104 protein-coding genes and 1 riboswitch (1 of these 105 only partly in view) are annotated in these 114,804 nt (G+C 72.2%); of the genes, 26 read left to right on the forward strand and 78 right to left on the reverse strand.

Going from position 1 to position 114,804, the window contains the following annotated elements; genetic code table 11:
• On the reverse strand, positions 1–985 hold a 985-nt coding region (gene rpsB, locus NUV38_RS03370), incomplete at its 3' end, for a 30S ribosomal protein S2 (RefSeq protein WP_257727757.1).
• Positions 986–1,318: 333 nt separating this feature from the next.
• On the opposite strand from rpsB, the gene NUV38_RS03375 reads away from it, so the two are divergent.
• On the forward strand, positions 1,319–2,245 hold the full coding sequence (locus NUV38_RS03375) for a M23 family metallopeptidase (protein WP_257727758.1): 927 nt from the start codon (positions 1,319–1,321) through the stop codon (positions 2,243–2,245).
• Positions 2,246–3,084: 839 nt separating this feature from the next.
• Here NUV38_RS03375 and NUV38_RS03380 read toward each other — a convergent pair.
• The 15 genes from NUV38_RS03380 to NUV38_RS03450 form a co-directional block, all read right to left on the reverse strand.
• A complete protein-coding gene (locus tag NUV38_RS03380) occupies positions 3,085–3,996 on the reverse strand; it encodes a tyrosine recombinase XerC (RefSeq protein ID WP_056554138.1) in 912 nt (303 codons plus the stop codon).
• Complete coding sequence (dprA, locus tag NUV38_RS03385) at positions 3,993–5,204, reverse strand: DNA-processing protein DprA (RefSeq protein ID WP_257727759.1); 1,212 nt, start codon at positions 5,202–5,204, stop codon at positions 3,993–3,995. The genes NUV38_RS03380 and dprA overlap by 4 nt, the downstream gene beginning before the upstream one ends.
• Complete coding sequence (locus NUV38_RS03390; protein ID WP_257727760.1) at positions 5,201–6,778, reverse strand: YifB family Mg chelatase-like AAA ATPase; 1,578 nt, start codon at positions 6,776–6,778, stop codon at positions 5,201–5,203. Before NUV38_RS03390 ends, dprA begins: the two co-directional genes overlap by 4 nt.
• Positions 6,778–7,140 carry a YraN family protein gene (locus NUV38_RS03395; protein ID WP_257727761.1) on the reverse strand — a complete coding sequence of 121 codons (363 nt, stop codon included), beginning with the start codon at positions 7,138–7,140 and terminating at the stop codon, positions 6,778–6,780. Before NUV38_RS03395 ends, NUV38_RS03390 begins: the two co-directional genes overlap by 1 nt.
• Positions 7,141–7,257: 117 nt before the next feature.
• Positions 7,258–7,530 (reverse strand): hypothetical protein, encoded by a 273-nt coding sequence (locus NUV38_RS03400; protein ID WP_257727762.1) that lies wholly within the window; start codon positions 7,528–7,530, stop codon positions 7,258–7,260.
• 75 nt (positions 7,531–7,605) lie between these two features.
• Positions 7,606–7,914, reverse strand: a complete 309-nt coding sequence (locus NUV38_RS03405) for a DUF2469 domain-containing protein (RefSeq protein ID WP_055967326.1) — start codon at positions 7,912–7,914, stop codon at positions 7,606–7,608.
• Positions 7,911–8,651: a ribonuclease HII gene (locus NUV38_RS03410; protein ID WP_257727763.1), complete on the reverse strand. Its 741-nt coding sequence runs from the start codon at positions 8,649–8,651 to the stop codon at positions 7,911–7,913. Before NUV38_RS03410 ends, NUV38_RS03405 begins: the two co-directional genes overlap by 4 nt.
• Positions 8,648–9,328 (reverse strand): signal peptidase I, encoded by a 681-nt coding sequence (gene lepB, locus NUV38_RS03415; protein WP_257727764.1) that lies wholly within the window; start codon positions 9,326–9,328, stop codon positions 8,648–8,650. Before lepB ends, NUV38_RS03410 begins: the two co-directional genes overlap by 4 nt.
• Positions 9,329–9,384: 56 nt before the next feature.
• Positions 9,385–9,735, reverse strand: coding sequence for a 50S ribosomal protein L19 (rplS, locus tag NUV38_RS03420; protein WP_257727765.1), 351 nt, complete (start codon positions 9,733–9,735; stop codon positions 9,385–9,387).
• A gap of 231 nt (positions 9,736–9,966) precedes the next feature.
• On the reverse strand, positions 9,967–11,223 hold the full coding sequence (locus NUV38_RS03425) for an ammonium transporter (RefSeq protein WP_257727766.1): 1,257 nt from the start codon (positions 11,221–11,223) through the stop codon (positions 9,967–9,969).
• Positions 11,224–11,417: 194 nt separating this feature from the next.
• The gene (gene trmD / locus NUV38_RS03430; RefSeq protein ID WP_257727853.1) at positions 11,418–12,101 is read right to left on the reverse strand and encodes a tRNA (guanosine(37)-N1)-methyltransferase TrmD; all 684 of its coding nucleotides are present in this window, start codon (positions 12,099–12,101) and stop codon (positions 11,418–11,420) included.
• A 32-nt stretch (positions 12,102–12,133) separates the two neighbouring features.
• Positions 12,134–12,679: a ribosome maturation factor RimM gene (rimM, locus tag NUV38_RS03435; protein ID WP_257727767.1), complete on the reverse strand. Its 546-nt coding sequence runs from the start codon at positions 12,677–12,679 to the stop codon at positions 12,134–12,136.
• Between the two features lie 10 nt (positions 12,680–12,689).
• The gene (locus NUV38_RS03440) at positions 12,690–12,941 is read right to left on the reverse strand and encodes an RNA-binding protein (protein ID WP_055967311.1); all 252 of its coding nucleotides are present in this window, start codon (positions 12,939–12,941) and stop codon (positions 12,690–12,692) included.
• A gap of 2 nt (positions 12,942–12,943) precedes the next feature.
• On the reverse strand, positions 12,944–13,420 hold the full coding sequence (rpsP, locus tag NUV38_RS03445) for a 30S ribosomal protein S16 (protein WP_257727768.1): 477 nt from the start codon (positions 13,418–13,420) through the stop codon (positions 12,944–12,946).
• A 190-nt stretch (positions 13,421–13,610) separates the two neighbouring features.
• A complete protein-coding gene (locus tag NUV38_RS03450; RefSeq protein ID WP_257727769.1) occupies positions 13,611–14,402 on the reverse strand; it encodes a crotonase/enoyl-CoA hydratase family protein in 792 nt (263 codons plus the stop codon).
• A 60-nt stretch (positions 14,403–14,462) separates the two neighbouring features.
• Here NUV38_RS03450 and NUV38_RS03455 point away from each other — a divergent pair, with 60 nt between their 5' ends.
• Entirely contained in the window at positions 14,463–14,822 is a 360-nt protein-coding gene (locus tag NUV38_RS03455) for an ArsC/Spx/MgsR family protein (protein WP_257727770.1), read from the forward strand.
• Between the two features lie 7 nt (positions 14,823–14,829).
• On the opposite strand, the gene NUV38_RS03460 is transcribed toward NUV38_RS03455, so the two are convergent.
• The 12 genes from NUV38_RS03460 to NUV38_RS03515 form a co-directional block, all read right to left on the reverse strand.
• Positions 14,830–16,740 (reverse strand): ABC transporter ATP-binding protein, encoded by a 1,911-nt coding sequence (locus NUV38_RS03460; RefSeq protein ID WP_257727771.1) that lies wholly within the window; start codon positions 16,738–16,740, stop codon positions 14,830–14,832.
• Positions 16,737–18,470 carry an ABC transporter ATP-binding protein gene (locus tag NUV38_RS03465; RefSeq protein WP_257727772.1) on the reverse strand — a complete coding sequence of 578 codons (1,734 nt, stop codon included), beginning with the start codon at positions 18,468–18,470 and terminating at the stop codon, positions 16,737–16,739. Before NUV38_RS03465 ends, NUV38_RS03460 begins: the two co-directional genes overlap by 4 nt.
• Before the next feature lie 9 nt (positions 18,471–18,479).
• Positions 18,480–19,364, reverse strand: coding sequence for an MBL fold metallo-hydrolase (locus tag NUV38_RS03470; protein WP_257727773.1), 885 nt, complete (start codon positions 19,362–19,364; stop codon positions 18,480–18,482).
• Positions 19,365–19,374: 10 nt separating this feature from the next.
• On the reverse strand, positions 19,375–20,961 hold the full coding sequence (ffh, locus tag NUV38_RS03475; protein WP_257727774.1) for a signal recognition particle protein: 1,587 nt from the start codon (positions 20,959–20,961) through the stop codon (positions 19,375–19,377).
• A 57-nt stretch (positions 20,962–21,018) separates the two neighbouring features.
• Complete coding sequence (locus tag NUV38_RS03480) at positions 21,019–23,298, reverse strand: [protein-PII] uridylyltransferase (RefSeq protein ID WP_257727775.1); 2,280 nt, start codon at positions 23,296–23,298, stop codon at positions 21,019–21,021.
• A gap of 90 nt (positions 23,299–23,388) precedes the next feature.
• Positions 23,389–23,727 carry a P-II family nitrogen regulator gene (locus NUV38_RS03485; RefSeq protein WP_055967282.1) on the reverse strand — a complete coding sequence of 113 codons (339 nt, stop codon included), beginning with the start codon at positions 23,725–23,727 and terminating at the stop codon, positions 23,389–23,391.
• 1 nt (position 23,728) lies between these two features.
• On the reverse strand, positions 23,729–24,997 hold the full coding sequence (locus NUV38_RS03490) for an ammonium transporter (protein ID WP_257727776.1): 1,269 nt from the start codon (positions 24,995–24,997) through the stop codon (positions 23,729–23,731).
• Between the two features lie 155 nt (positions 24,998–25,152).
• Positions 25,153–26,328, reverse strand: a complete 1,176-nt coding sequence (gene ftsY, locus NUV38_RS03495) for a signal recognition particle-docking protein FtsY (RefSeq protein ID WP_257727777.1) — start codon at positions 26,326–26,328, stop codon at positions 25,153–25,155.
• Positions 26,325–27,965 carry a thiol reductant ABC exporter subunit CydC gene (gene cydC, locus NUV38_RS03500; protein WP_257727778.1) on the reverse strand — a complete coding sequence of 547 codons (1,641 nt, stop codon included), beginning with the start codon at positions 27,963–27,965 and terminating at the stop codon, positions 26,325–26,327. The genes ftsY and cydC overlap by 4 nt, the downstream gene beginning before the upstream one ends.
• A complete protein-coding gene (cydD, locus tag NUV38_RS03505; protein ID WP_257727779.1) occupies positions 27,962–29,626 on the reverse strand; it encodes a thiol reductant ABC exporter subunit CydD in 1,665 nt (554 codons plus the stop codon). The genes cydC and cydD overlap by 4 nt, the downstream gene beginning before the upstream one ends.
• A 6-nt stretch (positions 29,627–29,632) precedes the next feature.
• Entirely contained in the window at positions 29,633–30,673 is a 1,041-nt protein-coding gene (gene cydB / locus NUV38_RS03510; protein ID WP_257727780.1) for a cytochrome d ubiquinol oxidase subunit II, read from the reverse strand.
• A 25-nt stretch (positions 30,674–30,698) separates the two neighbouring features.
• On the reverse strand, positions 30,699–32,117 hold the full coding sequence (locus NUV38_RS03515) for a cytochrome ubiquinol oxidase subunit I (protein WP_257727781.1): 1,419 nt from the start codon (positions 32,115–32,117) through the stop codon (positions 30,699–30,701).
• 113 nt (positions 32,118–32,230) lie between these two features.
• On the opposite strand from NUV38_RS03515, the gene NUV38_RS03520 reads away from it, so the two are divergent.
• The 3 genes from NUV38_RS03520 (at position 32,231) to NUV38_RS03530 (ending at position 34,911) form a co-directional block, all read left to right on the forward strand.
• Complete coding sequence (locus NUV38_RS03520) at positions 32,231–32,611, forward strand: BlaI/MecI/CopY family transcriptional regulator (protein WP_257727782.1); 381 nt, start codon at positions 32,231–32,233, stop codon at positions 32,609–32,611.
• Between the two features lie 71 nt (positions 32,612–32,682).
• Positions 32,683–33,579 (forward strand): M56 family metallopeptidase, encoded by an 897-nt coding sequence (locus tag NUV38_RS03525; RefSeq protein WP_257727783.1) that lies wholly within the window; start codon positions 32,683–32,685, stop codon positions 33,577–33,579.
• A 72-nt stretch (positions 33,580–33,651) separates the two neighbouring features.
• A complete protein-coding gene (locus tag NUV38_RS03530) occupies positions 33,652–34,911 on the forward strand; it encodes an HNH endonuclease signature motif containing protein (RefSeq protein ID WP_257727784.1) in 1,260 nt (419 codons plus the stop codon).
• A gap of 13 nt (positions 34,912–34,924) precedes the next feature.
• Here the strand turns inward: NUV38_RS03530 and NUV38_RS03535 are convergent, their stop codons facing one another.
• Both NUV38_RS03535 and NUV38_RS03540 read right to left on the reverse strand, forming a co-directional pair.
• Complete coding sequence (locus tag NUV38_RS03535; RefSeq protein ID WP_257727785.1) at positions 34,925–36,208, reverse strand: sensor histidine kinase; 1,284 nt, start codon at positions 36,206–36,208, stop codon at positions 34,925–34,927.
• 74 nt (positions 36,209–36,282) lie between these two features.
• Positions 36,283–36,894 carry a response regulator transcription factor gene (locus tag NUV38_RS03540; protein ID WP_257727786.1) on the reverse strand — a complete coding sequence of 204 codons (612 nt, stop codon included), beginning with the start codon at positions 36,892–36,894 and terminating at the stop codon, positions 36,283–36,285.
• Between the two features lie 109 nt (positions 36,895–37,003).
• Between NUV38_RS03540 and NUV38_RS03545 the strand changes: the two genes are divergently transcribed.
• From NUV38_RS03545 to NUV38_RS03555, 3 genes are read left to right on the forward strand one after another with little or no spacing between them, the layout of a single operon-like run.
• Positions 37,004–38,047 (forward strand): iron ABC transporter substrate-binding protein, encoded by a 1,044-nt coding sequence (locus NUV38_RS03545; RefSeq protein WP_257727787.1) that lies wholly within the window; start codon positions 37,004–37,006, stop codon positions 38,045–38,047.
• Between the two features lie 2 nt (positions 38,048–38,049).
• Positions 38,050–39,603 carry an iron ABC transporter permease gene (locus NUV38_RS03550; RefSeq protein ID WP_257727788.1) on the forward strand — a complete coding sequence of 518 codons (1,554 nt, stop codon included), beginning with the start codon at positions 38,050–38,052 and terminating at the stop codon, positions 39,601–39,603.
• Positions 39,594–40,601 carry an ABC transporter ATP-binding protein gene (locus tag NUV38_RS03555; protein WP_257727789.1) on the forward strand — a complete coding sequence of 336 codons (1,008 nt, stop codon included), beginning with the start codon at positions 39,594–39,596 and terminating at the stop codon, positions 40,599–40,601. The genes NUV38_RS03550 and NUV38_RS03555 overlap by 10 nt, the downstream gene beginning before the upstream one ends.
• Here the strand turns inward: NUV38_RS03555 and NUV38_RS03560 are convergent.
• Genes NUV38_RS03560 through NUV38_RS03570 form a run of 3 tightly spaced genes read right to left on the reverse strand, consistent with a single transcriptional unit; the run spans position 40,594 to position 44,910 of the window.
• Positions 40,594–41,058, reverse strand: a complete 465-nt coding sequence (locus NUV38_RS03560; RefSeq protein WP_308219642.1) for a thioesterase family protein — start codon at positions 41,056–41,058, stop codon at positions 40,594–40,596. The genes NUV38_RS03555 and NUV38_RS03560 overlap by 8 nt on opposite strands.
• The gene (gene smc / locus NUV38_RS03565; RefSeq protein WP_257727790.1) at positions 41,055–44,651 is read right to left on the reverse strand and encodes a chromosome segregation protein SMC; all 3,597 of its coding nucleotides are present in this window, start codon (positions 44,649–44,651) and stop codon (positions 41,055–41,057) included. The genes NUV38_RS03560 and smc overlap by 4 nt, the downstream gene beginning before the upstream one ends.
• A 58-nt stretch (positions 44,652–44,709) precedes the next feature.
• On the reverse strand, positions 44,710–44,910 hold the full coding sequence (locus NUV38_RS03570) for a hypothetical protein (RefSeq protein ID WP_055967237.1): 201 nt from the start codon (positions 44,908–44,910) through the stop codon (positions 44,710–44,712).
• A 161-nt stretch (positions 44,911–45,071) separates the two neighbouring features.
• Between NUV38_RS03570 and NUV38_RS03575 the strand changes: the two genes are divergently transcribed.
• Both NUV38_RS03575 and NUV38_RS03580 read left to right on the forward strand, forming a co-directional pair.
• A complete protein-coding gene (locus tag NUV38_RS03575) occupies positions 45,072–45,584 on the forward strand; it encodes a PH domain-containing protein (protein WP_257727791.1) in 513 nt (170 codons plus the stop codon).
• A complete protein-coding gene (locus tag NUV38_RS03580; RefSeq protein WP_257727792.1) occupies positions 45,571–46,992 on the forward strand; it encodes a PH domain-containing protein in 1,422 nt (473 codons plus the stop codon). Before NUV38_RS03575 ends, NUV38_RS03580 begins: the two co-directional genes overlap by 14 nt.
• On the opposite strand, the gene dusB is transcribed toward NUV38_RS03580, so the two are convergent.
• From dusB to NUV38_RS03595, 3 genes are all read right to left on the reverse strand, one after another.
• Positions 46,933–48,114 carry a tRNA dihydrouridine synthase DusB gene (dusB, locus tag NUV38_RS03585; protein ID WP_257727793.1) on the reverse strand — a complete coding sequence of 394 codons (1,182 nt, stop codon included), beginning with the start codon at positions 48,112–48,114 and terminating at the stop codon, positions 46,933–46,935. The two genes, NUV38_RS03580 and dusB, sit on opposite strands and share 60 nt — an antisense overlap.
• A 534-nt stretch (positions 48,115–48,648) precedes the next feature.
• Positions 48,649–49,230, reverse strand: coding sequence for a hypothetical protein (locus tag NUV38_RS03590; protein ID WP_257727794.1), 582 nt, complete (start codon positions 49,228–49,230; stop codon positions 48,649–48,651).
• 25 nt (positions 49,231–49,255) lie between these two features.
• Positions 49,256–50,644 (reverse strand): glycine--tRNA ligase, encoded by a 1,389-nt coding sequence (locus NUV38_RS03595; protein WP_257727795.1) that lies wholly within the window; start codon positions 50,642–50,644, stop codon positions 49,256–49,258.
• Positions 50,645–50,800: 156 nt separating this feature from the next.
• Between NUV38_RS03595 and NUV38_RS03600 the strand changes: the two genes are divergently transcribed.
• The 6 genes from NUV38_RS03600 to NUV38_RS03625 are packed head-to-tail and all read left to right on the forward strand — an operon-like array spanning position 50,801 to position 55,197.
• Positions 50,801–51,784, forward strand: coding sequence for a metal ABC transporter substrate-binding protein (locus NUV38_RS03600; RefSeq protein ID WP_257727796.1), 984 nt, complete (start codon positions 50,801–50,803; stop codon positions 51,782–51,784).
• Positions 51,781–52,554, forward strand: a complete 774-nt coding sequence (locus tag NUV38_RS03605) for a metal ABC transporter ATP-binding protein (RefSeq protein WP_257727797.1) — start codon at positions 51,781–51,783, stop codon at positions 52,552–52,554. Before NUV38_RS03600 ends, NUV38_RS03605 begins: the two co-directional genes overlap by 4 nt.
• Positions 52,554–53,387, forward strand: a complete 834-nt coding sequence (locus tag NUV38_RS03610; RefSeq protein WP_257727798.1) for a metal ABC transporter permease — start codon at positions 52,554–52,556, stop codon at positions 53,385–53,387. Before NUV38_RS03605 ends, NUV38_RS03610 begins: the two co-directional genes overlap by 1 nt.
• A gap of 8 nt (positions 53,388–53,395) precedes the next feature.
• Positions 53,396–53,785 (forward strand): Fur family transcriptional regulator, encoded by a 390-nt coding sequence (locus NUV38_RS03615; RefSeq protein ID WP_257727799.1) that lies wholly within the window; start codon positions 53,396–53,398, stop codon positions 53,783–53,785.
• Positions 53,782–54,744, forward strand: coding sequence for a 3-methyladenine DNA glycosylase (locus tag NUV38_RS03620; protein ID WP_257727800.1), 963 nt, complete (start codon positions 53,782–53,784; stop codon positions 54,742–54,744). Before NUV38_RS03615 ends, NUV38_RS03620 begins: the two co-directional genes overlap by 4 nt.
• 9 nt (positions 54,745–54,753) lie before the next feature.
• Positions 54,754–55,197 carry a GNAT family N-acetyltransferase gene (locus NUV38_RS03625; RefSeq protein WP_257727801.1) on the forward strand — a complete coding sequence of 148 codons (444 nt, stop codon included), beginning with the start codon at positions 54,754–54,756 and terminating at the stop codon, positions 55,195–55,197.
• Positions 55,198–55,200: 3 nt separating this feature from the next.
• Here the strand turns inward: NUV38_RS03625 and NUV38_RS03630 are convergent, their stop codons facing one another.
• A complete protein-coding gene (locus NUV38_RS03630) occupies positions 55,201–55,962 on the reverse strand; it encodes a hypothetical protein (RefSeq protein WP_257727802.1) in 762 nt (253 codons plus the stop codon).
• A gap of 12 nt (positions 55,963–55,974) precedes the next feature.
• On the reverse strand, positions 55,975–57,552 hold the full coding sequence (gene cimA, locus NUV38_RS03635) for a citramalate synthase (RefSeq protein WP_257727803.1): 1,578 nt from the start codon (positions 57,550–57,552) through the stop codon (positions 55,975–55,977).
• Between the two features lie 41 nt (positions 57,553–57,593).
• Between cimA and NUV38_RS03640 the strand changes: the two genes are divergently transcribed.
• A complete protein-coding gene (locus NUV38_RS03640) occupies positions 57,594–58,310 on the forward strand; it encodes a hypothetical protein (RefSeq protein WP_257727804.1) in 717 nt (238 codons plus the stop codon).
• 726 nt (positions 58,311–59,036) lie between these two features.
• Here NUV38_RS03640 and NUV38_RS03645 read toward each other — a convergent pair.
• The 3 genes from NUV38_RS03645 to NUV38_RS03655 all read right to left on the reverse strand — a co-directional run bounded on the left by NUV38_RS03645 (position 59,037) and on the right by NUV38_RS03655 (position 62,977).
• Complete coding sequence (locus NUV38_RS03645; RefSeq protein WP_257727805.1) at positions 59,037–60,485, reverse strand: aspartate ammonia-lyase; 1,449 nt, start codon at positions 60,483–60,485, stop codon at positions 59,037–59,039.
• 211 nt (positions 60,486–60,696) lie between these two features.
• Positions 60,697–61,794, reverse strand: a complete 1,098-nt coding sequence (locus NUV38_RS03650; RefSeq protein WP_257727806.1) for a branched-chain amino acid aminotransferase — start codon at positions 61,792–61,794, stop codon at positions 60,697–60,699.
• Between the two features lie 85 nt (positions 61,795–61,879).
• The gene (locus tag NUV38_RS03655) at positions 61,880–62,977 is read right to left on the reverse strand and encodes a 3-isopropylmalate dehydrogenase (protein WP_257727807.1); all 1,098 of its coding nucleotides are present in this window, start codon (positions 62,975–62,977) and stop codon (positions 61,880–61,882) included.
• 541 nt (positions 62,978–63,518) lie between these two features.
• On the opposite strand from NUV38_RS03655, the gene NUV38_RS03660 reads away from it, so the two are divergent.
• Positions 63,519–64,082: an O-methyltransferase gene (locus NUV38_RS03660; protein ID WP_055967188.1), complete on the forward strand. Its 564-nt coding sequence runs from the start codon at positions 63,519–63,521 to the stop codon at positions 64,080–64,082.
• Here NUV38_RS03660 and NUV38_RS03665 read toward each other — a convergent pair.
• Both NUV38_RS03665 and NUV38_RS03670 read right to left on the reverse strand, forming a co-directional pair.
• Complete coding sequence (locus NUV38_RS03665) at positions 64,063–64,737, reverse strand: YitT family protein (RefSeq protein WP_257727808.1); 675 nt, start codon at positions 64,735–64,737, stop codon at positions 64,063–64,065. The genes NUV38_RS03660 and NUV38_RS03665 overlap by 20 nt on opposite strands.
• The gene (locus NUV38_RS03670; protein ID WP_257727809.1) at positions 64,725–64,877 is read right to left on the reverse strand and encodes a hypothetical protein; all 153 of its coding nucleotides are present in this window, start codon (positions 64,875–64,877) and stop codon (positions 64,725–64,727) included. The genes NUV38_RS03665 and NUV38_RS03670 overlap by 13 nt, the downstream gene beginning before the upstream one ends.
• Positions 64,878–64,997: 120 nt before the next feature.
• On the opposite strand from NUV38_RS03670, the gene NUV38_RS03675 reads away from it, so the two are divergent.
• A complete protein-coding gene (locus tag NUV38_RS03675) occupies positions 64,998–66,428 on the forward strand; it encodes a PLP-dependent aminotransferase family protein (RefSeq protein WP_257727810.1) in 1,431 nt (476 codons plus the stop codon).
• Here NUV38_RS03675 and NUV38_RS03680 read toward each other — a convergent pair.
• From NUV38_RS03680 to NUV38_RS03730, 11 genes are all read right to left on the reverse strand, one after another.
• A complete protein-coding gene (locus NUV38_RS03680) occupies positions 66,418–67,086 on the reverse strand; it encodes a TenA family protein (protein WP_257727811.1) in 669 nt (222 codons plus the stop codon). The genes NUV38_RS03675 and NUV38_RS03680 overlap by 11 nt on opposite strands.
• Positions 67,083–67,886, reverse strand: a complete 804-nt coding sequence (gene thiD, locus NUV38_RS03685; RefSeq protein ID WP_257727812.1) for a bifunctional hydroxymethylpyrimidine kinase/phosphomethylpyrimidine kinase — start codon at positions 67,884–67,886, stop codon at positions 67,083–67,085. Before thiD ends, NUV38_RS03680 begins: the two co-directional genes overlap by 4 nt.
• Positions 67,883–68,539, reverse strand: coding sequence for a thiamine phosphate synthase (locus NUV38_RS03690; protein WP_257727813.1), 657 nt, complete (start codon positions 68,537–68,539; stop codon positions 67,883–67,885). The genes thiD and NUV38_RS03690 overlap by 4 nt, the downstream gene beginning before the upstream one ends.
• Positions 68,536–69,324 (reverse strand): hydroxyethylthiazole kinase, encoded by a 789-nt coding sequence (thiM, locus tag NUV38_RS03695; RefSeq protein ID WP_257727814.1) that lies wholly within the window; start codon positions 69,322–69,324, stop codon positions 68,536–68,538. Before thiM ends, NUV38_RS03690 begins: the two co-directional genes overlap by 4 nt.
• A riboswitch (TPP riboswitch) is annotated at positions 69,313–69,406 on the reverse strand. It overlaps the preceding gene by 12 nt.
• A gap of 56 nt (positions 69,407–69,462) precedes the next feature.
• Positions 69,463–70,488 carry a ketol-acid reductoisomerase gene (gene ilvC, locus NUV38_RS03700; protein WP_257727815.1) on the reverse strand — a complete coding sequence of 342 codons (1,026 nt, stop codon included), beginning with the start codon at positions 70,486–70,488 and terminating at the stop codon, positions 69,463–69,465.
• A gap of 38 nt (positions 70,489–70,526) precedes the next feature.
• Positions 70,527–71,060 (reverse strand): acetolactate synthase small subunit, encoded by a 534-nt coding sequence (gene ilvN / locus NUV38_RS03705; RefSeq protein WP_055967178.1) that lies wholly within the window; start codon positions 71,058–71,060, stop codon positions 70,527–70,529.
• On the reverse strand, positions 71,060–72,847 hold the full coding sequence (locus tag NUV38_RS03710) for an acetolactate synthase large subunit (RefSeq protein ID WP_374625974.1): 1,788 nt from the start codon (positions 72,845–72,847) through the stop codon (positions 71,060–71,062). Before NUV38_RS03710 ends, ilvN begins: the two co-directional genes overlap by 1 nt.
• Positions 72,848–73,239: 392 nt before the next feature.
• Positions 73,240–74,262, reverse strand: coding sequence for a hypothetical protein (locus tag NUV38_RS03715; protein ID WP_257727817.1), 1,023 nt, complete (start codon positions 74,260–74,262; stop codon positions 73,240–73,242).
• A gap of 130 nt (positions 74,263–74,392) precedes the next feature.
• On the reverse strand, positions 74,393–75,853 hold the full coding sequence (locus tag NUV38_RS03720; RefSeq protein WP_257727818.1) for an SDR family NAD(P)-dependent oxidoreductase: 1,461 nt from the start codon (positions 75,851–75,853) through the stop codon (positions 74,393–74,395).
• A gap of 5 nt (positions 75,854–75,858) precedes the next feature.
• On the reverse strand, positions 75,859–77,577 hold the full coding sequence (gene ilvD, locus NUV38_RS03725) for a dihydroxy-acid dehydratase (RefSeq protein ID WP_257727819.1): 1,719 nt from the start codon (positions 77,575–77,577) through the stop codon (positions 75,859–75,861).
• Positions 77,578–77,642: 65 nt separating this feature from the next.
• Complete coding sequence (locus tag NUV38_RS03730; RefSeq protein ID WP_257727820.1) at positions 77,643–78,242, reverse strand: hypothetical protein; 600 nt, start codon at positions 78,240–78,242, stop codon at positions 77,643–77,645.
• Positions 78,243–78,354: 112 nt separating this feature from the next.
• Here NUV38_RS03730 and NUV38_RS03735 point away from each other — a divergent pair, with 112 nt between their 5' ends.
• Positions 78,355–78,963, forward strand: a complete 609-nt coding sequence (locus NUV38_RS03735; RefSeq protein WP_257727821.1) for a Pycsar system effector family protein — start codon at positions 78,355–78,357, stop codon at positions 78,961–78,963.
• Here NUV38_RS03735 and NUV38_RS03740 read toward each other — a convergent pair.
• Positions 78,957–79,616: a hypothetical protein gene (locus tag NUV38_RS03740; protein WP_257727822.1), complete on the reverse strand. Its 660-nt coding sequence runs from the start codon at positions 79,614–79,616 to the stop codon at positions 78,957–78,959. The genes NUV38_RS03735 and NUV38_RS03740 overlap by 7 nt on opposite strands.
• Before the next feature lie 77 nt (positions 79,617–79,693).
• On the opposite strand from NUV38_RS03740, the gene NUV38_RS03745 reads away from it, so the two are divergent.
• Positions 79,694–80,545, forward strand: a complete 852-nt coding sequence (locus tag NUV38_RS03745; protein ID WP_257727823.1) for a RimK family alpha-L-glutamate ligase — start codon at positions 79,694–79,696, stop codon at positions 80,543–80,545.
• A 75-nt stretch (positions 80,546–80,620) separates the two neighbouring features.
• Positions 80,621–81,517, forward strand: a complete 897-nt coding sequence (locus NUV38_RS03750; RefSeq protein ID WP_257727824.1) for an alpha/beta fold hydrolase — start codon at positions 80,621–80,623, stop codon at positions 81,515–81,517.
• Positions 81,518–81,529: 12 nt separating this feature from the next.
• Here NUV38_RS03750 and NUV38_RS03755 read toward each other — a convergent pair whose 3' ends face one another.
• From NUV38_RS03755 to gatC, 4 genes are read right to left on the reverse strand one after another with little or no spacing between them, the layout of a single operon-like run.
• Entirely contained in the window at positions 81,530–82,189 is a 660-nt protein-coding gene (locus tag NUV38_RS03755) for a vancomycin high temperature exclusion protein (protein WP_257727825.1), read from the reverse strand.
• A 39-nt stretch (positions 82,190–82,228) separates the two neighbouring features.
• Positions 82,229–83,752 (reverse strand): Asp-tRNA(Asn)/Glu-tRNA(Gln) amidotransferase subunit GatB, encoded by a 1,524-nt coding sequence (gene gatB / locus NUV38_RS03760; protein WP_257727826.1) that lies wholly within the window; start codon positions 83,750–83,752, stop codon positions 82,229–82,231.
• Positions 83,749–85,245 carry an Asp-tRNA(Asn)/Glu-tRNA(Gln) amidotransferase subunit GatA gene (gene gatA / locus NUV38_RS03765; RefSeq protein WP_257727827.1) on the reverse strand — a complete coding sequence of 499 codons (1,497 nt, stop codon included), beginning with the start codon at positions 85,243–85,245 and terminating at the stop codon, positions 83,749–83,751. Before gatA ends, gatB begins: the two co-directional genes overlap by 4 nt.
• Complete coding sequence (gene gatC, locus NUV38_RS03770; RefSeq protein ID WP_257727828.1) at positions 85,245–85,544, reverse strand: Asp-tRNA(Asn)/Glu-tRNA(Gln) amidotransferase subunit GatC; 300 nt, start codon at positions 85,542–85,544, stop codon at positions 85,245–85,247. Before gatC ends, gatA begins: the two co-directional genes overlap by 1 nt.
• 89 nt (positions 85,545–85,633) lie before the next feature.
• Between gatC and ppk2 the strand changes: the two genes are divergently transcribed.
• Both ppk2 and NUV38_RS03780 read left to right on the forward strand, forming a co-directional pair.
• Entirely contained in the window at positions 85,634–86,530 is an 897-nt protein-coding gene (gene ppk2, locus NUV38_RS03775) for a polyphosphate kinase 2 (RefSeq protein ID WP_200914534.1), read from the forward strand.
• A gap of 98 nt (positions 86,531–86,628) precedes the next feature.
• On the forward strand, positions 86,629–87,357 hold the full coding sequence (locus NUV38_RS03780; RefSeq protein ID WP_257727829.1) for a cutinase family protein: 729 nt from the start codon (positions 86,629–86,631) through the stop codon (positions 87,355–87,357).
• Between the two features lie 93 nt (positions 87,358–87,450).
• Here the strand turns inward: NUV38_RS03780 and ligA are convergent, their stop codons facing one another.
• Positions 87,451–89,607 (reverse strand): NAD-dependent DNA ligase LigA, encoded by a 2,157-nt coding sequence (gene ligA / locus NUV38_RS03785; RefSeq protein WP_257727830.1) that lies wholly within the window; start codon positions 89,605–89,607, stop codon positions 87,451–87,453.
• Between the two features lie 84 nt (positions 89,608–89,691).
• On the opposite strand from ligA, the gene NUV38_RS03790 reads away from it, so the two are divergent.
• On the forward strand, positions 89,692–89,868 hold the full coding sequence (locus NUV38_RS03790) for a hypothetical protein (protein WP_156364755.1): 177 nt from the start codon (positions 89,692–89,694) through the stop codon (positions 89,866–89,868).
• Positions 89,869–90,568: 700 nt separating this feature from the next.
• On the opposite strand, the gene NUV38_RS03795 is transcribed toward NUV38_RS03790, so the two are convergent.
• The 8 genes from NUV38_RS03795 to NUV38_RS03830 all read right to left on the reverse strand — a co-directional run bounded on the left by NUV38_RS03795 (position 90,569) and on the right by NUV38_RS03830 (position 99,505).
• Positions 90,569–91,531: a methionine synthase gene (locus tag NUV38_RS03795; protein ID WP_257727831.1), complete on the reverse strand. Its 963-nt coding sequence runs from the start codon at positions 91,529–91,531 to the stop codon at positions 90,569–90,571.
• On the reverse strand, positions 91,528–92,637 hold the full coding sequence (gene mnmA / locus NUV38_RS03800) for a tRNA 2-thiouridine(34) synthase MnmA (RefSeq protein WP_257727832.1): 1,110 nt from the start codon (positions 92,635–92,637) through the stop codon (positions 91,528–91,530). The genes NUV38_RS03795 and mnmA overlap by 4 nt, the downstream gene beginning before the upstream one ends.
• A gap of 28 nt (positions 92,638–92,665) precedes the next feature.
• Positions 92,666–93,883 (reverse strand): cysteine desulfurase family protein, encoded by a 1,218-nt coding sequence (locus NUV38_RS03805; RefSeq protein ID WP_257727833.1) that lies wholly within the window; start codon positions 93,881–93,883, stop codon positions 92,666–92,668.
• A 95-nt stretch (positions 93,884–93,978) separates the two neighbouring features.
• Positions 93,979–95,121, reverse strand: coding sequence for a cysteine desulfurase family protein (locus tag NUV38_RS03810; RefSeq protein WP_257727834.1), 1,143 nt, complete (start codon positions 95,119–95,121; stop codon positions 93,979–93,981).
• The gene (gene nadC / locus NUV38_RS03815; protein ID WP_257727835.1) at positions 95,097–95,978 is read right to left on the reverse strand and encodes a carboxylating nicotinate-nucleotide diphosphorylase; all 882 of its coding nucleotides are present in this window, start codon (positions 95,976–95,978) and stop codon (positions 95,097–95,099) included. The genes NUV38_RS03810 and nadC overlap by 25 nt, the downstream gene beginning before the upstream one ends.
• A complete protein-coding gene (gene nadB, locus NUV38_RS03820; RefSeq protein WP_257727836.1) occupies positions 95,972–97,519 on the reverse strand; it encodes an L-aspartate oxidase in 1,548 nt (515 codons plus the stop codon). Before nadB ends, nadC begins: the two co-directional genes overlap by 7 nt.
• Before the next feature lies 1 nt (position 97,520).
• A complete protein-coding gene (nadA, locus tag NUV38_RS03825; RefSeq protein WP_257727837.1) occupies positions 97,521–98,825 on the reverse strand; it encodes a quinolinate synthase NadA in 1,305 nt (434 codons plus the stop codon).
• A complete protein-coding gene (locus NUV38_RS03830; protein WP_257727838.1) occupies positions 98,822–99,505 on the reverse strand; it encodes an NUDIX domain-containing protein in 684 nt (227 codons plus the stop codon). Before NUV38_RS03830 ends, nadA begins: the two co-directional genes overlap by 4 nt.
• A gap of 104 nt (positions 99,506–99,609) precedes the next feature.
• On the opposite strand from NUV38_RS03830, the gene eis reads away from it, so the two are divergent.
• On the forward strand, positions 99,610–100,740 hold the full coding sequence (gene eis, locus NUV38_RS03835; protein ID WP_257727839.1) for an enhanced intracellular survival protein Eis: 1,131 nt from the start codon (positions 99,610–99,612) through the stop codon (positions 100,738–100,740).
• Positions 100,741–100,789: 49 nt separating this feature from the next.
• Here eis and NUV38_RS03840 read toward each other — a convergent pair whose 3' ends face one another.
• From NUV38_RS03840 to NUV38_RS03885, 10 genes are all read right to left on the reverse strand, one after another.
• The gene (locus NUV38_RS03840; protein WP_257727840.1) at positions 100,790–102,034 is read right to left on the reverse strand and encodes a YeeE/YedE family protein; all 1,245 of its coding nucleotides are present in this window, start codon (positions 102,032–102,034) and stop codon (positions 100,790–100,792) included.
• Positions 102,035–102,118: 84 nt separating this feature from the next.
• A complete protein-coding gene (locus NUV38_RS03845) occupies positions 102,119–105,613 on the reverse strand; it encodes an error-prone DNA polymerase (RefSeq protein ID WP_257727841.1) in 3,495 nt (1,164 codons plus the stop codon).
• Positions 105,614–105,637: 24 nt separating this feature from the next.
• The gene (locus NUV38_RS03850; RefSeq protein WP_257727842.1) at positions 105,638–107,170 is read right to left on the reverse strand and encodes a DNA polymerase Y family protein; all 1,533 of its coding nucleotides are present in this window, start codon (positions 107,168–107,170) and stop codon (positions 105,638–105,640) included.
• The gene (locus NUV38_RS03855; RefSeq protein ID WP_257727843.1) at positions 107,167–107,868 is read right to left on the reverse strand and encodes a hypothetical protein; all 702 of its coding nucleotides are present in this window, start codon (positions 107,866–107,868) and stop codon (positions 107,167–107,169) included. Before NUV38_RS03855 ends, NUV38_RS03850 begins: the two co-directional genes overlap by 4 nt.
• Positions 107,869–108,022: 154 nt before the next feature.
• Complete coding sequence (locus NUV38_RS03860; protein ID WP_257727844.1) at positions 108,023–109,783, reverse strand: ABC transporter ATP-binding protein; 1,761 nt, start codon at positions 109,781–109,783, stop codon at positions 108,023–108,025.
• Entirely contained in the window at positions 109,780–110,766 is a 987-nt protein-coding gene (locus NUV38_RS03865) for an ABC transporter permease (RefSeq protein WP_257727845.1), read from the reverse strand. Before NUV38_RS03865 ends, NUV38_RS03860 begins: the two co-directional genes overlap by 4 nt.
• Positions 110,759–111,685, reverse strand: coding sequence for an ABC transporter permease (locus NUV38_RS03870; RefSeq protein ID WP_257727846.1), 927 nt, complete (start codon positions 111,683–111,685; stop codon positions 110,759–110,761). Before NUV38_RS03870 ends, NUV38_RS03865 begins: the two co-directional genes overlap by 8 nt.
• A 147-nt stretch (positions 111,686–111,832) precedes the next feature.
• Positions 111,833–113,458: an ABC transporter substrate-binding protein gene (locus tag NUV38_RS03875; RefSeq protein WP_257727847.1), complete on the reverse strand. Its 1,626-nt coding sequence runs from the start codon at positions 113,456–113,458 to the stop codon at positions 111,833–111,835.
• Between the two features lie 204 nt (positions 113,459–113,662).
• Entirely contained in the window at positions 113,663–114,610 is a 948-nt protein-coding gene (locus tag NUV38_RS03880) for an electron transfer flavoprotein subunit alpha/FixB family protein (protein WP_257727848.1), read from the reverse strand.
• A 17-nt stretch (positions 114,611–114,627) separates the two neighbouring features.
• Positions 114,628–114,804 carry the 3' portion of an electron transfer flavoprotein subunit beta/FixA family protein gene (locus NUV38_RS03885; RefSeq protein WP_257727849.1) on the reverse strand. 606 nt of this gene lie beyond the right edge of the window, so the window shows 177 of its 783 coding nt (coding positions 607–783); its start codon lies off the right edge, out of view — the gene reads right to left on this strand; it ends in the stop codon at positions 114,628–114,630.

The raw sequence follows: 114,804 nt of genomic DNA on the forward strand, positions 1-114,804 counted from the left end.
TGGCCCGGCACCCCAACACGGAAAACATATCGGCGGGAGCCTCGGTGGCCTCGGCAGCCGGAGCCTCGGTGGCCTCGGCAGCGGGGGCCTCGGCAGCCGGAGCCTCGGTCGTCTCGGCAGCCGGAGCCTCGGCGGCGGGCGCCTCGGTGGACTCGGCAGCCGGGGCCTCGGCGGCGGGGGCAGCGGACTCGTCCTTCTTCTCGTCCTTCTTCTCGAGCAGCTCGCGCTCCCACTCGGCCAGGGGCTCGTCGCCACCGAGCTCGGCGCCGGCCTCCTCGTTGCCCGTCTTGGCGCCACCGCGCTGCAGCAGGCCCTCGGCGACGGCGTCGGCGACCACGCGGGTCAGCACGCTGACCGAGCGGATGGCGTCGTCGTTGCCCGGGATCGGGTAGTTGACGTCGTCGGGGTCGCAGTTGGTGTCGAGGATCGCGACGATCGGGATGCCGAGCTTCTTGCACTCGTCGACCGCGAGGTGCTCCTTCTTGGTGTCGACGATCCACACCGCGGACGGGGTGCGGGCCATGTCGCGGACGCCGCCGAGGGTGCGGTTCAGCTTGTCGTACTCGCGACGCATCTGGAGGAGCTCCTTCTTCGTGCGACCGGAACCGGCCACGTCGTCGAAGTCGATCTCCTCGAGCTCCTTCATGCGCTGGAGCCGCTGGTGCATCGTCTGGAAGTTGGTGAGCATGCCGCCGAGCCAACGCTGGTTGACGAAGGGCATGCCGACGCGCTTGGCCTGCTCCTCGACCGGCTCCTGCGCCTGGCGCTTGGTGCCGACGAACAGGATCGTGCCGCCGCGGGCGACGGTGTTCTTGACGAACTCGTAGCCGGCATCGATGTAGGCCAGCGACTGCTGCAGGTCGATGATGTAGATGCCGTTGCGCTCGGTGAAGATGAAGCGCTTCATCTTCGGGTTCCAACGACGGGTCTGGTGCCCGAAGTGGACGCCGCTCTCGAGCAGCTCTCGCATGGTGACGACCGCCATGGTCGATTCCTCCTCTGGACGCACCGGCCCTGCGGCGGGTGGTCCGTTCCTGGTTGATGCACCGCCGGTCGGCGGTGCCCTGACTCCCGTGCCACGCGAACCAACCTGCGAGCAGGACCAGGATCGCGCCCGGCGTTCGGTCGACGAGCGACGTCACGACGGAGACGGGCGTGCGAATTTCACGTCCGAGGACGTGATGGGGTCAGTCTAGGACACCGGGCGGGAGAACGAGAAATCCACAGACCCGGCGCCGTGGGCACCTGCGGACGACTCGTGTCCACAGGTCGCGACGCGGGCCTGCCGCGACGAGCGTCGACGGGGTTCGCTCGAGTCATGCCGGTCCACTCCCCCCGCACCCGCCTCATCCTCGCCGTCGGCGCTGCCGTCGCGATCCTGCTGTCGACGGCGACCGGTGTGGCGAGGGCCTCGGACGAGGGCCCGTCGTGGTCGTGGCCGCTCGGCCAACGGGTGGTCGGCACGGACTTCGACCCGCCCGACACCCCCTACGGTGCGGGGCATCGCGGGATCGACCTGCCCGGCTCCCCGGGTGAGCCCGTGCGTGCGGTGGCGGCCGGCCGGGTCAGCTTCTCGGGGACGGTGGCCGGCGTGGGCGTGGTGACCGTCGACCACGGGGGCGAGCGCTCCACCTACCAACCGGTGGAGCGGCGCACGGTCGAGCGTGGCGACGCGGTCGAGCCCGGCGAGGTCCTGGGTCGACTCGCACCGGGCGGGACGCACTGCGCGAGCGCCTGCCTGCACCTCGGGCGACTGCAGGGCGAGCGCTACCTCGACCCGCGCGAGCGGCTCACCGGAGAGTCGCGGTTCGTGCTCGTGGACCCTGACGCCCGACTCCCCCGGCCCCCGGCCGGCGCCCTGGGCTCGCTCGGCGACCTCGCCCGGCCCGTCGGTGGGCCGGTCACGTCGGCGTTCGGGATGCGTGTGCACCCGGTGACCGGCATCCGCAAGCTGCACGACGGCGTCGACCTCGGCGCCTCCTGCGGCACGCCCGTCCGAGCGGCGAAGGCCGGTACCGTCCGGTCCGCGGGGCGTGACGGCGCCTACGGACTCCGGGTCGTGCTGGACCACGGCGGCGGCGTGCGTACCGCCTACGCCCACCTGTCCTCGGCCTCGGTCTCGCGCGGCGACCGGGTCGATACCCGCACCGTCGTCGGCCGGGTGGGCTCGACCGGGATGTCGACCGGCTGCCACCTGCACTTCATGGTGGTGCGGGGCGGGACACCGGTCGATCCGCTGGGGTGAGGGGCTCTTCTCCCGTTCGCCTGCGGCTGCGCTCTCGTGGGTGGGTCTTCGCTCGCGCTGCGCCCCCGCGGGTGGGTCTTCTCCTGCGGCTGCGTCGCTGTGGGTGGGTCTTCGCTCGCGCTGCGCTCCCGCGGGTGGGTCTTCTCCTGCGGCTGCGTTGCTGTGGCTGCGAGTCGACCTGCGCTCCGAAAGGGCCTCGACCGGCGGACGGGTCCGGGCTCGGGTTGGGCTCTCGGAGCGCGGCTCGGGGTGTCGCACGATTCTGCGTTCGTGCGTGAGGGGTCGAAGGATGCTGCGTTGGTGGTCGGATCCCGTCGTGAACGCAGCATCGTTCGGGCTTCAGCACGCGAAGGCAGAATCTTGCGTCCGCCGGGGCCCATCGTGCGTCGAGCGGGCAGGGATTCTCCTTCTGCGTGGAACGGTCCACGAGAAGGGAGAATCTCTGCCCGTACGGGGCCCAAGTCGTCGCCACGATGCTTCCTTCGCGAGGGACGGTCCATGCGAAGGAAGAATCGTGCGTGGATCACGCGCAGAGGGAGAATCGTGGCCTCGCCCCGCAGACCCACACGAGCCCAGGCCCCCTGCTGCGGTCGAGGCCCTTTCGGAGACCGACCCGCCTCGCAGTCACAGCGACGCAGCCGCAAGCGAGAACCCAGCTGCACCCCGCAGACCCAACCGAGTCGAGACCCCCGCTCCGGTCAAGGCCTTTCGGAGACCGACCCGCCTCGGAGCCACAGCGACGCAGCCGCAGGACGATGGCCGGCCACAGCGACGCCGCCGCAGGTCGACGGCAGGAGTAGGCGACGGAACCGCAGGACGCGACGTCCTACGCCCGGGTCCTACGCCCGCGGGTGCGCCAACCGGTACGCGGCGCGCAGCCGCTCGGTGCTCACGTGGGTGTAGATCTGGGTGGTGCCGAGGGAGGCGTGGCCCAGCACCTCCTGCACGCTGCGCAGGTCGGCGCCGCCCTCGAGCAGGTGGGTGGCGGCGGTGTGCCGCAGGCCGTGGGGGCCGAGGTCGGGGGCACCCTCGACCACTGCGAGCCGGTCGTGCACGATCTTGCGGGCCGCGCGAGGGTCGAGTCGACCGCCGCGGACGCCCAGCAGGAGCGCCGGCCCACTCTCCGGACCGACCAGCGTCGGCCGCCCGATGGTGACCCAGGCGTCGACCGCATCGGCTGCCGGAAGCCCGTAGGGCACCGAGCGTTCCTTGCGACCCTTGCCGAGGACCCGCAGCAGGCGACGACCGCGGTCGATGTCGTCGATGTCGAGGCCGCACAGCTCACCCACCCGCACGCCGGTCGCGTAGAGCAGCTCGAGGATGGCCAGGTCCCGCAGGCCCACGGGACCATCGGTCTCGATCGCGGCCGACGTGGCGTCGAGGAGCGCCCGGACCTCGGTCTGGCTGAGCACGTCGGGCAGGGCGCGCTGCGAGCGAGGACTGGCGAGCAGGGCCCCAGGATCGTTCGTCGCGCGGCCGGTGCGCACCAGCCAGGCCGTGAACGAGCGGATCGACGTCGCGCGTCGGGCCAGCGTGGCCCGCGACCGGCCGAGGGTCTGCTGGTTGGCCAGGAAGCTCCGCAGCGCCCGCGTGGTGAGCCCCGACGGCTCGCCCACCCCGAGGGCGCGAGCGTGGTCAGCCAGGTGGCCGAGGTCGACGAGGTAGCCGCGGACGGAGTGCTCGGAGAGGTCGCGCTCGTGGCGCAGGTGCTCGGTGAACGCCTCGAGCGCGTCGTCCCAGGCTCCGCTCATGGTCCCAGCGTGACGGGTCGGCGGGCCGCGATCGAGGCACCACGCGGGAGCACAAGCCACCGGTCCCCCACGCGGGCGCACCATCCCTGCCGCTCGAGACCCGCCAGGAGGTCGGCCACGTCGGCCCTGCTGCCTCGCGCGGCGGCCGCGACGTCGGCGGTGCTGCGCGCCTCGGTGAAGGAGAGGGCGTCGAGGACCCGCCGGGCCAGCCCGCCCAACCGGTCGTGGTCGGTGTCGGACGGCCGGACCGGCTCGGGCACGTCGGCCGACACGCCGGCCACGGCGTCGAGGACCTCGCGGCCGTTCGTCACCAGGACCGCACGCCCGTCGCGCAGCGCCTGGTGGACCCCGGCGGACTGCTGCGACGTGACCGGACCGGGAACGGCCATCGTCACCCGCCCCAGGGCGTCGGCCCAGTTCAACGTGTTGAGCGATCCGCTGCGGCGGGCCGCCTCGACGACCACCGTGCCCACCGTGAGCCCGGCGATGATGCGGTTGCGGGTGAGGAAGCGTGACCGCATCGCGACCTGCCCGGGGGCCTGCTCGGACACCACGAGACCGTCCTGGGCGATGCGCCGCAGCAGCGCGGCGTGGGTGCGTGGGTACTCGACGTCGGCGCCGCAGGCGAGCACCGCCACGGTCGGTCGGTCCTGCACGAGGGCGCCGCGGTGGGCCGCGGCGTCGATGCCGAAGGCCGCCCCGCTCACGACCGTGCCGCCCTGGTCGGCCACGTCGGCCGCGATCTCGGAGGAGCAGTCGCTCCCGTAGGCCGTGCACGAGCGAGCGCCCACCACGGCGATGCCGTGCTCCACGAGCGACGCGAGGTCGGCGGGGCCGCGAACCCAGAGCCCGAGCGGTGCACCGGTGCTCCCACCGAGGGGCTCCACGTGGTCGAGGTCGTCGAGCGCCGCGGGCCAGGCCGCGTCGCCGGGCACGACCCAGCGGAGTCCGTGTGCCTCGGACCTCGCGCGCGCACCGCTCACGGCTCGGTCCAGCCGAGCGGCCCCCTCCAGCCAGGCGTGGGGGACCTCCAGGCGGGAGCGTCGGGAGTCACCACGGACCACCTCGAGGAGGCCCGCCGGGTCGAGCTCGCGCATCCACTCCACGAGGCGTGGGTCGCCGGGCTCGACGAGGAGGCTCAACGCCATCCGCGCATCGGCGTCGGTGGCGTGCGTGCCCCGCCGTGCGGGACGGTTCGCGGACGTCATGGCGCCACCACCACGTCCCGCAGCAGGGGTCCGAGCGGGGTGCCCCGGCGCAAGGCGAGCGCCAGCTCGACCTCCTCGACGTCGGGCCGCTCCCCCTCGCGCAGGTCGCAGACGCTCCAGGCGACGCGGAGCACCCGGTCCGCGGAACGGGCGGAGAGCCGTTGACCGCGCAGCTGGGAGTCCACGAGCCGCCTGGCCGCGTCCGTCGCCGGCCAGTGCTTGCGCAGGTCGACGCCGGGCACGTCCGCGTTGACCTGCCAGGGCGTGCCGGCCAGCCGTTCGGCCTGGCGGGACCGGGCCCGCGCGACGAGCGGCGCGAGGTCCCGCGTCGACCGGGCGTCGGACACGCCGTGGACGAGCTCCGGCCGGGTCGGCGCGACGAGGGTGCGGTGGATGTCGATGCGGTCGCGCACCGGACCGGAGATGCGGTCGCGGTAGCGCCGCTGCATCAGCGGGGTGCACTCGCAGGGCTCGCTCACCGACCCGCCCTGTCCGCACGGACACGGGTTGGCCGCCAGGAGCAGCTGGAAGCGGGCCGGGAACGTCGCGGTCTGGGCGGACCGCGAGACCACCACGTGCCCGCTCTCCAGGGGCTGGCGAAGCGCGTCGAGCACGTTCGAGGCGAACTCCGGCGCCTCGTCGAGGAACAGCACCCCGCGGTGCGCGAGCGACAGCGCACCGGGACGGATGACCCGTTGGCCCCCACCGACGATCGCGACGGCGCTCGCCGTGTGGTGCGGGTCGACGAACGGAGGACGCCGCACGAGGGGGACGTCGGACGGCAGGACGCCCGCCAGGGAGTGCACCGCGCTCACCTCCAGCGCCTGGGGGCGGGTGAGGTCCGGCAGCAGGCCGGGCAGCCGCTGGGCGAGCATGGTCTTGCCGATGCCGGGCGGACCCGTCATGAGCACGTGGTGGCCGCCGGCGGCAGCGACCACCACGGCCGTGCGGGTGTCCTCCTGCCCGGCCACGTCGGCGAGGTCGAGACCCGCCACGCGGTCGCTGTAGGCGTGGCCGAGGCCGTCGCCGCCGTCCAGCGGAGGGACCGGCGGGTCGTCGGGCTCCTCCTGCCCGGTGAGCATGGCCACCACCTGGCGCAACGACCGCACCCCGACGACGCCGATGCCCTCGACCAGCTCGGCCTCGCCGACGTTGGACTCCGGCACGAGCACCCGCTCGAACCCGGCCTCGGCCGCGGCGACCGTGGCGGGCAGGACGCCCCGCACAGCGCGGAGGCGACCGTCGAGCGCGAGCTCCCCGATGAACACCGTCCCGACGGTGACCGCGAGCGGCACGATCTTCTTCTCGACGAACATCGCGAGGGCGATGGCCAGGTCGTAGTGGGACCCGGTCTTCGGCAGGGTGGACGGGGCGAGGTTGATCGTGACCCGCTGGTCGGGCCAGGACGCGCCGGAGTTGACCACCGCCGCACGCACCCGGTCGCGAGCCTCGTTGACGATCGCGTCGGCAAGACCCACGACGACGGTCGACGGGAAGCCGTTGGCGATGTCGACCTCGACCTCGATCGCGCGCCCGGTCAGGCCGTCCAGGGTCACCGAGTGCAGCGCCGCCATCAGGCCACCCCGCTCACGCGCTCGACGACCGGCCCGCCACGGCGTGGGATCCGCACGGACACGACGTCGATCCGCACGCCCAGCGGCTCCAGCCCGTGCGCCTGCAGCCAGGCCGACGCCGCGCGACGCAGCCGCTGCGCCTTGCGGGTGGAGACCGCCTCGAAGCCGGTGCCGTGCCGCTGGCTGGTGCGGGTCTTGACCTCGCAGAAGACGATCGTCGCTCCGTCACGGGCGACGATGTCGAGCTCGCCCCACCGGCACGTCCAGCGCCGGTCGAGGATCGTCATGCCGTGGGACTCCAGGTGTCGCGCAGCCACCTGCTCGCCGTACTGCCCGACGGCGTCGTTGCGTGCGTAGGTCATGCCTCCAGCGTCGGCTGGACGACGGCCCGGCGACAGACCCCGGGCGCGGGCTGTGGACGACGGCGCTCGAGCGCGCATCGCCTTGTGGACGGACGGTCCAGGACTCGGGCGACCCGACTACCCGGCGACGGCGACGCGCGGACGCGCCCGTTCGTCGCGCACCTCGCGCCACTCGCGGGCGATCTGCTCGCGGTTCACCCACCAGACGACGAACCAGAGCATCCAGAACGATCCCGCGCCGTAGGCGATCACGAGGCTCTTCGTGACCGAGTAGCCGCTCAGGTGACGACTACGCCGATAGCTGGCGACGGCGACGGGCAGGAAGATCGCGAGGTTGAGCAGGAAGTCTTCCAAGCCCTCGCTCGCGATGCCGATCTCGTACCCGCCCACGCCGTCGATGCTAGACGGCCCCACGGTCACGGCGGGGCCGAATCCGGGTGGCGAACGTGCCGGCGGTGCACTGCGTCAGCTCGACGGCACCTTGACGTCGGAGTCGGCCAGCTCCTCGACGTTGACGTCCTTGAAGGTGAGCACCTTGACGTTCTTGGCGAACCGCGCCGGGCGGTAGATGTCCCACACCCAGGCGTCGTTCATGGAGACCTCGAAGTAGGCGTCGCCCGTCTCGGAGCGCACCTTCACGTCGACGGCGTTGCAGAGGTAGAAGCGCCGGTCGGTCTCCACCACGTACTTGAAGATCTTCACGACGTCGCGGTACTCGCGGTACAGCGCGAGCTCGGCCTCGGTCTCGTACCGCTCGAGGTCCTCTGCGCTCATCTGCTCCCCATCGCCTCGTCGCTCGCCCGGACGGCACCGGACTCGATGACCGGAACACTACCGGCCGCCGGCACGCTGCCCGGCAGGCTCCACGAGCGACGGTGCTGGTGGCTGGGCCCGTGGGTGCGCAGGGCCTCGACGTGCGCCGGGGCCGCGTAGCCCTTGTTCTCGTGCCAGCCGTACTCCGGGTGCTCACGGGCCAGCTCGACCATGAGCGCGTCGCGCTCGGTCTTGGCGAGGATGCTCGCCGCGGCGACCGCCGCGCAGCGCAGGTCGGCCTTGATCGCCGTGACCACCGGCGGGAGCGGCACCTCCGCGACGTCGAAGAGCGAGGCCTGGTCCGGGACGCTCAGGTAGTCGTGGTTGCCGTCGAGCAGGACCAGGTCGGGCGGGGTCTCGACCTGCTCGAGCGCTCGTCGAGCGGCCAGGCGCATGGCGGCCATGATGCCGACGTCGTCGATCTCGGCGGGCGATGCGTGGCCGACGCCGTACCCGGCGCCGTGGGTGGTGGCCCAGCGTCGGATGCGGGGGGCGAGTCGGGTGCGCGCGTCGGGGGTCAGCAGCTTGCTGTCGCGCACCCCTTGCGGTGCGGTGCGGGTGCTTGCGGTGATCGCCACGACGCCGACGCTGACCGGACCGCTCAGGGCGCCGCGGCCCACCTCGTCGGCGCACGCCAGCACGGTGCAGCGCTCGCGCAGGAGGCTGCGCTCGAGTCGGAGGGTGGGCCGACCGGTCACGGCGAGGAAGCGGGTTCGGACGGGACCTCGGCGAAGGCGTCGCTGCCCCGGATGAGACCGATCCGCTTCCACGGCCACACGCGGACCCACGCCTTGCCGACGACCGAGTCCACGGGGATGAAGCCGCCACCCGGGTCGCCCTGGTGCACGCGGGAGTCCGCGGAGTTGCCGCGGTTGTCGCCCTGCACCCAGAGGTGGTCCTTGGGCACCACGACGTCGAAGCGGGACTCGGCGTTGGCGCTCGGGTCCCTCAGGTACGGCTCGTCGATCGAGACACCGTTGACCGTCAGGCGACCCTCGTCGTCGCAGCAGGCCACGCGGTCCCCACCCACGCCCACGACGCGCTTGATGAGGTGGCCCCCCGTGGGGAACAGGCCGATGACCTCGAGCGCCTTCTGCACCGGGTTGCTGGCGCGGGCGGACTCGCTCTGGTCGAGCCAACCACCGGGATCGTCGAAGACGACGATGTCGCCCCGCTGCGGGTCCCCGCTCCAGTAGGAGACCTTCTGGACGAGGATCTTGTCGTTGACGAGCATCGTCGGCTCCATGGACTCCGACGGGATGTAGAAGGCCTGGAGGAAGAACGCCTTGACCACGACCGCCATCACCATGGCGGTGACGACGAGGAGGATGGACTCCTGCCAGACGGGAAGCTGGCGCTTGGTGGTCTCACTCACGACGTGAGCCTAGACGCAGCATCCTGGGCGGGCTCGACGGCCACGCGGGAGGACGCTCAGTCCTCGCGCTTCTCCTTGATCTTCGCGGCCTTGCCGCGCAGCGAGCGGAGGTAGTAGAGCTTGGCCCGACGGACGTCGCCGCGGGTGGCGACCTCGATCTTCTCGATGACCGGCGTGTGGAGCGGGAACGTGCGCTCGACACCGACGCCGAAGCTGACCTTGCGGACCGTGAAGGTGCGCCCGATGCCCGAGCCCTGCAGCTTGATGCAGACGCCCTGGAACACCTGGACGCGCGAGCGGTTGCCCTCGACGACCTTGACGTGGACCTTGAGGGTGTCGCCGGCGCGGAACGCGGGGATGTCGTCGCGTCGCGACTCGGCTGCGACCTGGTCGACCAAGTTGGTCATGTCTACTCCTCGCCGGTGCCACAGGTCACCCACGGAAACGATGGTGAGAAAGTCTTGGTGTCGTACCGGTGCTCGTCGACGGCTCCCCTGTGGCAGAACCGCGGTGCACCAAGGGACGATTCTGCCACAACGACCCGGCGCCGACGAAACCGACCCGGCCGAGATCTGTCCCCGGACGCCACGAAGGGCCCCTGCCCGAGCAGGAGCCCTCCGTGGGGTTCAGGTGACGACTCAGTCGAGCGCGTAGCCTTCCGAGCCGTGCAGCGCGGTGTCGATGCCGGCGACCTCGTCCTCCTCGGTCACGCGGAAGCCGATCGTCTTCTCGATGCCGAAGCCGATGGCGAAGGCCACGACGAACGAGAACACGATGATCGTGAGCGACGAGAGGATCTGCGCGAACAGCAGGTCGGTCTCGCCACCGAAGAACAGGCTGCCACCGGTCAGGGCCTCCGAGCCGAACAGGCCGATGTAGACACAGCCGATGAAGCCGGCGACGAGGTGGATGCCGACGACGTCGAGCGTGTCGTCGTAGCCGAGCTTGAACTTCAGGTCGACCGCGAGGGCGCACGCCACACCCGACACGACACCGAGCACGATCGCCCAGAGCGGCGTGACGAAGGCGCAGGCCGGCGTGATGGCGACGAGCCCGGTCACGATGCCGGACGCCGCACCCACCGCGGTGGCCTTGCCGTCACGGAAGGTCTCGACGACGATCCAGCCGATGAGCGCGGCCGCCGGGGTGATCAGCGTGTTGAAGAAGATCAGCGACGTCTGGCCCTCGTCGGCTCCGTAGACACCGGTGTTGAAGCCGAACCAGCCGAACCACAGGATCGAGGCACCCAGGAGCACGAGCGGCACGTTGTGCGGCTGGGACTCCTCCTTGGAGAAGCCGAGCTTGCGCTTGCCGAGCACCAGGGCGAGAGCGAGAGCCGCAGCACCGGCGGACTGGTGGATGATCGTGCCGCCGGCCCAGTCGAGCGCCGCACCGAAGCCGAAGACGTCGTTGGCCAGCCATCCGTAGAAGTTGCCGTCGGCGTCCACCCCGAAGAGCCAGCGGAAGGTCGGGAACACGACGAAGGTCGTGAACAGCCCGGCGAAGAGCATCCACGGCCAGAAACGGGCCCGGTCGGCGACCGCGCCGGACACGAGGGCGACCGTGATGATGCAGAAGGCGACGAGGAACGCGTGGCCGCCGAAGGCGTTGGCCGCGTCACCGCCGCCGACGCCCGACATCAGGTCCGACATGCCGAAGTCCTCGAACGGGTTGCCGAAGAGCTTGCTTCCGCCGCTCGTGCCGTTGCCGGCGATGCCCGTGCCGCCGTAGAGGACGTAGAGCAGCGTGACCAGGGCGAGCGAGCCGAAGCTCAGCATCATCATCGAGATCGCGGACTTGGACTTGACCAGACCGCCGTAGAAGAACGCAAGACCCGGCGTCATGAAGATGACGAGCGCCGTGCACAGCAGCTGCCATGAAAGATCGACTGACATACCCACCTCGTTGTAACTGGTTGAGTGAAGAACATCGGCGTCCCACAGCCACGGTGCTGTCCTTGGAGGAGCCGCGTTCATCATGGGGCGGCCAGGTTTCCTCAACCACGCCCGGAATGTTTCACCTGCATGACGCCGGTGGCCCTCGTGTTAAATCCGGCGCACAGGGCCTCGTCGGAGGTCGGTCGCAGTCGTCAGTCGGGTAGGAGATCGGGTCGACGCTCCCGGGTGCGGGCCACCGCCTGCTCGTGCCGCCAGGCCGCGATGGCCTCGTGGTGGCCGGACAGCAGCACGTCGGGCACGTCGAGACCTCGCCACGACGCGGGCTTGGTGTAGACCGGGTACTCGAGCAGCCCGTCCTCCCCGTGGGACTCCTCGGCGAGGGAGGCGGGGTTGCCCATGAAGCCGGGGACGAGCCGCACGACGGCCTCGATGACGGCGAGCGCGGCGACCTCTCCCCCGTTGAGCACGAAGTCCCCGAGGGAGACCTCCTCGACGCGCCAGCGCTCGCGGGCGTGGTCGATGACCCGCTGGTCGATGCCCTCGTAGCGACCGCAGGCGAAGACGAGGTGCCGTTCGCGGCTCAGGTCGTGGGCGAGGGACTGCCGGAAGGGCGTGCCTGAGGGGGTGGGCACCAGGACGACGGACTCGTCGCTCGTCACGGCGTCCAGGGCCTCGCCCCAGGGCTCGGGGCGCATCACCATGCCGGCGCCGCCTCCGTAGGGCGTGTCGTCGACGGTGCGGTGGCGGTCGTGCGTGAAGTCGCGCAGGTCGTGGGTGCGGATCTCGAGCAGCCCGCTCGCGCGGGCCCGGCCGGCGAGCGAGAGGTCGAGGGCGTCGAGGTAGGCGGGGAAGATCGAGACGACGTCGATGCGCATCGTCGGCGCGACGTGGTCGCCCGGTGCCTCGCTCACGTCCCGTCGCCCGCGTCAGGGGTGGCGACGGCCTGGGCGTCGGGGTCCAGCAGGCCCGGGACGTCGGCGAGCGCGACGTGACCGGCGGCGAGGTCGACCTCGGGGACGAGTGCCGTGACGAAGGGGACGAGGACGCCGCGGGCGCCGTCGTCGAGATCGACGGAGAGCAGGTCCTGCTCGGGCAGGTGCAGCACCTCGGTCACGATGCCGACGTCGACCCCGTGGTGGTCGTGCACGCGCAGACCCACGAGCTGGTGGTCGTAGTAGGCGTCGTCCTCGTCGGGCTCGTCGTCCGGGTCGATGTCGACCTCCAGCACACGGCCGTGCAGCGCCTCGGCCGCCGTGCGGTCGGCGACCCCCTCCAGACGCAGCAGCAGCCGCCCGGAGTGGTTCCGGGCGGCTGCCACGACGACGGTGCGGTCGCCGGCCAGGAGCGCCGTGCCCGGGGCGAACCTTCGCTCGGGCTCGTCGGTGCGGACGTCGACCGTCAGCTCACCCTTGATCCCGTGAGCCCGGCCGATCCGACCGACCACGACGCGCATGGCCAGGACCTCAGCGCTGGCGGTCGACGTCCACGAAGTCGATGCGGGCACCCTTGGTGCCGGCGACCGCTCCGCTGACGGTGCGGATCGCCGACGCGGTGCGACCCTGACGGCCGATCACCTTGCCGAGGTCGGCCGGGTTGACGCGCACCTCGAAGAGGTCGCCGCGCCGCGTCTGCTTCTCGCTCACGTCGACCTCGTCGGGGTGGTCCACGATGCCCGACACGAGGTGCTCGATGACCTCCTGCGTGCGACCGGCCATGCTCAGGCCTCGGTGCTCTCGGCGGCGTCGTCGGCCTTCGGCTCCTCAGCCTTGGGCTCCTCGACCTTCTCGGCGTCGTCGGCCTTGGCCTCGTCGGCCTTCGGCGCAGCCTTCTTGGCGGCCTTCTTCTTGGTGGTCGCCTCGGTCTTGGGCTCGGCGTGCAGCTCCTTCAGAGCGGCGTCGAACAGCGCGGCCTTGTCGGCCTTCGGCTCCGGCGTCTTGAGGGTGCTGGTGCCACCGATGTCACCGGTGATCTTGAGGATCGCGGCGACGGCCTCGGTCGGCTGGGCGCCGACGCCGAGCCAGTACTGGGCACGCTCGGACACGACGTGGATCGTGGACGGCTCGGTCTTGGGGTTGTACGTGCCGATCTCCTCGATCACGCGACCGTCGCGCTTGGTGCGCGAGTCGGCGACGACGATGCGGTAGAACGGGGTGCGGATCTTGCCCATGCGCTTCAGGCGAATCTTGACGGCCACGAGTGTGGTGTCTCCTCAGGTCTCTGTGGTGTGGTGACGCGCCGGACCGGGTGGGGTCACGATCCGGGCACGAAGCTGGTGGGCCCATGCGGCCGGGCTGAGAGGGTCCCGTCCGCGTCGGACACAAGGCGACATTCTGCCAGACGGGACCCGGATCGACCACATCGCCTCACGGGGCGACCCGATCGCCTCATGTCGACGTCGACGGATCGTCGAACGACCCGTGCCGTCCCGCCCCCGAGACGAAGCGCTCGGCACCCGCGACGGCCTCCGACGCCACCACGGGCAGGCCGCCCGCACCCTCGGCCCGCAGGGCCTCGAGGAGCGGCAGGTCCCACTGGGCGATCGCCGACGCTCGATCGACGCGCAGGCACTCCTGCGGGAAGCGGGCCAGCTGCTCGGCCAGCTCGTGGGCGACGTCGAGGGCGCGCCCCGCGGGCACGACACGGTTCACGAGCCCCATCTGCAGCGCCTCGTGCGCCTCGACGGCGCGTCCGGTGAGGATGAGGTCCATCGCCCGGCCGTGCCCCACCACCCGCGGGAGCCGCACCGTTCCGCCGTCGATGAGGGGAACACCCCAGCGTCGACAGAACACGCCCAGCACGGCGTCCTCCGCGGCGACCCGCAGGTCGGCGAGCAGTGCCAGCTCGAGCCCGCCGGCCACGGCGTGTCCCTCGATCGCCGCCACCAGCGGCTTGGTGAGCTCCATCCGTGTGGGGCCCATCGGGCCGGCCCCGTCGGGGTCGAGCACGTGACGACGGTCGGGGTCGGCGACCGAGGTCAGGTCCGCTCCGGCACAGAAGCTCCCGCCCTCGCCGTGCAGCACGGCGACCGCCAGCGCGTCGTCGGCCTCGAAGGCCTCGAACGCCGCCAGGAGCTCGGCGGCCATGGGGCCGTCGACGGCGTTGCGCACGTCGGGTCGGTCGAGGGTGATGGTGCAGACGTCGTCGTCGACGTCGAAGCGGACGGCAGCGGAGGACATGGCCCCACGCTAGCGATCCGTCGAGGTCGGCAGGAGGACCTGCGTGGCTAGGCTGCTCGCATGGCCGACGTCACCATCCTCCACAACCCCGCCTGCTCCACCTCGCGGCACGCGCTCGAGTCGGCTGCGGCGGCCGGGGTCCACGTCGAGGAGGTGCGCTACCTCAAGGAGCCGCTCGACCGGGCCGCCCTGCTCGACCTGCTGGGTCGCCTCGAGGACGAGCCGGCCGCCCTGGTGCGCAAGGACTCCTTCTTCAAGGACCAGGGGCTCGACCCGGCCGCCTACGCCACGCCCGAGCAGGTCGCGGACCTGCTCGTGGAGCACCCGCGGCTCATGGAGCGCCCCGTGCTGGACCGCGGCGACCGGGCCATCATCGGCCGGCCGAAGAGCCGCGCCGACGCCTTCCTGCGCGAGGGCTGACTCCCTCCTAGAGCGGCGTGCCGGCGAACTGTGCCGCGTAGAGCCGCTCGTAGGGCCCGCCGGCGCCCACGAGCGAGTCGTGCGTGCCCTGCTCGACGATGCGACCCGACTCCATCACCACGATGTGGTCGGCGTCGCGGATCGTCGAGAGCCGGTGCGCGATGACGAAGGACGTGCGGCCCGCCCGCAACTGCTCCATGGCCTTCTGCACCAACGCCTCGGTGCGGGTGTCCACGCTGCTGGTCGCCTCGTCGAGCACCAGGATGGCCGGGTCGGCGAGGAAGGCCCGGGCGATGGTGAGGAGCTGGCGCTGACCAGCGCTGACCCCGCCGCCCTCGTCCTCGATGACCGTGTCGTACCCGGCGGGGAGCGTGCGCACGAAGTGGTCGACGTAGGCCGCTTCGGCCGCGGCCTGCACCTGCTCCTCGGTGGCGCGGTGCGCACCGTAGGAGATGTTGTCGCGGATGCTCCCCTGGAAGAGCCACGCGTCCTGCAGCACCACGCCGAACGCCTCCCGGAGCCGAGCCCGCTCCATGGCCGCGATGTCCACGCCGTCGAGCGTGATGCGCCCGTCGTCCAGGTCGTAGAAGCGGAGCAACAGGTTCGTGAGCGTCGTCTTGCCGGCCCCGGTGGGACCGACGATGGCCACGGTCTGCCCGGGCTCCGCCACCAGGTCGAGGTGCTCGATGAGGGGGTCGTCACCGTAGGAGAAGCTGACGTCCTCGAAGACCACCCGGCCACGCAGCGGGTCCGGGAAGGGCGCGTCGGGCGAGTCGGGCGCCTCGTGCGGCTCGTCGAGCAGCGCCAGCACCCGTTCGGCCGAGGCCATGCCGGACTGGAGCAGGTTGATCATCGAGGCCACCTGCGTCAGCGGCTGCGTGAACTGGCGCGAGTACTGGATGAACGCCTGCACCTCGCCGATGGAGAGCGTCCCCGACGCGACGCGGAACGCTCCGATCACGGCCACGAGCACGTAGTTGAGGTTCGACACGAACATCATCACCGGCGCGATGACCCCGGAGATGAACTGTGCCTTGAAGGCGGCTCCGAACAGGGCGTCGTTGCGGGAGTCGAACTCCTCGCGCGCCTGCTGCTGCCGGCCGTAGACCTTGACGATCTCGTGGCCGGTGAAGACCTCCTCGATGTGGCCGTTGAGGGCACCGGTCGCCGCCCACTGGGCGACGAACTGGGGCTGGGAGCGCTTCATGATGGCGCGGGTGAGGACCACGGCCACGGGGACCGTCAGCACGGCGACGAGGGCGAGCAGCGGCGAGATCCACAGCATCATGGCGAGCGTCCCGACCACCGTCAGGACCGAGGTCAGCAGCTGGCTGATGGTCTGCTGCAGCGACTGCGCGATGTTGTCGATGTCGTTGGTCGTGCGCGACATCAGCTCACCACGCTCGTGCGCGTCGACGCTGGCCAGCGGCAGGCGATTGAGGGTGTCCTCGACCTCGCCGCGCAGACCGGCCACCGTGCGCTGCACGACGACGGTCGTGAGGCGTCCCTGCCACCACATGAACACCGAGGCCACGACGTAGAGCACCAGGGCGCCGGCCAGGACCCAGGCCAAGGAGGTGAAGTCGATGCCTTCACCAGGCCGCAGGTCGGTACCGCGCACGAGGTCGGCCATCCGGTCGTCGCCCTGGGCCTCCAGCCCCGCGACCACCTCGGCCTTGTCGGCGCCCGCCGGGAACTGGTCGGACAGGTAGCCGCTGAAGACGATGTCGGTGGCGTGACCGAGGATCCGCGGTCCGACGACCGAGAGCGCGGTGGCCACCAGGCCGAGCAGCCCGATGGCCTGCACCAGACGACGGTGGAACAGCAGCCGCTGGACCATGCGCCCGAGGGTGCCGCGGAAGTCGCTGGCCTTCTCGTGGTTCATGGCTCCGCCCCAGGCGGGACCGCGCCCGCTCATGCGGCCTCCTCCTCGGTCAGCTGCGAGAGGACGATCTCGCGGTACACGTCGCAGTCGGCCATGAGCTCGGCGTGCGTGCCGGTGGACACCACGGTGCCCTGGTCGAGCACCACGATGCGGTCGGCGTCGCGGATGGTGCTCACGCGTTGCGCCACGGTGATGACGGCGGACTCGCGCGTGATGGCGCGCAACGCTCGGCGGAGCGCGGCGTCCGTGGCGTAGTCCAGCGCCGAGAACGAGTCGTCGAAGAGGTAGACCAGCGGTCGCTTGACCACGGCGCGGGCGATGGCCAGCCGCTGCCGCTGCCCGCCCGACACGTTGGTGCCGCCCTGGGTGACCTGTGCCTGCAGCCCACCCGGCATGGCCTCGACGAACTCACGGGCCTGCGCCACCTCCAGCGCCTGCCAGAGCTCCTCGTCGGTGGCGTCGTCACGGCCGTAGCGCAGGTTGGAGGCGACGGTGCCGGAGAACAAAAATGCGCGCTGCGGCACCAGCCCGATGGCGGCCCAGACGGCCTGCGGCTCGAGGTCGCGCACGTCGTGACCGTCCAGGAGCACCGCTCCCCCGATGACGTCGAACAGACGCGGCACGAGGCTCATGAGCGTCGTCTTGCCGCTGCCGGTGGAACCGATGATCGCGGTCGTCTCACCGGGCCGGGCCACGAGGTCCACGTCGCGCAGGACGTCGACCTCGGCCCCGGGGTAGGCGTAGGAGGCGCCTCGCAGCTCGACCTCGCCACGGACGACGTGGGCGGGCGTGGCGTCGGGGTCGACCACGATGCTGGGCTCGGTCTCGAGCACCTCGGTGATGCGCTCGGCCGACACCTCCGCCCTTGGCCACAGCATGAGCATGAAGGTGGCCATCATGACCGCCATGAGGATCTGGATCAGGTAGTTCTGGAACGCCGTGAGGGTGCCGACCTGCAGGTCGCCCGAGGCGATCCGGTAGCCGCCGAACCACGTGGCCAGCACCACCGAGACGTTCATGATCAGCATGACGGTGGGGAACATCAGCGACATGAGCCGACCGGTGGCCACCGCGACGTCCAGGTAGGCCTGGTTGGCGTCGTCGAACCGCTGCGTCTCGTGCTTCTCCTTGACGAAGGCCCGGATGACGCGGATGCCCTGGATCTGCTCGCGCATGACGCCGTTGAGGCCGTCGACACGGTCCTGCATCTGGCGGAAGAGGGGCCGCATCCGACGGATGATCAGGCCCACGCTGACCAGCAGCGCCGGCAGCGCCACGAGGAGGAGTGCCGAGAGCTCGACGTCCTGGCGCAGCGCCATGACCACGCCCCCGACGGCCATGATCGGCGCGGTCACGAGCAGCGTCAGGCCCATGAAGGCCAGCATCTGCACCTGCTGGACGTCGTTCGTGCTCCGCGTGATCAGGGTCGGCGCGCCGAGCTGTGCCATCTCGCGCGCGGCGAAGGTCTCGACGCGGTCGAAGACGGCGGCGCGCAGGTCTCGACCGAGGGCCATGGCCACCCGCGCCCCGACGTAGACCGCCACCACCGTCGCGGCGACCTGGAGGACCGTGACGAGGAGCATCGTGGCGCCCGTGCGCCAGATGAAGGGCACGTCCCCGGTGACGATGCCGCGGTCGATGATGTCGGCGTTCAGACCCGGGAGGTACAGGTTGGCCACGGTCTGCGCCAGCTGGAAGACCAGCACGACCACGATGGCTCCCCGGTAGGGCGCCAGGTACCGGCGCAGCAAGGGGATCAGCACGGTTGCAGGTTACAACCGAGCTCCTGGGGCGGACCTCGGTCCGGCGACCGGCCGACTCCACCGCTCACCGTCCCTGCCCGGCCGCGCGCCGAGCTCGGCGAGGCGTCGCACCAGCTCGTCCTCCGACGGGTTGTGGTGGCTGAGGTGCACGGCGACCACCTCGGTCGACGTCGTCACGGCTCCGACCTCGCGCAGCCGCTCGAGCAGCGACCCGAGCGTGGCGAGGTGCAGGTGTCCCGACCCGAGATCGGCGCGGTCGCCGAAGGTCTCCTCCACCAGCACCGCGTCGTAGGCGGCGTCGCGGACCGTCTCGAACCACGACGTCTCCCACGGTCCGGTGTCGCAGGCCCACAGCACTCGTGCACCGTCGGGGCCCGTGACGTCGTAGAGGACGGCGTCGCCCGGGGCCATCACGCTGTGAGCCGCGGGCAGCACCTGCACACGGAACGTCTCCCCTCCCCCACGCACCTCGGCCCCTCGCCGGTCCGCACCGAGCTCGAGCACCCCACCCGCGTCCACCGCGTGGAACCGCACGGTCGAGTCCGGCGCCACCCACCGGCGGGCCTCCTCGACCACGGCCGCCGGCCCCACGACGTCGAGCGGCTCGTCGCTCACCCAGGACCGGAACAGCAGCAGCTGCGGCCCGAAGTGGTCGGCGTGGGCATGGGTCACGAGGACGACGCGCACGTCGGCGAGCGACTCACCGCAGCGCGTCGCGGCGGCGAGCACCTCGGGCCCGGGATCGAGCAGCACGGCCGTGCCGTCGACCCGGAGCAGCGCGCTCGTCTGACCACGCAGCACGCCGGAGGCACGCTGGGCCTCGCACGAGACGCACTGGCAGAACGCGTTCGGCCAGCCGTCGGCCGAGCCCGTGCCGAGCAGGCGGAGGTGCACCTCGCCGGACCTACAGCAGGTCCCGCAGCTCCTTCGGCAGCTCGAAGTCCTGGTCGCCGCCCTGCTTGCCGAAGCCGAAGGCGTCGGCTCCGTTGGTCGTGGGGGCGTCCTTCGGCTGCGCTGCCTGGGCCCGCTTGGCGGGGTTGCCGGAGACGCGCTTGCCCTTCTTCTTGCCCTTGTTCTGGGGCTTCTGCCGCGCGCCGGCGCGCTTGCCGGGCATGCCCGGCATCCCGGGGACGCCGCCCATGCCGGGGACGCCACCGCCCTTGGCCATCTGCTGCATCATCTTGCGCGCGTCGAAGAAGCGGGTGACGAGCTGGTTGACGTCCTGGACCGTGGTGCCCGAGCCCTTGGAGATCCTGGCGCGGCGCGAGCCGTCGATGATCTTGGGGTCGTCGCGCTCCTTCGGCGTCATCGACAGGATGATCGCCTTGATCTTGTCGAGCTCGCGGTCGTCGAAGTCGGCCAGCTGGTCCTTGAACTGACCCATGCCGGGCAGCAGGCCCATGAGCTTGGTCATCGACCCCATCTTCGACAGGGCCTCCATCTGCTTGAGGAAGTCCTGCAGCGTGAAGGTGCCGCCCAGCATGCGCTCGGCGTCCTTCTCGGCCTGCTCGGCGTCGTAGACCTTCTCGGCCTGCTCGATGAGCGAGAGCATGTCGCCCATGTCGAGGATGCGCCCGGCCATGCGGTCGGGGTGGAACACGTCGAAGTCGGTGAGCTTCTCGCCCGTCGACGCGAACATGATCGGCCGCCCGGTGACCTGACGCACCGAGAGCGCTGCGCCACCGCGCGCGTCGCCGTCGAGCTTGGTCAGGACGACGCCGGTGACGTCGACCCCCTCGTTGAAGGCCTCGGCGGTCTGCACGGCGTCCTGGCCGATCATCGCGTCGATGACGAACAGCACCTCGTCGGGCTGCACGGCATCGCGGATGTCACGCGCCTGCTGCATGAGGTCGGCGTCGATGCCGAGACGTCCGGCGGTGTCGACGACCACCACGTCGTGCAGCGTGCGTCGGGCCTCGGCCACCGCGTCGCGGGCGACCTGGACGGGGTCGCCGTATGAGCGGGTGCCCTCGGCTCCGCCATCGCCCCCGCCGGTGTTGCCCGCCTCCGGCGCGTAGACCGTGACGCCGGCCTGCTGGCCGACGACCTGCAGCTGGTTGACGGCGTTGGGGCGCTGGAGGTCGCAGGCCACGAGCATCGGGCTGTTGCCCTGCTCCTTCAGCCAGCGACCCAGCTTGCCCGCCAGGGTGGTCTTGCCCGCGCCCTGGAGGCCGGCCAGCATGATGACGGTCGGCGGGTTCTTGGCGAACCGGATCCGGCGCGTCTCGCCGCCGAGGATGCCGACGAGCTCCTCGTTGACGATCTTGATGACCTGCTGGGCGGGGTTGAGCGCCTTGGACACCTCGGCACCGAGTGCGCGCTCCTTGACGCGCGCGACGAAGTCACGCACGACGGGCACGGCGACGTCGGCGTCGAGCAGCGCGAGGCGGATCTCGCGTGCCGTGGCGTCGATGTCGGCCTCGGTGAGACGCCCCTTGCCGCGCAGGTTCTTGAACGCGGACTGGAGGCGGTCCTGCAGGGTGTCGAACATGACGGCCAGCCTACCGAGCGGGTCGCGGCACCGACGCAGCCCAGTCCCGCCCGGCGCTCACACCAGGGCGTCGTCGACGGTGGCGCGCAGCTCCTGCGCCGCCGGCCCGGACAGCGGGTCCCCCGTCGCGTCGACCACGTAGAACACGTCACGCGCCTCGTCGCCGTAGGTGGACAGGTGCGCCGAGCGGATCGAGCACCCGCTGCGGGCGATGGCGTCGCACACCGTCCAGACCAGGCCACGGCGGTCGGCGGCGCGCACCTCGAGCAGCGTCGCGGAGTCCGACGAGTCGGGCAGGACCCGCACCCGCGCAGGGACCCCCTCGACGGGGGTGAGGGTCATCCGGTCCTCCAGGGCGGCCTCACCCTCGAGCACCGGGACCAGGCGTTCTCGCACCGCGCTGGCGAGCACGCCCGCGCGGGTGACCTCCCAGAGCGAGACGGCCGCCTCCTCCTGCGTGACCACGCGGACGGAGCGGATGGCCAGGCCCTGCAGGGCGAGCCCGCCGGCGATGCGGGCCATGACACCGGGCCGGTCCCCCGTGACCACCGTCAGGAGCGACCCGCCCTGGTGGTCCTCGGCCGTCAGCTCCACGACGCCGTCGCCCGTGCGGGCCAGCACCTCGGGCTCGGGCAGGGCCAGGTCGGCGGGCCAGCCCTCGTAGTCGTCGGAGGTCACCGCGGGCACCGCGCCGGCCAGGTGGTCGCGGGTCTTGGCCACGAGCCCCTCCACCAGGCCTCGACGCCACGCCGTCCAGGCCGTGGGCCCGGTGGAGCCCGCGTCGGCGCGCGTGAGTCCGAGCAGCAGGTCGAGGAAGCCGGCGTCGCCCACGATCTCGGCCACGTTCGCCGCGGTGGCCGGGTCCTCGATGTCGCGGCGGGTCGCCACGTTGGTGAGCAGCAGGTGCCACCGCACGAGCCGTCCGACCACGTCGGCGTCGACCTCGGTGAAGCCCCACCGGAGGGCGATCTGCTCGGCCATCGGGGCACCCACCTCGCTGTGGTCGCCCGGGCGGCCCTTGCCGATGTCGTGCAGCAGGGCGGCCACCGAGAGCAGGTCGGGGCGGTCGACGTCGCGCCGCAGACCGGCGGCGACCACGCACGTCTCGACGCTGTGCCGGTCGACGGTGAAGCGGTGCACCGGTGAGCTCGAGCCGCGCAGCCGCACGTCGGCCCACTCGGGCAGCCACCGGTCGACGACGCCGGCGATGTCGAGCTCCTCCCACACCTGCACCAGCCCGCGCCCGGCCGTGAGCAGGTCGACGAGCGACCGCGTCGCGGGGGCCGGCCACGGCTCGGGCAGGTCGCCGAGGTCACGGGCGAGGCGCTGGGCCGTGCCGGCACCGAGCGGCAGCCCGGCCTTGGCGGCCGCAGCGGCGGCCCTGAGGGCGACCACGGGGTCGGTGCGGGGTGCGGCGTCGGCCGTGAGCACGATCTCGTCACCGAGCCAGCCGACGCCGGTGTCGACCTGGACGACGGCCGGACCCGCCCGACGGACGCCGGGGCGGGGCCGGGGGCTGGTGCGCGGCACGAGCACGCCGTCGAGCCGACGCCACGTCACGTCGGCCACGTGCGCGATGCGCCGACCGAGGTGACGCACGTGCAGGTCGAGTGCCTCGGGATCCATGCCCACGGACGTGGCGATGGCGGGCACGTCGTCGACGACCAGCCGATCGGTCCGACGGCCGGTGGTGGCGTGCACGGCGTCGCGCACGTCCAGCAGCGCCGACCTCAGCTCCTCGACCTCGGCGTGCGGCACGTCGACGAGCCAGGTGGCCACGAGCGCCCGCAGGTCGACGCCGTCGCGCAGTCCCCCGCCGGACTCCTTGAGGTCGGGGACGGCGGCGTACGCCAGCCACCCGGACCGCTCGATCCGCTGCTCCCGGCCTGCGCGGACCTCCTCCACGCGTGTGCGCGCCTCGCGTCGCCAGTCGGCCAGCACGTGGGACCGCAGGCCCAGCACCAGGCCCGCGTCGCCGGCGACGGCGCGGGCGTCGAGCATCCCCATCGCGGCGCGGTGGTCGTCGCGGGCCGTGGCCCGCATCTGCTCGGCGTCGCGCACGGAGTGGTCGAGCGGGATCTTCGCGCCCCACAGCGGGTACCAGAGCGCCTCGGCCACCTCGCGCACGCGACTCTCCGGCACCGTCGGGTCGTGGAGCAGCACGACGTCGAGGTCGCTCGACGGCGACAGCTCGCGGCGGCCGTACCCGCCCACCGCCACCGCGGCGAGACCGGAGGGGTCGGGACCGACGGCGGTCGCGAAGACGTCGGCGAGCAACCGGTCGGCGTCGTCGGCCCGACGACGCCGCTGCGCCGCGGTGCTCGGGGGGTGGCTCACGGGCTCAGTCTCCTCGCCTCGGCGCGAGGCACGACGCAGCCCCCGACCGGGCGGGTCGGGGGCTGCGTGCGCACCGCTGCGGGCGCTGGGTCAGAGCGCGGCCTCGTCGGTCTCGCCGGTGCGTACCCGCACCACCGAGTCGACCGGGACGACCCAGACCTTGCCGTCGCCGATCTTGCCGGTCTGGGCGGCACCGGTGATCGTGCTGACCACGCTCTCGACGTCGGCCGCGTCGACCACGACCTCGAGCCGGATCTTCGGCACGAGCGTGACGTCGTACTCGGCGCCGCGATAGACCTCCGTGTGGCCCTTCTGCTGGCCGTAGCCGCTGGCCTCGGTCACGGTCATGCCGGCCACGCCGGCGGCGGCGAGGGCCTCGCGGACCTCTTCCCACTTGTGCGGCTTGATCACCGCGGTCACGAGCTTCATCTCAGACTCCCGTCTTGAAGGGCGAACCACCGGATCCACCGGTGTAGTCGTACGCGGACTCGAGGTGCTCGACCTGGTCGATGCCGGCGACCTCGTCGTCCGGGTCGATCCGGAAGCCGATGGTCACGTCGATCAACTTACCGATGATGTAGGTGAGCACGAACGAGAAGACCATGACGACGACCGCTGCGAGGACCTGCTTGCCCAGCAGCGCGGCGTCGCCGCCGTAGAAGAGTCCGTCGACCGGCGCACCGCCTCCGGTGGAGGTGGTGGCCAGGAACCCGATGAGCACCGTGCCGATGAGGCCACCGACGAGGTGCACGCCGACGACGTCGAGCGAGTCGTCGATGCCCAGCTTCCACTTGAGGCTCACGGCGGCCGCACAGGCGACGCCGGCGATCAGGCCGAGCACGATGGAGCCGAACGGCGACAGCGCTCCCGCGGCCGGCGTGATGGCCACCAGACCGGCGACCGCGCCGGACGCGGCACCGAGGCTGGTGCCCTTCTTCTCCTTGACGAACTCGTAGGCGAGCCACCCGGCGATCGCCGCGCCCGTGGCCACGGCGGTGTTCACGAAGGCGAGACCGGCCAGGCCGTTGGCGCCGACGGCGGAGCCGGCGTTGAAGCCGAACCAGCCGAACCACAGCAGGCCGGCGCCGAGCAGCACGAACGGCAGGTTGTGCGGACGCATCGGGTCACGCTTCCAGCCGGTGCGCTTGCCGAGGACGAGGGCCAGGGCGAGTCCGGCCGCACCGGCGTTGATGTGCACGGCGGTGCCGCCCGCGAAGTCCACCGCCTCCAGCTGCGTGGCGATCCAGCCTCCGTCGTCACCGAAGTCGAAGACCCAGTGCGCGACCGGGAAGTAGACGATCGTGACCCACACGACCACGAAGACGACCCAGCCGGAGAACTTGGCGCGGTCGGCGATCGCACCGCTGATCAGGGCGACGGTGATGATCGCGAACATCAGCTGGAAGCCGGCGAAGACGAACTCGGGGATGGTGCCGTAGGCGGTCTCGACACCGATGTTGGTGAAGCCCAGGCGGTCGAACCCGCCGAGCCAGCCGTTGCCTCCGGGGCTGAACGCGAACGAGTAGCCGTAGAGCACCCACAGCACGGGGACGATCGCGAGGGCGGCGAAGCTCATCATCATCATGTTGAGCACGCTCTTGGCCCGGGTCATGCCGCCGTAGAAGAAGGCGAGTCCGGGTGTCATGAGCAGGACCAGCGCCGAGCTGGCCAAGATCCAGGCGGTGTCGCCGGTATCCATGGAACCTCCGAGTGGCTGAGGGGTGACGTGGTGGGACGGCGCGCCTCACGGCAGCGCCTGCGTCACACTCTGGAACGCCCCGATTACCTCTACGGCAGCGCCAGGTTTCGCTCAGGTCACGAGATCGGCGGTCACGTTACGGGCGTGTTACCCGATCAGCCGAGCAGGGCGTCGACGAACTCGGCGGCGTCGAACGGCGCGAGGTCGTCGGCACCCTCGCCGAGACCGACGAACTTGACCGGGACGCCGAGCTCGCGCTGGACGGCCACGACGATGCCACCCTTGGCCGTGCCGTCGAGCTTGGTGAGGACCACGCCGGTGACGTCGACGACCTCGCCGAACACCTGGGCCTGGCGCAGGCCGTTCTGGCCGGTGGTGGCGTCGATGACGAGCAGCACCTCGGTGACCGGCGCCTGCTTCTCGGCCACGCGCTTGACCTTGCCGAGCTCGTCCATGAGACCGGACTTGGTGTGCAGACGTCCGGCCGTGTCGATGACCACGACGTCGGCGCCGAGCTCGAGGCCCCGCTTGACGGTGTCGAAGCCGACGCTGGCCGGGTCGCCGCCCTCGGGGCCGCGCACGACCTCGACCCCGACCCGCTGGCCCCACGTGCTCAGCTGGTCGGCGGCGGCGGCACGGAAGGTGTCGGCCGCACCCAGCACCACGGTGCGGTCCTCGGCCACGAGCACGCGCGCGAGCCGCCCGACGGTGGTGGTCTTCCCGGTGCCGTTGACGCCGACCACGAGCACCACGCCGGGGGCTCCGTCGGCACCTGTGGTGGCCACGGAGCGGTCGAGGGTCGGGTCGACGAGGGTGATGAGCTCCTCACGCAGCGCGGTGCGGGCGCCTTCGGGGTCGGTGATGCCCTCCACCCGGACCCGGGTGCGCAGACGTTCCACGAGCTCGGTCGTCGGGCCCACGCCCACGTCGGCGGCCAGCAGCGTGTCCTCGAGCTCCTCCCACGCGGCGTCGTCGAGGTCGGCCCGACCGAGCACGGAGAGCAGTCCGCGCCCGAGCGAGCTGTTGGAGCGGGCGAGCCGGGCACGCAGCCGCACGAGCCGACCCTGTGCGGGCTCGGGACGCTCGACGGTGGTGGTCGGGGACGCCGGTGCCTTCTCGTCGGCGGGCACCTCCTCGAACGGCGGCTCCTCGTCCTCGGACGGCAGGTGCGGCTCGGGGTGCTCCGGGTGGTCGATGACCTCCTCGGTGATCGCGTCGAGGTCGCGCGGTGGCGGCAGCTCGGAACGTCCGCGGCGGACGAGGAGGGCGGCGCCACCGCCGAGGACGACGACGGCGACGGCGATGAGGGCGACGAGGAGCTCGGTGGTCACCCACCCACCCTAGAGGCGCCCTCCACCGGCGCGAGCGACGCGCCGAGGTCCAGCCGGTGGTCGTACCGGGCGACGACCTCCGGGGCGTGGGACACGATCACGAGGGTGTGCTCGGGCGCGAGGGCGTCGACGTCGTCGAGCAGGGCCCGGGCGGTGGGCGCGTCGAGGTGCTCGGTGGGCTCGTCGAGCACGAGGACTCGGTGCCCGGCGAGGAGCATGCGGGCGAGGGCGATGCGCTGGCGCTCGCCGCCGGAGAGCACGGCCCCGCCCTCGCCGAGGACGGTGTCGAGACCGTGGGGCCAGGACGCGACGGTGTCGGCGAGCCGCACCCGACCGAGGGTGCGCCAGACGAGGTCGTCGCCGACGCCGGGGTCGGCGACGCGCAGGTTCTCGCGCACGGTCGTGTCGAACAGCACGGCGTCCTGCTGCATCCAGCCGATGACGCCGCGCACCTGCTCCCGCGTGAGGTCCAGCAGGTCCGCACCGCCCAGGCGCACCGTCCCGGCACGAGGCTCGACGAGGCGCGAGAGCGTGGCCGCGAGCGTGCTCTTGCCGGCTCCGCTCGGTCCGGTGACCACCAGCACCCCGCCCTCGCCGACGTGGGCCGTGACCCCGCGGACGAGGTCGCGGTCCCAGCCGAGCGTCACGTCCTGCAGCTCGAGGTCGAAGCCCAGGGGCGCTGCGTCCGCGGCGGGGGCCGGCATCGGGTCCGTGGCGGCCTCGAGCGCGGCCAGGCGCACGCGGGCGGCGTCGACCCGCGGGCGGAGCCGCTCGGCCTCGGCCACGGCGTCGAGCACGTCGACCAGTCCGATGGGTGCGAGCACCAGCACGCCGACGAGGGGTCCGGCGAGGCCGGCGTCGGCCGTGACCAGCGCCGTGGCGAGCACGCACGCTGCGCCACCGAGCAGCACCACCAGCGAGCCGACGCCGCCGGCCCAGGCACGTCGACGGTCCTGCAGGGCGAGCGCGTCGACCGCCGCGTGCACGGTGGCGTCGCGTCCCCGCGCGGACCCGTAGGCGACCAGGTCCGGTGCGGCCAGCACCAGCTCGGTGACGTTCCCGGCCACCGACGTCGCTGCGCCCGACCCCGACCCCGTGCCGCCGTCGGCGAGCCGAGGGACGAGGACACGCGCGACGAGGAGCACCCCGCCGGCGTACAGCGCCAGCACCAGACCGGCGGCCGGGAGGACGAGGGACACCACCGCCACGGTCACCGCCGATGCCACCACGGCCGAGATCCACGGCAGTCGCAGGCGCAGCAGGCCGTCCTGCACGGTCTCGACGTCGGAGACGACGGTGCGCACGACGTCACCACGGCGCATCGCACCGGCGGCGGGCATCGTGCGTGCCAGGGCACGGTAGGCCCGGACCCGGTCGTCGATGCCGCGGGCGAGGGCGGCGTCGTGCGTGAGGAGCCGCTCGGCGTAGCGCAGCGCCGCCCGGGCCACGCCGAACATGCGCACCGACGTGATGGCGACGATGAGGTAGAGGACCGGCGGCTGCTCGGCGGCGCGCACCACGAGCCATCCGGAGGTGAGCAGCAGGCCGAGGGAGCTCAGCTGTGCCGCCACGCCGAGGCTCGCGCCGAGCCCCAGGTGCCCGCGGGGCGAGACGAGGAGCCGGCGCACCGCGTTCACGAGGGGACCGCCGTCGCAGGCTCGGTGCTTGGGACCTCGACCCGCAGCTCGCGTGAGGCGGCGGCCACGGTCTCGGCGCGGTGCGCGACCACGACGACGGTGACGTCACCGGTCTCCTGGAGCCGGCAAAGCGTGCCGAGCACGGTGCTCTCGCGGTGCGCGTCGAGACCCGCGGTCGGCTCGTCCATGAGCAGGAGCCACGCGTCGCCCGTCCGGATGCGCAGCAGGGCCCGTGCCACCGCCACCCGGCGCCGCTCACCGGCGGACAGGGACTGTCCCTGCTCCCCCACGTGGCGCTCGGCGGAAAGGTCGTCGGCTCCCGCGTCGTCGAGGGCCGCGCGCACCTGCGCGTCGTCGGCGTCGGGGTCACCGAGCCGCACGTTGTCGGCGACGGTGCCGGCGAGCAGGTGGGGGTCCTGCGGGACCCAGGCGACCTGACGGCGCCACGCTTCTGGGTCGAGCTCGTCGAGACGGTGCCGACCCACCCGCACGGCGCCGGCCGTGGGAGCGGCGAAGCCCAGGAGGACCGACAGCAACGTCGACTTACCGGAACCGGACGGTCCGGTGACCGCGACGAAGTCGCCGGGCAGGAGGGTGAAGGCCGGCAGCACGAGGGCCGGCTGCTCACGTCCGGGATGGACGACCTCGAGCCCCTGCACCGTGACGGGCGCCGGCCCGTCGACCACGAAGTGCCCGGTCCGCAGGTCGGCCGCGGGCCCGGGCCCGTCGAGCAGCGTGAGCGCCTCGTCGGCCGCGGCGAGTCCCTGGGTGCTGTCGTGGAACTGCGTGCCGAGCCGGCGCAGCGGAAGGTAGGCCTCGGGAGCGAGGACGATGACCAGCAGTCCGGTCCCCAGGTCGAGCCCCCCGCCGACGAGTCGCAGCCCGGCGGCGACGGCGACGAGCGCCACCGACAGGGTGCTGAACAGCTCGAGGACGAGCGAGGACAGGAACGCCGTGCGCAGCGACTCCATCGTGGCTCGTCGGTGTCGCTCCCCCACCTCGCGCAGCCCACGGGCCGAGTCGCGACCGAAGCCGGTCAGCACCGTCAGGCCGGCGAGCACGTCGGAGAAGTGCCGCCCGAGACGCTGCAGCTCACCCCACCGGTGGTCGAGCCGGTCGCGCGTCACGAGGCCCACGAGCACCAGGAACGTGACCACGAGCGGGAGGGTGAGCACGACGATGAGGGCCGAGAGGGGGTCGACCACCGCGAGCGTCAGGAGCACGGCCACGGGCACGACGGCCGTGAGCACCACCTGGGGCAGGAAGCGGGCCACGTAGCCGTCGAGCGCGTCGAGCCCGGTCTCGAGCAACGTGGCGACGCGCGCACTCGACGGTGCGGCGCCCACCCGACGCTGGTCTAGCACGGCGTCGACGAGGTCGTGCCGGAGCCCGGCCTTCACGGAGGTGGCGGCTCGGGTGCCGGCCGCGGCCTGCGCCCAGGCGAGCACGCCGCGCGCGGCCACGACCGCGGCGAGCAGGCCTGCGACGGTGGCGATCGCACGGGTCGACTCGCCCTCCACGAGGCCGACGACCACGTCGGAGACCAGCCAGGCCTGGGCCACCACCGCGACGGCGGCGACAGACCCGAGCACGACGGTGGCGACGAGGAAGCGCCGCGCCGGACGCGACCGGCGCAGGAGGCGGGGATCGACGGGACCCACGGCCGCTCAGCGCTCCCGGCCGGGCTCGAGGTCCGGCGTGGGCGCGAGCACGTCGTCCGGGATGTGGTGCGTGCCGATGCGACGACGGAACACCCAGTACGACCACGCCTGGTAGCCGATGACGATCGGCGTGAAGACCGCCGCCACCCAGGTCATGATCCTGAGCGTGTAGGGCGTCGACGACGCGTTGGTGGTGGTGAGGTTCCACGCGGGGTCGAGCGACGACGGCATGACGTCGGGGAAGAGCGCCGTGAAGAGCATGACCGTGAGCGCCGCGATCGACACCGCCGTACCGATGAACGCCCACCCCTCGCGTCGCGCCGACGTGGCGGCCAGGGCCGCGACGAAGGCCAGGGCGGCCACGCCACCGGCGATCCAGACCGCGAGGTCGCCGTCGCGGGCAGCCGTCCAGACGATGAACACCACGGCCAGCGCTGCGGCGACCACGCCGACGCGCAGCGCGAGCAGCCGGGCGCGGTCGCGGATGTCGCCGACGGTCTTGAGGCCCACGAAGACCGCGCCGTGGACGAGGAAGACCGTGAGGGTCACCAGCCCGCCGAGCAGCGCGTACGGGTTGAGCAGGTCGAAGAAGGAGCCGACGAACTCCTTGTCGGCGTCGATGGGCACGCCGCGCACGATGTTGGCGAGGGCCACGCCCCACAGCAGCGCCGGCGCGACGGACCCGATGAGGATCCCGAGGTCGCAGCGTCGCTTCCAGATCATCGCGGGCCGCTTGCTGCGGTACTCGAGGGCCACGATGCGCAGGATGAGCGCGACGAGGATGAGGAACAGCGGGAGGTAGAAGCCGCTGAACAAGGTGGCGTACCACTCGGGGAACGCCGCGAAGGTCGCGCCACCGGCGACCAGCAGCCACACCTCGTTGCCGTCCCACACCGGACCGATGGTGTTCAGCAGGACGCGGCGCTCCTTCTCGTCACGCGCGAGCACGGCGGTCAGCATGCCGACACCGAAGTCGAATCCCTCGAGCACGAGGTAGCCGATCCACAGCACGGCGATGAGCACGAACCAGACGGTGGTCAGCTCCATGGTCGTCTCCTCCGGTTCCTGGTGGTCAGTAGGCGAACGCGAGCGGCGCGTCCGGGTCGTCGACGTGCTGCGGCGGGTCGGCGTCGGGCAGGCCCTTGCGGATGTAGGTGAGCAGGAGCTTGACCTCGACGACGGCCAGGGCTCCGTACAGGGCGGTGAAGCCGATGAGCGTCGTGAGCACCTCGGCCGTCGTGGTGCCGGGCGAGACCCCGGCCGACGTCGGCATGAGTCCGAAGACCACCCACGGCTGGCGGCCCATCTCGGTGAAGATCCAGCCGAAGGAGTTGGCGAGCAGCGGCAGGAACGGCAGGACGACGGCGGTGCGCAGCAGCCATCGACCCTCCCGGGTCTCGATGCTGGGCATCCGGCGTCGGCGGGTCGCCCAGAGCATCCAGGCCCCGCCGACCATCGCCAGGCCGCCGGAGGTGATCATCGCCCTGAAGGTCCAGTAGGTCACGGGGATGTTCGGCGAGTAGTCGCCGGGCCCGTAGAGCTGCTCGTACTCCGCCTGCAGCGAATTGATGCCGCGGATCTCCCCGTTCCAGGTCCCCGTGCCGAGGTAGGACAGCAGGTGCGGGAGCTTGAGCTCGAGCAGGGGCTCGCTCCCGTCGAGGGTGCCGACGGTGAGCACCGAGAAGGAGGCGGGCGCCTCGTCCTCGTAGAGGCCCTCGGCGGCGGCCATCTTCATGGGCTGGACCTCGGTCATGACCTTGCCCTGGAAGTCGCCGGAGATCATGGTGCCGGCGCCCGAGACGAGGAGCACCACGGCGCCGAGTCGCAGGGCGGTGCGCCAGGTCTCGCGCTCGTCCTCGCGGTCCTTGCGGAACATCTGCCAGAGGGCGATGCCGGCCACGAAGGCACCGCCGACCATGAAGCACGCGAAGATCGTGTGCGGGAAGGTCACGAGCACGACCTTGTTGGTCATCACGGCCCAGAAGTCGGTGAGCTCGGCACGGCCGACCTCCTCGTTCATCCGGAAGCCGACCGGGTTCTGCATGAACGAGTTCGCGGCGAGGATGAAGTAGGCCGACAGCACCGTGCCGATGGCGGCGAGCCACACGCAGGCCAGGTGGAGCCCCGGCTTGAGCCGGTCCCAGCCGAAGATCCAGAGGCCGAGGAACGTGGACTCCAGGAAGAAGGCCAGCAGACCCTCGATCGCGAGGGGGGCGCCGAAGATGTCGCCGACGAAGCGGGAGTAGTCGCTCCAGTTCATGCCGAACTGGAACTCCTGGACGATCCCGGTCGCGATGCCCATCGCGAAGTTGATGAGGAAGAGCTTGCCGTAGAACCGGGTGAGCCTCAGGTACTTCTCGTCGCCGGTGCGGTGCCAGGCGGTCTGCAGCATGGCCACGAGGAAGATGAGCCCGATCGTGATCGGCACGAAGAAGAAGTGGTAGACGGTCGTGATGCCGAACTGCCACCGTGCGATGTCGAGCGCTTCCATGGTCGCCTCCGCTCGCTGATCTACTACATTCCGTAGTAACTACTACCGAGCGTAGGACCTCGAGGGGTCCACCGGCAAGCCGAACTCCTACCGGGCGTAGTAGATTAGGTCACATGCCGCAGTCATCCCGCTCCCTCGGCTCCCTCGAGCGTTCCGTCATGGACGTGCTGTGGGGCGCCACGTCCCCGCTCACCGTGCGCGAGGTGCAGGACGGACTGGAGGCGTCGGGCACGCGCGACCTCGCCTACACGACCGTGATGACGGTGCTCGACCGACTCGGCACGAAGGAGATGGTGAGCCGCGAGCGTGACGGGCGCGCCTTCCGCTACACCGCGGCCCTCTCCCGCGAGGCGGCCACGGCCGAGGCGTTGAACGCCACGCTCGACAGCTCCGGCGATCGCACCGCCGCCCTGCTCCACTTCGCCCGCACCGTCGACCCCGCGGAGGCCGCAGCGCTGCGGGCCGCGCTCGACGAGATCGACGCGGGCCGCTGACCGTGCACCCGCGACCCTGAGCCCACACCGTGACCCCATCGCCATGACCCCATCGCCATGACCCCGACGCCATGACCCCGCTGCTCCTCGGCGCGATCGGCCTCGCGCTCGCCCTGCCGGTGCCCGCCCTCCTGTCGCGCGCCGCGTGGCCGCGACTCGCGCCGGCCGCAGGGATCGTGCTCTGGCAGTCGTTGGCGCTCGCCGCCGTGCTCGCCATCTCGGGGGCCGCGCTCTCCACGGCGCTGTGGCTCGTCACCGACGACGAGCCGACCTGGTGGCGGATCGCCCTCCACGCGACGCTGATGGGCATCGGCGTCCTGGTGTGGGCACGCTTCTGGTGGGCGGCCTGGCAGGTCTGGCGTGAGACGTCGACCCGGCGCGCCCGTCACCGCGAGCTGGTGGACCTCCTCGGCGAGCCCCACGGCGCGCTTCCCGCCGTGCGAGTGCTGACCGAGCAGACACCCGTGGCCTACTGCATCCCTCGCCTGCGCGACGCCCGCGTCGTGATCTCCAGCGGAGCCGTGGAGTCCCTCGACGACGACGCTCTCCAGGCCGTGCTCGAGCACGAGCGCTCGCACGTGCGCACCCGCCACGACCTCGTGCTCGAGGCCTTCGGCGTGCTGCACCGCGCGTTCCCCCGACCCCTGCGCACCGACGCTCCCCTACGTCAGAGCCAGGTGATGGTCGAGCTGATGGCCGACGACGCGGCGCGCAAGGTCACGGGCGACCCTCCGCTGGCCCGCGCGATCGTGGCCCTCGCCGGAGGCCCCACCCCGGCCGGCGCGCTCGGCGCGAGCAGCGACGCGCTCCTGAGGCTCGAGCGACTGCGCGACCCGGCGCCGACCCGGGCACGCCGAGCGTCGGCCATCGCGTCGATCGCGATCTCGGCGGTGGTGCTGGTCGTCCCGACCGTGTTCATCGCGGTGCCGTGGATGTACCACGCGGTCGAGGTGCTGCTCGAGCGGTGACCATGCGGTGCCGTCGCTGACCGTCCGATTCTTTCGAACACGGTGTCGGATGCCTCCTCTAGTGTTGAGGACATGGACGAGCTGGACTTCACCTTCGACGACACCGAGCTGGACGTGCCCTTCCGCGCGACCGGCGCGGAGGCGATCGACCGGGTGACGGTGCGTCGGCGAGCCCTCCACGTGCTCGAGGCCGAGCAGCTGGTCGACATGCTCGACTACGTGGAGTCCGCGCGGGCCGTGGGCGAGCAGTACTCGCGTTCCGCCGCACGCACGGCCGCCCAGGCGGCGGCACACGACCTCTCGCTCGCCCTCGGGGTGGCGCCCGGCACCGTGGTCGCACGTCTGGCCATGGCCCGCCGGGTCCGTGGCCGGCTGCCGGAGGTCTGGAAGGCGTTCCTGGCCGGATCGGTCAGCCAGCACCACGTGAGCATCATCAACGTCCAAGTGCAGCGGCTCACGGAGCCGGACTCACCTTCCGTCCTCGACGAGCGCATCGCCCGGTACGCGGCCGACCACACCGTCGCCCAGACCCGCCGCTGGCTCGCCCGCCAGGTCGAGCGTCTCGAGGCCGGTGCCGCTCGGGAGCGGCACCGTCGCGCTCGCGCCGACCGTCACGTGCGGCTCACCCCCGCCGGGGACGGCATGGCCTGGCTCTCCGCTCTGGTGCCCGAGGTCGACGGCCACGCCGCCCTCCAACGCCTCGACACCGAGGCCCGCAGCCTGATCGACGACCCCCGCACCCACGACCAGCGCTGCGCCGACCTGTTCACCGGGCTGCTGCTCGGCTCACCCGACCCGGAGGCCGAGTCCAACGGCTCCGACCGCGGCGGCGTGAGCACCGTCATCGGCATCACCGTCCCGGTCACCTCGCTCATGGGCATCTCCGACGCCCCCGGTGAGCTGGCCGACCGCTCGGCCTCCGTGCCTGCGGCGCTCGTCCGCGAGAAGGCCGTGGAGCCCGGCACGGTCTTCTACAGGCTGCTCACCGACGACCACGGGCATCTGCTCGACGCCACCCACCTCGGACGGTTCGCGCCCGAGAAGATCCGCACCGCCCTGTGGTTCCGCGACGGCACGACGAGCTTCCCGACCTCCGACGTCCCGGCATCGCGCAGCGACATCGACCACACCGACGCCTGGCCCGCACCCACGCGCGGCACGAACCTCGGCCCGATCCACCGCCGGGCCCATCGACTCAAGACCGCCGGCCTGTACCGACTCAGGCGCCGCGGACGATCCTGGGAGTGGACCACGCGCACCGGGCACGTGTACCGCCGCGACCCCGACCCGTTGCCCGTCGAGCAGTGGCCCGAGCTCCTGCCCGCCGCCTGAGTCGGCCCAGGCCTCAGTCCGGCAGGTTCGCCGGAAGCCACACCTCCAGGCTCGCTCCCCCGGTGCCGCCCCCGGCCGGCGCGAGCCGCAACGTCCCGCCGACACCGTGCACCTCGTGCGCGAGCAGGCGGAGGCCCAACCCGTGGCGCACGTCGCCGCGAAGCCCCACGCCGTCGTCGGTCACGGTCACGCGCACCCCGGGCACCGAGGAGTCGAGGACCTGCGTCGCCTCGACGGAGGCCGATCGCGCCTCCGCGTGCCGCACGACGTTGCGCAACCCCTCCCGCACGACCCGGTACACGAGGAACGACGTGTCGGCGTCGAGACCCAGGTCCGTGTCCACCTGCACCGCCACCTCGAGCCCGACCTCGCCCGAGCCACGCCCCAGCTCGTCCACCGCCGCCCGCAGGCCCTCGGCGGACACGGCGTCAGGAAACAGGTCGTCGCCCACCGAACGCAGCTCACCCACGCCGTCGCGCAGCACCCGGGTGGCCCGATCCAGCGCAGCTGCGTCCGACGCCGAGAGCCCCCCACGATCGACGCTGTCCAGCACGAGCGCCGCACCCGACAGCTCCTGCACCGGGCCGTCGTGGAGGCGCTGCGCCATCCGACGTCGGTCGGACAGGGCGTCACGCAGCCCACGCTGTGCCAGGCGCCGCCGGTCGGACTCCGCCGCACCGGCCCGCCGCGCCAGACCGACCGCCAGCGGCAAGGTCGCCACCGCGAACAGCAGCAGGGACCCCACGACCACCGGCAACCACTGCCGGAGCAGCTCGCTCCGGCTCAACGCCATGGCCGGCGTCGGCAGGTACGCCTCGAACAGGAACGGCGTGCCGCGGCCGTCACGGAACCCCACGGACACCTCGTACGTCCCCTCCGGATACGGCTGCGGGCCGTCGGCCGCCGGCTCCACCCGACGCGCCACCGCCCGTCCCGACGCGAACAGGGCGTACTCCTCGCCCAGCTCGACCTCGGCACCCTGGTACAGGCGGTTGTCGGAGTAGACGATCCGTCCGCGACCCTCACCGAGGTCGGCCCAGATCTTGACCTGCCGCAACGCTCCCTGGTCGACCCGGCCGAGGAAGGCGTCGTCGAGCCGGCCACGCTCCCCCACCGGGTCGAGGGCGTCGACACCCAGGGGTGCGACGTACTGCTCGGCCAGCGTGCGGGCGTCCAGCTCCGCATGGTCGAGCGCCTCCCGCGTGGCGATCCGGCCCGCGACCACGACGGCCACCGTCACCACGAGGACCAGCACGATCGACGCGCCTACCACGTAGCGGACCACCGCGCCGCGCACGGGACTCCCCTCCGCCTCGAACGGGACCCGGGGCCTTCGCCCCCGCCGCCGCACGTCCGTGCCGCTGGGCGCCACTAGGGCGCGCCGATCCTCAGGATGCCGCTGCGCGCCGCCATCACCACGGCGTCGAGCTGCGTGCGCGCTCCCAGCTTGGCGAGCACGTTCTTCACGTGGTCACGCGTGGTGTGCGGACTGATGCCGAGCGTGCGGGCGATGGCCCGCACGTCCGATCCCTCGCCCAACAGCTCCAGCACCTCGAGCTCACGACGGGTCAGGCCGTGCTGCGGCTCCTGCAGCTCCACCAGCACCGGGGCGTCGGGGCGCGCGTCGCGCAACGCGGCCAGGAGCTCGGTCAGGGACAGCTCCTTGGCCAGCAGCGCGGCCACGCCCACCGCTCGGGCCCGCTCCACCAGGTCCGCACGCGGGTAGGCGGTGAGCACGACCACGCGCAGCTCCGGTCGGGCGGCCAGCAGCTCCGCAGCGAGGTCGAGGCCGTCGCCGTCGGGCAGGCGCACGTCCACGAGTGCCAGGTCCGGGCGGAGCTCCGCGGCCAGCCGCCGGGCGTCCTCGACCGTCGCGGCCGATCCGACGCAGCGCATCGTGGGGTCGCTCTCGAGCGCCACGGACACCAAGTCGGCGAAGACCTGGTGGTCGTCGACCACCAGCACCCGCTCGATGCCACCCATGCCGCCTCCTGACCCCCGGTCGATCAGACCCCCCTAGGTTAGGGAGTGATGGACAGGCTCACCTTACTTAGGCTCGCCTTGCTTCATCACTCCGACCAAGGACCCCTGCATGCGCACCCCCCTCCCTCGTCCGCGGCGCCGCGGCGCGCGCGTCGCGCTCCCCCTCACCGTCCTCGTGCTCGTGCTCTCCGCCTGCGGCGGCTCGAGCGATGACCAGGGCGACGACGACGACGGGCCGCTCGTGGTCTACGTCGGCCGCGACGAGGCACTCGTCTCGCCGCTCGTCGAGCAGTTCACGAAGGACACCGGGATCGAGGTCGAGGCGCGCTACGCCGAGACCCCGGAGCTCACCGCCACCCTCCTCGAGGAGGGTGACGCCACTCCCGCCGACGTCTTCCTGTCCCAGGACGCCGGCGCCCTCGGCGCACTCTCCGAGGCGGGCCTGCTGAGCGACCTCGACGCGGACCTGACCGACAAGGTCCCGGCGTCCCTCACCTCCACCGACGGGTCGTGGGTGGGCGTGACCGGTCGCGCCCGCGTCATCGCGTACGACAGCGAGACGCTCGACGAGGCCGACGTCCCCGACGAGGTCGCCGACCTCACGGACGAGGAGTGGAAGGGCCGCGTGGGCTTCCCGCCCGGCAACGCGTCCTTCCAGGCCTTCGTCACGGGCTTCCGTGTCTCCCAGGGCGACGCTGCGGCCCAGGCGTGGCTGGAGGGCATGGCCGCCAACGACTACCAGTCGTACGAGAAGAACGGCGCCGTGCTCGAGGCCGTCAACACCGGCCAGCTCGACCTCGGCCTGATCAACCACTACTACTGGTTCCAGACGGCCGCCGAGGTGGGCGCCGACCAGATGCGCGCGCAGCTGACGTTCCCGAAGGCCGGCGACCCGGGCGCGCTCGTCAACGTCACCGGTGCGGGCATCCTGTCCGACCACGACGACGCGGCAGCGTTCGTCGAGTACCTCCTGTCCGACGCCGGCCAGACGTACTTCGTCGAGAACACCTACGAGTACCCGCTCGTGGAGGGCATCGACGCGCCCGAGGGCCTGCCCGCGCTGGCCGACCTCCAGGGGCCGGACATCGACCTCTCCGACCTGGCCGACCTCGAGGCCACGGTGCGCATGATCCAGGACGCCGGACTCTCCTGACCGTGACCTCGGACCGGATCCGCCCGGCACACCGACCCCGCCCGCTCCTGCTCCTCGCAGCAGGAGTGGGCGGGGCCGTCGCCGCGCTCCCGCTCGGCTACCTGCTGGTCCGCGGGGTACAGATCGGTCCGGACGTGTTCGCCGAGAGCCTCGGGCGCACACGGACGTACTCGCTGCTCGGAGCGAGCGTCGGGCTGGCGGCGGCAGTGTGCGTCACGGCCCTGCTGGTCGGGCTCGCCACGGCGGTGGCCACGTCGGCGGTGAGGTTGCCCGGCGGCCGCGTGTGGTGGGTGCTCGCGGCCATCCCGCTCGCGGTGCCGTCGTACGTCGCCGCCTTCGGCTGGCTCACCACGGTCCCGGGCTGGACCGGCTTCTGGCCCTCCTGGCTCGTGCTCTCGCTCGTGTGCACGCCGTACGTCACGCTCCCCGTGGCCGCAGCGCTGCGTCGTGTCGATCCCGACGCAGCTGCCGTCGCGCGCACCCTCGGTCGACCTCCGTTCCGCGCCTGGACGGGCACCGTGCTCCCCCAGGTGCTCCCCGCGGCGACGGCGGGCACGCTCCTGGTGGCGCTGTACGTCCTGTCCGACTTCGGCGCCGTCGCCATGCTGCGCCTCGACGTGTTCACGGTCGCCATCTCGCGCGAGTACGGCTCGTTCGTCGGCAGGGAGCAGGCCGTCGTCCTCGCGCTGCTCCTCGTGCTGCTCGCCGTCGGGACCGTGGCGCTCGAGCGGCTGGTGCGCGGTCGTGGCGAGCGATGGCGCACCGGGCGGGGAACCGCCGCTCCCCCGCGCCCGGTCCGACGGGGACCCGTGCCCACCGTCCTCGTGGCGGGCAGCCTGCTCGTCGTCCCCGTGCTGGCCGTCGGGGTCCCGATCCTGGCCCTCTTCAGGCGTCTCGCCGCCGGGACCGCGCGCCCCCTCGACGTCGGCGAGCTGCTCTCGGCGATCCTCACCACGACCCTGCTCGGCATGGCCGCCGCCCTCGCCGTGGTGGTCCTCGCCGTTCCTGTCGGCGTGCTGGCAGCCCGGCACCGTGGCCGGCTCGTGGCTCTCGTCGAGAGCCTCGCCTTCGCCGGGCACGCGCTGCCGGGCATCGTCGTGGCCCTGTCGCTCGTGTACTTCTCGCTGCGCGTGGTTCCCGGGCTCTACCAGGGCGTCGTGGTGCTGGTGCTCGCGTACGTGGTGCTGTTCCTGCCCAAGGCCGTCGGCGCCACGCGCACCAGCGTGGCGCTCGTCCCACCGGTGCTGTCGGAGGTGGCACGCAGCCTCGGTCGGCACCCCCTGCCGGCCCAGGTCCGCACCACCGGCGCCCTCGCGGCTCCCGGAGTCGCCGCAGGTGCGCTGCTCGTCATGCTGACCGTCATGAAGGAGCTCCCGGCGACGCTCCTGCTGCGGCCCACCGGTCTCGACACCCTCGCCACCGAGGTCTGGAGCCGCACGAGCTCGGCGGCGTACGGGGCCGCCGCTCCCTACGCGCTCGCCGTCGTGGCACTCGCCGCGATCCCCGCGTTCCTGCTGTCCCGACCGACGTCCTGGGATGCCCGCCGATGGGAGTGACCGACATGGACCCCGTGGCAGGCGGGCTCGTCGTCTCCGGCCTCGTCGCCGGGTACGACGACGCAGCCGTGCTGCAGGGTGTCGACCTGCGGGTGCCCACGGGGACCCTCGTCGCGCTCGTCGGGCCGAGCGGCTGCGGCAAGACGACGCTGCTGCGCTGCGTCGTCGGTCTGCACCCCACCCGCTCGGGGAGCACCACCCTGCTCGGACGACCGCTCGACGCGCCCGGAGCAACGGTGCCCACGCACCACCGGTCGATCACCCTCGTCCCGCAGGAGGCAGCGCTGTTCCCGCACCTCGACGTCGCGGCGAACGTCGGCTTCGGACTGCCCCGCGGTTCGCACGACAGGATCTCCCACCTCCTCGACCTCGTCGGTCTCGCCGCGCTCGCCCACCGCCGCCCGCACGAGCTGTCCGGCGGCCAGCAGCACCGGGTCGCCGTGGCCCGCGCCCTGGCGCCGAGCCCTGCCCTCGTGCTGCTCGACGAGCCGTTCTCCGCGCTCGACGCCCGCTTGCGCGACGACCTGCGCCACGAGGTGCGCGAGCTGCTGGCGACCGAGAAGGCCACGGCCCTGCTCGTCACGCACGACCAGGCCGAGGCCCTGACCCTCGCCGACGAGGTGGCCGTCATGGACGACGGGACGGTCCTGCAGCAGGCCGAGCCGGAGATGCTCTACCGCGAGCCCGAGCACGCGTGGACCGCTACCTTCCTCGGTGAGGCCACCGTGCTCGACGAGGACGACCCGCTGGTCGCGTCGGCGACGATCGACGGCGACGACGGCGCACGACTCGTCGTCCGGCCCGAGCACGTGGTGGTCGACGACGTCGACGACCCTGCGACCTCGGCGGTCGTCGCACGCCGCTCGTACCGCGGTCACGAGTGGCTGGTGGAGCTCGACCTGCCGGGCCGGCGGGTCCTCATGCGCACCGACGTCACGCCACCACCGGTCGGTGCGGCGCTGACGGTGCGGGCCACCCGCGCCCGTCGCGTCAGGTGAGCGGCTCGAGGACCGCGCGGACGACGTCAGGCACCGGCGTGACCGCGCGCTCGGAGCCGGTCACGTACACGTGGACGAACCGTCCGATCGCGGCCGGCTCGGGTGCCGCGCCCTGGAACAGGCCGATCTCGTAGACCACGCTCGACGTCCCCAGCCGGTCCACCCGCAGGCCGACCTCGACGTCGCCGGGGAAGCGCAGCTCGCGCAGGAACCGGCACCCCGTCTCGGCCACGACCCCGTACGCGTCCAGGGTGCGGATGTCGGTGCCGCTCGCGTCGATGAGGTAGCCGTTCACCGCCGTGTCGAAGAACGAGTAGTACACGACGTTGTTGACGTGTCCGTAGACGTCCTCGTCCTCCCACCGTGTGGAGATGCGTCGCACGACGGGAAAATCATCGCGCCGCCGGGCTCCGTCGTCGGCTCCGTCGTCGGCCGGCGTTCGATCTTTCTGGCTCACGCCATCTCGTCCTCACGCAGTCGTTGGCTGATCACCGTCGTCACGCCGTCACCGCGCATGGACACGCCGTAGAGGGCGTCGCCGACCTCCATCGTGCGCTTCTGGTGGGTGATGACGATGAGCTGGGAGTTGGCGCGCAGCTCCTCGTAGATCTCGAGCAGACGCCCGAGGTTGGTGTCGTCGAGTGCCGCCTCGACCTCGTCGAGGATGTAGAACGGGCTGGGCCTGGCCTTGAACAGCGCCACGAGGAACGCGACGGCCACGAGCGACCGCTCGCCACCGGAGAGCAGCGACAGCCTCTTGACTTTTTTTCCGGGCGGGCGCGCCTCGACGTCGATGCCGGTCGTGAGCAGGTCGTCGGGGTCGGTGAGCAGCAGACGACCCTCGCCGCCGGGGAAGAGCCGGGAGAAGACTCCCTCGAACTCGCGCGAGACGTCGGCCCAGGCCTCGCTGAAGACCTGCTGCACCCGCTCGTCGACGTCGGCCACGATGTCGAGCAGGTCCTGCCGGGTGCGCTTCAGGTCGTCGAGCTGCTCGGACAGGAACTGGTGACGCTCCTCGAGCGCCGAGAACTCCTCGAGCGCCAAGGGGTTGACCTTGCCGAGCATGGCCATGGCCCGCTCGGCGGCCCGCAACCGCTTGGTCTGCTCGGCCCGGTCGAACGGCCGACCTTCCGGCTCGGCCTCCGGGTCGTCCGCGTCACCGGTGCTCGCGACGGCGTCGTCGGTGGCCTCGACCACCTCGGGCGCGGGGGGCGGCACCAGCTGGTCGGGACCGTACTCGGCCACGAGCGCCTCGACCTCGACGCCGAGCTCCTCCAGCGCGCGCGCCTCGAGCGCCTCGAGGCGGAGCCGCTGCTCGGCCCGAGCCATCTCGTCGCGGTGCACGGAGGTGGTGAGACCCTCGAGCTCCTCGGCCAGCGTCCGCAGCCGCGCGCGCACGTCGCGCAGCTCCGTCTCACGGCCCGAGCGCGACTGCTCGATCTCGGCGCGCAGCGCCGCCGCCTCGGCGATGGTGGTCTCGAGCCGGGCGAGCGCGACGTCGCTCACCGCGAGCACCGCGCGCGCCGTCTCGGCCTCGCGCAGCTGCTGCTCACGCCGCAGCCGGGCCTGGATGCGCGCCTCGCGCTCGGCAGCCGCCGACGCCACCAGCGCACTTGCCTGGCCCTCGAGCGCACGGGCCCGTTCCTCGTTCGTACGCAGCGCCAGCCGCGCCTCCGTCTCGGTGCGACGCGCGGTCGACGCGAGCTCGGCGAGCTCCTCCAGCGCCGAGGTGTCGGGTTCCTCCTCCGGCGCCTCCTCCGCCTGCGTGAGGCGGTCCTCGAGCTCGGCCAGGCCGCCCAGGTCGCGCTCGTGCGCCTCCTGGGCCGACGCGATCGCCGCCGTCAGCCGTTCGGCCTCACCCTTGGCCGCGCGGGCCGTCGACCCGAGCTGGCCGAGGGACTCCGCGACGGCCGACATCTCCGCGTCGGACTCGTGCAGCTTCTCCATCGCCGCATCGACCCGCTCCTGCGCCGCAGCACGTTCCTGCGCGATGCGCTGCGCATCGAAGCGAAGCGTCTCCAGCTGCCGGTCGGCCTCACCCAGCTCCTCGCGCGCCTGGTCGATGGCGGCCTGGACCTCGAGCAGGCTCTGCTGCGACGACGAGCCTCCCGAGGCGTAGTGCGCCCCGAGGATGTCCCCGTCGCGCGTCACCGCCGTGAGGTCGGACGCCTGGGCGACCAACGCCTTGGCGGCCGCGAGGTCGTCGACGACCGCGACCTTGAACAGCAGCCGACGCATCGCCGCGTGCAAGGTGGCGGGCGGGTCGACGACGTCGACGGCGTAGGTGGCGCCGTCCGGCAGCCCCGGCCACCCGGTGTCGTCCAGCTCGGTGTCACCGCCGAGCAGCAGCCCGGCCCGACCGAGGTCCTCCGTCTTCAGCAGCTCCATCGCCGTGACGGCGGTGTCGAGGTGGTCGACGGCCACGGCGTCCGCGGCGGACCCCAGCGCGGAGGCGATCGCGGCCTCGAAGCCGGGGCGCACGGTGATGAGCGCGGCCACCGAGCCGAGCAGCCCGCTGATCTCGTCGGAGACCGCCAGCAGGGCGCCCGCACCGTCCTTGCGCGCCAGGCCCACCTCCAGCGCCTCGACACGAGCGGCCAGACCTGCCTGACGGCGGCTCGCCTCCTGCTCCACCGTCGTGATCTCGCGGGCCTTCGCCTCGGCGTCGGCCAGCGCGGCCTCGGCCGACTCGAGCGCCTCGTCGAGCCCGGACTCGCCCTGGCTCAGCCCGGCGATCTCGCTCTCGCGCACGGCGAACGCCTTCTGTGCCTCCTCGGAGCGCTGGAGGGCCTCGTCGCGCGCCGAGCGCAGGCGGGCCACCTCCGCGTCGGCGGCCTCGGCGCGGCTCTTGAGCGCGTTGACCTGTCCGTGCAGGCGCGCGAGACCCTCTCGGCGGTCGGCCGCGGCCCGCAGCAGGCCCGCGACCCGTCGCTCCTCCTCGCCGTAGGAGGTCTCGGCCTCGCCGCGCGCCGCCACGGCGGTCTCGAGCGCGGCCCGTGCCTCGGCGACCGACGCCGTCATGGCCTGGTGCTGCTCCTCGACCCGTCGGGCCTCGGCCTCGAGCTCCTCGGGGTCACGACCGGACGGCCGGTCGTCGGACTCCACGGCAGCCAGCCGGATCCGCTCGTTGGCGAGGCCGGCGGTGCCGCGCATGCGCTCGCGCAGCCCTGACAGCGCGTACCAGGTCTCCTGGGCGGCCGACAGCGCCGGCGAGTCCTCGCGCAGCCGGTCCTCGAGCTCGGTCTCCTGCTGGCGCGCGACGGCGACCGCGTGCTCCACCGCCGACCGACGCTGCTTGAGGGCGGCCTCGTCGGCCATCTCCTCGGCGATCGTGGATCGTGCGGTGACGATGTCGTCGGCGAGCAGGCGGGCCCGCGCGTCGCGCACGTCGGCCTGGATGGTGACGGCACGTCGTGCCACCTCGGCCTGGCGGCCCAGCGGCTTGAGCTGGCGACGCAGCTCGGTGAGCACGTCCTGCAGACGCGTCAGGTTCCCCTGCGTCGCGTCGAGCTTGCGCAGGGCCTTCTCCTTGCGCTTGCGGTGCTTGAGCACACCGGCGGCCTCCTCGACGAAGCCGCGACGGTCCTCGGGGGTGGCCCGCAGCACCGAGTCGAGCTGCCCCTGCCCGACGATCACGTGCATCTCGCGACCGATGCCCGAGTCGCTCAACAGCTCCTGGACGTCGAGCAGGCGGCAGCTGGTGCCGTTGATCGCGTACTCCGAGCCGCCGTTGCGGAACATGGTCCGCGAGATCGTGACCTCGCTGTACTCGATGGGCAGTGCACCATCGGTGTTGTCGATGGTGAGGACCACCTCGGCGCGGCCGAGCGGCGGGCGGCCGGAGGTGCCGGCGAAGATGACGTCCTCCATCTTGCCGCCGCGCAGGGACTTGGCACCCTGCTCGCCCATGACCCAGGCGAGGGCGTCCACGACGTTCGACTTGCCGGAGCCGTTCGGCCCCACCACGCACGTGATGCCGGGCTCGAGCTCCAGGGTGGTGCTCGACGCGAACGACTTGAAACCGCGCAGCGTGAGGCTCTTCAGGTACACGCGACCACCCTAGTGCGTCGTCGTGTCCGGCCCTCGGAGGCGAGCGAGGGCGCCGGGATCAGCGGGAGAGCGGCTCGAGCAGGTCGCCCGCGGTCACCTGGTCGACCCGCTCGGACAGGGTCTTGAGCAGACCGTCGTTCTCGGTGTTCAGCCGCAGCACCTCGGCCTCGAGGTCCGCGACGCGTCGACGCAGCCGCGCGACCTCGTTCAGCTGGTCGAGCGTCGGTCCACCGACGAATCCGACGAGAGCCTTGGCCATGGATGATCCTCCGCAGGAAGGTCGCGGCTCCGGCGCGAGTGCCGGGCGGCGGGACTGGGGTACAGCAGCGGCTGCGTCTACCAGTGTCCCACCGCGACCGCGGCCGGGTCAAACCTCGGGCCTCCCCTGCGCCTGCCCCGCCTGCGCCTAGGCTGCAGGGCGTGGACGCCTCTCTCTTCCGGCCCGTCGCCGAGACCTGGCGTCCTGTCTCCCCCGCCCTCACGACGCGCCGCCGCATCGTGCTCGTCACCCCGATCGTGGTCCTCGTCGTCGTGCTCGCCGCGGGTGCCGTGACGTCCGCGGCCGTCGACGCCCACGTGCTCGTGACGACCGGGCTCGGGGTCGCGGCGGCGTGCGCCGCCGTGGCCGCCGCGACGACCTGGTGGTGGGCCGAGCGGAACCGTCGGTCCTGGGGCTGGGCGGAGTCCGAGGACGACCTGCTCGTCACCTCGGGCGTGATGTTCCGGCGACTCGTGGTGGTGCCCTACGGCCGCGTGCAGTTCGTCGACGTCGAGGGCGGGCCGGTCGAGCGACGGCTGGGCATCGCCCGCGTCTCCCTGCACACGGCCAGCACCGAGACCGCGGCCGTCGTGCCCGGCATCCCCGCCGACGAGGCGCGCCTGCTCCGCGACCGGCTCACCGAGCTCGGGCAGGCGCGCGATGGCGGGGTCTGAGCCGGTCGAGGCCGCCACCACCGGCTCTCCGGACACCGCCCTGCCGACCGTCGGCAGCCGCACCCACCCCCTCACCGGTGCGGTGCAGGGTGGGTTGTGGGCCGGGGCCGCGGTGATCGCGATCGGCACCTCCTACCTCCAGGGGGACCGCTGGGACGGCGTGCCGTGGTGGGCCGCCCTGCTGGGCGTCCTCGGCGGAGGCCTGCTGCTCGGCCAGGCCGCAGGCTTCGTGTCCTGGTGGTTCACCCGCTACGTCGTCGACGACGACGAGGTGCGCATCGACAGCGGCGTCCTGAACCGTCGGTCGCGCCGTGCCGCGTTCGAGCGCATCCAGGCCGTCGACGTCGCCGAACCGCTCCTGGCCCGGGTCGTGGGCCTCGCCGAGGTGCGGATCGAGCTGGCCGGAGGGGACGAGTCGCGGCTCGTCGTCAAGTTCCTCCCGCTCGACCAGGCCCACGACGTCCGTCGCCTGCTCCTGAGGCGGGCGCACGGTGGCGCTGCCGACGACGCCGACCCCGTCGAGGCGCTGGACGATCGCGACCTCATCACCAGGGTCACCCCGGAGCGCACGCTGCTCGGCGCCCTCCTGAGCCTGGACCTGCTCACTGCGCTGGCGGCCGTCGCCGCCGTGGTGCTGGCCTCCGTCGGCTTCGGCGCGCCGCTCGTGCTCCTCGGGGGCGTGCTCCCGGCGCTCTCGTGGGCGGTCCAGCTGATCTCCCGGCGTGTGGTGGCGGAGTGGGGCTTCACCCTCTGGCGCACCCCGCACGGTCTGCGGATCGAGCGGGGCCTGCTGTCCCTGACCTCGCAGACCATCCCGTTCGCGCGGGTGCAGGGCATCGCCGTGGTCGAGCCGATCCTCTGGCGGTCGCTCGGCTGGTGCCGTCTCGAGGTCGACGTCGCCGGCAGCGGCACCGGCGACGAGGCGGCTCGCGAGACCACCCTGCTGCCCATCGCGGACCGTGCCCTGGCCGCCGCCCTGGTCGACGAGCTCGTTCCCGAGTCGGCCGTCGACGAGGTCGACCGGCCCGGGCCGGTCCGAGCGAGCCGGCGGTCGTGGCCGTTCGCCCCGGTCGGCTGGCGCTACCGCTGGATCGACCTGGGCAGGCGGCGCGCGACGTCGTCGACCGGCTGGTTGGCACGGCGGACCAGCAGCGCCCCCCACGCCAAGGTGCAGTCGATCGCGCTGCGGCAAGGACCGCTGCAGCGGCGTCTCGGCGTCGCCACCGTCGAGCTGCACACACCCGACGGACCCGTCGACGTCGACGTCCATCACCTGGCGGGCACGGTCGCTCGGGAGGTCGCACTCGACGCGGTCCACGCGGCCCGGTCGGCCCGAGCCGACGTCGGGTCAGCCGCCGCTGGTGGCGTCCTCGGCCGCGGGATCGACGGCACCGACGACCTCGCGTGACCCGAGCCATCCGTCGGGCAGGGCCACCTTGCGCGGACTGCCCTGACGTCCGCGCGGCGTCCCGAGCTCGGAGACCGGGTAGGGCTCGTCGGGGTCCAGGTCGCCGAGCAGCCGGTCGAGCGACCGGTACGACGAGACGCCGCCGAGCTCCGTCCGGATCCGCGAGCCCGCTGCGAAGCCCTTGAGGTACCAGGCGACGTGCTTGCGGAACTCGATGCAGCCGCGCTCCTCCCCCAGCCAGTCCCCCAACAGCTCGGCGTGTCGCCGCATGACGGCAGCCACCTCGCCGAGCCTCGGCAGGGTCGGCGTGGGTGCTCCACCCGCGGAGTCGGCGCCCAGGGTGGCGGCGAGGTCGCGGAACAGCCACGGCCGCCCCAGGCAGCCACGACCCACGACGACGCCGTCGCAGCCCGTCTCGGCCATCATCCGCGCGGCGTCGGTGGCCTCCCAGATGTCGCCGTTGCCGAGCACCGGGATGCCGACCGCGGCCTTGAGCTCGCCGATCGCCTCCCACCGGGCCTGCCCGGAGTAGTGCTGCGCCGCGGTGCGCCCGTGCAGGGCGATGGCGGCGCAGCCCGCGTCCTCGGCGATCCGGCCGGCGTCGAGGTACGTCAGGTGGTCCTCGTCGATGCCCAGACGGGTCTTCATGGTGACCGGCACGCCGTACGGCTGCGCCGCACGGACCGTCTCCTCCAGGATCCGTCCGAGCAGTCCGGCCTTCCAGGGCAGCGCGGCCCCGCCGCCCTTGCGGGTGATCTTGGGGACGGGGCAGCCGAAGTTCAGGTCCACGTGCTCCACGCCGTGGTCCGCGCAGAGGATCTCGACGGCCCGACCCATCACCACCGGGTCGACGCCGTACAGCTGCACCGACCGCACGGTCTCGTTGTCGGCGAACGTCAGCATCGACAGGCTGGTGGCGTCACCCTCGACGAGCCCGCGCGACGTGATCATCTCGCACACGTAGAGCCCGGCACCCTGCTCGGCGCACAGCCGCCGGAACGCCACGTTGGTGACGCCCGCCATCGGCGCCAGGACCACCGGGACGTCGACCTCGAGGTCGCCCAGGCGCAGGGCGGTGGGCTCGCGGAGTCCTGGCGCGGCGCTCGGGTCGGTGACGGTCATGAGAGCTCCAGTATCCCTGGCCGCCCTCGTCCATCCCTGGCCGCCCTCGTCGCTCGCGCACGGGACAGCACGCAGGGTCGGCGTCCGACCGTCGCCGGACGCCGACCCTGGTGGGTTCCTCGTGAACAGGGGCCCGATGGGCCGGAGCGGGAGTGGCCCCGGTCCCGGCGGCGATGGCGGGCGGCGTACAGGCCGGGCGAATGGGAGAGTCGTCCGGCGCCGCTCGCCTGCCGTGGGCGTGTCCCACGAGGAGGCTCGTGTGGGGCCCTGGCCTACGACCCCGAGTTCAGTTGTGCCAGGGCCGGGTGCGAGCACCCCAGGTCTGGGAGCACCGACGAGCTCGCCGCCGGTCCGGGTCGACGAGCGTCGTCGATGCTCCCAGCAGATCTGCGTGCCCCTGGTCGACGCGTGATCCTCGCCCATCTTGAGCACAGTGCGCCCGACAACGGAACACCCCGGTGAAAAGAACTTCCTGAACAGCAGAAAGAACATGGAAAAGTCAATCGTCGGCCGGTCGACCCGGACGGACGCCGATCAGGCCGAGGGCTTCCAGCGCACCGCCGAGGAGGCGTCCGACGGCTGGAGGTCGATGGTCCGGAGGCTCTCCCCCTTCGGCACGAGGTAGATGAAGCACAGCGTGGCGGAGGCGCCGGACAGGAAGCGGCCCGGCAGCGCCGACGACGGGCACGGCTCGAAGTCGCCGACCAGCTCGCTCGCCGGGTACACCGTCTCGGCACTGGAGTGCGCCAGCACGGGCAGGGACGACCCACCCAGACCGGCCGGCCCCTCGTTGCGGACGGTGAGGTCCACGTAGTAGGGCGTCGCGGTCGAGCTCTGCTCGTCGAGGCTGAAGAACCGGAAGTCCTTGAGCGTGCCCTTGCGCACCTCGTCGACGATCACGGTGACCGCGCTCGCCGCACCGTCGCCGAGATCCAGGACGACCGTCGCGGGCTTGCCGAGGGCGAGGGACGTGCCCGGCTGGGTGAGCGTGACGCCGGCCGGGACGTCGAAGCCCTTCGGCGTGGGCACCGGCGGTGTCTCGTCCGCGGACGAGCAGGCGGCGGCCAGCGCCAGGACCAGGACGGAGGCGGCGACGGGACCGGTGCGCGTGCTCACGGGACGATTGTGGCCCTGGCGGGGATCAGCACCCGGGCAGGCGCGCCGCGAGCCACTCGCGCACCTGGGTGAGACCCACCCGCTCCTGCTGCATCGTGTCACGGTCACGGATCGTGACGGCCTGGTCGTCGAGGGTGTCGAAGTCGACCGTGATGCAGAACGGCGTGCCGATCTCGTCCTGGCGGCGGTACCGCTTGCCGATCGCGGCGGCGTCGTCGAACTCCACGTTCCAGAAGCCGCGCAGCTCCTCGGCCAGCCCGCGGGCGGTGGGCGACAGCTGCTCGTTGCGCGACAGCGGGAGCACCGCGGCCTTGGCCGGGGCGAGCCGCGGGTCGAGGCGCAGCACCGTGCGCTTGTCCACGCCACCCTTCGTGTTGGGGGCCTCGTCCTCGGCGTAGGCGTCGACGAGGAAGGCCATCATCGAGCGGTTGACGCCGGCCGCGGGCTCGATCACGTACGGCGTGTAGCGCTCGCCCGTGGCCTGGTCGAAGTACGACAGGTCCTTGCCGGAGTGCTCGCTGTGCGTCCGCAGGTCGAAGTCGGTGCGGTTGGCCACACCCTCCAGCTCGCCCCACTCCGAGCCCTGGAAGCGGAAGCGGTACTCGATGTCGACGGTGCGCTTGGAGTAGTGCGAGAGCTTCTCGGCGGGGTGCTCGTAGAAGCGCAGGTTCTCGGGATCCACGCCGAGGCCGGTGTACCAGCCCATGCGCGTCTCGAGCCAGCGCTCGTGCCACTCCTCGTCCGTCCCGGGCTCGACGAAGAACTCCATCTCCATCTGCTCGAACTCGCGGGTGCGGAAGATGAAGTTGCCCGGTGTGATCTCGTTGCGGAAGCTCTTGCCGATCTGCCCGATGCCGAACGGCGGCTTCTTGCGCGAGGTGGTCATGACCTGCGCGAAGTTCACGAAGATGCCCTGCGCGGTCTCCGGACGCAGGTAGTGCAGGCCCTCCTCGGACTCCACCGGACCGAGGTAGGTCTTGAGCAGGCCGTTGAACATGCGCGGCTCGGTCCACTGGCCCTTGGTGCCGCAGTTGGCGCACACGAGGTCGCTCATGGACACGGCGTCGGGGTCGGCCAGACCCTTCTTCTCCGCGTAGGCCTCCTGCAGGTGGTCCTGGCGGTACCGGCGGTGGCACGAGAGGCACTCGACGAGCGGGTCGACGAACGCGGCGAGGTGGCCCGAAGCCTCCCAGACGGACGTGGGAAGGATGACCGAGGAGTCGAGGCCGACGACGTCGTCACGGCCCTGCACCATCGAGCGCCACCACTGACGCTTGATGTTCTCCTTGAGCTCGGTGCCGAGCGGCCCGTAGTCCCAGGCCGACTTCGTGCCGCCGTAGATCTCGCCGCACTGGTAGACGAATCCCCGGCGCTTGCAGAGGGAGATGACGGTGTCGATGAGGCTCGTGGCCATGGTGAGGCGCTCCGTTCCGGCTGGGTGTCGGCGGGCCGTGCGTGCGTCCGTGGTCGCGCGCGCCCGAGTGGGCCTCAGCGTACCCACGCCGGTTGTGACGGGGTCGACACGGTGACGATTTGACAATCGTTCCCGCGACTCTTGAGAATCGTTCCCATGACGTTCTCCCTCGTGCGCCCCGCCGTCCTGCTGTCGTCCTGTGCTCTCGTGCTGGCCGGGTGCGGCAGCTCCGGAGGGAGCACCGACGACGTCTCGGTCGTCACGTCGTTCTACCCCGTCCAGTTCGTCACCGAGCGCGTCGCCGGTGACCGCGCCGAGGTCACCAACCTGACCGCCCCCGGTGGGGAGCCGCACGACCTGGAGCTGAGCCCGCGGCAGGTCGCCGCGGTGCAGGACGCCGACCTGGTCGTCTACCAGAGCCAGTTCCAGACGGCGGTCGACGAGGCCGTCGAGCAGGCCGACCGCGCCGCGGGCACCACCGTCGACTCCGCCGAGGGCGTGACGCTCATCGAGGAGTCCGAGGAGGAGGGAGAGGACCACTCCCACGAGGACGGTGACGAGCACGCGCACGAGGAGGGCGACGAGCACGAGGGGCACGACCACGGGCACGACCACGGCGGGGTCGACCCGCACCTGTGGCTCGACCCGACCAACCTCGTCCCGGTCACCGAGCACGTGCGCGACGCGCTGGTCGAGATCGACCCCGACCACGCCGACGAGTACCGCGCCAACGCCGCCGCGCTCGTCGAGGACCTGACGACCCTCGACGAGGACCTGACGACCGGGCTCGCCGACTGCAAGGTCCGTGACATCGTGACGAGCCACGCCGCCTTCGCCTACCTCGCCCAGGCCTACGACCTGACGCAGATCCCGATCGCCGGCATCGACCCCGGCACGGAGCCGTCCGCCGCCCAGCTCGCCACGATCTCGGACCTGGTCAGGACCGACGGCATCACCACCGTCTTCACCGAGACGCTCGTGAGCCCTGCCGTGGCGAACACCGTGGCCCGCGAAGCCGGGGTCGAGACGGCTACGCTCGACCCGATCGAGGGACTCACCAAGGCGACGTCCGACGAGGACTACCTCTCGATCATGCGCACCAACCTCGCCACCCTGCAGAAGGCCAACGACTGCTCATGACACACCCTCCGCTCCTGATGCGTGGCGTCGACGTCACGCTCGGCGGGGACCCGGTGCTGCGCCACGTCGACCTGGAGGTCGCGCAGGGTGAGTTCGTCACGCTGCTGGGCTCCAACGGCTCGGGCAAGTCGACCCTCGTCCGCGCCGCCGTCGGGCTCGTGCCGGCGACCGGCACCATCGAGCTGTTCGGCGAGCCCCTCGACGGGTTCCACGGCTGGCAGCGCATCGGCTACGTGCCCCAGCGGTCGGCGGCCGTGGCGGGTGTCCCCGCCACCGTCCGCGAGGTCGTCGCGAGCGGTCGGCTGTCGCGCCGTCCCCGGTTCGGACTCCCCCGTCGTACCGACCGGGAGGCCGTGACGACGGCGCTCGAGAGCGTCGGACTCGCCCACCGTGCCGGGTCCCCGCTCGTGGAGCTCTCCGGCGGGCAGCAGCAGCGGGTCTCGATCGCCCGGGCGCTCGCCGGTGAGCCCGACCTCCTGGTCATGGACGAGCCCACCGCAGGCGTCGACGCCCACCACACGCAGGACCTCGCGGGGCTGCTGGCCGACCTCGCCGCCGACGGCACCACCGTGCTGCTGGTGGCCCACGAGCTGGGCCCGATGCTCCCCCTGATCGACCGAGCCGTCGTCCTCGACCACGGCCGAGTCGTCCACGACGGACCCGTCGACGACCACGTAGCGGGGGCCCACCAGGAGCACCACGGCGACGCCCACCCGCACTCCGCCCAGCCCGGTCGCCTCCGGCCGCTCCCCGAGGAAGGGGTGTGGTGATGCTCCAGATCCTCGACTACGAGTTCATGCGGCTGGCGATCGTCGCCGCCGTCTTCACCGGCCTGGCCGCTCCCGCCATCGGCACCTACATGGTGCAGCGACGCCTCGCGCTGCTCGGCGACGGCCTCGGCCACGTGGCGCTCACGGGCGTGGCGATCGGCCTGCTCACCGGCACCGCGCCACTCCTGACCGCCCTCGTCGTGGCGGTGCTGGGGGCCGTGCTCATCGAGGTGCTGCGCACGTTCACCCGCACGAGCGGCGACGTCGCCCTGGCGATGCTCTTCTACGGCGGCATCGCCGGAGGCGTGCTGCTGATCGGCCTCGCCGGCGAGGGTGCCGCCACGCTGAACCGGTACCTCTTCGGCTCCATCACGACGGTCACGCCGTCCGACGTCACCATCGTCTCGGTGCTGGGCGTCGTCGTGGTGGCCCTGTGCCTTCTCCTCGCGCCCCAGCTGTTCGCGGTCTGCCAGGACGAGGAGCACGCCCGCGTGTGCGGTGTTCCCGTGCGGCTGTACGGCGTGCTCATCGCGGTGCTCGCCGCGGCGACCATCACGGTCGCCATGCGCACCGTCGGGCTGCTCCTGGTCTCGGCCCTAATGGTGGTGCCGGTGGCCGCAGCGCAGCAGGTCAGCCGGAGCTTCCGCTCCACGCACCTGGCTGCGATGGCCATCGGACTGGTCACCGCGGTCTCCGGCGTGGTCGTCAGCTTCGAGGCCGACACCGCGCCCGGCCCGACGATCGTGCTTCTCGCCCTCGTGGCGTTCGCCCTCGCCGCGGTCCTGCGGGGAGTGTCCGTCGGGCTCCGGCGCCGGTCGGTACGCTCGCCCTGAGGAGGACCATGGTCGACGTACGCAACACCAGGCAGCGCCGCGCCGTCAGCGCGGTGCTCGACGAGCTGGAGGGATTCGCCAGCGCCCAGCAGATCCACGGCGAGCTGGGCCAGCGTGGCGAGAAGGTCGGCCTGTCCACGGTGTACCGCAACCTCCAGGCCCTGGTCGACGCCGAGCAGGTCGACGCCCTGCGTGGCAACGACGGCGAGGTGCTCTACCGCCGCTGCGAGGCCGGTGACCACCATCACCACCTGGTCTGCCGCTCGTGCGGTCGCGCCGTCGAGGTGGCCGGCCCCGCGGTCGAGTCGTGGGCCACCAAGGTGGCGTCGGAGAACGGCTTCACCGACGTCGAGCACACGCTGGAGATCTTCGGCACCTGCGTCGACTGCTCACGGTGACCACGTTCCCCAGCACGACGCTCCCTGCCACGACGCTGCCTCCGGAGCGATGGCAGCCCCTCGCACTGGCCCACCGCGAGCGAGCTCGTCGTTGGACCGCGCCGCACCTGCTGCGACGCGAACGGCGTGAGCCGCACCCCGTGGTGGACTTCCTGTTCGAGTACTACAACCTCTCCCCCGGCCAGCTCGAGCGCTGGCACCCCGGACTCGGCACCGGACTCCTCCACGCCCCGTCGCACGCCGGCCTCGGCGCCTACGTCACCCACGAGGGGGTGACGACCGTGGACGCGCAGCGCCTGACGTCGCGCGCGGTCGGGCTGCGCTGGACCCGCTCCCTGCTGGCGGCCACCCTCGACCGACCGGCTCGGTGGGGCTGCTTCGGGCTCCACGAGTGGGCCATGGTCTACCGCGCCGAGCAGCCGCGCCACGACCTCCCGCTGCGCCTCGGCCGCTCCGGCACCGACGCGGTCGTGGAGTCCCACCCCCTCGCGTGCACCCACGTCGACGCGTTTCGCTTCTTCACGCCGCAGGCTGCTCCGCTGAACGCCCAGCACCTCGGTCGCGAGCACCAGCTCGACCAGGAGCAGCCGGGCTGCCTCCACGCCAACATGGACCTGTACCGCATCGCCTTCCGGCTGCTGCCGTTCGTGGAGTCGACGGTGGTGCTCGACGCCTTCGAGCTGGCCCTCGAGATCCGCGCGGTCGACATGCAGGCCTCTCCCTACGACGTGAGCGCCTTCGGGCTGGAGCCGATCGCGATCGAGACTCCCGAGGGCAAGGCGGAGTACGTGCGGCGTCAACGGGCGGTCGCCGACCGGGCCGAGCCACTGCGCCGGACCCTGCTCGACCACGTCGACCGACTCCTCGCCCACCCCGCGCTCGACGCTCCGGGCCAGGAGCCGCCACCCCCGCCGTCGAATCCCCCGCCGTCGCGGATCGACGGTCCTCGCCGGTACTAGGCTCATCGGGTGGCCGACCTCCCCATCATCCGCGCCGGTGACGCCCTGACCGCCGCGGAGGTCTACGCGATCTGGAAGATCCGTGACGCCGTCTTCGCGGTGGAGCAGCAGTGCGACGAGCCCGACGTCGACGGCATCGACCTGCTCCCGACGTGCACCCACCTCTGGTACGCCGACGAGGCCGGACCCACCAGCTACCTGCGGACCTACGTCACCGACGCTGGCGTGCGCAAGGTCGGCCGCGTGGCCACGCGCTCCGACAGCCGCGGGCAAGGCCTGTCGAGCCGGCTCCTGCGCGAGGTGCTCGACCGGTGGGGCGACGCCGAGATCCGGCTCGGCGCCCAGGCGTACCTGCACGACTGGTACGCCGGCTTCGGCTTCGAACGGTGCGGCGAGAACTTCCTCGAGGCCGGGATCGACCACGTCCCGATGCGCCGCGCGCCGGGTACGTGACGCTCAGCCCACGACCGTGGAGTCGGCCACGACCGCGTCGAGCGCCTCACGCAGGTCGGCGCGCACACCGTCGGCGTACTGACGAACGGCCGCGCGCGCCGCGGTGTACTGCTCGGCGTACTGGAAGCTCCCACCCTGCCCGGCGTCGAGGCGGGCGGCGAGCCGTTCGGCCTCGGTGACCACGTGCTGCAAGGCGGCGCGCACGGCGTCGCGAGCGGGCGTGGCGGCCTCCGGCGCGTCCGTGGACTCGAACGTGGCGAGGGCCGAGCGCATCGGCGGCAGCAGCTGCGTCCGCAGCGGATCGCCACTCGTGACCACGGTCGGCGGCGCGAGCTCGGCCGGGTTCAGGTCGAGGGCACGGTTCGCGGCCAGCACGAAGGCCCGGGCGTCGACGGAGACGTCGACCACGTCGCCCAGCCGTTGCCACGACTCGCGCAGGGTCACCACGTCCTGGCGCGCTGCGGCGTAGGCGCTCGACCCCGACTCGCCGCGCTCGGGTGCCGACGCCAGCTCCGGCAGGTCGTCACCGCGCGCCTCGATCACCTCGGCGACGTCGGTCGGATCGGCCGCGTCGACGGCCTCCAGGTCCTTCACGAGCGCGGCACGGAAGCCGGCCGCCTCGCCGGCGTACTTCTGGGCGACGTCGTCGGCCCGCTCCACGTCCGCCTGACGTGCCCGGGCGTCGACCACGACGAACCCACCGATCACCAGCCCGAGGACGAGCGTCGGCGCGAGGACCAGCGCGAGGAGGCGGCCCCGGGTCACGCCGCTCGCTCCTCAGGCACTGCCGACCGGGACACCGTGGCGGCGCAGCCCGTACGTGAGAGCGTCGACCATGGCCTCCCACGAGGCCTCGATCATGTTGGCTCCCACGCCCACCGTGACCCAGGAGTCCTGACCGTCGGACGTCTCGATGAGCACCCGTGTGACGGCGTCGGTCCCGTGGCCCTGGTCGAGGATGCGCACCCGGAAGTCGATGAGGTGGAACCGCGCGACGTCGGGGTAGAGCCGCTCGATGGCCTGGCGCAGGGCGTGGTCGAGGGCGTTCACCGGGCCGTTGCCCTCACCGATGACGGCCAGCCGCTGTCCGGCCGCGCGGAGCTTGACGGTCGCCTCCGTGCCCCGGGCCGACTCGGCCAGCACGCGCCAGGACTCGACGTCGAAGTAGGAGGGGCGGCCGCCCTCCATCTCCTCGGCGAGGAGCAGCTCGAAGGACGCGTCGGCGGCCTCGAACGTGTAGCCCTGCTGCTCCATCGCCTTGACCCGGTCGGTGACCCGCGCGAGCCGGCCGGCGTCGGCAGCCACGTCGTAGCCGAGCTCGCGACCCTTGAGCTCGATGGTGGCTCGGCCGGCCATCTCCGAGACCAGGAGGCGCATGTCGTTGCCGACCAGCGCCGGGTCGATGTGTTGGTACAGGTCGGGGTCGACCCGGATGGCGCTGGCGTGCAGGCCCGCCTTGTGCGCGAACGACGAGACCCCGGTGTAGGGCTGACGCGCCGACGGCGGGTAGTTGGTGATCTCCGCGACGGCATGGGCGATGCGCGTGGCGTCGGCGAGCGCGCCGTCGGGCAGCACGCTCATGCCGAGCTTCAGCTCGAGGTTGGCCACGGACGTGACGAGGTCGGCGTTGCCGGTGCGCTCGCCGTAGCCGTTGATGCAGCCCTGAAGGTGCGTGGCACCGGCTCGCACGGCCGCCATCGAGTTCGCGACGGCACAGCCCGTGTCGTTGTGCGCATGGATGCCCAGACGCGCCCCGACCCCGAGCGCGTCGGCCACGACCTCCTCCACCTGGTGGGGAAGCATGCCGCCGTTCGTGTCGCAGAGCACCACCACGTCGGCCCCGGCGGCCGCCGCCTCGGCGACGACCTGCAGCGCGTAGTCGCGGTTCGCCGCGTACCCGTCGAAGAAGTGCTCGCAGTCGACGAAGACCCGCTGCCCCTCGGCGCGCAGGTGGGCCACGGTGTCGCGCACCATGGCGAGGTTCTCCTCGAGGGTGGTGCGCAGGGCCAGCTCGACGTGCCGGTCGTGGCTCTTGGCCACGAGCGTGACCACGGAGGCTCCCGAGTCCCGGAGAGCGGCGACGAGCGGGTCGTCGGCGGCGGCAACGCCGGCGCGGCGCGTGGCGCCGAACGCGGTGAGCGTGGCGTTCTGCAGCTCGAGCTCCTTCGCGGCCAGCGCGAAGAACTCCGTGTCCTTCGGGTTCGAGCCCGGCCAACCGCCCTCGATGAACCCCACCCCGAGGTCGTCGAGGTGGCGCGCCACGTGCATCTTGTCCTGCACGGAGAGGTTGAGACCCTCCTGCTGGGCACCGTCGCGCATCGTGGTGTCGTAGACGTGGAACTCGTCGCTGATCACACGCGCCAGTCTAGTCGGCGCCCGACCTAGGATGGACGGCTATGACCTCTCGACCCGTGCCGGTGCCCACCACGTGCGAGTGGATGTATGCGGTGATGACGCCGGAGCCCCTCGAGCACGAGGACCACCTGCCCCTCCCGAACGCGGCGCTCCTGCGCGCGCACGGGACCTCGCAGGTCGGCCTCGCCCGCCTCGAGCGGTGCCCCCACCAGGTCGTGCTGCAGAGCCAGGCACCGGTCGAGACCGCCGCCGCCGCCGCGCGCGACGCCCGCATCCAGGCCCTCGAGATGGCCGCCCGGCACGACGGTGTGGTGGTGGAGCTGCTGACGCCGCGCGTGGTGGAGCTGACGAGCGAGCAGGTCTCCCTCGCGCACGCAGCCCAGTGGTACGTGCTGGACCACGCGGCTCTGCTCGACGGTGACCTCGTGACCGACGGACTGGCCCAGTTCGGCCTACCGGAGGTCCGCGTGCGCGGCACCGTGCCCGACGGACGCGGCGCGGAGCACCGCATCGACCGGGCGATGTCGAGCGCGGTGCTCGCCGGGCTCGTGCACCGGCTGATCGCGGAGTGGCCGGCGCAGGACCCCGTCGGAGAGGCCACGATCACGCTGAGCGACATCGCGTTCGGCCTGGGCGACCCGCAGGCGGACGTGACCCCACGCGACCGGGGCATCCGGATCTCCATCGACTACGTCCCCGACGACCACGTCCTGGGCGTCGAGCTGCTCGAGGACCCCGCGACCACGTTGTTCGTGTAGGTCGATCGCCCGCTGCGGTGCCTGCGGGATCGTGGACCCGCTGCGCTGCCTGCGGGGGCTTCGGCTCGCTGCTGCGCTGCTTGCGGGGACTTCGGTTCGCTGCTGCGCTTCTTCGGCTCACGCCGGGGTCGGCCTCCGAGAGGGCCTCGACCGGGCGGCTGGCGCGGGAGGCGGTCCGGGTTCTCGGACTGTGGCGCGTGCTGGGGTGGACGCACGATTCTTCGTTTGCGCGTGGGGGACGCAGGATTCTGCGTTCGCGCGTGGGGGACGCAGGATTCTGCTTTCGTGCGCGGGAGGTCGAACGCTTCTGCGTTCGTGTCGGGATCCGGTCGTGAACGCAGCATCGTTCGGGCCTGTGCACGTGAACGCAGCATCGTGGCCGCCTGCTGCGCGGGGTGGCAGGGATTCTTCCTTCTCGTGGACCGGTCCACGAGAAGGAAGAATCCCTGACCCTGCGCCCTCGTCATCGGTGGATCCTCAACTTCTGCGGGGCGTCTGCGGTGGAGGATCCACCGATGGCACGCACGAACGAAGAATCTTGCGCCGATCACGCGCAAAAGAAGAATCGTGCGTCACCCCCAGCACCAGACCGGACCCCGCAACGCCGGACCAGCACCCACCCAGCCGCCCGGTCGAGGCCCTTTCGGAGGCCGACCCCGGCGTGAGCCGAGGCAGCGCGACGGCAGGTCCACGACGACCGCAGGCAGCACACCCGCAGGACGTCGGTCAGGCGCGAGGCGTCAGGTTGGCAAGCACCTCGGGCTGCAGGATCGCGTGCAGCTGCTCCGGCGGGAGCAGCTTCTTCTCCAGCACCAGCTCGGCCACGCCGCGGCCAGTCGCCAGCGCCTCCATCGCGACCTCGGTGGCCGCGGCGTACCCGATGAACGGGTTGAGGGCGGTGACGAGGCCGATCGAGTTCTCGACCTCCTGGCGCAGCAGCTCCTCGTTGGCGGTGATCCCGTCGACGCAGCGACGCGCGAGCACCAGCATGGCCTCGCGCATGCGGTAGATGCCCGACGACAGGGAGTAGCAGATGACCGGCTCGAAGGCGTTGAGCTGCAGCTGACCACCCTCGGCCGCCATCGTGACCGTGACGTCCATGCCGATGACCTGGAACGCCACCTGGTTGACCACCTCGGGGATCACCGGATTCACCTTGCCGGGCATGATGCTCGAGCCGGCCTGCACCGCCGGCAGGTTGATCTCGTTGAGACCCGCTCGCGGACCCGACGAGAGCAGGCGCAGGTCGTTGCAGATCTTGCTGATCTTCACCGCGACCCGCTTGAGCACGCCCGACAGCTGGACGAACGCGCCGCAGTCCTGCGTGGCCTCGATGAGGTCGACGGCGCTCACGAGCGGCAGCCCGGTCATGCGCGCCAGGTGCTCGCAGGCGATGGGCACGTAGCCGACCGGCGCATTGAGCTGGGTGCCGATCGCCGTGGCACCGAGGTTGATCTCGTGCAGCATCGCCACCGCCTCGGTGAGGCGGCTGTGGTCCTCGCCGAGCATCACCGCGTAGGTGGAGAACTCCTGGCCGAGCGTCATCGGGACCGCGTCCTGCAGCTGGGTGCGACCCATCTTCAGCACCCCGCGGAACTCCTCGGCCTTCGCGGCGAACGACGCCTGCAGCACCAGCATCGCGTCGAGCAGGGAGTGGGTCGCCAGGATGATCGCGATCTTGACGGCCGTCGGGTACACGTCGTTGGTGGACTGGCTCAGGTTGACGTGCTCGTTGGGGTGGATCCGGGCGTAGTCACCCTTGGTGTGGCCCAGGATCTCGAGCGCGCGGTTGGCGATGACCTCGTTGGCGTTCATGTTCGTGGACGTGCCCGCGCCACCTTGCATGACGTCGACGACGAACTGGTCGTGCAGCTCCCCTGCCCTGATCTCCTCGCACGCCTGCTCGATGGCACGGAAGCGCTCGTCGTCGAGCAGCCCGAGCTGGTGGTTGGTGGTCGCGGCGGCCTGCTTGACCGCCGCGAGCGCCTCGATCAGGAACGGGCTCTGGCCGATCGGGATGCCGGTGATCGGGAAGTTCTCGGTGGCACGCAGCGTGTGGACGCCCCAGTAGGCGTCGACGGGGACGTCGCGGTCGCCGATGAGGTCGTGCTCGCGTCGCGTGGTGCCGTCCGGTGCCGCCGGCTGCTCCGCAGCCCGGCTGGTCGAGAGCGTCATGTCGTCCTTCCGTCGCAGGGACGGGCCGAGGGTGGGGTCCGCCGCTGGTTCTCGTGGGTCACGTCGCGGGATCGCCGCAGGTGACCGTGGTCACACCCATCTCATCACACGAGCATCCCACGGACGGTCGACCCGCCCACAGGTCCGAGCGCAGGGAGGACAGGCGCCCGCGCGGAGCGCGGCGGCGACGCAGTCGCCGGGACGGGGAGCGCTAGCGAGCCGTGCGCCGCATCCAGCCGTGCCGGTCCTCGGCGCGGCCGTACTGCACGTCGACGAGGGCGGAGCGGATGTCGAGGGTGACCTTGCCGGCCCCGCCATCGCCGGCGACCGCCTCGCCGCCGTCCCACTTGAGCACGCCCACGGGCGTGACGACGGCCGCGGTGCCGCACGCGAAGACCTCGGTGATGGTGCCGTCGGCGGTGCCCTCGCGCCACTCCTCGATGCTCACCCGGCGCTCGACGACCTCGTGGCCGAGGTCGCGGGCGATCTGGAGGATCGAGTCGCGGGTGATGCCCTCGAGGATCGAGCCCGAGAGCTCGGGGGTGACGATCGACCCGTCGGACTGGACGAAGTACAGGTTCATCCCTCCGAGCTCCTCGACCCAGCGGTGCTCGACCGAGTCCAGGAAGGCGACCTGCTGGCAACCGTGCGCGGTGGCCTCCTGCTGCGGGAGCAGGCTCGCGGCGTAGTTGCCGCCGCACTTGGCCGCGCCCGTGCCGCCCGCACCGGCGCGCGAGTACTCCGAGGACAGCCAGATGGAGACCGGCTCGACCCCGCCGGGGAAGTACGCACCGGCCGGTGAGGCGATGACGCAGTACGTGACGTGCTGGCTCGGACGGACCCCGAGGAAGACCTCGGAGGCGAACATGAACGGACGCAGGTACAGGCTCGTCTCGCCACCCTGGGGCACCCAGCCGCGGTCGGCCTCGACCAGCGCGCTGATGGAGCCGAGGAACCAGTCCTCGGGCAGCTGGGGCAGCGCGAGCCGGTGCGCCGAGCGCTGGAGCCGCGCCGCGTTCTGCTCGGGGCGGAACACCCGGATCGAGCCGTCGGCCCACGCGTAGGCCTTGAGCCCCTCGAAGATCTCCTGCGCGTAGTGAAGGACCGCGGTCGCGGGGTCGAGCTGCAGCGGACCGTAGGGCACGACGCGCGCGTCGTGCCAGCCGGCCTCGGGCGTCCACTCGGTGAGGAACATGTGGTCGGTGAAGTGGTTGCCGAAGCCCGGCGAGGCGAGGATCGCCTCCCGTTCGGCGTCCGTCCGGGCAGCCTGGTTGAGCTCGAGGGTGCTGGCGAACGGTGCGGTGGTCATGCTGGACACGGTAGTCCTTCCGGGGTCGAGGGGGCACGGCCCCTCGGGGGCCCCGTGGGGTCCCCGACGGGGCTCGCGGTGGGGGTCAGCCCACCGCTACGCCCTCGGCCGCTGCCGCGCTGGCGCGCGCGGCGATGGCCTCCCCCACCTCCTCGGTGCTGCGCGGGGCGGCGTCGTGGGCGCCCGCCCCACGAGCAGCGATGTCGGCCTCGACGGCCTGGCTGATCTGGTGGGCGGCCTCGGGGTGGCCGAGGTGCTCGAGCAGCAGCGCGCCCGACAGGATGGCCGCCGTCGGGTCGGCCTTGGACTGACCCGCGATGTCGGGCGCGGACCCGTGCACCGGCTCGAACATGCTCGGAGCCGTGCGGTCGGGGTTCACGTTGCCGCTCGCCGCCAGGCCGATGCCACCGGTGACCGCGGCCGCGAGGTCGGTGAGGATGTCGCCGAACAGGTTGTCGGTGACGATCACGTCGAAGCGCCCCGGGTCGGTCACGAGGAAGATCGTGGCGGCGTCGACGTGCAGGTAGTCGACGCTCACCTCCGGGAACTCCTGGCCGACGGCGTCGACGGTGCGGCTCCAGAGGTGACCGGCGTGCACGAGCACGTTGTTCTTGTGCACGAGCGTGAGCTTCTTGCGCGGACGCGCCTGTGCTCGGGCGAACGCGTCGCGCACCACACGCTCCACGCCGAAGGCGGTGTTCACGCTCACCTCGGTCGCCAGCTCGTGCGGCGTGCCCACGCGGATGGCCCCGCCGTTGCCGACGTACGGCCCCTCGGTCCCCTCGCGCACGACCACGAAGTCGATCGGCCCGCGGTCGGTGACCTGGGGTCCGAGCGGCGTGGGGACGCCGGGGTACAGCGTGCTGGGCCGCAGGTTGACGTAGTGGTCGAGCTCGAAGCGCAGCCGCAGCAGCAGTCCTCGCTCGAGCACGCCCGACGGGACGCTCGGATCGCCCACGGCGCCGAGCAGGATCGCGTCGTGGCCGCGGATCTCCTCCAGCACCGTGTCCGGGAGGGTCTCTCCGGTGGCGTGGTAGCGGCGCGCACCCAGGTCGTACTCGACCGTGTCGAACGACAGGTCGTGCTGGGCCGCCACGGCGCCCAGCACCGTGAGGGCCTGCGTGGTGACTTCGGGACCGATGCCGTCGCCGGGGACGACGGCGAGCGAGTAGGAGCGCGTCATGGCCTCATCCTAGAAGCCGCGTCTCATGATCTGAAACCGCGGTCCCAGAGAATGGACGTCGCGGGGCCGTCATCAGTTGTCGTCGGGACGCTCGGACGGCTCGGCGGCGGGGGTCACGGCGTCGTCGCGCAGGTGGGCGGGTCCCCACTCGATCGGGTAGCTGTTCATGGTCTCTCCTGAGGTCGTGCTGAATCGGACGGACGGGTTCCATCGGGACGATGGGCGGGTCCGGCACCGGTCCGACTGCTCCACGGGCGACGACATCCGAGGGTGATCGGATGGATCAGGAGAGGGAATCAGGTCGTGATCCCCGTGCGAGGCGATTCAAGCCTGCGGCGGAACAGTCGGGCCAAACGCCAAACTCCGCGGCAGGGTGGGCCCTACGAGGCCCTGCCGCGGCAAGCGATGACTACGAGCTGCTTCCGCATGATGGGACCAGGGTACGGGCAGCCACGTCGACCGCAGGGCAGGTTGCCCCGCGTGTCTCGCCCGATGAGACGGCGGAGGTGGGCGCCGCGCGCGCGGGTGCCAGACTGGCGAGGTGAGCGCTCCTTCGCAGATCCCCGACCTCGTGGCGCGGTCGCTCGACCTCGCCCGTCAGCGGGGGTTCATCACGTCGACCCGCCACGAGACGGGCCGGCTCCTGGCGGCGCTCGCCGCGTCTCGCGAGGGCACGCTCGCCGAGCTGGGCACCGGCACCGGCGTCGGCTCGGCCTGGCTGTCCAGCGGCGCACCCAAGGCCGCCAGGATCGTGAGCGCCGAGCTCGATCCCTCCCTCGCGGGCGACGTCCAGAAGATCTTCGCCGACGTCGACAACGTCGAGATCGTCGCGGGCGACTGGTCGACGCTCGAGCAGTACGCCCCGTTCTCGTTGCTGTTCGTCGACGTGCGCGAGGTCATGGAGCAGATCGACGTGCTGGCCGACCTGATGCAGCCCGGCGGCATCGTGGTGCTCGACGACTTCGTGCCGTCGGTCCACTGGCCACCGATCGTCGACGGTCAGGTCGACGTGGTGCGCGAGCAGTGGCTGACCGACGACCGGTTCGCCGCGGTCGAGCTGCTCATCGACGAGGGCGCGTCCCTCGTCATCGCGACACGCCGTTGACCGGTTCCGGACCAGGCGCCGAGGCGCCGGGCCGCTCGGGCCGGCGCACCTGCGTGAGCGGCAGGAACAGCTGCACCACGGGACCGATCGCGAGCGCGTAGAGCACGGTGCCGACACCCACGGTGCCCCCGAGGACGAAGCCGACCACGAGCACCGTGACCTCGAGGCTGGTCCGCACGAGCCGCACGCTGCGACCGGTGCGCCGCACGATCCCGGTCCAGAGTCCGTCGCGCGGCCCGGTCCCGAGGTCCGCTCCGATGTAGAGGGCCCCGGCGATCCCGTTGCCCACCACGCCGACGAGCAGGAAGCCGACCTGGACGCCGAGCGCGTCGGGCGTCGGGAGCAGGGCGAGCGTGACGTCGACGGCGATGCCGATCAGCACCACGTTGAGCACCGTGCCGATGCCGGGGCGCTGACGCAGCGGGACCCACAGGAGCAGCAGGACCGCACCCACCAGGATCACCACCTGGCCGAACGTGAGGGGCAGGTGGTGCGTCAGCCCTTCGTGGAACACGTCCCAGGGGTCGAGGCCGAGACCGGACTCCACCAGCAGGGCCATGGTGGCCCCGTAGAGCCACAGGCCGATCACAAGCTGCACCATCCGACGCGTCATCCGCCGCCCTCGAAGGGCGCGAGCGAGGTTCAGCGTGGCCATGAGCGCATCCTCTCCTGGTCGTCGCGGACGAGCGGACGCGGTCGCAGTCCGAGCCCGTCGCTGGCCAGGACACGCATGCCGGCCGCCAGCCCCAGGAGAGCCAGCGGCACCAGGACGAGGAGGAGCCAGAAGGTGATCATGAGCCGAGCCTGGACCGCAGGTGGCCTGATCGACCAGAGCCACTTGGCGGATCCTGGACGCAGCCACTCAGGGCCAAGTGGCCCTTTCGGTCAGGTCCAATCATCCTGCATGCTGGTGGCGTGGACCCCAGCACCTCCGCCTTCCGGCTCGCCGCGATGATCGGGACGTTGCCCGACGGACCTGCCTACCGGAACCTCGCGGACACGATCCGCCTGCTGGTCGTCGACGGCCGCCTGCTCGACGGCACTCGGCTGCCCAGCGAACGCTCGCTGGCCCAGGCCATGGGGCTGAGTCGCACCACCACGACCCGCGCGTACGACGAGCTGCGCCGCCGTGGCGTGCTCCACTCCCGCCAGGGAAGCGGCAGCGTGCTCCGGGTACCGACGAGCTCCACCACCGCCAGCAGCCTCATCGTCGACCCCGACGACCCCGACACCATCGCCCTGACCTTCTCCGCCCCCACCGGCCCGTCCGGCCTCACCCGCGCCTTCGGCGCCGCCGCCGAGCAGCTCCCGTCGCTCCTCACGACGTCGGGCTACCTGCCCGACGGACTGCCCGCACTGCGCGAGGTGATCGCCGAGGGGTACGTCGCCGCAGGCCTGCCGACGGACCCGGACCAGATCATCGTCACCAACGGGGCACAGGGTGCGATCTCGCTGGTCGGTCGCACGTTCGGCCGACCCGGTGCCGGCCTGCTCGTGGAGGGCACCAGCTACCCGCACGGTGTCGAGTCGTTGACCGGCTTCGGCTACCGCACCACTCCCCTGCCCATCGGCGAGGACCCGTGGGACGCCGACGCGGCCGCAGCGGCCGCGCCCCACGTGGAGGCCGCGTACCTGATCCCCGACTTCCACAACCCCACCGGTGCCGTCATGCCCGTGGAGACACGACTCCGGCTCGCCCACACGCTGCGCCGGCACCAGGTGCTCACGATCGTGGACGAGTCCATGCGTCGGCTCGACCTCGCCGGGGAGGGGCTGCCCGCGTCCTACGCCGCGCACGACCCGGACGCGATCGTCGTCGACTCCCTGTCGAAGGTCCTCTGGGGTGGACTGCGGATCGGCTGGATCCGCGCACCCCGCCGTCACGTGACGGCCCTGCTCCAGTCGCGCATGCGACACGACCTCGGCACCGCCGCGTTCGACCAGCTCGTGGCCGCCGAGGTGCTTCGCCACGACCAGCACCTGTTCGACGAGGCCGTGGTGCGACTGCGCCGACAGCGGGCCGCCATGGTCGAGGCGCTGGCCGCCCACCTCCCGGACTGGGACGTGCCGGTGCCGCCCGGCGGGCCGAACCTCTGGGTCTGCCTCCCTTCACGCGCGTCGAGCCGGCTCGTCGCCGCGGCCGCGCAGGAGGGGCTGCTGCTCACGCCCGGTCCACGGTTCACGCTCGGTGCTCCCAGTGCCGGCGAACGTCGGCTCCGGCTGCCCTGCACCTCCGCCGAGCACGTGGGCGTCGAGGCCGTCCAGCGTCTGTCGCGCGCGTGGACGGCCGTCGTCTCCGGTCGACGCTGCGAGCCGACCGGCACGAGGGTCGACCTCATCGCCTGAGGGCTTGACCCCCCGCACGCCACGCCTCGTCCCAGAAGTGCCACTCCCGGTCGGTGGCGGCCGCGTAGGCCGTGAGCATCGACCCCTCGAACGTCGACCCCGCGGCCAGTCGGTCAGCCGTGCGCTCGGCGCGCCTGACCGACGCCTCGAAGTCCGCCGAGTCGTACGTGGCGATCCACGGTCCGTAGGGGTGGCGGTCGAGCCCACCGGCCGTTGCAGCCACCTGGCGGCCGACCTCGACGTACACGCGGAAGCACGGGAGCACGGCGGCCACCGCCACCTCGACGGGTGAGTCGAGGGCGTGCTGCGCGAGCATCGCCAGGTAGGCGACGCAGCTCGGTGAGGGCGGGCGTCCATCGACGTCGAGGCCACGCCGCGACAGCTCGCCGAGGTGGAGCGTCCGCTCGGCCGCCACGGCTCCGGCGGCGAGGGTCGCCCAGGTGCCGACGTCCTCGACGTCGTCGAGCCGTGAGGCGATGCGCGCGAGCGCACGCGCATAACCGGCCAGGTAGTGCGCGTCGTCGACCAGGTAGCCCGCGAAGATCTGGTCCGGCAGCGTGCCGTCGGCCAGGCCGGTCACGAACGGGTGCCGGCAGATGTCGGCGTAGCGGTCGGCGACGTGCGACCACGCCCGCTCCGAGAACGGCACGGTGCTCATGACGCCGTCTTCCTCAGGCGGACGAGATGGTCGACCGGACCCCTGCCGCTGCCCACCTGACGGGTGGCACCCGAGACCAGTGCCTCCGTCAGGTAGTCCTTCGCCGACCCGACCGCCTCGCGCAGAGTGGCGCCCAGGGCGAGGTGGGCGGCCACCGCCGCCGACAGCGTGCAGCCCGTGCCGTGGGTGTGCGGCGTCGCGACACGCTCGGCACGGAACCAGGTCGGCCCCTCGGAGTCGAGCAGCACGTCGTCGCTCGACCCGCCGGAGCCGTGGCCTCCCTTGACGAGTGCCGCTCCCGCACCGAGGCCGACCAGGCCTCGTGCCAGCTGCTCCGGCGCCGCGCCCGTCTCCAGTCCTGTGAGCACGACGGCCTCGGGGAGATTCGGGGTGACCAGTGTCGAGCGCGGGACCAACAGGTCGCGGATCGCCGCCTGCGCGTTCCGGGGCAGCAGGCGGTGGCCCGACGTCGACACCATGACCGGGTCGAGGACGACGTTCGGCACGTCGGCGAGCAGGTCGGCCACCAGCGCGACGAGCGCCGGGGAGCCGAGCATGCCGACCTTGACCGCCCGCACGTCCAGGTCGTCGAGCACCGAGCGCAGCTGCCCGCGGACGATGTCGAGCGGGACCGGGTGCACCGCATGGACGCCGGTCGTGTCCTGCGCGGTGACCGCCGTGATCACGGTCGCGCCGTACACACCGAGCGCCGTCGCGGTCTTCAGGTCGGCCTGGATCCCGGCGCCTCCCGACGGGTCCGACCCGGCCACGGTCAGGACCACGGGCTCGCGCGGGCTCATGCGACGCCCCCGTCCCGGTAGGCCAGGGCGGTGTCGACCACGTGCCGCAACCGCCGCGCGGCCCGACCCGGGTCGGCCTGGCCCCCGATCGCACGGACCACGGCGATGCCGTCGAGGCCCGCGGCGACGGCGCTGCGGGCGTTGTCCTCGTCGAGGCCACCGATGCCGACGACGGGGAGCCGGCCGTCGACGCGACGCGCCACGTGAGCCACCCCACGCAGCCCGAGTGGCGGCGCGGTGTCACGCTTGGTCGCGGTGTCGTGCACCGGGCTCACCGCCACGTAGCTGCACGCCGACACCGCAGCCTCGTCGTCGAGCTGGCCCAGGTGCTCCACGGACCACCCGACGAAGGCGTCCGGGCCGACCTGGGCCCGGAGCACCGTGGGGTGTGCGTCCCCGGCGCCGCCGTGCACTCCGGCAGCGGCCCGGACCACGTGGTCATTGCTCAGGAGCGGAACGCCCGACCCCGCCAGCGCGTCGCGGAGCGACTCGACCTGAGCCGTGAGCTCCTCGACGGTCGCGCGCTTCGCCCGCACCTGCACGCACGTCACGCCGCCCTCGACGGCCGGCACCACGACGCGGCGCAGGTCGGACCCGAACGACGGGTCGGTGACGAGGTACAGACGCAGGTCGGGGAACCTCGGGGGCCTCATGCGCCGGGACGGACGTGGGAGCCCAGCTCGAGCCGCCCGGGCTCGGCGAGGCGGTCGACGATCGACACCCGCAGGCTGGCCGGCCCCTCGGCGACCTCGGCCGCCGAGGTCCCGGCGGAGGCCAGCAGCCCCATGGCCCCGGCGGCGGCGGCCACCGGGTCGTCGACGACGGCACAGGCCGCCGCCACGAGGGCGCTCGAGGAACAGCCGAGCGCGGTGATCATCGGCATCCAGCGATGACCACCGTGGACGTGCAGCGCACGGTCGCCGTCGGTGACGAGGTCGACCGGGCCACTGACCACGACGACGCAGCCGTGCTCGCGGGCGACGGTGCGGGCGGCCACGTGGGCGTCCTGCGCGTCGGCCAGGCTGTCGACCCCGCGCGACGCTCCGACCGTGCCGGCCAGCGCCAGCACCTCCCCCGCATTGGCACGCACGACGGTCGGGCGCAGACGCAGCAGGTCGTCGACGAGCTCACGCCGGTAGCGCGTGGCACCCACCGCCACCGGGTCCAGCACCCAAGGTGTGCCGTCGGCCCGTGCCTGCGCCGCGGCCAGCCGCATGCCGTCGGCCCAGCGCGGCGACGGCGTCCCGATGTTCACGTAGACAGCGTCGGCGAGCGCGGCCAGCTCGGCGGACTCCTGAGGATCGTGCACCATGGCGGGCGACGCGCCCACCGCGGACAGCACGTTGGCCGTCAGGTCCATCGAGACGAAGTTGGTGAGGCACTGCACCAGAGGTGCTCGCTCACGTAGGGCCGTGGTGACGGCAGACGTCGGATCCATGTGTCTCCCTCGCGCCGGTGCTAACCGGATCAGGTTCGGCGGGTGTCATCTCAGCCCCTGCGGGGCACCCCGGACGTCCACGACCATAGCGAAGGCCCCCGTCCGTCGGACGGGGGCCTTCGTGGCTCGAGCGGTGCGTCAGCGAGCGGCAGAACCCTCGACGTAGTCATCGTCGGACTGCTTCCACGAGAAGTGGGAGCGCAGCACCTTGCCGGTGGCCTCGATCGGGTGACCCGCCTCCTGCTCGCGCAGGGCGAGGAACTCCGGGGCGCCGGCGTCCTGGTCGTCGATGAAGCGCTTGGCGAACGTGCCGTCCTGGATGTCGGCGAGCACGGCCTGCATGCGCTCCTTGACCGAGGAGTCGACCACGCGCGGTCCGGAGACGTAGTCGCCGTACTCAGCGGTGTCGGAGATGCTCCAGCGCTGCTTGGCGATGCCGCCCTCCCACATGAGGTCGACGATCAGCTTGAGCTCGTGCAGCACCTCGAAGTAGGCGATCTCCGGCTGGTAGCCGGCCTCGGTGAGGGTCTCGAACCCGGCCTGCACGAGGTGCGACATGCCGCCGCACAGCACGGCCTGCTCGCCGAAGAGGTCGGTCTCGGTCTCCTCGGTGAAGGTCGTCTTGATGACGCCGGCGCGGGCGCCGCCGATGGCCTTCGCGTACGAGAGGGCGAGGTCCCAGCCCTGGCCGCTGGCGTCCTGCTCGACGGCGATGATGTCCGGGATGCCGCGGCCGGCCACGAACTCACGGCGCACGGTGTGGCCGGGAGCCTTCGGCGCCACCAGCAGCACGTCGACACCGGCGGGCGGCTTGATGTAGCCGTACCGGATGTTGAAGCCGTGGCCGAACACGAGCGCGTCGCCGTCGACGAGGTTGGGCTCGATGGACTCGGCGTACACGTGGCGCTGCACCTGGTCGGGGGTCAGCACGACGATGACGTCGGCCTCCTCGACGGCGTCGGCGACGCTGAGCACGCGCAGGCCCTCGGCCTCGGCCTTCTCGCGGCTCTTGGAGCCTTCGGCGAGGCCGACGCGGACGTCGACGCCGGAGTCGCGCAGGTTCAGGGCGTGGGCGTGTCCCTGGCTGCCGTAGCCGATGACGGCAACCTGCTTGCCCTGGATGATGCTGAGGTCTGCGTCGTCGTCGTAGAACAACTCGGCCACTGGTATCTCCTCGTGTCGTGGATGGGTTCGTGGGATGGTCAGGCGCTCTGGTGGCCCGGCACCGTCCGCAGCGTGCGGTCGGTGATGGACCGTGCGCCGCGTCCGATCGCGACGCGACCGGACTGGGCGATCTCGCGGATGCCGAACGGCTCGAGCACGTTGAGCATGGCCGTCAGCTTGCCCGAGTCGCCCGTCGCCTCGATGGTGACGGCATCGGTGGACACGTCGACGACCTTGGCGCGGAACAGCTGCACGGTCTCGAGCACCTGCCCACGGGTCTGCGCGTCCGTGCGCACCTTGATGAGCATGAGCTCGCGCTCGACCGCCGACGCCGAGTCCAGCTCGACGATCTTCAGCACGTTCACGAGCTTGTTGAGCTGCTTGGTGACCTGCTCCAGGGGCAGCTCGTCGACGTTGACGACGATCGTCATGCGGGAGATCTCGGGGATCTCCGTGGGGCCGACCGCGAGCGAGTCGATGTTGAACCCGCGCCGCATGAACAGGCTCGAGACGCGGGCCAGGACGCCCGGTGTGTTCTCCACCAGGACGCTGAGCGTGTGCTGCGTTGTCATCAGAGGTCCTCGTCGTCCCACTCGGGCGCCATGTCGCGCGCGATCTTGATGTCGTCGTTGCTCGTGCCGGCCGCGACCATCGGCCAGACCATGGCGTCGCGCTCGACCACGAAGTCGATGACGACGGGCCGGTCGGTGATCGCCATGGCCTCCTCGATGACGGCGTCGAGGTCGTCCTCGCTGTCGCAACGCAGGCCCACGCACCCGTACGCCTCCGCCAGCTTCACGAAGTCGGGGATGCGGCGCGCACCGATGGACTCCGGACCGGTGTTGAGGTCGGTGTTGGAGTAACGGCCCTCGTAGAACAGGGTCTGCCACTGGCGCACCATGCCGAGCGAGGAGTTGTTGATGACCGCGACCTTGATCGGGATGCCCTCGATCGCGCAGGTGGCGAGCTCCTGGTTGGTCATCTGGAAGCAGCCGTCGCCGTCGATCGCCCAGACGACCGAGTCGGGCAGCCCGACCTGGGCGCCCATCGCGGCCGGGACGGCGTAGCCCATGGTGCCGGCGCCACCGGAGTTCAGCCACTGGCGCGGGCGCTCGAAGTCGATGAAGTGCGTCGACCACATCTGGTGCTGCCCGACCCCGGCCGCATAGGTGGCGTCGGGTCCGGCGATGGCGCTGATCCGCTCGATGACGGTCTGCGGTGCGAGCCCCTCGGACGGCTTGTCGTAGCCGACCGGGAACCGCCCCTTGGTCGAGAGCATCCGCTCGCGCCAGGGTCCGTACTCCCCCTGCACGCCGGTCTCCTCGGCCTGCTTGCGCAGCGTGACCACGAGGTCGGCGATGACCTCGCGGCAGTCGCCGACGATCGGCACGTCGACCTCGCGGTTCTTGCCGATCTCGGCCGGGTCGATGTCGGCGTGGATGACCTTGGCACCGGGGGCGAACGTGTCGAGGTTGCCCGTGACCCGGTCGTCGAAGCGCGCGCCGAGCGAGATCAGCAGGTCGGACTTCTGCAGCGCCGCGACCGCGGCCACGGTCCCGTGCATGCCCGGCATGCCGAGGTTCAGCTCGTGGGAGTCGGGGAACGCGCCGCGCGCCATGAGCGTGGTGACCACGGGGATCTGCGTCAGCTCGACCAGCATGGCCAGCTCGGCCGCGGCGTCGGCCTTGATGACGCCGCCACCGACGTAGAGCACCGGCCGCTCGGCGGCCGCGATGAGCCGAGCCGCCTCGCGCACCTGCTTGCCGTGCGGGCGGGTCGTGGGCCGATAGCCCGGCAGGGCGAGCTCGTTCGGCCAGTGGAACGTCGTCGCGGTCTGCAGCGCGTCCTTCGCGATGTCGACGAGCACCGGACCCGGACGTCCCGTGCCGGCGATGTGGAAGGCCTCGGCGACCACGCGCGGGATCTCGGCGGGGTCGGTGACCAGGTAGCTGTGCTTGGTGATCGGCATCGTGATGCCGCGGATGTCGGCCTCCTGGAAGCCGTCGGTGCCGATGAGGCTCGACGACACCTGACCGGTGATCGCGACGACCGGCACGGAGTCCATGTACGCGTCGGCGATGGCCGTCACGAGGTTCGTGGCACCCGGGCCCGAGGTCGCCATGCAGACGCCGACGCGGCCGGTGACCATGGCGTATCCCTGCGCGGCATGCCCGGCGCCCTGCTCGTGACGCACCAGCACGTGCCGGATGCTCGAGTCGAACAGCGGGTCGTAGGCAGGCAGGATCGCACCGCCGGGGATGCCGAAGATGACCTCGACGCCGGCGTGCTCGAGGGAGCGGACGAGGCTCTGCGCACCCGTCAGCGTCTCGGTGCTCGGCCTCGTGACCTGTTCCGTCATCGGTCGTTCCTCGCTTCGGTCCACGGTTCTCGGGTGTTCTGGGCTGGGTGTTCCGGGTGGTGGTCGTGCTGCCGCCGGTCGCTCGTGACGCCGACCCGACGGTGTCCTCGCATGAAAAAACCCTCCGGCCAATGATGGCGTACGGAGGGTGACGCGAGACGGCGGGTCGTCGCGTCAGACATCTACTACGAGCAGCATGGCGTGCACCGCCCCAGTCTGGCCCTCGCCCGGGGCGTGGTCAAGTACTGAGACGGGACGTACCAGCATCCGGACTGGTCCCTCTTCCGCCCACGGCCCGGAACCCCCGCCGGGCCCTCTTCCGCTACGGCCCGGAACCCCCGCCGGGCCCTCTTCCGCCCACGGCCCGGAACCCCCGCCGGGGCGGCGCCGCGTCAGCGGACCTTGCGCGTCGTCGTGCGCACCGTGGCCGTGGCGTAGCCCGGGGCCGTGGCGACCACGCGGACGCTCACCCGGTCACCGCGGAGCTTCTTGCGCAGCGTCAGGCGAGGGCTCGTCGTGGTCGCCACCCGACGACCGTCGGCGTACCAGACGTGGGTGACCTTGGTCCCCGGCGCGGCCCAGCACCGCGACCGACTGGCGACGAGGGTGCGGCCGACCGTGGCCTTGCCGGTCAGGGTGACGCGGGAGCACGGGGTGTTGCGGCCCCGCACCACGACCGCGGTGCTCGCGCTCGTGTCGTTCGACGTGGTCGTGTTCGGCAGGTCCACCCCGACGCGGACCGAGAGCGAACGCCCGAGCTGGCTCGCCGTGGGCACGAAGGTGCGACCCGTGGCCCCGGCGACGGGCCTGCCGTCGGCGAGCCACTGGAAGGTGAACAGGTCGTCGGTGACCGGCATCGGTTCACCGAACCAGTCGTCCTCGACCGTCCACTCCTGCGGGTCCGCCGTGAGCGTCCATCCCACCTTCGGCGTGCCCTTGACGTAGGGCCGCCAGGTGGCGGTGGCTCGGCGCGGGAGGTTGCTGCCGTCGAACCGGACGACGTCGAGTCCGTCGAGGTCACGACCCGCACGGACGTCCACGACCGTGGCCTCGTCCTCGCGCAGCGTCCCGCCGAGCCACATCGCGGGGATGCCCGACCTCTCCTCGGCCGGGACGGCGCGGATCCGGTAGCGGCCGTCACGGACGCCGGCCAGTCGGTAGGAGCCGTCGCTCGCGACAGCGGTGTCGACCTGGTCACCGGCACCGTCGACGGGGACGGCCGTGACCGTCCACGGCGTGGCGTCCCAGGCGCTGCCGTCGGCCTGGACGAGCCGTCCCGCGAGACCGGCTCCGGCGTCGTCTGCCGCCGCAGGACCGGCCACCAGCGCCGCCGCCACGAGGACGGGTGCGACCACGACCACGACCACCCGACCCAGGCGTCCGACGCCCCGACCGAACCTCGACCTGCTCGACATGGCGGCCCTCCCCTGCTCTCCGCTCTTGGAGAGTAGGGCGCCCCAGGACGCTGACGCCGCTTCGCGGATCTTTCCGGGACCAAAGCCGGCGAAGTCCATGACCTAGGTCAAGTGGACCGGCCGGCCACGCTCACCAGGGTGAGACGTCGTAGTCCTTGAGGAACACGCCGTGCACGTCCTCGCCCGCCTCGCCCCGCACGATCGGGTCGTACACGCGCGCCGCACCGTCGACCAGGTCGAGGGGAGCCTTGAAGCCCTCCTCCGCCAGGCGGACCTTCGTGGTGTGCGGCCGTTCGTCGGTGATCCAGCCGGTGTCGACCGCGGTCATGAGGATGCCGTCGGACTCCAGCATCTCGCCCGCACTCGTGCGCGTGAGCATGTTGAGCGCGGCCTTGCTCATGTTCGTGTGGGGGTGCCCGGGTCCCTTGTACCGCCGGGAGAACTGCCCTTCCATCGCCGAGACGTTCACGACGTACGTGCGCCGCGCGGGAGAGGCCGCGAGCGCAGGCCGCAGGCGGCTGATCAGCAGGAACGGCGCCGTCTGGTTGCACAGCTGGACCTCGAGCAGCTCCAGCGCGTCGACCTCCGAGACGGTCTGCACCCAGCTGTTCGTGTCGACGACGTCGGGCACCAGTCCCCCGGCGTCGATCCGGCTCAGGTCGGCCGACCCCGCGGTGAGCGCCTGCTCCAGACGATGCGTCCGCTCGGTGAGCGCGTCCGCCGTCGAGGCGTCGCCGGCCAGCACGGGGTGCGACTCCACCGAGCCGACGAGTGCGGCGGGGTGCAGGTCGCTCGTGTGGCCGAACGTGACGAGCTCGGGTCCGCCCGTCTCGTACGTCAGCCCGGGCGGGAGCGGGGCGTCCTCCGCCTCGGCCAGAGGACCGTACGCCCCCGGCGACCGACGGACCGTCTGCGCTGCGTTGTTGATGAGGATGTCGAGGTGACCGCGGGACGCGAGGTCGTCGGCCAGCCCGACCACCTGTGCCGGGTCGCGCAGGTCGATGCCCACCACGCGGAGCCGGTGCAGCCAGTCGGCGCTGTCGGGCAGCCCGGCGAACCGCCGCACCGCGTCGCGCGGGAACCGGGTCGTGATCGTGGTCTCGGCGCCGTCGCGCAGCAGCCGCAGCGCGATGTACATGCCGATCTTCGCGCGGCCGCCGGTCAGCAGCGCCCGACGCCCGGTGAGGTCGGTGCGCGCATCCCGCTTGGCGTGGCTCAGGGCCGCGCACTCCGGGCAGAGCTGGTGGTAGAACGCGTCGACCAGCGTGAACTTGCGCTTGCAGACGTAGCAGCCGCGAGGCACCTGCAGGACCCCGGCGGTCGCACCCCGTGCCGTGGACGTCAGGGCGATCCCGGCGGTCTCGTCGTCGATGCGCTGCGCCGAGCCCGTGGCGGTCCGCTCCACGACCTCACGATCGGCGGCGGCCGTCGCGTCCCGCGCCGCCTTGCGACGCTGCTTCTTGACGTCCTTGTAGAACCGACCGCAGGCACGTCGCAGCGCGACGTACGACGCGTCGTCCTCGGTGAGGTGCTGCGCCTCACCGAGCACCTTCAGGGCGGTGGCGAGCTCCTCGTCGGTGAAGTCGGCCACTCCTGCTACCCGGTGACGGCGCCGTGCGCCGCGGAGCTGACCAGCTTGCGGTACTTGGCGAGCACGCCGGACGTGTACTTCGGGGCCATGGGCTCCCAGCCGACCTTGCGCCGCTCGAGCTCGTCGTCGTCGATCTCCACCTCGAGGGTCCGGTTGGCGACGTCGAGCGTGATCGGGTCGCCGTCGGCCACGAAGGCGATCGGTCCACCGTCGACCGCCTCGGGCGCCACGTGCCCGACGCACAGGCCGGTCGTGCCCCCGGAGAAGCGGCCGTCGGTGAGCAGCAGGACGTCCTTGCCCAGGCCTGCGCCCTTGATGGCGCCGGTGATCGCGAGCATCTCGCGCATGCCCGGACCGCCCTTCGGACCCTCGTTGCGGATGACCACGACGTCGCCCGCGGCGATGGTGCCGTCCTCCAGCGCGTCCATGGCGGCGCGCTCGCCGTCGAAGACCCGCGCCGTCCCGGTGAAGACGTCGGAGTCGAAGCCGGCGCTCTTGACCACGGCTCCCTCGGGCGCGAGCGAGCCGCGCAGGATCGTGAGGCCGCCCGTCTTGTGGATCGGTGCGTCGAGCGGGCGGATGATGTCGCCGTCCAGACCCAGGTCGATGTCGGCCAGGTTCTCGGCCATGGTGCGACCGGTGACCGTCATGACGTCGCCGTGCATGAGCCCTGCGTCGAGCAGCGCCTTCATGATGACGGGGATGCCGCCGACCTTGTCGACGTCGTTCATGACGTAGCGGCCGAAGGGCTTGAGGTCGCCCAGGTGGGGCACCTTGTCCCCGACCCGGTTGAAGTCGTCGAGCGTGAGCGGGACACCGGCCTCGCGGGCGATCGCGAGCAGGTGCAGCACGGCGTTGGTGGAGCCGCCGAGCGCCATGACGACGGTGATGGCGTTCTCGAACGCCTCGAGCGTCATGATGTCGCGTGCGGTGATGCCGCGACGCAGCAGCTCGACGACGGCCTCGCCGGACTTCTCGGCATAGTCGTCACGACGACGGTCGGGCGCCGGCGGGGCGGCCGAGCCGGGCAGGCTCATGCCGAGCGCCTCGGCGGCCGAGGCCATCGTGTTGGCGGTGTACATGCCGCCGCACGCGCCCTCGCCCGGGCAGATCGCCCGCTCGATGCGGTCGACCTCCTCGCGGGTGATGAGACCGCGCATGCAGGCACCGACGGCCTCGAAGGCGTCGATGATCGTGACGTCCTTGCCGTCGACGTTGCCCGGCATGATCGAGCCGGCGTAGAGGAACACGCTGGAGAGGTCGAGCCGGGCGGCGGCCATGAGCATGCCGGGCAGACTCTTGTCGCAGCCGGCCAGCAGCACGGAGCCGTCGAGTCGCTCGGCCATCATGACCGTCTCGACGGAGTCGGCGATCACCTCGCGGCTCACCAGCGAGAAGTGCATGCCCTCGTGACCCATGCTGATGCCGTCGGAGACGCTGATGGTGCCGAACTCGAGCGGGTACCCGCCCGCGGCGTGCACGCCGGTCTTCACGGACTTGGCGAGCCGGTCGAGCGAGAGGTTGCAGGGCGTGATCTCGTTCCAGCTCGACGCGACGCCGATCTGCGGCTTGACCCAGTCGTCGTCACCCATGCCGACGGCACGCAGCATGCCGCGCGCGGCGGTCTTCTCCAGGCCGTCGGTGACGTCGCGGCTGCGGGGCTTGATGTCGACGCCGGGCTCCGGCGTCGGGGCAGGACGGCTGTCGGGGGTCTCGCTGGGCATGGGCTGATCCTACGACCGGGGTCTGCGACCCCGTCCCCGGCCGCCACCGACACCCGGTCAGGAGGTCAGGAGGTCGCGGCGTCGGCGCGGGCGAGCAGTCGGACGGCCAGGGCGCGCAGACGGTCCTCGTCGTCGCGACGGGCGACCTGCAGGCGAGCGCTCATGGCCTGGGGCGTGATGCCGAGCTGCTCGGCGGCTGCTCGCTGCGTGGCGTGGCGCCGCACCTCGTCGACCGCCTCCTGGCCGTCCGGCGAGCGGTCCACGACGAGCCGGCCCAGCACCTGCAGGACGGTCTCGGCGTCGAGGGCGTCCTGGGCGTCGCGACCCTCACCCGCCTCCAGCGCCACGCCCGCGGTGCACCGTGCCGCTCGCTCGACCGCGACCCGAGCCGCGAAGAGCGCAGGACCCCGAGCCGCGCGGACCGAGGGCGGTGTCGGCGAGTCGACGTCCCCGACCCCCACCCCGATCCACCAGCGGCCGGTGCGGGCCACCTGGGTGACCACCTCGACGGCGACCTCCGGCACCGAGACGAGGCCCTGGACCTCGTCTCCCACGGTGCGCTCGAACGCGCGAACGGTCTCGGCGCCGGCGAGGAGGTCCAGGAGCCCCGGCACCTCGTCGTCGGACAGACGGCTCCCCCGCTGGTCGATGGTGAGGGCGAACATGGGAGACAGTGTATCAATGCCTGAGGCTTGATTCTCAGGAATCAAGTCTAGAGACTTGATTGCACGACGACATGTCGCCCTCCCCTGGCACGATGGCGCGCGAGGAGGTGCCATGACCGATGCGACCGACGACGTCAGCCGACACCTGACCACCGGCGACCTGCCGGCGCCCGAGCCCGACGGCGATGCCGCGCCCCACCACGAGCGAGCGGTCGGGGCCGGGTCGCTCGAGGTCGGGCCGCTCGAGGTCGAGCTCAGCATCCTCGCCGAGGCCCGCAACGAGGTGGGCGCCGCCGACCACAAGGCGTCCATGGTGCTCGCCGTCCTCGGCATCGGCTTCGGTGCGCTGCTCGCCGGCCTGCTGGCCCGGGACTGGAGCCCGGCGGAGCTCGAGCCGTTCGGGCGCGGCGTCTGGACCGTGGGCGCGCTGCTCGCGGGCGGGTCCGTCGGGGCTGCAGCGTGCGCGGTATGGCCCCGCTTCACCGTTCCCCCGCCGTCGCCGCACGTGTACTACTGGGGGCACGTGGCGGCCTTCGCCTCGCGCGACGACCTGGACGAGACCCTCGAGGCCCACCCGCCGACGTTGCCTGCGCGCACCCGGCACCAGCTCTACGAGCTGTCGCGGATCGTGGCGCGCAAGTACCACTGGGTGCGGGTCGCGATGCGCCTCGCGGGCGCGTCGGTGCCGTTCTTCCTGCTCGCCGCCCTCACCGGCTACTGAGGGTCGGGGCCGGCTACCGCTCCCCTCAGCAGCAAGGCGTGGGCGTGCAGCACGGCGTGGGCGCCGCTGCGTCGCAGGTTCTGCGAGACCGCGGAGGGGCTGATGCCCTCCCGCTCGGCCAGCTCGGCCTGGGTGCGTCCGCCGAGCACACCGCGCAGCAGGCGACGGGAACGGACCGGCATGCCCGTCACGATCTCGTCGCGCAGCAGCAGGAGGGCGTCGACGTACGCCGGGTCGGGGCGGGCCGGGTCGTCGGGTGCGTCCGGCGCGACGACGAACCAGGTGCGCAGCGTCCGGTCCCGCGCGGTCTCGCGGGCCTTCGCCTCGTCGATGGCGTCGCGTGCCGCCCACCAGCCGGGGCCGTCCTGGAGCAGCCCCACCGCACCCGTCCCCAGGTGCTGCACGGCTCCCACCCCGATCCCGGCCCGTGCGTCGAGCTCCTCGGGCAGCTCGAGACGAAGCAGCAGGGTGGCCCGCAGGGCCTCCTCGACCGTGCGGTACCGGGCTTGGGCCTCGTCGCCCAGCGTCGGCTCGAGGGCCTGCTCGGCAGGCACCGCCGCGTTGACCGCCGCCAGAGCCTGGGTGAACGCCCGGTGGACCCAGGCGCGATCGCCGTGGCGGCGCGAGCCGACGAGGTCCACGATTACCGTCACTCGCGTGTGAACCTTCACCATGGAGATAAGCCTATGCGTTCAGGTAAGACAGAATCTGGACCTGGCACGATGGGTTCATGCGCATCGCCTGGGCCTGCGGGGCCGACTTCCGCGAGGTCGACGCCGACCTCCCCCTGCTCACCGCCGCCGTCGCGGAGGTCGGGATCGATGCCGAGACCGCCGTCTGGGACGACCCCGACGTCGACTGGGCCTCCTACGACCTCGTGGTCGTGCGGTCGTGCTGGGACTACGTCCCACGGCGCGACGCGTTCCTCGCCTGGGCCGACAGCGTGCCCCGGCTGGCGAACTCGGCCGGCGTGCTGCGCTGGAACACCGACAAGACCTACCTCCGCCAGCTCGTCGACGCCGACGTGGCCGTGGTCGAGACGGCCTGGTCCGTCCGGTCCGCCGGGGCGTTGCCGGAGGCCGACGAGTGGGTCGTGAAGCCGACCATCTCCGCGGGCTCCGCCGACACGGCGCGCTGGAGCGATCCCGAGCGGGCCGTCGCCCACAGCCGCAGCCTGCTCGACGCCGGCCGGCCGACCATGGTCCAGCCGTACGTCGCCTCCGTCGACACCGACGGCGAGACGGGTCTGCTGCTCTTCGACCGGACGTACTCCCACGCCTTCCGCAAGGGCGCACTGCTCGTGGGCGAGGGTGACCCTCGCGGGCTGCCCGAGCTGAAGGAGGACATCGCGTCGAGGGACGCCACGCCGGAGCAGGTGGCCTTCGCCGAGCGCGCCGTGTCGGTCGCGCGCGACCTGGTGGGCGACGACCTGCTCTACGCCCGGGTGGACGTGGTGACCGGATCCGACGGCGACCTGCGACTCATGGAGCTCGAGCTGACCGAGCCGTCGTTCTTCCTCGACCACACCCCCACCGGCGCGGCGGCGTTCGCGACCGCCCTGCAGCGTCGGCTCGGGGTCTAGGGCCACTCGACCGCGAGGCACCGGTTCCGGCGAACGCGTTGCGGGCGGGGGCCGGAGGAGGCAGGATCGACGCCCGTGACCTCGACTCCCGGACTCGTGCGCTTCTACGACGTGACGAGTGCCGACGGCACACGCCTGAGGGCCTGGACGAACGACGCCGACGGCCCCACCGTGCTCCTGTGCAACGGGCTGGGGACCAACCCCTACGCGTGGCCCACCCTGCTGCGTCCGGACTGCGGCGTGCGCGTCGTCTCGTGGAACCACCGCGGCGTCGGAGGGTCGGCACGACCCAAGGACGGCCGGGTCGATCTCGATGCGTACGTGGAGGACGCCCTGGCGGTCATGGACCACGCCGGGATCGAGTCGGCCCCCCTGCTGAGCTGGTCGGCCGGGGTGACCGTGGCCTTCGAGCTGGCCGGACGCCACCCCGACAGGGTGGAGGGGGTCCTCGCCGTCGCGGGCGTGCCGGGCAACACCTTCGGCACGATGCTTGCACCGCTGCACGTCCCGCCGTTCCTGGCCCGCCAGCTGATGGTGGGCCTGGCGCGCATCACCACCGTGACCGGGCACGGCATCGCCCCCCTGACGACCCGGATCCCCTGGACGCGCTCCACCACCAACATCCTGCGTCGCACCCGACTCATCGACCCGGCGGCCGACACCGCGGAGCTGCAGGCGATGGTGAAGGAGTTCTGCACGACGCATCCCGCCTGGTACGCGAAGCTCGCGCTCGGCGTGGCCGAGCACTCCCGCGTCTCGCTCTCCTCGATCGACGTGCCCACCACGTTCGTGTCCGGCCGGTGGGACGTGCTCACGGGCGCGCGCGACATGTACACCGCGTCGCAGGCCGTGAAGCGCTCCCGCTACCGCGAGCTCGACGCCACGCACTTCATCCCGGTCGAGCAGCCCGAGGTCGTGCGCGAGGAGCTGCGGCTGCTGCTGGAGCGCATCGACGCGCTGCGCGGAGCCTGAGGCCGCACCGGTTCAGGCCGGGGCGTCGGCCCAGGAGGCGCGCCCGTCACCGGTGATGGGGATCGCCGGGCCCGGTGTGACCCGCGGGCGCAGCGTCGCCTCGCCGAGGCCGCGGACGCGAGCCAGCCACTCGCGCGCACGTCGACCGCCCTCGCTGACGACGTAGCCCTCGACGTCGAGACCGGCCGCGACGCCCAGGTCGACCGTCCGTGCCGCGTAGACGCCCTGGGTGACGACGATCGCGTCGTCGACGCCGAACACGTCCCGGGCGCGCCGCATGGTGTGCCACGTGCTGAAGCCCGCGTAGTCGGTGAAGACGTCGGCCGCGGGCACGCCGGCCTCGAGCACCGCCTGGCGCATCGCGTCGGGCTCGTTGTAGGTGCTGGTGCCGTTGTCGCCCGACAGAAGGATCTTCTCCACCAGGCCCGCCTCGTGGAGGGCGACGGCGGCCCGCACGCGCTCCTCGACCGGCCGCCCGAGCGTTCCGTCCGGATAGACGCCGGCGCCCGGCACGATCACGACCTGCGCCGGGCCGAGGTCGTCGACGTCACGCGTCAGGTCGTCGGAGGTCCGACCCACCACCACGAGGTTCGCGACCACGACCGACGAGCCGACGAGCGCGGTGACGGCGAGACCCGCGATGCCGAGGAAGCGCGACATGGACCGGCTCACGGGTCGACGCCGTCCGGGGCGCTCGTCATCGTGACGGGCTCATCCGCCGAGCTTCTCGAGGATCAGCTCGCGCACGCGCCCGGCGTCGGCCTGGCCCCGCATCTCCTTCATGACGGCGCCGATGAGCGCCCCGGCGGCCTGCACCTTGCCGTCGCGGATCTTCTGGGCGACGTCGGGGTTGGCCGCGATGGCGGTGTCGACGGCAGCGCCGAGCGCACCGTCGTCGGACACGACCTCGAGCCCGCGCGCGGTCACGACCTCCTCGGGCGTGCCCTCGCCGGCCAGCACGCCCTCCAGCACCTGCCGAGCGAGCTTGTCGTTGACGCGACCGGAGTCGATCAGGGCCTGCACGCCCGCGACCTGCTCCGGCGTGACGCCCAGCTCGTCGAGGCCGGTGCCGGACTCGTTGGCGCGGCGCGCCAGCTCACCGAGCCACCACTTCTTCGCCGCCGCCGGGGTGGCCCCGGCCGCGACCGTGGCCACGACGAGCTCCAGCGCACCGGCACCCACGGTGTCGCGCATGTCGAGGTCGGAGAAGTCCCACTCCGCCTGCAGCCTCTTGCGCCGCTCGGCGGGAGGCTCGGGCAACGTGCCCCGCAGCTCGTCGACCCAGGCGCGCGACGGCGCGACCGGCGCGAGGTCGGGCTCGGGGAAGTAGCGGTAGTCGTCGGCGTCGGACTTGGGGCGGCCGGGCGACGTGGTGCCGTCGGACTCGTGGAAGTGGCGCGTCTCCTGCAGGATGCTCTGCCCGGCGTCGAGCACGCCGGCGTGCCGGGTGACCTCGAAGCGCACCGCCCGCTCCACCGAGCGGAAGGAGTTGACGTTCTTGGTCTCGCTGCGGGTGCCGAGCGTGGACGAGCCGGTCGGCTTGAGGGACAGGTTCACGTCGGCGCGCAGCGAGCCCTGGTCCATGCGGGCGTCGGAGACACCGAGCGCCACCATGAGGTCGCGCAGGTGCTGGACGTAGGCGCGGGCCACGAGCGGGGCCCGGTCGGCCGGCACCTCGATCGTGCGGGTGACGATCTCGATCAGTGGGATGCCGGCCCGGTTGTAGTCGAGCAGCGAGTGGTCGGCGCCGTGGATGCGTCCGGTGGCACCGCCGACGTGCAGGGACTTGCCGGTGTCCTCCTCCATGTGGGCGCGCTCGATCTCGATGCGGAACGTCTCGACCCCACCGTCCGGCAGAGGGACGTCGAGGTCGACGTAGCCGTCGAAGGCGATCGGCTCGTCGTACTGCGACGTCTGGAAGTTCTTCGGCATGTCCGGGTAGAAGTAGTTCTTGCGCGCGAAGCGGCACCACTCGGCGATCTCGCAGTTGAGCGCGAGCCCGATGCGGATGGCCGACTCGACCGCCTTGGCGTTCACGACGGGCAGGGCGCCCGGCAGGCCCAGGCAGACGGGGCACACCTGGGTGTTGGGCTCGGAGCCGAACACGGTCGCACAGCCGCAGAACATCTTCGTGGCGGTGTTCAGCTCGACGTGGACCTCGAGCCCGAGGACCGGGTCGTAGCGCTCGATCGCCTTCTCGAACGGGACGAGCGCGGGGGTGGTCTGGGTGCTCATCGGGTCGCTCCTGCGTCGATCTCGCTCAGCCGTGGTGCCGCGACGAGCCGCTCGAGGGCCGCCCCGACGTTGTACAGACGGTCGTCGGCCTGGGCTGGGGCGAGCACCTGCACGCCGACCGGCAGGCCCGTGTCGCTCGCCAGCCCGACCGGGAGGCTGAGCCCCGGCACGCCGGCGAGGTTGGCCGGGATGGTCGCGATGTCCTCGAGGTACATGGCCAGCGGGTCCTCGCTCTTCTCCCCCAGGCGCCAGGCCGTGGTGGGCGCGGTGGGCGAGACCAGCACGTCGACCTGCTCGAACGCGGCTGCGAAGTCGCGCGCGACGAGGGTGCGCACCTTCTGCGCCGAGCCGTAGTAGGCGTCGTAGTAGCCGCTCGACAGGGCGTACGTCCCGAGGATGATGCGGCGCTTGACCTCGTCGCCGAAGCCGGCGTCACGGCTGACGGCCATGACCTGCTCGGCGCTGGGGCCGTCGACGCCGTCGGGCGCGACGCGCACGCCGTACCGCATGGCGTCGAAGCGGGCCAGGTTGCTGGACACCTCGCTCGGCATGACCAGGTAGTAGGCGGCGATGCCGTGCACGAAGCTCGGGCACGAGATCTCGACGACCTCGGCGCCCGCCTTGGCGAGCAGCTCGACGGACTCGTCGAAGCGCTGCTGGACGCCGGGCTGGAAGCCCTCTCCACCGAGCTCCTTCACGACACCGACCCGCAGGCCGGCGACGTCGCCGCGGCGGGCCGCGGCCACGACGTCGGGCGTCGGCGCGTCGATGCTGGTGGAGTCCATCGGGTCGTGACCGGCGAGCACCTCGTGCAGCAGGGCCGCGTCGAGCACGGAACGGGCCATCGGGCCGACCTGGTCCAGGCTGCTGGCCATGGCGATGACGCCGTAGCGCGAGACACCGCCGTAGGTCGGCTTGACGCCCACGATGCCGGTCATGGCGCCGGGCTGACGGATGGATCCGCCGGTGTCGGTGCCGAGGGCCAGGGGCGCCTCGTAGCCGGCCACGGCGGCCGCGGACCCACCACTGGAGCCGCCGGGGATGCGCTCGGTGTCCCAGGGGTTGCGCGCCGGCTTGTAGGCCGAGTGCTCGTTGGACGAGCCCATGGCGAACTCGTCGAGGTTGGTCTTGCCGAGGATCGGCAGACCCGCGGCACGCAGACGACCGACGACGGTCGCGTCGTAGGGCGGGACCCAGCCCTCGAGGATGCGCGAACCGGCCGTGGTGGGCTGGCCGACGGTGTTGATGAGGTCCTTCACGGCCACCGGGACGCCGGCGAGCGTCGCCAGCTGCTCCCCCGCTGCACGTCGCGCGTCCACGTCGGCCGCCGTGGCCAGCGCACCCTCGGCGTCGACGTGCAGGAAGGCGCCGAGCCGCTCGTCGACGTCGGCGATGCGGTCGAGGTGGGCCTGGGTGACGGCCACGGACGTGAGGGTGCCGTCGGCGAGGCCGTCGGCGATCTCGGCGGCCTCGAGCCGGGTGAGGTCGCTCATCACTCCTCCCCGAGGATCTGCGGGACGAGGAAGCGCTGCTCCTCGCTCGCCGGGGCGCCGGCGAGGGCCTCGTCGGGCGTCAGGCCGGGGCGGACCTCGTCGGCGCGGAACACGTTGCTGATCGGCACCGGGTGGCTCATCGGCTCCACGTCGGCGGCAGCTGCCTCCTGGACGGCGGCGACGTGGTCGAGGATCGCCGGGAGCTCGGCGCCGAGCCGGTCCAGCTCGTCCTCGCTGAGCGAGATGCGCGCGAGGCTCGCCAGGTGGGCGACGTCCTCACGCGAGATGGCCGACGACATGCGTCTCCCTTGCAGGCTCGGGTGCGGGTACCGACCCATCGTAGTGACGTGTCACCTGGCGTTCACCACGCTCCCCTAGCCTCCCGCTCGTGATCGACACCGTGGCCGCCCAGCACCTCACCGACTTCACCGTCGACGACTCCGACGACGACGACCCCGTGCTCCTGGATCCCTCCGGCGTGCCGGTGGACACCTGGCGCGAGGGCTACCCCTACGGCGAGCGACTCGACCGCACGACGTACGACCTGGAGAAGCGGCTGCTGCAGATCGAGCTGATCAAGCTGCAGCGCTGGGTGAAGGACACCGGGCAGCGGGTCGTGATGGTGTTCGAGGGACGCGACGCGGCCGGCAAGGGCGGCACGATCAAGCGGTTCACCGAGAACCTCAACCCGCGCGGCGCCCGGGTGGTGGCCCTCGTGAAGCCGACCGAGCGCGAGCAGGGCCAGTGGTACTTCCAGCGCTACGTCCACCACCTGCCGACGACCGGCGAGCTCACGTTCTTCGACCGGTCCTGGTACAACCGCGCCGGTGTCGAGCGGGTGATGGGCTTCTGCACGCCCGACCAGTACACCGAGTTCCTCAAGCAGGCGCCGGCGTTCGAGAAGATGCTCGTGAACGACGGCATCCACGTCGTGAAGTTCTGGTTCTCGGTCTCGCGCGCCGAGCAGCTGACCCGGTTCACCATCCGTCAGATCGATCCCGTGCGGCAGTGGAAGCTGTCGCCCATGGACCTCGCCTCCCTCGACAAGTGGGACGCCTACACCGAGGCCAAGGAGGCGATGTTCCGCAGGACCGACACGAAGCACTCCCCCTGGACGGTCGTGAAGAGCAACGACAAGAAGCGTGCCCGCCTGGAGGCCATGCGCCACGTGCTGCACCGCTTCGACTACCCCGGCAAGGACCACGAGGTCGTCCGCATCCCCGACCCGCTCGTCGTGGGCGCGGCGGCCGACCTCTTCGACCCGGACGACGCCGACGTGGACTGAGCGCCGCTCGTCGGCCGCCCCCGCCGGACCGGTGCGGCCGGGCGGTGGGAGGGCGGAGGCACGGGCGCGCGTCTTCGGCCGCCTGCCATGCTCGAGGGATGCCCCCCTCCCCCCGCCTGCTCCTGCCTCTGGTCGCCTGCGTCCTCGTGCTGACGGGTTGCTCCGCGGCCGGGGACGACGGACTCCCGGAGGCCGCCGACGGGTGCCCCCAGGTGCAGGTCGTCGGGGTCCGTGGGCAGTCGCAGTCGCTCGAGAAGAACCGTGGGCTGGGCACGGAGGTCGAGGGCGTGGTCACCGACCTCGTGGATCGGCTCACCGAGAAGGGCGTCGACGAGATCGACGTCGCCGCGGTCCGGCATCGCAGCCGTGACGCCTCCGACATCGACGTCTACGACGCCGACGTCGACCAGGGCCGACGGCTGCTGGCCCGCCAGCTCACCGCCTCGGTACGGGACTGCCCGGACGCACGTCTGGCGGTCGTCGGCTTCAGCCAGGGCGCCCAGATCGCCCAGGAGACACTCGCCGACCGTCCCGCCCTGGCCCGACACGTCGACGCCCTCGCGCTCATCGGCAGCCCGCGGCACGACCCCGACGCGGCGTTCACCCGCCTGGACCTACCGGGCCCGGCCGCCACCCGCGACGGAAGCCTGGGGGCGGGCCCCGACCTCGGCGCGCTCGACTCGCGCACGGTCGACGCGTGCCTGAGCCGGGACGTGGTCTGCGACGCAGACGGTGGGACCGACTACGCCGTGCACAAACACGGGTACGAGGACGCCGCCATCGCGAGCCAGGTCGCGCGCGCCGTGCAACGCCTCCTGCTGGACTGAGTCAGGACATCCGGACGGAGGGGAGGACGTCGCGGCTCGTGGGCGCGAGGTCGACGTCGCAGCACTCGCAGCTCGGACGCAGCTCCAGCACCGTCAGTCCTCACCCTCGGGCCCGGCCGGCTCCTCGGCGACCTCCTCGCTCGGGGGCGGGCCCTCCGCGAGGAGCTGCTTGAACCCGTCCTCGTCGAGGATCGGGACGCCCAGCTGCTCGGCCTTCTCGGCCTTGGTGCCGGGGCTGTCACCCACGACGACGTAGTCGGTCTTCTTGCTCACCGATCCCGACGCCTTGCCACCGTGCGTGATGATCGCCTCCTTGACGGAGTCGCGGGTGAAGTCCTGCAGCGACCCGGTGACGACCACCGTGAGTCCCTCGAGGGTGCGCACGATGCTGTCGTCGCGCTCGTCGGCCATCCGGACGCCCGCCTCGGCCCAGGCATCGACAATGCCGCAGTGCCAGTCGACGGTGAACCAGTCCACGACGGCATCGGCGATGGTGGGCCCGACGCCCTCGGTCGCGGCCAGCTCCTCGGCGCTGGCGGCGCGGATGGACTCCATGGTGACGAACTGGGTGGCCAGGGCCCGCGCCGCCGTGGGTCCGACGTGCCGGATTGAGAGCGCCACGAGCACGCGCCACAGCGGCTGGGTCTTGGCCTTCTGCAGGCCGTCGAGGAACTTGCGACCGTTGGTGGAGAGCACGGTGTCGTCCGGACCCAGGACCGGTGCGTCCGGCGAGTCGGCGGCCACCGCCTCCTTCTCCGCCTTCTTCGCCGCCCGGCGGTAGAGCGGCACGGTGAGCAGCTGCTGCTCGGTCAGGGCGAAGAGACCGCCTTCGTCGACGAGCACCCCCGACTCGAGCAGCGCCACCGCGCCCTCCCAGCCGAACACCTCGATGTCGAACGCTCCACGGCTGCCCACATGGGTGAGCCGCTCGCGCAGCTGTGACGGGCAGGAGCGCTGGTTGGGGCACCGGATGTCGGCGTCGCCCTCCTTGGCCGGGGCCAGGGGCGTGCCGCAGGACGGACAGTCGGTCGGCATGACGAACTCACGCTCGGTCCCGTCGCGCAGGGCGACCACGGGCCCGACGATCTCGGGGATCACGTCGCCGGCCTTGCGCAGCACCACCAGGTCGCCGATGAGCACGCCCTTGCGCTTGACCTCGTGCTGGTTGTGCAGCGTGGCCATCTCGACCGTGGAGCCCGCCACCTTGGCCGGCTCCATGAGTCCGAAGGGCGTGACGCGGCCCGTGCGGCCGACGTTGACGAGGATGTCCTTGAGCCGGGTGTTGACCTCCTCCGGCGGGTACTTGAACGCGATCGCCCATCGGGGGGCGCGCGAGGTGGAGCCCAGCCGTCCCTGCAGCGCCACCTGGTCGACCTTGACCACGACGCCGTCGATGTCGTGCTCCACGTCGTGACGGTGCTCGCCGTAGTACTCGATGAACTCGGCGACCGCGTCGAGGCCCGACACGACCTTCGCGCGGTCCGACGTGGGGAGCCCCCACGCCTTCAGCGCCTCGTAGGCCTCGGACTGCCGCTCGGGCCGGAAGCCCTCGCGGAAGCCCAAGCCGTGGCAGACCATCGAGAGCGGCCGCGAGGCCGTGACCGAGGAGTCCTTCATGCGCAGGGTGCCCGCGGCGGCGTTGCGTGGGTTGGCGAAGGGGTTGTTGCCGGCCTCGGCCCACGCCGCGTTGAAGTCGTCGAACGCCTGGGTGGGGAAGTAGACCTCACCCCTGACCTCGACGTAGGCGGGCACCGGGAACTCGTCCGTCGCGGAGAGTCGGTGCGGAATCGCCTTGATCGTGCGGACGTTCTCGGTGACGTCCTCCCCCACCCGGCCGTCGCCACGGGTGACACCACGGGTGAGGACGCCGTCCTCGTAGGTCAGGCTGATGGCGAGGCCGTCGACCTTGAGCTCGCACAGGAACTCGGCGTCGCCCGCGCCGTCGCGCTCGAGTCGCCCGTGCCAGGCCTCGAGCTCCTCGCGGCTGAACGCGTTGTCGAGGCTGAGCATCCGCTCGCGGTGCTCGTAGGCCTCGAACGACGACGAGACCATGCCGCCCACCTGCTGGGTGGGCGAGTCGGGCGTGCGGAGCTCGGGCAGCTGCTCCTCCAGCGCCTCGAGCTCGCGCACGAGCGCGTCGTACTCGCCGTCGGAGATGGTCGGCGCGTCGTCGCGGTGGTAGCGCTGGCGGTGCTCGTCGACCTGCTCGGCCAGCTCCTTGTGCCGCTGCCGCAGGGCGTCGTCGCTCATGCGTCAGACGATATCGGCGGCCGCCGACACGTGCCCCACGAGCCGCGGGGTGCACCGTGGCCGACGACCTGGCACGGTGGACGCATGAGCACTCGACGTCTCGTCCCGATCGTCCTCGGCGCTCTCCTCGTGGTGGCCGGGCTCGTGGGGTTCTTCGCCCTCGACGGGCTCACGGCCGACGTGGTGTGCGGCGTGGCCGTGGTCGTCGGCATCGCGGTCGTGCGGCTCGGCAGCCGTCCGGCCCGTGACGAGATCGTGTGAGGGACTCGGTGTTGCGTCGCTGACGGTGACGGCTCGCCGGCTGTCGCGTCGCCTGCTGCTGCGTCGCTGTGGCTGCGAGTGGGTGTGGTCTCCGAAGGGCCTCTCGACCCGGCTGGGTCTGCGGGGCGCGGCCACGCTTCTCCCTCTGCGCGTGATCCCCGCACGATTCTTCCTACTCGTGGACCGTTCCTCGCGAAGGAAGCATCGTGGCGACGACTTTGGTCCCGTAGGGGCAGTGATTCTCCCTTTCCGAGGAACGGTCCGCGCAAAGGAAGAAGCCCTGCCCACCCGCCGCGCACCATCGCCCCTGCCGACGCAAGATTCTGCCTTCGCGCGTATATGCCCCAACGATGCTGCGTTCACGACCGGATCCGACCACAAACGCAGCATCCTTCGCCCCCTCACACACGAACGCAGAATCCTGCGTCCCCCGGAGCCACGCTCCGAGAACCCGACCGAGCCCAGGCCCCTCCGCCGGTCGAGGCCCTTTCGGAGAACGACCCGGCTCGGAGCCACAGCGACGCAGCAGCAAGCGAAGGCCCACCCGGAGCCGCGCAGCAGCAAGCGAAGGCCCAGCCGGAGCCTCACAGCAGCAAGCGAAGGCCCAGCCGAGCCACGCAGCAGCAGCTCGCACGCAACCGCGGGCAGCGCTGACCTACGTCAGCCGCACAGGAGGTGGCCGCAGCACCCCCGACGGTCCTCAGCCCGCGAGGGCGGCGAGCTCGGCCAGCACCTGGCGGGCGTGGGCCGGGGTGGCCCCGGCCAGGCCGCACGACGGCGTCGCCACCACCCGGTCGTGCCAGAGGTCCTCGGCGAAGCCCAGCCGATCGAACCACGCCACGAGCGTGCGACGGGAGCCCGCCGGGTCGAGCGCGCCGTCGGTCGACGGGAGCATCCCGGGCCACAGGTCCGTCCCCGCCTCGAAGGTCTCCGCCCAGGCGTCGCCTCCGGAGGAGGCGGTGAGCGACAGGTCGAAGGAGATCGCGTCGAAGCCCGCGCCGCGGAGCAGCGAGACCGGCAGGTCTGGAGCGCACGAGTGCACGACGGGGCTCGCTCCGGCCGCCCGCACGGCGTCGACGACGACCCGCAGCAGGGCGTCGGCCTCCGGCGGGTGCACGGTGCGGTAGCGGCCGAAGCCCGACGAGGTCGGGACCTGGGCGGACAGCACGGCCGGGAGCATGGGCTCGTCCACCTGCAGCACCAGATCGGCGCCGGGGAACCGACGGCGCAGCGACGCGACGTGGTCGGTGAGGCCCGACGCGAGCGCGTGGGCGAGGTCGCGCCGTGCTCCGTGGTCGGAGAGCACCTTCTCCCCCCGCTGCAGCTCCACGGTCGCGGCGAGGGTCCACGGCCCGGCGACCTGCTGCTTGACGGCGCCCGACCGGCCCTGCGCGAGCTCCTCCACGACGTCGAGGTCCTGGGCGAGCAGCGACCTGGCGCGACGGTGGTCCACGCCGGAGGCGTCGAGCAGCCGCCACCCACCGGGCTGCAGGTCCGCCCCCAGCCCCTCCAGGAACGCGAGCGAGCGGCCGATCATCTGCGCGGCGACGCCTCGAGCCGGCAGCTCGGGGACGAAGGCCAGGTCGTCGAGCGTGCCCAGCACGGTCTTGACCGACTCCGTGTAGTCCTCCCCCGGCATCGAGCCGATGCCCGTGGCCCTCACCGCACGGGCCCGGGGGCGGTGCTGCTGCGGCTCGTCGCGGTGATTGTGGCCGACCCGACCACGCGGGTCCCGACGTAGACGACCACGGCCTGGCCGGGGGCGATGCCCTCGGCGGGGTCGAGGAGGTCGACGTGCACCCGGCCGTCGTCGAGCACCTCCACGACCGCCCGGTGCTCGGCACCGTGGGCGCGCAGCTGCACCGTGCACTCCAGCGGTCCGTCGGGCGCGGCTCCGCACCACAGCGGTCGGTCCGCCTCGAGGGCGTCGACGAGCAGGTGCTCGCGCGGGCCGACGGTGACCGTGCCGGAGACGGGCTCGATGTCGAGCACGAAGCGCGGCTTGCCGTCGTCGGCGGGGACGCCGAGACGCAGGCCGCGCCGCTGTCCGATCGTGTAGGCGTAGGCACCGTCGTGCTCACGCAGCACCGCACCTTGCTCGTCGACGACCACGCCCGGGCGCGGTCCCAGCTTCTCGGCCAGCCAGCCGGCGTTGTCACCGTCGGCGACGAAGCAGATGTCGTGGCTGTCGGGCTTGGTGGCGACCTGCAGACCTCGACGTGCCGCCTCGTCGCGGACGTCGGTCTTGACCGAGCCGCCGAGGGGGAAGTGCGAGTGACGCAGCTGGTCCTGCGTGAGCACGCCCAGCACGTAGCTCTGGTCCTTGCCCACGTCGTCGGCCCGGTGCATCTCGACCGTCCCGTCGTGGGCCTGCGACAGCTGTGCGTAGTGCCCCGTCACCACGCCGTCGAAGCCGAGTGCGAGGGCGCGGTCGAGCACGGCCGCGAACTTGATCTTCTCGTTGCAGCGCAGGCACGGGTTGGGGGTCCGACCTGCGGCGTACTCGGCGACGAAGTCGTCGACCACCTCGTCGGCGAACTCGGCGCTCATGTCCCACACGTAGAACGGGATGCCCAGCGCGTCGGCGGCCCGTCGGGCGTCGCCGGCGTCCTCGATGGAGCAGCACCCACGGGCACCGGACCGGTACGACCGGGGGTTGCGGCTCAGCGCCAGGTGCACCCCGGTCACCTGGTGGCCCGCGTCGACGGCACGCGCGGCCGCCACGGCCGAGTCGACACCCCCGGACATGGCCGCGACGAGGCGGGCCATCAGCAGACGCCCGTCGTCGGTCCGGGCATCAACGGCTCCGCACGAGGGAGGCGCGGGCGGCACGTTCGTGCACCTGGGGCAGCACCGCGAGGAGCCGGTCGACGTCGGCCTCGGTGCTGGTGTGGCCGAGGCTCAGCCGCAGCGAACCGCGAGCCGCGGCGTCGTCGTAGCCCATCGCGAGCAGCACGTGGCTGGGCTGGGGCACCCCGGCCTGGCAGGCGGAGCCGGTGGAGACCTCCACCCCCTGCGCGTCGAGCAGCATGAGCATCGCGTCGCCCTCGCACCCCGGGAACGTCACGTGCGCGATGTTGGGCAGACGGTGGTCCGGGCCGGGCTCCGGGTCGCCGTTCACGATCGCGTCGGGGACGATCCGCCCGATGCCGTCGACGAGCCGGCGCCTCAGGCCCTCGATGCGCGCCGAGACCTCCGCCTGACGCTGCACCGTGAGCTCCAGCGCCCGGGCGAAGGAGGCGATGAGCGCCACGCCGACGGTGCCCGAGCGGAGGTCGCGCTCCTGGCCGCCGCCGTGGACCAGCGGGACCGGTGCCACCTCGCGGCGCACGAGCAGGGCCCCGACGCCGACCGGACCGCCGAGCTTGTGGGCCGTGACGGTCATGGCGTCCAGGTGCGACGCGGCGAAGTCGAGCGGGAGGTAGCCCGCGGCCTGGACGGCGTCGCTGTGGACCGGGATGCCGTGCTCGCGAGCCAGGGCCACGACGTCGGCCACGGGCTGGATCGTGCCCATCTCGTTGTTGGCCCACATGGTCGTCACGACGGCCACCGACGCCGGGTCGGACTCGATCTGCTCGCGCAGGGCGTCGACGACGACCCGGCCCTGGCGGTCCACGGGGGTGGTGTCGATGCGGGCGCCCTCGTGCGCCGCCAACCAGGTCACGGGGTCGAGCAGGGCGTGGTGCTCGATGGAGCTGAACAGGACGCGGTCCCGCGCCGGGGACTCGTCGTGCCTCGCCCAGTACAGACCCTTGATCGCGAGGTTGTTGGCCTCCGTCCCCCCGGACGTGAACACCACCTCGCTGGGCCGTGCGCCGAGGCACTCGGCGATCACCTCGCGCGACTCCTCGACCACGCGCCGGGCCGCCCGCCCCGAGGTGTGCAGGCTCGACGCGTTGCCCGTGCGGGCGAGCTGGTCGGCGAGCACCGCGGCGGCCTCGGGATGCATCGGCGTCGTGGCCGCGTGGTCGAGGTACACGGCGTCGAGGCTCGAGGAGGGGTCGGACGAGGTCATGGCCCTCCCAGCGTAGTTCCTGGTGGCGAAGGCAGCGGCCTCGCGCCCGAGCGCGGCATCCGCGCACCGTCACCGCGGTGAGACCTCCGCAGTGTTCAGTGAGTTCCGACGACGTCGACCAGGGCGTCGGCGGTCTCGGCGAGCTGGTGGTCGGTCACCGCCACCCCGAAGGTGAAGCGCAGCGCCGTCTGGGCCACCTCGCGCTCCAGACCCATGGCCGTCAGCACGTGGCTGGGCTCGTCGCTCCCCGCGTGGCACGCCGAGCCGCTGGAGCACACGATGCCGCGCCGCTCGAGGTCCAGCAGGACCGACTCCCCCGACCGGCCGGGCAGCACGAAGGACGCGTGGCCGGGCAGCCGCGACGTGGGGTGGCCGGTGAGACGCGCACCGGGGACGCCCGCCAGCACGGCCGCGACGAAGCGGTCACGGCGGGCCGCGACCTCCTCGGCCGTCGACGGGCCGCCACGAGACTGGCGCAGGGCAGCAGCCAGACCCACCGCGCCGGGCACGTCCTCGGTGCCTGATCGTCGTCCGCCCTGCTGACCTCCGCCGTGCACGAGCGGCTCGAACCGCGTTCCCCGCCGGACCCACAGCACGCCCGCGCCCTTCGGACCGCCCAGCTTGTGGGCCGACAGGCTGAGGGCCTGCACGCCCAGCCGAGTGACGTCGACGTCGAGCCAGGCGGCCGACTGCACGGCGTCGGTGTGGAACGGCACTCCACGCTCTGCGGCGACGTCAGCCAGGTCGGCGACCGGCTGGACCGTGCCGACCTCGTTGTTCGCGTGCTGCACGCTGACCAAGGTCGTGTCAACGCGCAGGGCGGCCGCGAGCACACCGGGGTCGACCGCGCCGTGCTCGTCGACGTCGAGGAGCGTGACGTCGTACCCGATGCGTCCGAGCCAGAGCGCCGACTCCAGGACGGCCGGGTGCTCGACCGCGCTGACCACGACGTGCCTCCCGCGCGGCTGCGCCAGGCAGATCCCCTTCACGGCGGTGTTGGCGGACTCGGTCCCACCCGAGGTGAACGTGACCTCACCCGGCCGCGCCCCCAGCGACGCGGCGACGTCGGCACGAGCCTGCTCGAGCCCGGCTCGAGCCGCCTCACCGAGCTCGTGGTGGCTCGACGGGTTGCCGAACGCGGGCCCGAGGTACGGGCCCATCGCGGCGAGGACGTCGCGACGCAGCGGTGTCGTGGCGGCCTCGTCGAGGTAGATCACGGTGTTGTCCCGGCCGCCCACGGCCCGGCACCCCCGCCGCGCGCGACGTCGAGGTCCAGACCCAGGTCGAGCGCCCGGACGGAGTGCGTGAGCGCCCCGACGCTGATCACGTCGACCCCCGTCCGCGCGACCTCGCCGATCGTCTCGAGCGTGATGCCACCGCTGGCCTCCACGATCGCGCGGCCGGCGACGAGCGCGACTCCCTCGCGCAGCTGGTCGGGGGTGAAGTTGTCGAGCATGATCGTGTCGACACCGCCCGCCAGGACGGCCTCGACCTGGTCGAGCCGGTCCACCTCGACCTCGACGTGCATGGTGTGCGGGAGGGTCGCGCGAGCCGCCCGCACGGCCGCCGTGACGTCCGGGACGAGCGCAAGGTGGTTGTCCTTGGCCATGACGGCGTCCGAGAGCGAGAAGCGGTGGTTGTGGCCACCCCCGCAGCGCACCGCGTGCCGCTCCAGCGCGCGCAGGCCGGGCGTGGTCTTGCGTGTGTCGACGACCCGCACGTCCGTGCCGGCCACGGCCTCGACGTAGCGCGAGGTGAGCGTGGCGATCCCGCTCATCCGCTGAACCAGGTTGAGCGCGACACGCTCCCCCTGCAGGACCGCTCGCGCCGGGCCCTGCACGCGTGCCAGCACGTCACCGGTGACGAACCGGTCACCGTCGGCCATCAGCACCTCCACGACGACCCCCGTGTCCACGGTCGTGAACGTCTGCCGGAGCACGTCGACACCGGCCAGGACACCCGGCTCCCGGGCCACGACGGACCCGCGCGCCACGGCCTCGGCCGGCACGAAGACCTGGGACGTGACGTCGCCGAAGGGCGCGTCCTCCGCGAGCGCCATGTCGACGACGCGCTGCACCTGCTCCCGGCTCAGCACGACACCGACTCCCGCGCCCCGTCGCGCAGCAGGCGCGCCGCCGGAAGCACGACGGCACTGTGCCGGGCCTGCGTCGGGTCGGTGCCGGGGGCGTCGGTGCGGTGGTGGCCGCCCCGCGACTCACGTCGCGCCAGCGCCGACGCCACGACGGCCGCGCCCACGACGTGCAGGTTCGCGTCCTCGACCCCCTTCACGTCGGCACCCGGCGGGACGGCGCCGGCGCCGAGCAGCACCGAGGCGCGCTCGAGGCCCGCCGCGTCCCGGCTGAGGCCGGCGGTCTCCCACAGCAGCTGCTGCAGGTCGGAGCGCTCCAACGGCTCGGTCGGGGCCACCGACGGCACCTCGACCGGTGCGGCCCACTCGGCGTCGAAGGCCTCCTGGGGCACCGTGCCGAGGACGGCCTCGACCACACGCCGACCGAAGACCGCACCCTCGAGCAGGGAGTTCGAGGCGAGCCGGTTGGCGCCGTGCACACCGGTGCAGGCCACCTCGCCGACGGCGTACAGACCCGGCAGCGACGTCCGCCCCCACAGGTCGGTGCGGACCCCACCCATGAAGTAGTGCGCCGCGGGCGACACGGGGACGGGCTCGGTCCCCCAGTCCAGCCCGTGCGACCGGACCATGGCGTCGATGGTCGGGAACCTGCGGGCCAGGAAGGCGGCCCCGAGCTCGGTGGCGTCGAGCAGGACGGGCAGGCCACCCTGGCGCGCCATCTGCTCGGCGATCCCCCGAGCCACCACGTCGCGCGGGGCGAGCTCGGCGTCGGGATGCACGTCGTCCATGAACCGGTGGCCGTCCACGGAGCGCAGCACCGCACCCTCACCGCGCACCGCCTCGGACACGAGGGGGCTGCCGGGCACGGCGAGCGCCGTCGGGTGGAACTGGTAGAACTCCAGGTCCGACGCCACAGCGCCGGCCCGCAGCGCCATGGCCAGACCGTCACCCGTCGCGACCGCCGGGTTGGTGGTGAAGGGGTAGAGCTGCCCCGCGCCCCCCGTGGCGAGCACCACGGCGTCGGCGGGCAGGACCGTGCCGTCGAGGAGACGGAGACCGCGGACCCGTCCCTCCGCCACCTGCAGGTCGACGGCCATCGTGTGCTCGCGCACCTCGATGCCGGTGGCGCGCACCCGCGCCACGAGCGCCTCGGAGATGGCCGCACCGGTGGCGTCACCCCCTGCATGGAGGATGCGCGCGTGCGAGTGCGCAGCCTCCAGGCCGCGCGCGAGGTCGCCCGCGTCGACGTCGAAGAGCACGCCCCGGCGCATCAGTCCCGCGACGGCCTCGGGGCCGTCGGCGCACAGCACCTGCACGGCGTCGTCGTCGGAGAGTCCCGCGCCGGCCGCGAGGGTGTCGGCCACGTGCGACGCGACCGAGTCGCCCGCATCCGTCACGACCGCCACGCCGCCCTGGGCCCACGCCGTGTTGCTGGTCCCGAGGGCGGCCTTGGTGACGAGGGTGACCTCGACCCCGTCGCGGGCGTCGGCCTCCAGCGCAGCGGTCAGCCCCGCCACGCCACTGCCGACCACGACCAGGCGGGTCATGTCAGGCGTCCTTCGGGATCGCGGCGAGCATGCGCTCGAGGGCGACCTTGGCGTGCGTCGCGACGTCCTCGGCGACGACCATCTCGTTGCGCACCTCGCCCTCGAGCAGGCCTTCGAGGACCCACGCCAGGTAGCCGGGATGGATCCGGTACATCGTCGAGCAGGGGCAGACCACCGGGTCGAGGCAGAAGATGGTGCGGTCGGGGTGCTCGGCGGCGAGCCGGTTGACCAGGTTGACCTCGGTGCCGATCGCGATCACGTCGCCCGGCTCACTGGCGGCGACGTACTTCCGGATGAAGTCGGTGGAGCCGGCCGCATCGGCGGCGTCGACGACGGGCATCGGGCACTCGGGGTGCACCACGACCTTCACCCCGGGGTGCTCCGCGCGGGCCTTCTCGATCTGCGCGACGGTGAACCGCTTGTGCACGGAGCAGAACCCGTGCCACAGCAGCACCTTCGCGTCCTGGAGCACCTCGGCGGTGTTGCCACCCAGCGGCTTGCGCGGGTTCCACATCGGCATCCGCTCGAGCGGGACGCCCATGGCCTTGGCGGTGTTGCGGCCCAGGTGCTGGTCGGGGAAGAACAGCACCCGGTGCGCCCGCTCGAACGCCCACTCCAGCACCGTCGAGGCGTTGGACGACGTGCACACGATGCCGCCGTGGCGTCCGCAGAACGCCTTGAGCGCGGCGGAGGAGTTCATGTAGGTGACGGGGAGGACCGGCAGCTTGCCGTCGGCGTCGGGGCCCATGCCCGTGACCGGGTCGGCGTAGAGGGCCTCGAGCTCCTCCCACGCCCCCTCGACGGAGTCCTCGTCGGCCATGTCGGCCATCGAGCACCCGGCCGCGAGGTTCGGCAGGATCACGTGCTGCTCGGGCCGAGCCAGGATGTCGGCGGTCTCGGCCATGAAGTGCACGCCGCAGAACACGATCGTCTCAGCGTCCGGGCGGGTGAGGGCCGCGTTGGCCAGCTGGAAGGAGTCACCCACGAAGTCGGCGTGCTGCACGACCTCGTCGCGCTGGTAGAAGTGCCCCAGCACGACCAGCCGGTCCCCCAGTGCCTGCTTGGCGGCGCGGATGCGCTCGTGCAGCTCCGGCTCGGACATCCGCTGGTAGGCCGCGGGCAGCTGACCCGGACGCACGACCGGCTCGGGGATCACGTCGTCCTCGGAGGCCCCGGGACCGTAGCCCGGGACGAGGTCGAAGACCCAGGGTCCCTCGGCCAGCTCGGTGTCGCACGAGTCGGCCGGGCGGGCCGAGATCGCGTCGTGGACCGAACCTCCGGGAGCGGGGACGAATGAGGTGGTCATCGGTTCTCCTCGAGGTGTCCGGCGCGTCGGTAGAGCGCCGGAGGTCGGTGGCTCGTACCCGTCAGGTGCGAGCCGGTGGGGACGACGGTGCCGCTCGCCAGGACCTGACGGCGGAAGTTGGCGGGGTCGAGCGACCGCCCGAGCACGGCCTCGTGCACGGCACGGAGGTCGGCCAGGGTGAACTCGGGCGTGAGGAACGCGAAGGCGATCGGCGAGTACGTGATCTTGGCCCGTAGTCGGTCGAGCGCGTAGCCGAGGATCGCGTCGTGGTCGAAGGCCAGGCCCTCGACCTCGTCGGCCACCACCCATTCGACGTTCTCGCCGTCGGTGGCGCGCGCGTCCTCGTCGGGGCGGACGAGCGCCCAGTAGACGATCGAGACGACCCGGTCGGCCGGGGACCGGTCGACCGCGCCGAAGGAGTACAGCTGCTCGAGGTACCCGGGGGTGAGTCCGGTGGTCCGCTCCAGCGTGTGCCGCGCCGACGCAGCGAGGTCCTCGTCGGGCCCGAGCGGACCGCCCGGGAGCGCCCACCGACCCTCGTACGGCTCGCGGATCCGCCGCACCAGCGGCAGCCAGAGCGTGGTGCTGCCGGTGGCCGGGTGCGGACGCAGCGCGAAGATCACCGTGGAGACGGCCAGGCTCACCTGGTCGCTCGCGAGCAGGTCCGGTGTCGTCGTCATGGTCCGCCTCCCTTCAGGTACTTCTGACCCTAAGCCCCTCTTATGGTCAGGTCAACCCGAAGTGGGCGTGGTCTCCGTCCCGCGGGTGGGGACAGGATGAGTCCATGGAGATCCGCCGCCTGACCGACGACGACACCGACGCCATGCGTCCTCTGTTCGTGGAGGCGTTCGGGGCGTTCGACCCCCCGGAGCCACCGGTCGCGATCCACGCCCCGGGCAAGACCTGGTGGGGCGCGTTCGTCGACGACCGTCTCGTGGCCACCGCGCTCGACCGCGCCTACGACTCGTGGTTCGGGGGCGCGCTGGTGCCGACCGCCGGCATCGGCGGGGTGACGATCACGGCCGAGCACCGCGGCAGCGGCATCCTCACACCGCTCCTGACGACGCTGCTCGACGCCGCGCGCCGACGTGGCGCCCTGGTCTCCACCCTCTACGCGACCTCCCCCGGCATCTACCGCCGACTGGGGTACGAGAACGTCACCACGCTCGACGACGTCCGCGTGCCCACCGGGGCGCTCGCGGCCGGCGGCACCACGTCGGTGCGCCGTGCCGACGAGTCCGACGCCGAGGCCATCCGTGCTGTGCACGACCGGGTGGTCTCGCGCGGCAACGGCCCGCTCCAGCGTCGAGGGCCCTTGTTCGCCGAGGCCCCCACGCTCCGGGTCAGCGGCGTGACCGTCGCCGAGCGCGACGGCGTGGTCGTCGGCTACACGTCGTGGGACCGCGGGCGCGGCTACGCCGCCGACGGCGAGCTGCGGGTGTGGGACCTCGTGGCCGACGACGAGGACGCCCTGCGCTCGCTCATGACGCTGCTCTCGACGTTCGGGTCGGTCACGCCGAACGTGCTGCTCCGCTCCAGTGGCATCCCGGCCTGGCAGCACCTGATGCGCGTCGCGCACCCCACCCCCGTCACCTCGACCCCCTACGCCCTCGCCGTGCTCGATCCGGCCGCTCTCGCGCTCCCTCGCGTGCACCCGGGCATCGACGCTCGTCTGCCCTTCGTGGTCGAGGGCCGACCGCACGCCCTCGTCCTGGCCGACGGTTCGGGTCGGATCGAGGACGGCGACGGGAGCGGCCGCTCGTTCACCCGCGGTGGCCTGGCCCTCACCTTCGCGGGGGCGCAGACGTCGGCGGCGTTGCGCGCGCTGGGCCACGTCGGGGGCGACGACGCCGACGACGTCACGTGGGACCTGCTGTTCTCCCGCGGTCCGGTCACGGTGCACGACTACTTCTGAGCACCCGACCGGGGAGCTCGTCGAGGTGCCCCCGCAGGGCGCCTCTCGGTCAGCAGACCCCGTCGTACCGCTTCGGCACGTCGAGGCCGAAGGACGGCCGCAGGCGCAGACCCACCCAGGTGCCGGCGAGCGCGACGAGGCCCCAGATCCAGCCCGACAGGCTGCCGGTGGAGATGCCGCCGAGATAGGCGCCGATGTTGCAGCCCGACGCGAGCCGCGCGCCGACCCCGAGCATGATGCCGCCCAGCAGCGAGGCCACGACCTGCCTCGCGGCGAACCGGTGCCGCAGCGAGTACGTGCCGGCCAGGGTGGCGGCGATCGCGGCGCCGACGATGATGCCGATGTTGGTGAGCGAGTTCTTGTCGGCGAGCACGGGGCCGGACAGCTGGGCGGCCTGGTCGGGCTGCTGCCAGAAGCTCCAGGTCTCGGGGTGGGCACCGACCAGCTGGAGGAGCTTGGCCCCCCACAGCGCGAAGGCGCTGGTGATGCCCCAGATGCCACCGGAGACCCACAGCACCCCGGCCGCGAGGACGGCCAGCACCACGGCGCCGACGTACGGCGACCAGGAGCCGCGCACCACGCGTGCCGCACCCTGGGCCGTCGGCGGCGGCGAGGTGGGCGGCGGGTTGCGACGGGCCTGCACGACCCGGGTCCCCCACACCACGAGCGCGAGCGCTCCGATCGTGAGCACCCACGCGCCCAGGTAGCCGACGTGGTCCTGCAGGACGATGGGGTCCCACGCCGGCAGGTCGTCGACGAGGTCGTACTGCCACGTGTAGAGCACCGACCCGACGACGAACCCGAAGAGGGTCACGAGGATGCTGCTCTGGCCCGACCCGACGGCGAACAGCGTGCCCGACGCGCACGCGCCGCCGAGCTGCATGCCCACGCCGAACAGGAACGACCCGAGCACCAGACCCACCCCGATCGATCCCTCCACCCCGCCCGGGGTGGTGCCGAACAGGCCGGACCCCGAGGCGAGCAGCAGCAGCCCGAGCGTCGCGGCCGTGCCGAGGAGCAGCGAGTGCGCGCGGACGCCCGCCCCGTTGCCGACGGCGACCAGCTGACGCCAGCCCGACGTGAAGCCGAAGCGCGCGTGGAACAGCGCCGCGCCGAGCCCGAGACCCAGCGCGAGCAGCACGGCCTTCTGCGTGCCGTGCTGGGTCTGGACGACCGCGAGCAGCACGACGGCGAGCACCCCGGCGACCACCGCCGGTCCGCGCTGCAGCGGCGGTGCCGGCGGCGCGGGCGGGGTGGGGACCCGGGTACGGGCGGGGCTGAGGAGGGTGGCCATGTCCTCGACGCTACGTCCGGCCGAGTCGGCCGCCGGTCGGTTCTCGCTCCCTGAGATCGCTCGGCAGGGTCGACGTGACGTCGATCACCGGAAGTCGCGGGACCGGTGGGGACCGATGGTCGAGGCCGCCTCGGGGTACAGCACCTCCACCCGCTCGATCCGCTCGGCCCGCAGGTTGGTGGCACCCTCCACGTTCTCGACCACACCGCGCACGACCACGCCCGCCGCGTTCTGCAGGACCCGCCGGTGTCGCTTCCAGACGTCGGCGAAGACCACCACGTTGAGCATGCCCGTCTCGTCCTCCAGGTTCAGGAACGTGACGCCCGAGGCGGTGTAGGGGCGCTGCTTGTGGGTGATCAGCCCCGCCACCCGGACCCGACGCCCGGTGCCCAGGTCGGGGCAGTCCTGGACCGCCAGCACCTCCTCGGCACGCAGCAGCGGTCGCAGGTGCACGAACGGGTGCTCGGCGGGCGAGATGCGGGTGGCCCACAGGTCGGCGGTGGTCAGCTCGACGTCGCTCATGCCGGGCAGCATCGGAGGTGGCGCCTGCACCGCCGTGCCGGCCAGCAGGTCGGGGGCGTCGGTGTAGCCCGCGTTCCAGAGCGCCTGGCGACGGCTGATCCCGAACACGTCGAACGCCCCGGCGGTGGCGAGGGCCTCCATCTGCGGGACCGACAGCCCGGTACGTCGCACGACGTCGGCCATGTCGACGAACGGACCGTCGGCTCGCGCCGCCACCACCCGCTCGGCGTCGGCCTCACCGATGCCCTGGACCTCGGTGAGGCCGAGGCGCACGGCGTGGTGGCCGTCGCGGCGGTGCCCGGCCAGCCTCGCCTGCAGCTCCGTCCGGCCCTCGGTGTCGTCGAAGTCGCCTGCCGGCGGCTGCTCGCGGTGCGTGCACCCGTCGAGGCCGGTGCTGGTCCGCCGCCCACGGCCCGGCCCGTCGTCGAGGACCTCCAGGTCGGCATGGACCTGCGAGCGGGCGATGCAGGGCCGCCGCACCTCGACGCCGTGGCGCCGCGCGTCGGCGGTGAGGGACTGCGGGGAGTAGAAGCCCATCGGCTGGGAGCGCAGCAGCGCCGCGAGGAACGCCGCCGGCGCGTGCAGCTTGAGCCAGCTGCTGGCGTACACGAGCAGCCCGAAGCTCAGCGCGTGGCTCTCGGCGAAGCCGAAGTTCGCGAACGCCTGGATGCGGGCGTAGATGCCGTCGGCCACCTCGCCCGTGATGCCGTGGCGCTCCATGCCGGCGTAGAGCTTCTCCCGCAGCCGCTCGATGCGCTCGGTGCCGCGCTTGGACCCCATGGCCCGACGCAGCAGGTCGGCGTCGTCGCCCGTGCAGTCCCCCACCGCCATGGCGATCTGCATGAGCTGCTCCTGGAACAGCGGCACCCCGAGGGTGCGCGCCAGCACCGGCTCCAGCAACGGGTGGATGAACTCGACCGGCTCCTTGCCCGTGCGGCGACGGATGTACGGGTGCACGGCACCGCCCTGGATCGGACCGGGCCGGATGAGCGCGATCTCGATGACGAGGTCGTAGTACGAACGAGGACGCAGACGGGGCAGCGTGCCGATCTGCGCACGGCTCTCGACCTGGAAGACCCCGACGGAGTCGGCCAGGCAGAGCATGTCGAAGACCGCCGGCTCCTCCTTGGGGATCGACGCGAGGTCCCACCGCTCCCCCGTGTGCTCGGCGAGCAGGTCGAACGTGCGCTGGATCGCGCCGAGCATCCCGAGGCCCAGCAGGTCGAACTTGACCAGCCCCATCCACGCGCAGTCGTCCTTGTCCCACTGCACGACCGTGCGCTTGTCCATCCGCGCCCGCTCGATCGGCACGACCTCGCCCACCGGGCGCTCGGTGAGCACCATCCCGCCGGAGTGGATGCCCAGGTGCCGCGGGGTCTTCAGCAGCTGCTCGGCGAGCTCACCGACCAGCGGTGGCAACGGGCTCTCCTCGGGCGTCTCGACCGCACGCCACGACTCGATGCTCTTGCTCCACGCGTCCTGCTGACCCACGGAGTAGCCCAGCGCCTTCGCGACGTCGCGGACCGCCGAGCGCGGCTGGTAGCTGATGACGTTGGCCACCTGGGCGGCGTTGCGGCGCCCGAACGTGTCGTAGACCCACTGGATCACCTCCTCGCGGCGACCTGCGTCGAAGTCGACGTCGATGTCGGGCTCCTCGTCGCGCGTGGCGGCCAGGAACCGCTCGAACGGCAGGTCGTAGAACATCGAGTCGACGGCCGTGATGCGCAGGGCGTAGCAGACCGCGGAGTTGGCCGCCGAGCCCCGGCCCTGGCACAGGATCCCCCGCCGACGGGCCTCGGCCACGATGTCGTGGACGATGAGGAAGTAGCCGCAGAACCCCTTGGCCTCGATGACCGCCAGCTCCTGGCGGAGCCGCTCCTCGGCCCGGTCGCGGTCGTGGGCGTACAGGTCGTCGGCGCCCCGCCTCACCAGCTCGCGCAGCCACTCCATGGGGGTGTACCCGTCGGGGACGTCGGTCTGCGGCAGCCGCGGCGCCGCACGACGCAGGTCGAAGGCCGCACCCCGGGCCACCTCGACCGACCGCGCCACGGCTCCCGGGTAGCGCCCGAAGCGTGCCTGCATCTCCTCGCCCGAGCGCAGGTAGGCCTGGCCGGAGGCGGCCAGCCAGCCGTCCATCTCGGCGAGGCTGCGCCGGGCGCGCACGGCGGCCATGGCCTGGGCCAGCCGGGTGCGCGACGGCACCGCGGCGTGCACGTTGCCGGTGGCCACGACCGGCAGGGCGTGCTCGCCGGCCAGGGCCGCGAGCACGTCGTTGGTGGCCGAGTCGGTGGGACCGCCGTGGTCGGTGAGCTCGACGTCGACGGCGTCGGCACCGAACAGGTCGACCAGCCGTCCCAGCGCGCGCGACGCATCGGCCGGCCCACCGGTCGCGAGCGCCTGCCGGACGAAGCCCTTGCGGCAGCCCGTGAGCACGTGCCAGTGCCCTCGGCCCTGCTCGGCGAGCCGCTCGAGGTCGTAGACCGGCCTGCCCTTCTCGTCGCCCGCGAGCTGCGCCTCGGTGATGGCCGCGGCCAGCCGGTGGTAGCCCTCCACCCCTCGGGCGAGCACGAGCAGGTGGCTGCCCTCCGGGTCCGCGGCACCCAGCTGGGGCGCGGTCAGGCCCAGCGACAGCTCCGCCCCGAACACGGTGTCCAGACCGGGGTGCTCGGCGGCGGCCTCGGCGAACCGGGCCACGCCGTAGAAGCCGTCGTGGTCGGTGAGCGCGAGCGCCTCCAGCCCCAGGGAGCTCGCCTGCTCGACCAGCACCTCCGGTGCGCTCGCGCCGTCGAGGAAGCTGAAGTCGCTGTGGCAGTGCAGCTCGGCGTAGGGAGCGGTCCGGACCTCGTCCGCCGAGCCGTGACGACTTGGCCTGCCCGGCGCCTGGTACCGGGCACGCTTGCGGCTGAAGGCAGGCCCGTCTCCTCCGTCCGGGAAGCGACCGTCGACCGGGTCGGGGCGCAGGTCGTCGCGACCCTCGCTCGGCAGCGCGTGAGCGGGCCGGCCGGAGAGCCGGGCCTCCAGCTCGCGCCACGGGACGTCGGGGTTGTTCCAGCCCATCAGCGCTCCACGGGCTCGTGCACGTCAGTCATAGCGGGCCTCGGTCCACCAGGTGCCGTTCTCGACGACCATGAGCCAGGCCGTGCCGTCGACCCCGACCACCTGGAAGCGCGCCACCCGACGGGCCGCCGCCTCGTCCCACCACAGCTCGTCGACCGGCCACGGGCCCGCCCAGGACGCCACGGGACGCCAGTCCTCGTCGCCGGCGGCACGGAACCGGACGGGGTCGCAGCTGATCGCTCCCCGGCCGTCGACCCCGACGACCCGGTCGCCGGGGCCGACCACCTGGGCCGGACGCGGTGACGCGTACACCGTGGCCGGCGCCGGCGGTGGCACGGAGCCCGGCCAGGGAGCCCCCACGGCACGGGCCGGCTGGGTCTGCTCGCCCCACGGCGCGAGCAGACGCCGGGCCGACGGCGAGCGGCCACCCTGCACCCGGGCGGCGAGCACCCCCTCGTGACCGACGAGCCCCTGCACCCGGGCGATGCCGCGCTCGACGCGGTCGTCCTCCTGCGCCGTCGCGGCACCCCGACCACCGGGCCCGAAGAGGGCGGGTGCGTGCTCGCCGACGGGCGCGACGCTCTCGGGCACGAGCCGGACCGCGCCGACCGGTCCCGGCAGCGGACCGCCCTGCAGCTGCCAGCGCACCCGGTCGACGACGTCGACCGCACCGAACCAGCGCGGGTGGACCCACCGACGGGTGGACGCCACCTGGTCGTCGACCTCCACCTCGATCCCGAGCGCGGTGCACACCAGGCCGTGGTCGGCCAGGCGCGCGACGAACCGTTCGGCGACCGACCGCAGGCTGAACGCCACCGTCTCGGAGCTGGAGACCGGCGGCTCGAGGGTGAGGATCCCGCCCAGCTCGGGAGGCACCTCGCGCCGGGCGAGGAGCCGAGGGTCCTGGCCCGAGGCCAGGCGGTGCAGGAGGGCACCGTGGGTGCCGAACCGGGTGTGCACGTCCGACGCGGGCAGGGCCGCCAGGTGCGCGAGCGTGGTCAGGCCCATGCGACGCAGCAGGCTCACCACCTCCGGCGCCTCGAGCGTCTCGACCGGCAGCGGAGCCAGGAACGCGGCGTCGGCACCGGGCTCGACCACGTGGACCCCTTGCGGCATCGCGCGGCGGGCGGCCTGCTCGGCCGCGAAGAGCCCGTCGGCCACCCCGAGCCGCACGTCCCACACCGCCAGCGAGACGACCCGCTCGGCGACGACGGCCGCCGCCTCCTCCTCGCCCCCGTAGAACCGGGCCGGCACGGGCAGCGCGCACAGTCCCGGCCGGAGCGGCGTGACGGCGGGGCTGAGCTCCTCGACGCCCAGCAGCACCTCCTCGAAGGCCCGGGCCTCGACCTCCGGGCGGTGGTCGGCGAGCGCGAGCTCGGGGCACCGCGCCTGCGCGTCACGGCGCCGCATGCCGCGGCGCACGCCCTCCACCCGGGCGGCGTGGTTGCAGGCCAGCACCTGGCCGCCGTCCATGACCGCGCCGGGGACGTCGCGCGGCAGGTCCGGCAGGGCGGCCCGCACGGGCCAGTCCGGGCACCAGAGCACGAGCGTCCTCATCCTGCGCTCCTGACGAAGGCGGGGCTCCTCACGATGACGGGAACCCCGGTGGCCGGGGGCGCCACGACCTGCGGGCGCGCAGGTCGCACGGTCAGGTCGTCGGCCGGCAGGAGGAGGTCGCGGGTCCGGCTCGGAGCAGTGCCACGGTGCACGGTCACGGTGGCCTCACGCGCCCTCAGGTGGCCGTCACCCGCCCCCACCCCCGCCCAGCGCGTGGTCGCGAGGGTGAGCCGGGCGTCGCACCGGGGCCAGACGCCCCACGGCACCAGCACGCAGCCCTGCTTGCGCAGCCGGGCGCCGAGGCGGGCGGCGTCGCCCTCACCGACGGCGGACGGCGGCCGCACCACCACGAGGCCGACGACGTCGACGAGGGCGGCGGTGACCTCCAGCCACCGGTCCTGGGGGTCCGGCACGAACACGGTGCGGTGCGGGTCGACCCCCATGGCCACGGCGGCCTCGACCCCGAGGTCGGGTGCACCCACGACCGCGGACCACGTGCCGGCCGCCGACGGGCCGGACATGAGCAGCAGCGCGAGGCTGGCCGCGTCGACGCCGTAGACCCCACCGGTCTCGAGGCTCAGCAGGCCCTCGAGGGCCGGGTGCGTGGGCACCGCCTGCCGTGCGGGTGCGCCCTGCATCCGCTCGACCTCGCGCCGCAGCTCGGCGACGACCTCGAGGGCTGGGCGGGCTGCGGACACCCTCTCATGATCGAACAGATGTTCGAACGAGTCAACCTGGTCTCACGCCCGCCCTTCGACAGGCTCAGGAACCACCCTTCGACAGGCTCAGGGATCGCCCCTTCGACGGGCTCAGGGACCGCCCTTGGGCATCAGGCGTCGCCCTTCGACAAGCTCAGGAACCGCCGGACTCCACCGCGCCGAGCGGGATCGACCCGCCCGGGATCGCGTCGAGGAGCATCCGCGTGTAGTCCTGCTGCGGGTTCTCGAACACGTCGGTCACGCTCGACTGCTCGACGACCTGGCCGTTCTGCATCACCAGCACGTGGTCGGCGATCTGCCGCACGACCGCGAGGTCGTGGGTGATGAACAGGTACGACAGGCCCAGCTCGCTCTGGAGCTCGTTGAGCAGGTTCAGGATCTGCGCCTGCACCAGCACGTCGAGCGCCGAGACGGCCTCGTCGCAGATGACCACCTCGGGGTCCAGGGCGAGGGCCCGCGCGATGGCGACGCGCTGCCGCTGCCCGCCGGACAGCTCGTTGGGGTAGCGCGTCATGACCGACGCCGGCAGCGACACCTTGTCGAGCAGGTCGCGGATCTTGGCCTCGCGCTCCTTGGAGGTGCCGATGTCGTGGAGCCGCAGCGGCTCCTCGATGGACCGGTAGATCGAGTACATCGGGTCCAACGACGCGTACGGGTTCTGGAAGACCGGCTGCATCTGCCGCCGCATCGCCAGCTGCTGCTTCTTGGACTGCAGCGTGGTGATGTCGACGCCGTCGAACTCCACCGACCCGCTCGTGGCGTCGAGCAGGCCGAGCACCATGCGCGCCACGGTGGACTTGCCCGAGCCGGACTCCCCCACGATCGCCGTCGTCGTCCCCCGCTCGAGCCGGAACGAGACCTGGTCGACGGCCGTGAAGTCCGTGGACCGACCCGGACGGCTGCCCCGGATCTTGAAGACCTTGGTGAGGTCCTTGGCCTCGATGATCGTGCTCGAGCCCTCGCCGAACTCCTCGGAGTGGCCCGCGACCTCGGCCGCGATCTCGGCCGCCGTCTGCACGGCCTGCTCACGCACCTCGGCGCGCGCGTCGACCGACGAGAGCCGCTGGGAGGCGAGTGACGGGGCCGAGCTCACGAGGCGCTTGCTGTAGGGGTGCTGGGGGTTCTGCAGGATCTCCAGCGCCGGCCCCGACTCCACGATCTGGCCGCGGTACATGACCACGAGGTGGTCGGCGCGCTCGGCGGCCAGACCGAGGTCGTGCGTGATGAGCAGCACCGCGAAGCCGAGCTCGTCGGTGAGCCGGTCGAGGTGGTCGAGGATCTGCTTCTGCACGGTCACGTCGAGCGCCGAGGTGGGCTCGTCGGCGATGAGCAGCTTGGGGCGAGCCGCCAGGCCCATGGCGATGAGCGCGCGCTGGCGCATGCCGCCGGAGAACTCGTGCGGGTACTGCCGGGCCCGGCGCTCGGCGTCGGGCAGACCGGCCTCCTCGAGCAGCTCCACGACGCGGGCGTCGGCCGCCTTGCCCTTGGCCACGCCGTTGGCCTCGAGCGACTCCTTGATCTGGGTGCCCACCCGCCACAGCGGGTTGAGGTTGGACATCGGGTCCTGCGGCACGAGGCCGATGGACGACCCGCGCAGCGCGATGATGTCGGACTTCTTCGCGTTCGCGATGTCCTGACCCTCGAACAGGATCTGCCCCCCGGTGATGCGTCCGGTCCCCGGGAGCAGGTCGATGATGGCGTGCGCCGTCGTCGACTTGCCCGAGCCGGACTCGCCGACGATGGCCACCGTCTGACCGGGGTAGACCGTCAGGTTCGCGCCGATGACGGCGGGGACGATCGTCTTCTTGTCGGCCGCGAAGCCGACGTGCAGGTCCTTGACCTCGAGCAGCGGCTGCTCGCTGGAGGGGCGGCCCTCGGGGTTCGGGATGCTCATCGCTTCTTGGCCTTCGGGTCGAGGGCGTCGCGCACGGCGTCGCCGAGGAGGATGAAGCTGAACACGGTCAGCGCGAGCGCTCCGGCGGGCCAGAACATGGTGCCCAGTCGCTGACCGGCGCGGACCTGGTTCTGCGAGGCCGCGATGTCGTTGCCCCACGACACGATGCTCGTCGGCAGGCCGAGGCCCAGGAACGACAGCGTGGCCTCGGCCACGATGAAGATGCCGAGCGAGACGGTGGCGGTCACGATGACCGGGGCCAGCGAGTTGGGGATCACGTGCCGCACCAGGTTGCGGCGCGGCGTGGCGCCCAGCGCGCGCGCCGCGTCCACGAACTCCTGCTGCTTGGTCTCGATGACCGCACCGCGGGAGATACGCGTGACCTGGGGCCAGCCGAACAGACCGAGCGCGAGCACGATCGCCATGACCGAGCCCCAGAAGCCGCGGTCGGGCCACACGTTGTTGAGCGCCGACAGCAGGACGATCGCGGCGAGCAGCAGCGGGATCGCGTAGAACACGTCGGCGATGCGCGAGATGAGCGAGTCGAAGAAGCCGCCGTAGAAGCCTGCGACGGCACCCGTCACCAGGCCCAGCAGCGCGACGATGAGCGTGGTGAACACGCCGACCGCCACGGAGGCACGTGCTCCGTAGATCATGCGCGAGTAGACGTCGCAGCCCTGTCGGTCGAAGCCGAGCGGGTGCCCGGGCTCTCCGACCGCCAGGCTCTTGCCGGTCTGGCAGAAGCTCGGGTCGTTGCTCGTGAACAGCCCGGGGAAGGCGATCACCACGGCCAGGAAGACCAGCAGGGCGGCCGAGACGTAGAACAGCGGGTTCTTGCGCAGCTGCTTCCACGCCTCCTTCCACTGGCTCTCCGGCGGCGCGGTGGTGTCAAGCGCACCCACGTCGTGCAGGGGCGTGTCCTCCAGCCGGGCGAGGTACCGCTCCTGGCCGGGTCGGATCTTGGACGAGCGGCCGTCAGGCATAGCGGATCCTCGGGTCGAGCAGGGCGTAGAGCAGGTCCACGACGAGACTGGTGATGACGTAGACAAGCACCATGATGGTGACGACGGAGACGATCGTCGGGGTCTCCCCGCGTCGCACGGCCTCGAAGGCCAGGTTGCCGACGCCCGGGACGTTGAAGATGCCCTCGGTCACGACCGCGCCGGCCATGAGCCCGCCGAGGTCGGCACCGAGGAAGGTCACCACGGGGATGAGAGAGTTGCGCAGCACGTGGCGCCGGTTGACCTGTCCGTCGGGCAGGCCCTTGGCGCGGGCTGTGCGCACGTGGTCGGCCGTGAGGTTCTCGATGACCGAGGTGCGGGTCAGGCGCAGCACGTAGGCGAACGACACCAGACCCAGCACGATCGCGGGCAGCAGGAGCTCCTGGAACGTCGCCTGCGAGCTCACGAGCGCCGGCAGCGCCCCCAGCTTGATGCCGACGAGCAGCTGCAGCACGAAGCCGAAGACGAAGATCGGCACGGCGATGACGAGCAGCGAGACGACCAGCATCGTGGAGTCGAACAGCTTGCCGCGTCGCATGCCGGCGTAGAAGCCCGCGGCCACGCCGAGCACGGCCTCGATCACGAGGGCCATGAGCGCGAGCTTGATGGTCACCGGGAAGGCACGCTGCACCAGGTCGATCACCGGCTGGCCGCTGAACGCGGTGCCGAAGTCGAGGGTCAGCGCGCCCTTGAGGAACAGCAGCCACTGCACCAGGAACGGCTTGTCGAAGTTGTACTGCTCACGCAGCGCCTGGTAGGTGCCCTCGGGCACCGGCTTGTCACCGAACAGGGCGACGATCGGGTCGCCCGGTCGCAGGAACACCATCGCGTAGATGAGCAGCGTGGCTCCGAGGATCACCGGGATCGCTTGGAGGAGACGCTTGCCGACGTACCACCACATGGGCAGAACTCCTTGTCTGAGGGGGCGGCGACACCGCGACCCGCCACGACGATACGCCGCGGGCGGTAGCGCCACCGAGGGACCCGGACACACCTGTGGGGCAACACCTGAGGTGTTGCCCCACGGGTGGTCGTGCGGGCGCCGGAGCTACTTCTTGGTGATGAGGTGCAGCTCGGGCTGGTTCTGCCAGTTGAACTCGACGTTCTCCACGTTCTTCGACGCGGCAGCCGCGACGTTGGAGTACCAGAGCGGGATGGCGGGCAGGTCCTTGAAGAGGACCTCCTGGGCCTGCGACTGAAGCGCGTAGCGCTTGTCCTCGTCGGGCTCGCCCGCGACCTGCTCCATGAGGTCGTCGAACTCGCTGCTGGAGTAGTCACCGTCGTTCGACCCGGCCTTGGTCTGGTACAGCGGGGCCAGGTAGTTGAAGATCGACGGGTAGTCGGGCTGCCAACCGGTGCGGAAGGCGGTCTTGATGGTGCGGTTGGTGACGTCGGTGCGCAGCTCGTCGAACGTGGCGTAGCCCTTGGCCTTGGCGTCGATGCCGAGGTTGTTCTTGAGCTGGTTCACGACCGCGTCGACCCACTCCTTGTTGCCGGGACCGTCGCTGTTGTAGGAGATCGTGAACGATCCCTCGAACTCGGCGATGTCGTCGGCCTGGGCCCACAGGTCCTTGGCCTCGGTGCCGTCGAACTGCAGCACCTCGCTGCCCGGGATGTCCTTGTCGAAGCCAGGCATGACCGGAGCCGAGAAGTCGACGGCCGGCGTGCGGGTGTCGTCGAAGATGTTCTTCGTGATCTCCTCGCGGTTGATCGCCTTGGAGATGGCCTGACGACGCAGACGTCCCTCGTCGTTCGTGCCGAAGCCGGCCAGGCTCTCGGGGATGGTGATCGATCCGAAGACCGAGCCGGGCTCGGAGATGGCCTGGACGCTGTCGTCGGACTGGAACGTCGACAGGGCGCTCGGCGGCACGGCGTCGAGGACGTCGAGGTCACCGGTCTGGACGGCCGTGTAGGCGGTGTCGGGGTTCGTGAAGAACTTCAGCGTGACGCCACCGTTCTTCGGCTTGCGGACACCGTCGTAGGAGTCGTTCGGGACCAGCTTGATCTGGACGTCGTGCTCCCACGCGCCCTTGCCGTCCATCTTGTACGGGCCGTTGCCGATCGGGTCCTCGCCGTAGGCCTTGATGTCGTCGAACGCCGACTCGGGCAGCGGGTAGAACGCCGAGTAGCCCAGACGCGCCGGGAAGTCGGCCTCGGGCTGGTTCAGCTCGATCGTGAAGGTCTTCTCGTCGACGACCTTGAGGCCCTCGAGCGTCTTGGCGGTCGGCTTCTCCTCCTGGACGGCGTCGAAGCCCTTGATCGGGTAGAAGAAGTAGCTGCCGAGCTGCTTGTTCGTGCTGAGCGCGCCGTAGTTCCAGGCGTCCACGAAGGAGTCGGCGGTGACGGGGGTGCCGTCGGAGAACTCCCAGTCCTTGAGCTTGACGGTCCAGGTGACGTTGTCCTCGGACTCGATCGACTCCGCGACCTCGTTCACGCTCGAGCCGTCCTTCTGGTACGAGACCAGACCGGCGAAGAGCAGGTCGATGGCGCGACCGCCACCGGTCTCGTTCGTCGAGGTGGGGACGAGCGGGTTCTGGGGCTCGGTGCTGAAGTTGGTGATGACCGAGTCGGTGGACCCGGAGTCGTCACCGCCCCCGCCACAAGCCGCCAGGACGAGGCTGCCCGCGGCGAGCAGGGCTACGCCCGCGACGCGAGTACGTCGGGAGAGACGCATGGATTCCTCCTGTGAAGATGGGTGCACGCAGGCGCGTGCGCCCCTATTGCTATCACCGCGACAGGGCCGCACGACAGAGCCGCACGACGTCTTAACCAACTTGGAACCTGATCCCGATGGGCCATGGTGCCTGGTCCCGACGGGCCAGGGGACGCACGAGGGCCCCGGACCGTGTGGTCCGGGGCCCTCGTGGCAGGGAGTGGTTCAGCCCTTGCGCTGGGCGATGCCCTCCGTGGCCTGCGGCAGGACCGTCTTCAGGTCGCCGACGACGCCGAAGTCGACGAGCTCGAAGATCGGCGCCTCCTCGTCCTTGTTGACCGCGACGATGGTCTTGGACGTCTGCATGCCGGCGCGGTGCTGGATGGCGCCGGAGATGCCGTTGGCGACGTACAGCTGCGGCGAGACGGTCTTGCCCGTCTGGCCGACCTGGAAGCTGTGCGGGTACCAGCCGGAGTCGACCGCGGCACGCGAGGCGCCCACGGCGGCACCGAGGCTGTCGGCGAAGGCCTCGACCTCGGTGAAGTCGCCGCCGGTCCCACGTCCGCCGGAGACCACGATGGCGGCCTCGGTGAGCTCGGGACGGCCGGAGGCGGCCTTCTCCTTGGTGGACACGATCTTGGCGCCCTTGGCGGCGTCGGAGACCTCGACCGTCACGGCCTCGACCGTGCCGGCGCCCGAGGCGGCCTCGGGGGCCACGGAGTTGGGCTTGACGGCGATCACGGGGATGCCCTTGGTGACCTGGGCGTCCACGGTGAAGTTGCCGGCGAACACGGACTGCGTGGTCGTGACGACGTCGCCGTCGACCTTCACGTCGACCGCGTCGGTGATGAGGCCGGACTCGGTCCGCAGCGCGACGCGAGCGGCGATCTCCTTGCCCTCCGTGCTGGAGGGGACCAGCACGGCCGCGGCGGAGGAGTCGGTGACGATCTTGGTGAGTGCCTCGGCCTTGGGGCCGACGAGGTACTCGCCGTAGACGGCGTCGTCGAGCTGGTAGATCTTCTCGGCGCCGTGCTCGGCGAGCGAGCCGGGCACGTCGGCGCCGAAGACGACGGCCGACGGCTCGCCGATCGAGCGGGCGATCGTGAGGAGCTCGAGGCTGGGCTTGGTGGCGTTGCCGTCGACGACGTCGACGAGCACGATGACTTCGGACATGTCTCTGCTCTCCCTGCTCAGACGAACTTCTTGGAGGCGAGGAACTCGACGAGCTTGGAGCCGCCGTCGCCCTCGTCGGTGATGATCTCGCCGGCGGTGCGCGGCGGGCGGGGCTCGGTCGAGGCGACCTTCGTCCACGCGGCGTCGAGGCCCACGTCGGACGCGTCGACGCCGAGGTCGGACAGGTCCCACTC

Origin of the sequence: Aeromicrobium sp. 50.2.37, from assembly GCF_024655735.1 — a bacterium.
Classification (GTDB): domain Bacteria; phylum Actinomycetota; class Actinomycetes; order Propionibacteriales; family Nocardioidaceae; genus Aeromicrobium.

Bases quoted from the DNA above. Each gene is read 5' to 3' on its own strand.
- thiD (WP_257727812.1), bottom strand. From the start codon at position 67,886: ATGAGCCCGCGCGAGCCCGTGGTCCTGACCGTGGCCGGGTCGGACCCG.
- ligA (WP_257727830.1), bottom strand. From the start codon at position 89,607: ATGAGCGACGACGCCCTGCGGCAGCGGCACAAGGAGCTGGCCGAGCAG.
- NUV38_RS03610 (WP_257727798.1), top strand. From the start codon at position 52,554: ATGCTCCAGATCCTCGACTACGAGTTCATGCGGCTGGCGATCGTCGCC.
- gatA (WP_257727827.1), bottom strand. From the start codon at position 85,245: ATGAGCGACCTCACCCGGCTCGAGGCCGCCGAGATCGCCGACGGCCTC.
- NUV38_RS03655 (WP_257727807.1), bottom strand. From the start codon at position 62,977: ATGACGCGCTCCTACTCGCTCGCCGTCGTCCCCGGCGACGGCATCGGT.
- NUV38_RS03790 (WP_156364755.1), top strand. From the start codon at position 89,692: ATGAGCACTCGACGTCTCGTCCCGATCGTCCTCGGCGCTCTCCTCGTG.
- NUV38_RS03555 (WP_257727789.1), top strand. From the start codon at position 39,594: ATGGGAGTGACCGACATGGACCCCGTGGCAGGCGGGCTCGTCGTCTCC.
- NUV38_RS03640 (WP_257727804.1), top strand. From the start codon at position 57,594: ATGACCTCTCGACCCGTGCCGGTGCCCACCACGTGCGAGTGGATGTAT.
- NUV38_RS03525 (WP_257727783.1), top strand. From the start codon at position 32,683: ATGACCCCGCTGCTCCTCGGCGCGATCGGCCTCGCGCTCGCCCTGCCG.
- nadA (WP_257727837.1), bottom strand. From the start codon at position 98,825: ATGACCACCTCATTCGTCCCCGCTCCCGGAGGTTCGGTCCACGACGCG.
- NUV38_RS03710 (WP_374625974.1), bottom strand. From the start codon at position 72,847: ATGACGGAACAGGTCACGAGGCCGAGCACCGAGACGCTGACGGGTGCG.
- ilvN (WP_055967178.1), bottom strand. From the start codon at position 71,060: ATGACAACGCAGCACACGCTCAGCGTCCTGGTGGAGAACACACCGGGC.
- mnmA (WP_257727832.1), bottom strand. From the start codon at position 92,637: ATGGCCCGCCTCGTCGCGGCCATGTCCGGGGGTGTCGACTCGGCCGTG.
- NUV38_RS03870 (WP_257727846.1), bottom strand. From the start codon at position 111,685: ATGTGGTGGTACGTCGGCAAGCGTCTCCTCCAAGCGATCCCGGTGATC.
- NUV38_RS03850 (WP_257727842.1), bottom strand. From the start codon at position 107,170: ATGAGGACGCTCGTGCTCTGGTGCCCGGACTGGCCCGTGCGGGCCGCC.
- NUV38_RS03645 (WP_257727805.1), bottom strand. From the start codon at position 60,485: ATGACGCTCTCGACCAGCCGGGCTGCGGAGCAGCCGGCGGCACCGGAC.
- gatB (WP_257727826.1), bottom strand. From the start codon at position 83,752: ATGAGCACCCAGACCACCCCCGCGCTCGTCCCGTTCGAGAAGGCGATC.
- NUV38_RS03380 (WP_056554138.1), bottom strand. From the start codon at position 3,996: ATGAGCGGAGCCTGGGACGACGCGCTCGAGGCGTTCACCGAGCACCTG.
- NUV38_RS03840 (WP_257727840.1), bottom strand. From the start codon at position 102,034: ATGGCCACCCTCCTCAGCCCCGCCCGTACCCGGGTCCCCACCCCGCCC.
- NUV38_RS03690 (WP_257727813.1), bottom strand. From the start codon at position 68,539: ATGAGGCCCCCGAGGTTCCCCGACCTGCGTCTGTACCTCGTCACCGAC.
- rplS (WP_257727765.1), bottom strand. From the start codon at position 9,735: ATGACCAACTTGGTCGACCAGGTCGCAGCCGAGTCGCGACGCGACGAC.
- NUV38_RS03455 (WP_257727770.1), top strand. From the start codon at position 14,463: ATGGCCGACGTCACCATCCTCCACAACCCCGCCTGCTCCACCTCGCGG.
- NUV38_RS03615 (WP_257727799.1), top strand. From the start codon at position 53,396: ATGGTCGACGTACGCAACACCAGGCAGCGCCGCGCCGTCAGCGCGGTG.
- NUV38_RS03715 (WP_257727817.1), bottom strand. From the start codon at position 74,262: ATGTCGAGCAGGTCGAGGTTCGGTCGGGGCGTCGGACGCCTGGGTCGG.
- NUV38_RS03880 (WP_257727848.1), bottom strand. From the start codon at position 114,610: ATGTCCGAAGTCATCGTGCTCGTCGACGTCGTCGACGGCAACGCCACC.
- dusB (WP_257727793.1), bottom strand. From the start codon at position 48,114: ATGACCGTCACCGACCCGAGCGCCGCGCCAGGACTCCGCGAGCCCACC.
- NUV38_RS03845 (WP_257727841.1), bottom strand. From the start codon at position 105,613: ATGGGCTGGAACAACCCCGACGTCCCGTGGCGCGAGCTGGAGGCCCGG.
- cydB (WP_257727780.1), bottom strand. From the start codon at position 30,673: ATGGAGCTGACCACCGTCTGGTTCGTGCTCATCGCCGTGCTGTGGATC.
- NUV38_RS03860 (WP_257727844.1), bottom strand. From the start codon at position 109,783: ATGAGCATCCCGAACCCCGAGGGCCGCCCCTCCAGCGAGCAGCCGCTG.
- NUV38_RS03595 (WP_257727795.1), bottom strand. From the start codon at position 50,644: ATGGCCACGAGCCTCATCGACACCGTCATCTCCCTCTGCAAGCGCCGG.
- nadB (WP_257727836.1), bottom strand. From the start codon at position 97,519: ATGACCCGCCTGGTCGTGGTCGGCAGTGGCGTGGCGGGGCTGACCGCT.
- NUV38_RS03780 (WP_257727829.1), top strand. From the start codon at position 86,629: ATGCCCCCCTCCCCCCGCCTGCTCCTGCCTCTGGTCGCCTGCGTCCTC.
- rimM (WP_257727767.1), bottom strand. From the start codon at position 12,679: ATGCGCGTCGTGGTCGGTCGGATCGGCCGGGCTCACGGGATCAAGGGT.
- NUV38_RS03605 (WP_257727797.1), top strand. From the start codon at position 51,781: ATGACACACCCTCCGCTCCTGATGCGTGGCGTCGACGTCACGCTCGGC.
- NUV38_RS03515 (WP_257727781.1), bottom strand. From the start codon at position 32,117: ATGGAAGCGCTCGACATCGCACGGTGGCAGTTCGGCATCACGACCGTC.
- NUV38_RS03875 (WP_257727847.1), bottom strand. From the start codon at position 113,458: ATGCGTCTCTCCCGACGTACTCGCGTCGCGGGCGTAGCCCTGCTCGCC.
- NUV38_RS03485 (WP_055967282.1), bottom strand. From the start codon at position 23,727: ATGAAGCTCGTGACCGCGGTGATCAAGCCGCACAAGTGGGAAGAGGTC.
- NUV38_RS03580 (WP_257727792.1), top strand. From the start codon at position 45,571: ATGGCGGGGTCTGAGCCGGTCGAGGCCGCCACCACCGGCTCTCCGGAC.
- NUV38_RS03570 (WP_055967237.1), bottom strand. From the start codon at position 44,910: ATGGCCAAGGCTCTCGTCGGATTCGTCGGTGGACCGACGCTCGACCAG.
- NUV38_RS03735 (WP_257727821.1), top strand. From the start codon at position 78,355: ATGACCGATGCGACCGACGACGTCAGCCGACACCTGACCACCGGCGAC.
- NUV38_RS03425 (WP_257727766.1), bottom strand. From the start codon at position 11,223: ATGTCAGTCGATCTTTCATGGCAGCTGCTGTGCACGGCGCTCGTCATC.
- NUV38_RS03545 (WP_257727787.1), top strand. From the start codon at position 37,004: ATGCGCACCCCCCTCCCTCGTCCGCGGCGCCGCGGCGCGCGCGTCGCG.
- NUV38_RS03460 (WP_257727771.1), bottom strand. From the start codon at position 16,740: ATGAGCGGGCGCGGTCCCGCCTGGGGCGGAGCCATGAACCACGAGAAG.
- eis (WP_257727839.1), top strand. From the start codon at position 99,610: ATGGAGATCCGCCGCCTGACCGACGACGACACCGACGCCATGCGTCCT.
- ffh (WP_257727774.1), bottom strand. From the start codon at position 20,961: ATGTTCGACACCCTGCAGGACCGCCTCCAGTCCGCGTTCAAGAACCTG.
- NUV38_RS03390 (WP_257727760.1), bottom strand. From the start codon at position 6,778: ATGGCGGCGCTGCACTCGGTGACCCTGGACGGCCTGACCGGGCGCGCG.
- NUV38_RS03730 (WP_257727820.1), bottom strand. From the start codon at position 78,242: ATGTTCGCCCTCACCATCGACCAGCGGGGGAGCCGTCTGTCCGACGAC.
- NUV38_RS03540 (WP_257727786.1), bottom strand. From the start codon at position 36,894: ATGGGTGGCATCGAGCGGGTGCTGGTGGTCGACGACCACCAGGTCTTC.
- NUV38_RS03670 (WP_257727809.1), bottom strand. From the start codon at position 64,877: ATGATCACCTTCTGGCTCCTCCTCGTCCTGGTGCCGCTGGCTCTCCTG.
- NUV38_RS03395 (WP_257727761.1), bottom strand. From the start codon at position 7,140: ATGACCTACGCACGCAACGACGCCGTCGGGCAGTACGGCGAGCAGGTG.
- NUV38_RS03490 (WP_257727776.1), bottom strand. From the start codon at position 24,997: ATGGATACCGGCGACACCGCCTGGATCTTGGCCAGCTCGGCGCTGGTC.
- NUV38_RS03805 (WP_257727833.1), bottom strand. From the start codon at position 93,883: ATGACCTCGTCCGACCCCTCCTCGAGCCTCGACGCCGTGTACCTCGAC.
- NUV38_RS03650 (WP_257727806.1), bottom strand. From the start codon at position 61,794: ATGACCACCGCACCGTTCGCCAGCACCCTCGAGCTCAACCAGGCTGCC.
- gatC (WP_257727828.1), bottom strand. From the start codon at position 85,544: ATGTCGTCGGCCATCTCGCGTGAGGACGTCGCCCACCTGGCGAGCCTC.
- NUV38_RS03830 (WP_257727838.1), bottom strand. From the start codon at position 99,505: ATGACGACGACACCGGACCTGCTCGCGAGCGACCAGGTGAGCCTGGCC.
- NUV38_RS03680 (WP_257727811.1), bottom strand. From the start codon at position 67,086: ATGAGCACCGTGCCGTTCTCGGAGCGGGCGTGGTCGCACGTCGCCGAC.
- NUV38_RS03375 (WP_257727758.1), top strand. From the start codon at position 1,319: ATGCCGGTCCACTCCCCCCGCACCCGCCTCATCCTCGCCGTCGGCGCT.
- NUV38_RS03530 (WP_257727784.1), top strand. From the start codon at position 33,652: ATGGACGAGCTGGACTTCACCTTCGACGACACCGAGCTGGACGTGCCC.
- NUV38_RS03440 (WP_055967311.1), bottom strand. From the start codon at position 12,941: ATGGCCGGTCGCACGCAGGAGGTCATCGAGCACCTCGTGTCGGGCATC.
- NUV38_RS03405 (WP_055967326.1), bottom strand. From the start codon at position 7,914: ATGAGCGCAGAGGACCTCGAGCGGTACGAGACCGAGGCCGAGCTCGCG.
- NUV38_RS03600 (WP_257727796.1), top strand. From the start codon at position 50,801: ATGACGTTCTCCCTCGTGCGCCCCGCCGTCCTGCTGTCGTCCTGTGCT.
- NUV38_RS03865 (WP_257727845.1), bottom strand. From the start codon at position 110,766: ATGCCTGACGGCCGCTCGTCCAAGATCCGACCCGGCCAGGAGCGGTAC.
- NUV38_RS03745 (WP_257727823.1), top strand. From the start codon at position 79,694: ATGCGCATCGCCTGGGCCTGCGGGGCCGACTTCCGCGAGGTCGACGCC.
- NUV38_RS03665 (WP_257727808.1), bottom strand. From the start codon at position 64,737: ATGGCCACGCTGAACCTCGCTCGCGCCCTTCGAGGGCGGCGGATGACG.
- dprA (WP_257727759.1), bottom strand. From the start codon at position 5,204: ATGACGTCCGCGAACCGTCCCGCACGGCGGGGCACGCACGCCACCGAC.
- NUV38_RS03520 (WP_257727782.1), top strand. From the start codon at position 32,231: ATGCCGCAGTCATCCCGCTCCCTCGGCTCCCTCGAGCGTTCCGTCATG.
- NUV38_RS03450 (WP_257727769.1), bottom strand. From the start codon at position 14,402: ATGTCCTCCGCTGCCGTCCGCTTCGACGTCGACGACGACGTCTGCACC.
- thiM (WP_257727814.1), bottom strand. From the start codon at position 69,324: ATGGATCCGACGTCTGCCGTCACCACGGCCCTACGTGAGCGAGCACCT.
- ilvD (WP_257727819.1), bottom strand. From the start codon at position 77,577: ATGCCCAGCGAGACCCCCGACAGCCGTCCTGCCCCGACGCCGGAGCCC.
- trmD (WP_257727853.1), bottom strand. From the start codon at position 12,101: ATGCGCATCGACGTCGTCTCGATCTTCCCCGCCTACCTCGACGCCCTC.